The sequence below is a fragment of the Caulobacter sp. genome (assembly GCF_017744445.1).
Taxonomy (GTDB): Bacteria; Pseudomonadota; Alphaproteobacteria; order Caulobacterales; family Caulobacteraceae; genus Caulobacter.
Map to the genome: position 1 here is coordinate 1 of NZ_JAGIBH010000003.1, position 111108 is coordinate 111108.

Annotated in this window: 105 protein-coding genes, 1 other RNA gene and 4 pseudogenes (1 of these 110 only partly in view); 53 read left to right on the forward strand and 57 right to left on the reverse strand. The window is 68.2% G+C overall.

Annotated features, from left to right (window positions below):
• Positions 1–388: 388 nt before the first annotated feature.
• Together J7528_RS05120 and J7528_RS05125 are read right to left on the reverse strand one after the other, a co-directional pair.
• Positions 389–509: pseudogene (locus J7528_RS05120) on the reverse strand (hypothetical protein); the annotation flags it as partial.
• A gap of 276 nt (positions 510–785) precedes the next feature.
• Positions 786–2003, reverse strand: a complete 1218-nt coding sequence (locus tag J7528_RS05125) for a HEPN domain-containing protein (protein ID WP_291871867.1) — start codon at positions 2001–2003, stop codon at positions 786–788.
• Positions 2004–2321: 318 nt separating this feature from the next.
• On the opposite strand from J7528_RS05125, the gene hisS reads away from it, so the two are divergent.
• The 3 genes and pseudogenes from hisS (at position 2322) to hisG (ending at position 5902) form a co-directional block, all read left to right on the forward strand.
• A complete protein-coding gene (hisS, locus tag J7528_RS05130; protein ID WP_291871868.1) occupies positions 2322–3803 on the forward strand; it encodes a histidine--tRNA ligase in 1482 nt (493 codons plus the stop codon).
• Positions 3763–4937, forward strand: a pseudogene (locus J7528_RS05135) (ATP phosphoribosyltransferase regulatory subunit). Before hisS ends, J7528_RS05135 begins: the two are co-directional and overlap by 41 nt.
• Complete coding sequence (hisG, locus tag J7528_RS05140; RefSeq protein ID WP_291871869.1) at positions 4934–5902, forward strand: ATP phosphoribosyltransferase; 969 nt, start codon at positions 4934–4936, stop codon at positions 5900–5902. The pseudogene J7528_RS05135 and the gene hisG overlap by 4 nt, the downstream one beginning before the upstream one ends.
• 414 nt (positions 5903–6316) lie before the next feature.
• On the opposite strand, the gene J7528_RS05145 is transcribed toward hisG, so the two are convergent.
• Positions 6317–6721 (reverse strand): hypothetical protein, encoded by a 405-nt coding sequence (locus J7528_RS05145; protein ID WP_291871870.1) that lies wholly within the window; start codon positions 6719–6721, stop codon positions 6317–6319.
• Between the two features lie 173 nt (positions 6722–6894).
• Here J7528_RS05145 and J7528_RS05150 point away from each other — a divergent pair, with 173 nt between their 5' ends.
• Positions 6895–7572, forward strand: a complete 678-nt coding sequence (locus tag J7528_RS05150) for a hypothetical protein (RefSeq protein ID WP_291871871.1) — start codon at positions 6895–6897, stop codon at positions 7570–7572.
• A 200-nt stretch (positions 7573–7772) separates the two neighbouring features.
• Here the strand turns inward: J7528_RS05150 and J7528_RS05155 are convergent, their stop codons facing one another.
• From J7528_RS05155 to J7528_RS05175, 5 genes are all read right to left on the reverse strand, one after another.
• A complete protein-coding gene (locus tag J7528_RS05155) occupies positions 7773–7970 on the reverse strand; it encodes a hypothetical protein (RefSeq protein WP_291871872.1) in 198 nt (65 codons plus the stop codon).
• A 70-nt stretch (positions 7971–8040) separates the two neighbouring features.
• Positions 8041–9033, reverse strand: coding sequence for an alpha/beta hydrolase (locus tag J7528_RS05160; RefSeq protein ID WP_291871873.1), 993 nt, complete (start codon positions 9031–9033; stop codon positions 8041–8043).
• Positions 9034–9067: 34 nt separating this feature from the next.
• On the reverse strand, positions 9068–10111 hold the full coding sequence (locus J7528_RS05165; protein WP_291871874.1) for a winged helix-turn-helix domain-containing protein: 1044 nt from the start codon (positions 10109–10111) through the stop codon (positions 9068–9070).
• A 14-nt stretch (positions 10112–10125) separates the two neighbouring features.
• Positions 10126–10854, reverse strand: a complete 729-nt coding sequence (locus tag J7528_RS05170) for a LytTR family DNA-binding domain-containing protein (RefSeq protein ID WP_291871875.1) — start codon at positions 10852–10854, stop codon at positions 10126–10128.
• Positions 10854–11957: a histidine kinase gene (locus tag J7528_RS05175; RefSeq protein ID WP_291871876.1), complete on the reverse strand. Its 1104-nt coding sequence runs from the start codon at positions 11955–11957 to the stop codon at positions 10854–10856. Before J7528_RS05175 ends, J7528_RS05170 begins: the two co-directional genes overlap by 1 nt.
• A 245-nt stretch (positions 11958–12202) precedes the next feature.
• Here J7528_RS05175 and J7528_RS05180 point away from each other — a divergent pair, with 245 nt between their 5' ends.
• Both J7528_RS05180 and J7528_RS05185 read left to right on the forward strand, forming a co-directional pair.
• A complete protein-coding gene (locus tag J7528_RS05180) occupies positions 12203–13873 on the forward strand; it encodes a hypothetical protein (protein WP_291871877.1) in 1671 nt (556 codons plus the stop codon).
• A gap of 183 nt (positions 13874–14056) precedes the next feature.
• The gene (locus tag J7528_RS05185) at positions 14057–14350 is read left to right on the forward strand and encodes a GIY-YIG nuclease family protein (protein WP_291871878.1); all 294 of its coding nucleotides are present in this window, start codon (positions 14057–14059) and stop codon (positions 14348–14350) included.
• A gap of 226 nt (positions 14351–14576) precedes the next feature.
• Here the strand turns inward: J7528_RS05185 and J7528_RS05190 are convergent, their stop codons facing one another.
• From J7528_RS05190 to J7528_RS05210, 5 genes are all read right to left on the reverse strand, one after another.
• Entirely contained in the window at positions 14577–16691 is a 2115-nt protein-coding gene (locus tag J7528_RS05190) for a M13-type metalloendopeptidase (protein ID WP_291871879.1), read from the reverse strand.
• 97 nt (positions 16692–16788) lie between these two features.
• The gene (locus J7528_RS05195) at positions 16789–17271 is read right to left on the reverse strand and encodes a copper chaperone PCu(A)C (RefSeq protein WP_291871880.1); all 483 of its coding nucleotides are present in this window, start codon (positions 17269–17271) and stop codon (positions 16789–16791) included.
• A 14-nt stretch (positions 17272–17285) separates the two neighbouring features.
• Positions 17286–17774, reverse strand: coding sequence for a YcnI family protein (locus J7528_RS05200; protein WP_291871881.1), 489 nt, complete (start codon positions 17772–17774; stop codon positions 17286–17288).
• 12 nt (positions 17775–17786) lie between these two features.
• A complete protein-coding gene (locus J7528_RS05205) occupies positions 17787–19835 on the reverse strand; it encodes a TonB-dependent receptor (protein WP_291871882.1) in 2049 nt (682 codons plus the stop codon).
• A 66-nt stretch (positions 19836–19901) separates the two neighbouring features.
• Positions 19902–20306 (reverse strand): DUF2946 family protein, encoded by a 405-nt coding sequence (locus J7528_RS05210; protein WP_291871883.1) that lies wholly within the window; start codon positions 20304–20306, stop codon positions 19902–19904.
• 229 nt (positions 20307–20535) lie between these two features.
• On the opposite strand from J7528_RS05210, the gene J7528_RS05215 reads away from it, so the two are divergent.
• Positions 20536–21546, forward strand: coding sequence for an ATP-binding protein (locus J7528_RS05215; RefSeq protein WP_291871884.1), 1011 nt, complete (start codon positions 20536–20538; stop codon positions 21544–21546).
• On the opposite strand, the gene J7528_RS05220 is transcribed toward J7528_RS05215, so the two are convergent.
• The gene (locus tag J7528_RS05220; RefSeq protein WP_291871885.1) at positions 21520–22038 is read right to left on the reverse strand and encodes a hypothetical protein; all 519 of its coding nucleotides are present in this window, start codon (positions 22036–22038) and stop codon (positions 21520–21522) included. The two genes, J7528_RS05215 and J7528_RS05220, sit on opposite strands and share 27 nt — an antisense overlap.
• Positions 22039–22106: 68 nt before the next feature.
• Complete coding sequence (locus J7528_RS05225) at positions 22107–23003, reverse strand: TIR domain-containing protein (protein ID WP_291871886.1); 897 nt, start codon at positions 23001–23003, stop codon at positions 22107–22109.
• 286 nt (positions 23004–23289) lie between these two features.
• Here J7528_RS05225 and J7528_RS05230 point away from each other — a divergent pair, with 286 nt between their 5' ends.
• Positions 23290–23964: a response regulator transcription factor gene (locus tag J7528_RS05230; RefSeq protein ID WP_291871887.1), complete on the forward strand. Its 675-nt coding sequence runs from the start codon at positions 23290–23292 to the stop codon at positions 23962–23964.
• Positions 23961–25310, forward strand: a complete 1350-nt coding sequence (locus J7528_RS05235; protein WP_291871888.1) for a HAMP domain-containing sensor histidine kinase — start codon at positions 23961–23963, stop codon at positions 25308–25310. Before J7528_RS05230 ends, J7528_RS05235 begins: the two co-directional genes overlap by 4 nt.
• A 6-nt stretch (positions 25311–25316) precedes the next feature.
• Here the strand turns inward: J7528_RS05235 and J7528_RS05240 are convergent, their stop codons facing one another.
• Positions 25317–25541 carry a CsbD family protein gene (locus J7528_RS05240; protein ID WP_291871889.1) on the reverse strand — a complete coding sequence of 75 codons (225 nt, stop codon included), beginning with the start codon at positions 25539–25541 and terminating at the stop codon, positions 25317–25319.
• A gap of 98 nt (positions 25542–25639) precedes the next feature.
• Here J7528_RS05240 and J7528_RS05245 point away from each other — a divergent pair, with 98 nt between their 5' ends.
• Positions 25640–26314, forward strand: a complete 675-nt coding sequence (locus J7528_RS05245; protein ID WP_291871890.1) for a phosphatase PAP2 family protein — start codon at positions 25640–25642, stop codon at positions 26312–26314.
• 4 nt (positions 26315–26318) lie between these two features.
• Here J7528_RS05245 and J7528_RS05250 read toward each other — a convergent pair whose 3' ends face one another.
• The 3 genes from J7528_RS05250 to ybaL all read right to left on the reverse strand — a co-directional run bounded on the left by J7528_RS05250 (position 26319) and on the right by ybaL (position 30574).
• Entirely contained in the window at positions 26319–28190 is a 1872-nt protein-coding gene (locus J7528_RS05250; RefSeq protein ID WP_291871891.1) for a M61 family metallopeptidase, read from the reverse strand.
• 65 nt (positions 28191–28255) lie between these two features.
• Positions 28256–28711 (reverse strand): MaoC family dehydratase, encoded by a 456-nt coding sequence (locus J7528_RS05255; protein WP_291871892.1) that lies wholly within the window; start codon positions 28709–28711, stop codon positions 28256–28258.
• Positions 28712–28909: 198 nt separating this feature from the next.
• Positions 28910–30574 carry a YbaL family putative K(+) efflux transporter gene (ybaL, locus tag J7528_RS05260; protein WP_291871893.1) on the reverse strand — a complete coding sequence of 555 codons (1665 nt, stop codon included), beginning with the start codon at positions 30572–30574 and terminating at the stop codon, positions 28910–28912.
• A 71-nt stretch (positions 30575–30645) separates the two neighbouring features.
• On the opposite strand from ybaL, the gene J7528_RS05265 reads away from it, so the two are divergent.
• The 3 genes from J7528_RS05265 to J7528_RS05275 all read left to right on the forward strand — a co-directional run bounded on the left by J7528_RS05265 (position 30646) and on the right by J7528_RS05275 (position 33127).
• Positions 30646–30894: a helix-turn-helix transcriptional regulator gene (locus J7528_RS05265; protein WP_291872164.1), complete on the forward strand. Its 249-nt coding sequence runs from the start codon at positions 30646–30648 to the stop codon at positions 30892–30894.
• 72 nt (positions 30895–30966) lie between these two features.
• Positions 30967–32766, forward strand: coding sequence for a cation:proton antiporter (locus J7528_RS05270; RefSeq protein WP_291871894.1), 1800 nt, complete (start codon positions 30967–30969; stop codon positions 32764–32766).
• 13 nt (positions 32767–32779) lie between these two features.
• Entirely contained in the window at positions 32780–33127 is a 348-nt protein-coding gene (locus tag J7528_RS05275; RefSeq protein WP_291871895.1) for a RidA family protein, read from the forward strand.
• 178 nt (positions 33128–33305) lie between these two features.
• Here the strand turns inward: J7528_RS05275 and J7528_RS05280 are convergent, their stop codons facing one another.
• The gene (locus J7528_RS05280) at positions 33306–33737 is read right to left on the reverse strand and encodes a MarR family transcriptional regulator (protein ID WP_291871896.1); all 432 of its coding nucleotides are present in this window, start codon (positions 33735–33737) and stop codon (positions 33306–33308) included.
• A 71-nt stretch (positions 33738–33808) separates the two neighbouring features.
• Between J7528_RS05280 and J7528_RS05285 the strand changes: the two genes are divergently transcribed.
• From J7528_RS05285 to J7528_RS05295, 3 genes are read left to right on the forward strand one after another with little or no spacing between them, the layout of a single operon-like run.
• The gene (locus J7528_RS05285; protein WP_291871897.1) at positions 33809–34183 is read left to right on the forward strand and encodes a nuclear transport factor 2 family protein; all 375 of its coding nucleotides are present in this window, start codon (positions 33809–33811) and stop codon (positions 34181–34183) included.
• A 23-nt stretch (positions 34184–34206) separates the two neighbouring features.
• Positions 34207–34857 carry a glutathione S-transferase family protein gene (locus J7528_RS05290; protein WP_291871898.1) on the forward strand — a complete coding sequence of 217 codons (651 nt, stop codon included), beginning with the start codon at positions 34207–34209 and terminating at the stop codon, positions 34855–34857.
• Entirely contained in the window at positions 34854–35204 is a 351-nt protein-coding gene (locus J7528_RS05295; RefSeq protein WP_291871899.1) for a DUF2200 domain-containing protein, read from the forward strand. Before J7528_RS05290 ends, J7528_RS05295 begins: the two co-directional genes overlap by 4 nt.
• Positions 35205–35346: 142 nt before the next feature.
• Here J7528_RS05295 and J7528_RS05300 read toward each other — a convergent pair whose 3' ends face one another.
• Entirely contained in the window at positions 35347–36729 is a 1383-nt protein-coding gene (locus tag J7528_RS05300) for a PLP-dependent aminotransferase family protein (RefSeq protein ID WP_291871900.1), read from the reverse strand.
• A gap of 102 nt (positions 36730–36831) precedes the next feature.
• On the opposite strand from J7528_RS05300, the gene J7528_RS05305 reads away from it, so the two are divergent.
• A complete protein-coding gene (locus tag J7528_RS05305) occupies positions 36832–37692 on the forward strand; it encodes a DMT family transporter (protein ID WP_291871901.1) in 861 nt (286 codons plus the stop codon).
• Here the strand turns inward: J7528_RS05305 and J7528_RS05310 are convergent.
• On the reverse strand, positions 37689–38096 hold the full coding sequence (locus tag J7528_RS05310; protein ID WP_291871902.1) for a helix-turn-helix domain-containing protein: 408 nt from the start codon (positions 38094–38096) through the stop codon (positions 37689–37691). The genes J7528_RS05305 and J7528_RS05310 overlap by 4 nt on opposite strands.
• 72 nt (positions 38097–38168) lie before the next feature.
• Here J7528_RS05310 and J7528_RS05315 point away from each other — a divergent pair, with 72 nt between their 5' ends.
• The 9 genes from J7528_RS05315 (at position 38169) to J7528_RS05355 (ending at position 48236) form a co-directional block, all read left to right on the forward strand.
• Positions 38169–38993, forward strand: coding sequence for a class I SAM-dependent methyltransferase (locus J7528_RS05315; protein ID WP_291871903.1), 825 nt, complete (start codon positions 38169–38171; stop codon positions 38991–38993).
• Between the two features lie 53 nt (positions 38994–39046).
• Entirely contained in the window at positions 39047–39685 is a 639-nt protein-coding gene (locus tag J7528_RS05320) for a TetR/AcrR family transcriptional regulator (RefSeq protein ID WP_291871904.1), read from the forward strand.
• Positions 39682–40665, forward strand: coding sequence for an HlyD family efflux transporter periplasmic adaptor subunit (locus tag J7528_RS05325; RefSeq protein ID WP_291871905.1), 984 nt, complete (start codon positions 39682–39684; stop codon positions 40663–40665). The genes J7528_RS05320 and J7528_RS05325 overlap by 4 nt, the downstream gene beginning before the upstream one ends.
• Positions 40662–41582, forward strand: a complete 921-nt coding sequence (locus J7528_RS05330; RefSeq protein WP_291871906.1) for an ABC transporter ATP-binding protein — start codon at positions 40662–40664, stop codon at positions 41580–41582. The genes J7528_RS05325 and J7528_RS05330 overlap by 4 nt, the downstream gene beginning before the upstream one ends.
• Entirely contained in the window at positions 41579–42709 is a 1131-nt protein-coding gene (locus tag J7528_RS05335) for an ABC transporter permease (protein ID WP_291871907.1), read from the forward strand. The genes J7528_RS05330 and J7528_RS05335 overlap by 4 nt, the downstream gene beginning before the upstream one ends.
• A gap of 347 nt (positions 42710–43056) precedes the next feature.
• Positions 43057–44262, forward strand: a complete 1206-nt coding sequence (locus tag J7528_RS05340; protein ID WP_291871908.1) for an OmpA family protein — start codon at positions 43057–43059, stop codon at positions 44260–44262.
• A gap of 491 nt (positions 44263–44753) precedes the next feature.
• On the forward strand, positions 44754–46637 hold the full coding sequence (locus tag J7528_RS05345) for a ribonucleoside-diphosphate reductase subunit alpha (protein WP_291872165.1): 1884 nt from the start codon (positions 44754–44756) through the stop codon (positions 46635–46637).
• Positions 46638–46819: 182 nt separating this feature from the next.
• Entirely contained in the window at positions 46820–47812 is a 993-nt protein-coding gene (locus tag J7528_RS05350) for a lipid A-modifier LpxR family protein (protein WP_291871909.1), read from the forward strand.
• 82 nt (positions 47813–47894) lie between these two features.
• The gene (locus tag J7528_RS05355) at positions 47895–48236 is read left to right on the forward strand and encodes a hypothetical protein (protein WP_291871910.1); all 342 of its coding nucleotides are present in this window, start codon (positions 47895–47897) and stop codon (positions 48234–48236) included.
• Between the two features lie 6 nt (positions 48237–48242).
• Here J7528_RS05355 and J7528_RS05360 read toward each other — a convergent pair whose 3' ends face one another.
• Complete coding sequence (locus J7528_RS05360) at positions 48243–48437, reverse strand: hypothetical protein (RefSeq protein ID WP_291871911.1); 195 nt, start codon at positions 48435–48437, stop codon at positions 48243–48245.
• 368 nt (positions 48438–48805) lie between these two features.
• Between J7528_RS05360 and J7528_RS05365 the strand changes: the two genes are divergently transcribed.
• Positions 48806–49069, forward strand: a complete 264-nt coding sequence (locus J7528_RS05365) for a hypothetical protein (RefSeq protein WP_291871912.1) — start codon at positions 48806–48808, stop codon at positions 49067–49069.
• 38 nt (positions 49070–49107) lie between these two features.
• Here J7528_RS05365 and J7528_RS05370 read toward each other — a convergent pair whose 3' ends face one another.
• The 3 genes from J7528_RS05370 to J7528_RS05380 all read right to left on the reverse strand — a co-directional run bounded on the left by J7528_RS05370 (position 49108) and on the right by J7528_RS05380 (position 52094).
• A complete protein-coding gene (locus J7528_RS05370; protein ID WP_291871913.1) occupies positions 49108–50376 on the reverse strand; it encodes a patatin-like phospholipase family protein in 1269 nt (422 codons plus the stop codon).
• Positions 50377–50388: 12 nt separating this feature from the next.
• On the reverse strand, positions 50389–51093 hold the full coding sequence (locus J7528_RS05375; protein ID WP_291871914.1) for a hemolysin III family protein: 705 nt from the start codon (positions 51091–51093) through the stop codon (positions 50389–50391).
• A 230-nt stretch (positions 51094–51323) separates the two neighbouring features.
• Positions 51324–52094, reverse strand: coding sequence for a sulfite exporter TauE/SafE family protein (locus tag J7528_RS05380; RefSeq protein ID WP_291871915.1), 771 nt, complete (start codon positions 52092–52094; stop codon positions 51324–51326).
• Positions 52095–52235: 141 nt separating this feature from the next.
• Here J7528_RS05380 and J7528_RS05385 point away from each other — a divergent pair, with 141 nt between their 5' ends.
• On the forward strand, positions 52236–53252 hold the full coding sequence (locus J7528_RS05385) for a cupin-like domain-containing protein (protein WP_291871916.1): 1017 nt from the start codon (positions 52236–52238) through the stop codon (positions 53250–53252).
• Positions 53253–53394: 142 nt separating this feature from the next.
• On the opposite strand, the gene J7528_RS05390 is transcribed toward J7528_RS05385, so the two are convergent.
• Both J7528_RS05390 and J7528_RS05395 read right to left on the reverse strand, forming a co-directional pair.
• Entirely contained in the window at positions 53395–54408 is a 1014-nt protein-coding gene (locus J7528_RS05390; protein ID WP_291871917.1) for an aldo/keto reductase, read from the reverse strand.
• A gap of 12 nt (positions 54409–54420) precedes the next feature.
• The gene (locus tag J7528_RS05395; protein ID WP_291871918.1) at positions 54421–55584 is read right to left on the reverse strand and encodes an MFS transporter; all 1164 of its coding nucleotides are present in this window, start codon (positions 55582–55584) and stop codon (positions 54421–54423) included.
• Between the two features lie 98 nt (positions 55585–55682).
• Between J7528_RS05395 and J7528_RS05400 the strand changes: the two genes are divergently transcribed.
• The gene (locus tag J7528_RS05400) at positions 55683–56609 is read left to right on the forward strand and encodes a LysR family transcriptional regulator (protein WP_291871919.1); all 927 of its coding nucleotides are present in this window, start codon (positions 55683–55685) and stop codon (positions 56607–56609) included.
• A gap of 20 nt (positions 56610–56629) precedes the next feature.
• On the opposite strand, the gene J7528_RS05405 is transcribed toward J7528_RS05400, so the two are convergent.
• Together J7528_RS05405 and J7528_RS05410 are read right to left on the reverse strand one after the other, a co-directional pair.
• Positions 56630–57676, reverse strand: coding sequence for an aspartate-semialdehyde dehydrogenase (locus J7528_RS05405; protein WP_291871920.1), 1047 nt, complete (start codon positions 57674–57676; stop codon positions 56630–56632).
• Positions 57677–58486: 810 nt separating this feature from the next.
• Complete coding sequence (locus J7528_RS05410) at positions 58487–59158, reverse strand: glutathione S-transferase family protein (protein WP_291871921.1); 672 nt, start codon at positions 59156–59158, stop codon at positions 58487–58489.
• 141 nt (positions 59159–59299) lie between these two features.
• Here J7528_RS05410 and J7528_RS05415 point away from each other — a divergent pair, with 141 nt between their 5' ends.
• Positions 59300–60337 carry a ribonucleotide-diphosphate reductase subunit beta gene (locus J7528_RS05415; protein WP_291871922.1) on the forward strand — a complete coding sequence of 346 codons (1038 nt, stop codon included), beginning with the start codon at positions 59300–59302 and terminating at the stop codon, positions 60335–60337.
• A gap of 73 nt (positions 60338–60410) precedes the next feature.
• Here the strand turns inward: J7528_RS05415 and J7528_RS05420 are convergent, their stop codons facing one another.
• Complete coding sequence (locus J7528_RS05420; protein WP_291871923.1) at positions 60411–61118, reverse strand: hypothetical protein; 708 nt, start codon at positions 61116–61118, stop codon at positions 60411–60413.
• Between the two features lie 114 nt (positions 61119–61232).
• On the opposite strand from J7528_RS05420, the gene J7528_RS05425 reads away from it, so the two are divergent.
• Together J7528_RS05425 and J7528_RS05430 are read left to right on the forward strand one after the other, a co-directional pair.
• Complete coding sequence (locus J7528_RS05425; protein WP_291871924.1) at positions 61233–61925, forward strand: hypothetical protein; 693 nt, start codon at positions 61233–61235, stop codon at positions 61923–61925.
• Between the two features lie 53 nt (positions 61926–61978).
• A complete protein-coding gene (locus tag J7528_RS05430; protein ID WP_291871925.1) occupies positions 61979–62851 on the forward strand; it encodes a 2-dehydropantoate 2-reductase in 873 nt (290 codons plus the stop codon).
• Between the two features lie 19 nt (positions 62852–62870).
• On the opposite strand, the gene J7528_RS05435 is transcribed toward J7528_RS05430, so the two are convergent.
• Entirely contained in the window at positions 62871–63296 is a 426-nt protein-coding gene (locus J7528_RS05435; RefSeq protein ID WP_291871926.1) for a DUF6491 family protein, read from the reverse strand.
• Positions 63297–63446: 150 nt separating this feature from the next.
• Entirely contained in the window at positions 63447–64706 is a 1260-nt protein-coding gene (locus J7528_RS05440; protein WP_291871927.1) for a dicarboxylate/amino acid:cation symporter, read from the reverse strand.
• Between the two features lie 309 nt (positions 64707–65015).
• Here J7528_RS05440 and J7528_RS05445 point away from each other — a divergent pair, with 309 nt between their 5' ends.
• On the forward strand, positions 65016–66470 hold the full coding sequence (locus J7528_RS05445) for an AMP nucleosidase (protein ID WP_291871928.1): 1455 nt from the start codon (positions 65016–65018) through the stop codon (positions 66468–66470).
• A 132-nt stretch (positions 66471–66602) separates the two neighbouring features.
• Here J7528_RS05445 and nudC read toward each other — a convergent pair whose 3' ends face one another.
• A complete protein-coding gene (gene nudC, locus J7528_RS05450) occupies positions 66603–67541 on the reverse strand; it encodes an NAD(+) diphosphatase (RefSeq protein ID WP_291871929.1) in 939 nt (312 codons plus the stop codon).
• Between the two features lie 94 nt (positions 67542–67635).
• Between nudC and ffs the strand changes: the two genes are divergently transcribed.
• From ffs to recR, 4 genes are all read left to right on the forward strand, one after another.
• An RNA gene (gene ffs / locus J7528_RS05455) (signal recognition particle sRNA small type) lies at positions 67636–67733 on the forward strand.
• Between the two features lie 82 nt (positions 67734–67815).
• Entirely contained in the window at positions 67816–69654 is a 1839-nt protein-coding gene (locus J7528_RS05460) for a DNA polymerase III subunit gamma/tau (protein ID WP_291871930.1), read from the forward strand.
• A gap of 32 nt (positions 69655–69686) precedes the next feature.
• Positions 69687–70016, forward strand: a complete 330-nt coding sequence (locus tag J7528_RS05465; protein WP_291871931.1) for a YbaB/EbfC family nucleoid-associated protein — start codon at positions 69687–69689, stop codon at positions 70014–70016.
• A gap of 3 nt (positions 70017–70019) precedes the next feature.
• Positions 70020–70622 (forward strand): recombination mediator RecR, encoded by a 603-nt coding sequence (gene recR / locus J7528_RS05470; protein ID WP_291871932.1) that lies wholly within the window; start codon positions 70020–70022, stop codon positions 70620–70622.
• Here the strand turns inward: recR and J7528_RS05475 are convergent.
• Positions 70599–71471, reverse strand: coding sequence for a Rossmann-like and DUF2520 domain-containing protein (locus J7528_RS05475; RefSeq protein WP_291871933.1), 873 nt, complete (start codon positions 71469–71471; stop codon positions 70599–70601). The genes recR and J7528_RS05475 overlap by 24 nt on opposite strands.
• Before the next feature lie 151 nt (positions 71472–71622).
• Here J7528_RS05475 and J7528_RS05480 point away from each other — a divergent pair, with 151 nt between their 5' ends.
• From J7528_RS05480 to def, 3 genes are read left to right on the forward strand one after another with little or no spacing between them, the layout of a single operon-like run.
• Positions 71623–71775 (forward strand): hypothetical protein, encoded by a 153-nt coding sequence (locus tag J7528_RS05480; RefSeq protein ID WP_013080949.1) that lies wholly within the window; start codon positions 71623–71625, stop codon positions 71773–71775.
• 55 nt (positions 71776–71830) lie between these two features.
• Positions 71831–73099 carry a DNA recombination protein RmuC gene (gene rmuC / locus J7528_RS05485; RefSeq protein ID WP_291871934.1) on the forward strand — a complete coding sequence of 423 codons (1269 nt, stop codon included), beginning with the start codon at positions 71831–71833 and terminating at the stop codon, positions 73097–73099.
• Positions 73100–73107: 8 nt separating this feature from the next.
• Positions 73108–73629: a peptide deformylase gene (gene def / locus J7528_RS05490; RefSeq protein ID WP_291871935.1), complete on the forward strand. Its 522-nt coding sequence runs from the start codon at positions 73108–73110 to the stop codon at positions 73627–73629.
• 44 nt (positions 73630–73673) lie between these two features.
• Here the strand turns inward: def and J7528_RS05495 are convergent, their stop codons facing one another.
• Positions 73674–74192, reverse strand: coding sequence for a hypothetical protein (locus tag J7528_RS05495; RefSeq protein ID WP_291871936.1), 519 nt, complete (start codon positions 74190–74192; stop codon positions 73674–73676).
• Between the two features lie 86 nt (positions 74193–74278).
• Positions 74279–74977: an NAD(P)H-dependent oxidoreductase gene (locus tag J7528_RS05500; RefSeq protein ID WP_291871937.1), complete on the reverse strand. Its 699-nt coding sequence runs from the start codon at positions 74975–74977 to the stop codon at positions 74279–74281.
• A gap of 86 nt (positions 74978–75063) precedes the next feature.
• Here J7528_RS05500 and J7528_RS05505 point away from each other — a divergent pair, with 86 nt between their 5' ends.
• Positions 75064–75963 carry a LysR substrate-binding domain-containing protein gene (locus J7528_RS05505; RefSeq protein ID WP_291871938.1) on the forward strand — a complete coding sequence of 300 codons (900 nt, stop codon included), beginning with the start codon at positions 75064–75066 and terminating at the stop codon, positions 75961–75963.
• Here J7528_RS05505 and J7528_RS05510 read toward each other — a convergent pair.
• Entirely contained in the window at positions 75960–76439 is a 480-nt protein-coding gene (locus J7528_RS05510) for a cupin domain-containing protein (protein WP_291871939.1), read from the reverse strand. The genes J7528_RS05505 and J7528_RS05510 overlap by 4 nt on opposite strands.
• A 53-nt stretch (positions 76440–76492) precedes the next feature.
• Between J7528_RS05510 and dapE the strand changes: the two genes are divergently transcribed.
• The gene (dapE, locus tag J7528_RS05515) at positions 76493–77653 is read left to right on the forward strand and encodes a succinyl-diaminopimelate desuccinylase (RefSeq protein WP_291871940.1); all 1161 of its coding nucleotides are present in this window, start codon (positions 76493–76495) and stop codon (positions 77651–77653) included.
• Between the two features lie 17 nt (positions 77654–77670).
• The gene (locus J7528_RS05520) at positions 77671–78591 is read left to right on the forward strand and encodes a glutaminase (protein ID WP_291871941.1); all 921 of its coding nucleotides are present in this window, start codon (positions 77671–77673) and stop codon (positions 78589–78591) included.
• 120 nt (positions 78592–78711) lie between these two features.
• Here the strand turns inward: J7528_RS05520 and truA are convergent, their stop codons facing one another.
• Both truA and fmt read right to left on the reverse strand, forming a co-directional pair.
• The gene (truA, locus tag J7528_RS05525) at positions 78712–79455 is read right to left on the reverse strand and encodes a tRNA pseudouridine(38-40) synthase TruA (RefSeq protein ID WP_291871942.1); all 744 of its coding nucleotides are present in this window, start codon (positions 79453–79455) and stop codon (positions 78712–78714) included.
• Entirely contained in the window at positions 79455–80381 is a 927-nt protein-coding gene (fmt, locus tag J7528_RS05530) for a methionyl-tRNA formyltransferase (RefSeq protein WP_291871943.1), read from the reverse strand. Before fmt ends, truA begins: the two co-directional genes overlap by 1 nt.
• Before the next feature lie 96 nt (positions 80382–80477).
• On the opposite strand from fmt, the gene J7528_RS05535 reads away from it, so the two are divergent.
• Positions 80478–80837, forward strand: a complete 360-nt coding sequence (locus J7528_RS05535) for a cell surface protein (RefSeq protein ID WP_291871944.1) — start codon at positions 80478–80480, stop codon at positions 80835–80837.
• Positions 80838–81016: 179 nt separating this feature from the next.
• On the opposite strand, the gene dapD is transcribed toward J7528_RS05535, so the two are convergent.
• From dapD to J7528_RS05585, 10 genes and pseudogenes are all read right to left on the reverse strand, one after another.
• Positions 81017–81862 (reverse strand): 2,3,4,5-tetrahydropyridine-2,6-dicarboxylate N-succinyltransferase, encoded by an 846-nt coding sequence (dapD, locus tag J7528_RS05540; RefSeq protein WP_291871945.1) that lies wholly within the window; start codon positions 81860–81862, stop codon positions 81017–81019.
• Positions 81859–82524, reverse strand: a complete 666-nt coding sequence (locus tag J7528_RS05545; RefSeq protein WP_291871946.1) for a pyrimidine 5'-nucleotidase — start codon at positions 82522–82524, stop codon at positions 81859–81861. Before J7528_RS05545 ends, dapD begins: the two co-directional genes overlap by 4 nt.
• On the reverse strand, positions 82521–83438 hold the full coding sequence (gene argB, locus J7528_RS05550; protein ID WP_291871947.1) for an acetylglutamate kinase: 918 nt from the start codon (positions 83436–83438) through the stop codon (positions 82521–82523). The genes J7528_RS05545 and argB overlap by 4 nt, the downstream gene beginning before the upstream one ends.
• Before the next feature lie 75 nt (positions 83439–83513).
• Complete coding sequence (locus J7528_RS05555; protein ID WP_291871948.1) at positions 83514–83786, reverse strand: SemiSWEET transporter; 273 nt, start codon at positions 83784–83786, stop codon at positions 83514–83516.
• Positions 83786–84253, reverse strand: coding sequence for a response regulator (locus J7528_RS05560; RefSeq protein WP_291871949.1), 468 nt, complete (start codon positions 84251–84253; stop codon positions 83786–83788). Before J7528_RS05560 ends, J7528_RS05555 begins: the two co-directional genes overlap by 1 nt.
• Positions 84254–84271: 18 nt before the next feature.
• Positions 84272–84928 (reverse strand): annotated as a pseudogene (locus tag J7528_RS05565) (sensor histidine kinase); the annotation flags it as partial.
• Between the two features lie 229 nt (positions 84929–85157).
• Positions 85158–86197, reverse strand: a pseudogene (locus tag J7528_RS05570) (sulfate ABC transporter substrate-binding protein).
• A gap of 60 nt (positions 86198–86257) precedes the next feature.
• On the reverse strand, positions 86258–87307 hold the full coding sequence (locus J7528_RS05575; RefSeq protein ID WP_291871950.1) for a sulfate ABC transporter substrate-binding protein: 1050 nt from the start codon (positions 87305–87307) through the stop codon (positions 86258–86260).
• 11 nt (positions 87308–87318) lie between these two features.
• Positions 87319–88773, reverse strand: coding sequence for a porin (locus J7528_RS05580; protein WP_291871951.1), 1455 nt, complete (start codon positions 88771–88773; stop codon positions 87319–87321).
• A 277-nt stretch (positions 88774–89050) separates the two neighbouring features.
• The gene (locus tag J7528_RS05585; protein ID WP_291871952.1) at positions 89051–92308 is read right to left on the reverse strand and encodes an autotransporter outer membrane beta-barrel domain-containing protein; all 3258 of its coding nucleotides are present in this window, start codon (positions 92306–92308) and stop codon (positions 89051–89053) included.
• Positions 92309–92471: 163 nt separating this feature from the next.
• Here J7528_RS05585 and J7528_RS05590 point away from each other — a divergent pair, with 163 nt between their 5' ends.
• Positions 92472–93890 (forward strand): ATP-binding protein, encoded by a 1419-nt coding sequence (locus J7528_RS05590; protein WP_291871953.1) that lies wholly within the window; start codon positions 92472–92474, stop codon positions 93888–93890.
• On the opposite strand, the gene J7528_RS05595 is transcribed toward J7528_RS05590, so the two are convergent.
• Complete coding sequence (locus J7528_RS05595) at positions 93887–95653, reverse strand: PAS domain-containing methyl-accepting chemotaxis protein (RefSeq protein WP_291871954.1); 1767 nt, start codon at positions 95651–95653, stop codon at positions 93887–93889. The two genes, J7528_RS05590 and J7528_RS05595, sit on opposite strands and share 4 nt — an antisense overlap.
• Before the next feature lie 417 nt (positions 95654–96070).
• On the opposite strand from J7528_RS05595, the gene pstC reads away from it, so the two are divergent.
• The 5 genes from pstC to phoB are packed head-to-tail and all read left to right on the forward strand — an operon-like array spanning position 96071 to position 101118.
• On the forward strand, positions 96071–97504 hold the full coding sequence (gene pstC / locus J7528_RS05600; protein WP_291871955.1) for a phosphate ABC transporter permease subunit PstC: 1434 nt from the start codon (positions 96071–96073) through the stop codon (positions 97502–97504).
• Entirely contained in the window at positions 97497–98792 is a 1296-nt protein-coding gene (pstA, locus tag J7528_RS05605; protein ID WP_291871956.1) for a phosphate ABC transporter permease PstA, read from the forward strand. Before pstC ends, pstA begins: the two co-directional genes overlap by 8 nt.
• 58 nt (positions 98793–98850) lie before the next feature.
• A complete protein-coding gene (pstB, locus tag J7528_RS05610) occupies positions 98851–99693 on the forward strand; it encodes a phosphate ABC transporter ATP-binding protein PstB (protein ID WP_291871957.1) in 843 nt (280 codons plus the stop codon).
• Between the two features lie 17 nt (positions 99694–99710).
• Positions 99711–100403 (forward strand): phosphate signaling complex protein PhoU, encoded by a 693-nt coding sequence (gene phoU, locus J7528_RS05615; protein ID WP_291871958.1) that lies wholly within the window; start codon positions 99711–99713, stop codon positions 100401–100403.
• Positions 100404–100425: 22 nt separating this feature from the next.
• Positions 100426–101118, forward strand: a complete 693-nt coding sequence (phoB, locus tag J7528_RS05620) for a phosphate regulon transcriptional regulator PhoB (protein ID WP_291871959.1) — start codon at positions 100426–100428, stop codon at positions 101116–101118.
• Positions 101119–101231: 113 nt separating this feature from the next.
• Here phoB and J7528_RS05625 read toward each other — a convergent pair whose 3' ends face one another.
• The gene (locus tag J7528_RS05625) at positions 101232–102845 is read right to left on the reverse strand and encodes a PAS domain-containing sensor histidine kinase (protein WP_291871960.1); all 1614 of its coding nucleotides are present in this window, start codon (positions 102843–102845) and stop codon (positions 101232–101234) included.
• Between the two features lie 175 nt (positions 102846–103020).
• Between J7528_RS05625 and purD the strand changes: the two genes are divergently transcribed.
• The 3 genes from purD to J7528_RS05640 all read left to right on the forward strand — a co-directional run bounded on the left by purD (position 103021) and on the right by J7528_RS05640 (position 106863).
• Positions 103021–104301 carry a phosphoribosylamine--glycine ligase gene (gene purD, locus J7528_RS05630; protein WP_291871961.1) on the forward strand — a complete coding sequence of 427 codons (1281 nt, stop codon included), beginning with the start codon at positions 103021–103023 and terminating at the stop codon, positions 104299–104301.
• 185 nt (positions 104302–104486) lie between these two features.
• A complete protein-coding gene (locus J7528_RS05635) occupies positions 104487–105569 on the forward strand; it encodes a phosphotransferase family protein (protein WP_291871962.1) in 1083 nt (360 codons plus the stop codon).
• Between the two features lie 7 nt (positions 105570–105576).
• Complete coding sequence (locus tag J7528_RS05640) at positions 105577–106863, forward strand: amidohydrolase family protein (protein WP_291871963.1); 1287 nt, start codon at positions 105577–105579, stop codon at positions 106861–106863.
• Positions 106864–107000: 137 nt separating this feature from the next.
• Here J7528_RS05640 and lpxK read toward each other — a convergent pair whose 3' ends face one another.
• The 5 genes in view from lpxK to J7528_RS05665 are tightly spaced (at most 31 nt apart) and all read right to left on the reverse strand, a layout consistent with a single transcriptional unit that may run on beyond the window.
• A complete protein-coding gene (gene lpxK / locus J7528_RS05645) occupies positions 107001–108008 on the reverse strand; it encodes a tetraacyldisaccharide 4'-kinase (protein WP_291871964.1) in 1008 nt (335 codons plus the stop codon).
• A complete protein-coding gene (locus J7528_RS05650; RefSeq protein ID WP_291871965.1) occupies positions 108005–109231 on the reverse strand; it encodes a 3-deoxy-D-manno-octulosonic acid transferase in 1227 nt (408 codons plus the stop codon). Before J7528_RS05650 ends, lpxK begins: the two co-directional genes overlap by 4 nt.
• Complete coding sequence (locus J7528_RS05655) at positions 109228–110235, reverse strand: cation diffusion facilitator family transporter (RefSeq protein ID WP_291871966.1); 1008 nt, start codon at positions 110233–110235, stop codon at positions 109228–109230. Before J7528_RS05655 ends, J7528_RS05650 begins: the two co-directional genes overlap by 4 nt.
• Before the next feature lie 31 nt (positions 110236–110266).
• The gene (locus J7528_RS05660) at positions 110267–110968 is read right to left on the reverse strand and encodes a lysophospholipid acyltransferase family protein (RefSeq protein ID WP_291871967.1); all 702 of its coding nucleotides are present in this window, start codon (positions 110966–110968) and stop codon (positions 110267–110269) included.
• On the reverse strand, positions 110965–111108 hold the 3' portion of the coding sequence (locus J7528_RS05665) for an ABC transporter ATP-binding protein (RefSeq protein ID WP_291872166.1). Its footprint extends 1662 nt past the window's final position; 144 of the gene's 1806 nt are visible here — the last part of the coding sequence; the start codon falls outside the window, past its right edge — the gene reads right to left on this strand; its stop codon occupies positions 110965–110967. The genes J7528_RS05660 and J7528_RS05665 overlap by 4 nt, the downstream gene beginning before the upstream one ends.

Here is a 111108-nt window from a genome sequence, read left to right on the forward strand (position 1 = left end):
TTTGGGCCGGATCCAAACGCCCTCCCCCGCGACGGGGATGGCTATGATTGTGCGGGGGATTTTAGCGCGGATCATTCAGAGGCGTGTAAAATCGACAAGCGTTTGATTTTACGGCCTTCGATCTCGCGAATTCCGAGGATAGAGGCCGCTGGATCCCCGTAAATCACCCTCTCCCATAGGGAGAGGGAGGGACCCGCGCGACGCGCGGGAGGGTGAGGGGCTACTGCCTCGGCCATACGAAGCACCGCCGAAGCCGATGGGATTATCTGGCCACCACCGAGCCCCCTCACCCTCCCACCGCTACGCGGCGGGCCCCGCCCTCTCCCAAGGGAGAGGGTGATGGAGATGCGGCCTCTACATTGCCCCGCACGCCCGCCACCCCACTCACCGTCATTCCCGCCCTTGTGGCGGGAACCCCTGGTTCAGCTGACACGTGAGACGCAAACGGCCCTTCGCACCTGCGACGGCCAGAGGGGTTCCCGCCACAAGGGCGGGAATGACGGAAGAAAAAGGGAAGCGCCCGCGCCACCCCCACCGCCGCCCGACCGCCCAACGGTCGGCGCGCGCCTTAAATCTCTTGGAGGCTGCAGCGTGCAGGGCTGATCAGGTCAGTTAAGGCGCGGGCCGGCAAAGCCGGACCCCGGGGGACGACGCTCGCGCGTCGCCGCGCGGCGGCCGCCCGGAGGGCGGTGTCGGCGGAGTGACCTGATCAGCCCTGCGATCGTCTCGCCGTGAGATTTAAGGAGGTATCTGCCAAAGGCATTTTCGTCGTTGGTGAGGGAGCGCTATCCGGGCAGAGATTCTGCGCGTCTCGGGGGTTCGGTCTCGCTGTACCGATTAAAAGGAGGACCACCGGTCAGCTCCCATTCGTCAGGCTCTGGTTTTTGGCCTGAGCGAACGACGGCGCGCAATGCCGCGAGGCACAGCTCCAGGCCGCGATGGGCGATCGTGCGCTCTTTTGGATCGTCGCCAAAGCCGGGGCTGTCGCCACCATGTACGAGCTTGCTACGCAAGTCGTAGAGCTTGCGGACCTCTGCCACTATCGCTGTGCGAGCTACGAGGTCGGTTCCCAGGAGCAATGCTGTGCGAACCGCTAGGCGATGCGTTAGTTCACCTCGTCCCTTGCCGGACAGCAACGACTCCATCGCCACGCATACATCGACCGCTTGGTCGCGTGCTGTAACGCGACGTCGCGCGAGATTGAGGCGCGAAATTGAAAAGTCGATTGCTTCCGTCGCGCAGGCTGGTAGCGCGAGATAGCGTTCGACCCACTCAAGCATTGCACCGTCGACCGAAGAGGGATGGTCGTTGTGCCGTCCATCTTGGCGACTTGTCATCCACATCACCCCAAGCTCCGCTGCCTGGAGATTGTGGTCGCAGAACTGTAGCCAGACAGACCCGAGTGTAGGTGCAGCATTGTCGTGCAGCGTGAGAGCAGCCACGGTCCGCTTCACAACTTGGATGTAGTCGAGAAAGCGTCTGTGGCTCGCATCATGATCGTCGCTTGCCTCAACCTCGCCGATGTCAAGAACCACCCCCGCCGGCATATACATCGCCGGTCCTATGCGGGTGGATGCCTTGAGGCTTTCAGTCTGTGGAGATGTCGGAAGATCAGCCAACGGCACGAGCTGCACGCCATTCGACAAAGTTGTTGCCTTAGGCGGTGCAATTCCATGTAGCTCGCCGACAAGGCGCATCTGGGCACGCTTCGTTTCGCGTACACGACGATACCAAGCTAAAGCTTCGCGTGCGCCAACCTGTGACGCGATCATAAGGATGTTGATCGACTGATGTTGGTTGAAGAACCCAATCTGCTTGCCGAGAAAAAAGGCGCTTGGCGAGCCGCTGAACTCGGGGTGCGCGTCCATCGCCTCTCGTAGCGGTGCCGCAATCTCCCAGTACGATGGTTCTTGGTGAATGCCATGCTGGGCAGCTTGACGGGCGGCGAATGTCGGACCGGCCAGCGATTGAATCAGGTCGATCAATTCTGCATCGGTCGTCATCGCGTTCCTTAGCTCTTGTCGAGTTGCGCTTAGCTGCTTCGCCGTGTTTGAGCGCTGGCACGGAGATCGTACTCTATTGCTCGCCATGCTTCCAAAGCGGTGACCCCTTCCCCCGCCGCCCCACCTAGGCTAAACCCCCACCCGCAATGACCCGCGCACCGCACCATCACGGCTGCCACCACCATCCGACCTCGCCTCGCGGGATCGGCCGGGTCCGTTCGCTCTAAAGCCAGCGACCCAGCCAGAGCCCCGCCTAGCGGATGGGGCTTAAGCGCAAGCGCCATCCGTCGAAGCCTTGAAGATTCAGGACCGACGCCGATGACCGACGACACCACCGAAAACACCGACTTCCGCCCCGAGGCCCGCGCCCCGCGCGGCTTCGCCGACAAGCGCGCTCGCGACCTGCGGGCCGAGCGGGCGATCCTGGAGGCGGTGTCGGCGGTCTATGAGCGCTACGGCTTCGAGGCCCTGGACACCGGGGCGTTCGAATATGCCGACGCCCTGGGCAAGTTCCTGCCCGACAGCGACCGGCCCAATGAGGGCGTGTTCGCGCTGCAGGACGATGACGACCAGTGGATGGCGCTGCGCTACGACCTGACCGCGCCGCTGGCCCGGTTCACGGCGCAGAACTGGGAGACCCTGCCCAAGCCCTTCCGCCGCTACGCCTTCGGGCCGGTGTGGCGCAACGAGAAGCCGGGGCCGGGGCGCTTCCGCCAGTTCATCCAGTGCGACGCCGACACGGTGGGCTCGGCCCGTCCGGAGGCCGACGCCGAGATCATCGCCATGGCGGTCGAGGGGCTGGAGGCCGCCGGCCTGCCGCGCGGCGCGGCGGTGCTGAAGATCAACAATCGCAAGCTGCTGAACGGCCTGCTGACGGCGGCGGGCGCGGACAGCGCCGGCCAGAAGCTGGCCGTGCTGCGCGCGGTCGACAAGCTGGACCGCCTGGGCGTTGACGGGGTCCGGCTGCTGCTGGGCGAAGGCCGCCTGGACGAGAGCGGCGACTTCACCAAGGGCGCGGGCCTGAAGGGCAAGGCGATCGACTCGGTGCTGGACTTTGTCCAGGCCGGGGCCGGCGGCCGTTCCGCGACCTTGGACAACATCGCCAAGGTGGTGGCCGGCTCGGCCGAGGGCGACGAGGGCTTGGCTGAGCTGTCGCGGATCGACGCGGCGCTGACCAGCCTGGGGATCGCCGACGACCAGGCCTTCATCGATCCGTCGATCGTCCGGGGGCTGGAATACTACACCGGCGCGGTGTTCGAGGCCGAGTTGCTGCTGTCGACCACGGACGAGAAGGGCAACAAGGTCTCGTTCGGCTCGATCGGTGGCGGCGGGCGTTATGACGACCTGGTGGCGCGGTTCACCGGCAATGTGACGCCGGCGACGGGCTTCTCGTTCGGGGTGTCGCGCCTGGCGGCGGCGCTGCGGGCGGCGGGCCGCGAGCCGGGCGGCGCAGCGCGCGGGCCGGTGGTGGTGATCACCTTCGACCAGGCGCACATGCCGGAATACTTCTCCGTGGTCGGACAGTTGCGCGCGGCGGGCATCCCGGCCGAGGTCTATCTGGGGACCTCGGGCATGAAGCCGCAGATGAAATATGCCGACCGCCGCAACGCGCCGGCCGTCGTCATGCTGGGCGGGGACGAGATCGCCGCCGGCACGGTGACCATCAAGGACCTGGACGCGGGCCGCATGGCCGCCGAGGGCCTGGCCGACAACGCCGCCTGGAAGGCCGAGCGTCCCGGCCAGCAGACCATCCCGCGCGATCAGCTGGTCGCGGCGGTTCGCAAGATCATCGGGGGCTAATTCGTGAGGCTCGAGCGTTCCATTCCGGCGGAGGCGCTCGACGCCATCCGCGCTCCCCTGCTGGCGGCCGGCGCCGTCGCCACCGACGCGCCGGTGCTGCAGCCCCTGGGCCTGCTGCTCGATTTGACCGGCGAGGCCATGCGCTCGCGGCTGTTCGTCGTCTCCGGCGACGGCGGCGAGGAGGCGGCCCTGCGGCCCGACTTCACCGTGGCCGTGGCGCGGCAGCATTTCGCCAACGGCGGTGAAGCCGGCCGTTACCGTTACGAAGGCAAGGCCTTCCGCGTCGCGCCGCGCGGCTCCGACCGCGCCGAGGAGTTCCTGCAGCTGGGCGTCGAGGCCTTCGAGGCCGGCGACCCCGTGGCTGCCGACTCCGAGATCGCCGCTCTTGCTTGGGCGAGCGCCGCCGCTGGCGGTCGCGACGACCTCAGCCTGATCCTAGGCGACGTCTCGCTGTTCGCCGCCTTCGTCGACAGCCTGGACCTGGCCACGCCGCTCGCCGCCCGCCTGAAGCGCGCCTTCGCCAAGCCGCGCCAGCTGAAGGCCGAGCTGGACGGCGACGTCGCCGCGCCGACCGCCGAGCAAAGCCGCATCGCCTCGCTGCTGGCCGGTCTTCCGGAGACGGAAGCTTCGGCGGTGCTGCAGGAGCTGTGGTCCCTGGCCGGCATCGAGCCCGTCGGCGGCCGCCGCCCGGCCGAGATCGCTCACCGCCTGGTCGAACGCGCCGAGGCCGCCAAGGCCGGCCGTCTGGACCCGGAGCAGGCCGCCAAGGTCCGCGCCTTCCTCGCCGTCTCGGATCGTCCGGACGCGGCGCTGGACGCCATCGCCGCCCTCGCGGGTCCCAACGACAGCGCGCTGAAGGCCGCCGTCGCCGGCTGGCGGTCGCGCCTCTCGGGCATGGCCGATCGCGGCGTGCCGCTGGAGAAGGCGACTCTCGCCGCCGCCTTCGGCCGGGCCTTCGGCTACTACGACGGCTATCTGTTCGAAGTCCGCTCGGCCGTTCTGGGCGACGAGCGGCCCGTCGCGGCCGGCGGTCGCTACGACGGCCTTCCGTCCAAGCTGGGCGTCTCCACCAACACCGGCGCCGTGGGCTTCATGATCCGCCCGGCGCGCGCCTATGCGGGAGGCGGCGAATGAGCGGCCCCATGATCTTCGCCATCCCCTCCAAGGGCCGCCTGAAGGACCAGGTCGAGGCCTGGCTGGCCGACTGCGGCTTCAAGCTGGAAATGACCGGCGGCGCGCGCGGCTATTCGGCCGAGCTGGCCGGGCTGCCCGGCGTCTCGGTGCGCCTGCTGTCGGCGGGCGACATCGCCGCCGGCCTCGACAGCGGCGACCTGCACCTGGGCGTCACGGGCGAGGACCTGCTGCGCGAGCGCGGCGACGACATGGACAGCCGGGTCATGCTGCTGCGGGCCCTGGGCTTTGGCCGCGCCGACCTGGTGGTGACCGCGCCCAAGAACTGGCTGGACGTGGATACGATGGCCGATGTCGACGAGGTCGGGCACCTGCACCTGGCCAAGACGGGCCGCCGCCTGCGCGTGGCGACCAAGTACGTCACCCAGACCCGCGCCTTCTTCGCCCGCCACGGCGTCGCCGACTACCGCATCGTCGAGAGCAGCGGCGCCACCGAGGGGGCTCCGGCCGCTGGCGCGGCGGAACTGGTCGTCGACATCACCACCACCGGCGCGACCCTGGCCGCCAACGGCCTGAAGATCCTGTTGGACGGCGTGATCCTGAAGAGCCAGGCCCAGCTGACCGCCTCGCTGATCGCGACCTGGAGCCCTGCGCAACGCGGCGCCCTGCGGCGCATGCTGTCGGTGGTCGAGGCCAAGGGCCGGGCCGGCAAGCTGGCGACCCTGGTCTGGCCGGCCGAGCAGGACGCGGCGGGTCAGTCGGCCGTGGCGGCCTTCGTCGCCAAGGGCGGCTCGCGCCGGGCCAATGGCGCTCTCCTGGCGACCGGCGACCTGTTCGACGCCGCCGCCGCCCTGGCCGCCGCCGGAGTCGAGCCGGTCACCGTCTCGCGCCCGGACTATGTGTTCGAGTCGCGCTCGGCGGTGCTGGATCGTTTCGTCCGGGCTCTGGAAGACGCGGCCGAAAAGTAAGTTTTGACATATCTGTCAAATATGGACGCGGAATCGAGGCGTTTCTTCGACTTTCGCGTCCAAACTACGCCTCAGGCGTCAAAAATTCGTCCAAACCTTTGCGAAAAAGGGATTTGCCGCGTTGACACCGTCATGAATTTGACGTTTCTAGATACTGCAAGGACGAAACGAGCCCACAGAGAGCTCCCGTTCTTCGGCGTTTCGGGGAGGAAACGCCCGCCTAGATCGAATGATCGAGAAAATAGCCAGCCCGTCGCGATTATCCCCCGCGGCGGGTTTGGTGTATCTGGGCTGTAGCACAGTTTTTTGACGATAGAGTCAAAAGTGGCCGCGCGGGCTGGAAGCGCTTCCAAATTATCCGGTGATCGGACGGGCTGAACGGCGATCGTCCAGACCCGTCCTGTCAGGGTGGCGCTACTTGTGTGCCTTGCCGATCAGGGCGACGACGCCCAAGATGACACCACCCCCGAAGCAGAGGGCCGAGAGCCCCTCCGGCCACCAGTTCCACCACTTGTTCCAATATGTGTCCGCCGCTTGGGCCGGGTCGCCCGCCTTAAGGTGCTTTTGCGTGGCGATGAGCTCAAAAACCGGAATCAAGGCCGCGAAGATCAGACCCGCGGCGAATATGCCGATCGGATAGAACCAAGCGTCGGCCATCGCTTGAATGTCTTTGACCTTTTCCTTGGCAAAGACCGCGTCCAGCACCTTGGCGCCGATCGTCGTCAGGAAGGCGCCATTCCCGACGGCCAGGAAGGTGGTCCATTGCGATTGCAGCGCGTCTCGCCGCTTCCGCAGATGATCGTGAATCTCGTCAGCCATGTTCACCTCTGATGAATGCATCCAGGGATTGTGTATGGCCATATGCGTTCGCAATGCGTTACCGGCAGGGTGGCTGACTCAACCTGTGAGTCGATGACTCGCTCCTAGGTGGCATGGAACCTGCACGGTTAATTCCGGTATCGCGCCCCCGGGCGCGCCGCGAGGACCACCGAATGATCCGCCAGGCCAACTCCAGCATGCTGTTGTCGTCCCTGCTAGGACTTGGCCGGCAAGGCGGCGCCGGGGACGAGACCGCCAACCTGGTCCGCGCGGCGGCCATGCGGGCGGACCAGGCCGTGAAGGCGGCGCCGACAAAAACAGCCGAGCTCCCGGCAAGAACCGCCACGGCGCGACCGGCGGTGACCGTGTCGCTGAGCCGGATGGCCCAGGCCGCTCAGGCGGCCCAGATCGCCAAAGCCGCCCAAGCCGCCCCGCCGCAACAGGCCGCCCTGCCGGAAGCAAGGTCGGAGCCGGCGCGTACGTCGAACGGCAGCCACTTTACCGACGAAGAGTATAGGAAGATGGGCGCGCTCATGGATTTCGCCCTCGTCCAGCACCAGGACTACATGCGCTTCCACCAGGAGAGGATCCTGCCCAGCGAGGACGTGTCGGCCATGACCCCGGTCCAGGCGCGGCAACGCCTGGATGACCTTTCCGTCCTCCCTCGGTGGATCGAGGTCGGGGGGCAGCTTGGCGGCGATACCTGGGCCAGGCCGAACCCCTTCTCCATCGCCACCAACAACGGCGAGATCACCGAGTCGATGGACACCTATATGGGCTGGCTGAAGGACCGCGCCGCCCAGAGCGAGGCCCCGGCGAAGCCGACCTCGAGCCTGAATATCCGGGTGTAGGGCGGATCAGTTTCGGCGTTGACTTAACCCCCACCCGATCGTCCCCGCGAAAGCGGGGGCCCAAGCTGGCTTTCAGGATGGGGCGCGACTGAGCTACGATCCTCCGACTCCGCTTGGGTCCCCGCTTTCGCGGGGATGATCGGTGAAGGGGAGAAGCCAGACATGTTCTGGCATGACGCCGTACGAGGCGGCTGCCGGCCTCAGGCCGAGATATTCACCAGCGTGCCGGTCAGTTCGCCCGTGGTCTGGGCCAAGGCCGCGCCGGCCGAGGCGGTCGCCTTGGCGTTGGTCTGGGCCACGGCCAGCTGGGTCAGGTCGACGATGGGCGCCGGCGCCGGCGCCTCGCCCGTGGAAGCGGGCGGGGTGTAGCGGACGGCGTTGGACGCGGAGACCTGCACAGGGCGTTCCTCGAAAGGGATTCGCCCGCAATCTGAGTCCTAAGCCTTAAGCGGGCCTGACCAAACGTGGTTAAGGCGCCGCTTGGTCCAGCAGTGCGTCGATCTCCCGCAGGACGATGTCGGGGTGGGAATTGAAGACGTCGTGGTCGGCGCCGGCGATCTCCACGATCCGGGCGGCCGGATGGGCGGCGCGGTAGCGGCCGATCTGCTCGCGCCGCCATTTCAGCATCAGGGTCTCGTCGTCGCGTTCGGCCGGCGTCAGGTTCGGCTCAGGCGCGGGGATAGCGAAGATCGCCAGGATCGGGATGCCGGTGACGGCCGGGAACTTCTCCATGTTCTGACGGGTCATCAGCCGGGAGAGCGGCGCGGGCGGGCCTTCGGCCAGACCCTTGGAAAGCCGGCGCCGGCGCTCGGCGGCGGCGCGGATGTCGGTGGCCAGGTCGACCAGATCCTTGGCCAGCACCTCGTCATAGATCCGGGCGGCGTCTTGCTTGGAGCCGGACCTTGCGGCCTGCAGCTTGTCACGCAGGTCGGCCAGGTCGATCTCGACATTGACGGCGTCTGGATAGGCGTTGGCCGGCGCGTAGAACGCGTAGGCATAGGCCGCGTCCAGATAGATCAAGGCGGTGACCCGGTCGCGATGGTGACGGGCCAGGCCGCTGAGCTCGGCGCCGCCCAGCGACCAGCCGGCCAGGGTGGCCTTGGGCAGCTTCAGGGCGTCCAGCACCTCGACATCGTCCAGCGTCAGGCGGGACAGGGTGTGGGCCTCGGGGTTCAGCGGCGGCTTGTCGGAGGCGCCCAGCCCTCGGCGGGTGACGGCGTAGACGTGGTGACGGGCCGCCAGGCGCGGGGCGAAGGCGTCGAAGTCGTGGGCGGTGCGGCCGCCGCCGGAGATCAGCAGGATCGGCGAGCCGGCGCCGCCATAGTCCAGCACTTCCAGCTTCAGGCCATCGCTGGTGGTGACGAAGCTTGTCTTGTGGGCGGTGGCGTCGGCGGGCTCGGCCGCAAGACCGGGCGCCGCGCCTATCAGGAGGGCGACGGCCAGAACCACTCCCCGGAACATGGCGTCCCCGCCAGACCGGCGCGCGAAACCTGGATCAAACATGGCGTCGCTGCGCCCACAGCATCGCCCCGACCAGGCCGGCGGCGAACAGGGCGCCTTCCAGGGCGCCGGTGACGGCCTGGCTGAGCGGGCCGAGGCCGGGCTCGCCGAACAGGCCGCCGATCGTGGTCAGCTTCAGGCGCGAGTCCGGGAAGCTGTGGGCCAGGAGATCCAGGCTGCCGCCCAACAGGCGCCCGCCCAGCAGCGGGATGACCAGGCCAGCGGCGCCCCCGACCGCCGCCGCGACGGCGGCCTGGCGGGCGCCCGAGGTCTTGCCGGCCAGCCAGAAGGCCAGGCCCACGGCGCCGCCCAGCAGCACCCCTTCGCCGCCGCCGGTGATCCCATCGGGCGCGTGGCCCAGCAGCAGGGCGAAGGCGTCCAGGCCGACCAGCTTGACGACCGCCCCCACCCCGAGACCGCCGATCGCCCCGCCGAACGGCGCGCGCCACCACGGGCGGCCGGGGGCGAACTCGGCCAGGGCGACGCCGAACGCCACGCCGGCCCCGCCCAGCAGGGCGACCAGCAGGGTGACGCTCAGCAGCACCGCCAGGGCCGAGACGCCCGTCCCGGCCGCGAAGCCGTAGGCCAGGCCGCCGATCGCGCCGGCCGTCACGGCGCCGCCCGTCCCGGCCAGACCCAGCCGCAGGACGCGCGGCCAGTCCGAGGCCGGGCGATCCGGCGGGCTCTGTCCGTCCATAGGCGCGATGAAACGATAGCCGTGCTTGGGCACGGTCTGGATCAGCCGTGGCGCGCCGGCGTCGTCGTTCAGCAGCTTGCGCAGGGTGCGCACGCACTGGGTCAGGGCTTCGTCGGTGACCGGAACGCCGCGCCAGACCTCGTCCAGGAACCGCTGCTTGGTGACCAGCTTGCCCTGCTCGCGCACCAGCAGCGCCAGGGCGTCGAAATAGCGGGCGTTCAGCGCCACGGCCTCGCCGTCCCGCGTCAGCCGGCGGTCGGCCAGGTCGAGTTCGAAACGGTCGAAGCGGAACGGGGCCAAAGTGGAGAGAACCTCGCGAACAGGAGCGCGAGACTCCGTCACCGGCCGGCGAAAATCTAGTCCTGCGCCGTCAGGCTCAGCGTCTCGATGACCTGGAAGGCGTAGGTCGAGCCGACCGGCACCTTGATGTCGTCGGCCAGCACCACGGCGGTGATCGCCCGGCCGTGACCCTTGACCTCGCGCACCCGGCTGGCCCGGACGAAGGCCGAGCGGTGCACGCGCAGCAGGCCCGCCCCGCGCAGCTCCTTCTCCAGCGCCGACATGGTCGAGCGGTGCAGGTAGCTGCGGGTCGAGGTGTGCAGCAGGACATAGTCCTTGGCCGCCTCGATCCAGTCGATCTCGGACAGCGACACCCGCACCGAGCCTGTCCGCGTCTGCACCCAGATGGCGCGGCCGTCGATCAGCGGATCGGCGGGCTGGGCGGTCTTCTCGCGCCGGCGCTTGGCGCGCTCGATCGCCTGGCGCAGGCGATCGAAGCGGACGGGTTTGAGCAGATAGTCCAGCGCCTCGACCTCGAAGGCGTCGGCGGCGAAGATCTCGAAGGCGGTGACGAAGACGATCTCGGGCCGTTGCTGGATCGGCAGCAGGCTGGCCACGGTCAAACCGTTGAGGTCCGGCATCTGGATGTCCAGCAGGACGAGGTCGGGCCGCAGGTCGCTGATCGCGGCCAGGGCGCTCTCGCCATCGGCGGCCGAACCGACCAGCTCGACGCCGGGGATCTGGCGGATCAGGACTTCCAGCCGCTCCAGGGCGGCCGGTTCGTCGTCGACGATCAGCACACGCATCAGGCGGCCTCCTGGCCGGCGGCGCCATCCAGCGGCAGGCGCAGGGTGACGGTGAAGCCGGGGTCCCCGGGCTGCGCGGTCAGCGTGCCGCGCGGGCCGTACAGCACCTCCAGCCGCTCGCGGATGGCGGCCAGGCCGATGCCGCTGCTGGGCGCGGGCAGGCTGGAGCTCAAGGGCCGGGCGTCGTCGCTGACGGTGACCGCCAGGTCGTCGTCCCGCGTCTCGACACGAATGACCAGACTCACGCGGTTTCGGCTGCGCGAGACACCGTGCTTGATGGCGTTCTCGACCAGGGGCTGGAGTACGAAGCTGGGAACCTGGGCGTCGCGCAGGGCCTCGGGGCAGGCGACCTGCACCGACAGCCGCTCGCGGAAGCGCTCGGCCTCGATCTCGAGATAGGCTTCGACCGCGCCCAGCTCGTCCTCCAGCGGGATGAAGGCGCTGGCGTCGGTCGACAGGGTCATGCGCAGGAACGAGGCCAGCCGCGCCAGCATGGCCTCGGCGTCGGCGGTGCGCTGGGTGACCACGGCCGCGCTGACCGCGTTCAGCGTGTTGAACAGGAAGTGCGGGTTCAGCTGGTAGCGCAGCGCCGCCAGCCGCGCGGCGGTCGCGGTGGCGCGGGCCTGGGCGGTCTGGCTCTCGGCCAAAACCAGCTGCTCCTCGCGCTTGCGCAGGCGGGCGGCGAACTCGAGCAGCAGGGTCGCGGCCGCGAAGATCGCGAAGACCCAGCCCAGGAAGATGGTGTTGGCGACGGCCCGCACGGCCACGTAGCTGAGCGGCTTGGCCGGCGTCAGGCCGATCTTCTCCAGGACGATGCCGCCCACGCCGTCGGCCAGGCCCAGCAGCAGGGACGCGACGATCGTGCCGATGATGGCCGCGGTCAGAAGCTGCCGGGGGGCACGCTGCGAGCGCGTGCGCAGCCACTCGTACAGGCCCGCGCACAGCAGCCAGCCGGTGACGACGAAGATGGTGACCGTGATGATCGCGCTCAGCTCCAGGCCACCGGCCTTCAGCGCCGGCGAGACCAGGGCAGGAAGGTTCACGGTCCAGAGCAGGGTGGCGATCGCCCAGGCCCTCAAGCGCGGATCGGTCGGAAATTTCATGCGCAAAGCCTAGCAAAGGCTGGGCTTTTCGCCCATCGGCTCCGTCGTTCCAAACCGGCCGTTCGTCGAAGGCCGCCACCGCGCCGTTCGTCCTGTTCGTCGCTCGAGAGCGACCCCTGGTCGAAATCGCGGTCACGCTCGTCGCAGTGGAATTTCGCCGACGCCGCGCTCGTGGCTTTGGGAAAGGCAGGCGGCCCCCACCGCCATCCCATCACCCCCAGGAAACGAGACAGAGAGAGGCGAACGTGGCCAATATCAGCGGCACCGACGGCAACGACAACCTGACCGGCACGGCCGCCGGCGACACGATCATTGGCGGCAAGGGCAACGACACCCTGACCGGCCTGGAGGGCAACGACGCCCTCTATGGCGACGACGGCGCGGACGTCCTCGATGGCGGCGACGGCGACGATTATGTCTACGGCGGCGGCTCCAACGACTCCGACAATTTCAGCGACAGCCTGAAGGGCGGCAATGGCTTCGACCGCCTGTACGGCGGCATCGGCGACCACTTCGACGGCGGCGCGAACGGGGCCCAGGGCGACTACGCCTATCTGAACCTGACGGGCCTGACCTCGTCGGTGATCGTTGACCTGGGCGCGGCCGGCGTGCAGGCCCTGACCGGCGGCGGCAGCATCGTCAATGTCGAGCAGTTCGAGTTCTGGTCGGGCTCGGCCAGCGACCGCATCAAGGGCGGCGCGGGCGACGACAAGATCCACGCCGGCGACGGCCACGACGCCATCTATGGCGCCGACGGCGCGGACTTCATCTATGGCATGGCCGGCAACGACACGATCCGTGGCGGCGCGGGCATCGACAACCTGCGCGGCGACGGCGGCCACGACCGCCTGATCGGCGGCGAAGGCAACGACACCCTGGCCGGCGACCAGGACGCGGCCCTGGCGGCCGACGGCAACGACCAGCTGGATGGCGGCGAAGGCAACGACCTCCTCTACGGCCAGGGCGGCAACGATATCCTGATCGGCGGGACCGGCAATGACGAGCTGTGGGGCGGCGCGGGCGCCGACCGCTTCGCCTTCTCCGGAGCCAATCAGGGCAACGACCTGATCCGCGACTTCTCCAAGGCCGAAGACCGCTTCGACCTGGACGGCAAGTCGTTCACCGCCGCCGCCAGCGACGGCAAGGGCGGCACGGTCCTGACCTGGGACGGCGGCGCGATCACGGTCGAGAAGGTCGCCCTGACCCTGGCCGAGGCCAATGGCCTGCTGACCACCGGCGCCAACACCTTGGTGCGCCTGACCAACGCCTTCGACAACATCCTGCGCTACGCCCCGGCCAACGACGCCGATCGCGCCTATGTGCAGGGCCTGGCCGACAAGGTCGTGGCCGGTCAGCTGACCGAGGCCGCCGCGCTGAAGACGATCATCAACCTGGCCGACGCCTCGGCGGCGGTGGCGACGACGTCCTACGCCTTCTTCACCGGCCATGCCCCGGGCGAGGGCGGCATGGACTATCTGCTGTCGCCGATCGGTCCGAACCCGAACAACCTCAACAGCGCCTACTACCAGACCTTCAACGCCGAGAACCGCTACATCAACTTCGCGGTCAATCTGGGCCGCGACGGCGAGGGCAAGGCGGCGTTCCAGGCCGAGTACGGGGCCAAGAGCCTGTTCGAAGCCACCCGCAGCGCCTATGCCGAGATCTTCGGCGCCACGCCCGACGACGCCAAGGTCCACGCCCTGCTGGACACCCGGGTCGACTACTTCACCGCCTATGGCAAGACCGACATCGGGACCAAGGCGGCCATGGTCGGCTGGCTGCTGGCCGAGGCGATGAAGGCCGATGTCGGCCAGTACGCCGGCGCCAGCAACGCCTACTTCACCGACCTGGCCGACGGCGCGCCGTTCTCGGTCGACTTGATCGGCCAGTACGGCAAGCCTGAATACAACCTCTAACTCGATCTCTGGCGGGAGTTCCTCCCCGACAGGGTTCTCTGGCCGTCCCCCGAAACCACGGGCCAGAGAAAAAGGGCCGCCGGAGCGATCCGGCGGCCCTTCCTTTTGTCACCGACTATCCCCGCGAAAGCGGGGATCCAAGCGGCGCTTCTGTGCGAATATTGTTCATGATATGTTCCGTTTATGGATCGGATGTTCACCGTCTACATCCTGGCTAGCGGACCCTATGGCACACTCTATTGCGGCCACACGGACGACCTTTCTCGCCGCACCTGGGAGCACAAGGAGAAGGTTCGGAAGGGGTTCACCGCCAAGTATGGCGTCGATCGGCTCGTCTGGTACGAGCTGTGCGAAACGCGAGAGGGCGTGCTCATTCGCGAGCGGCAGATCAAGAAATGGAACCGCGCTTGGAAGATCGAGCTGATCGAGGCGCTGAATCCAGGCTGGGTGGATCTGTACGAGACCCTGAACTGCTGACCAGCCTGCCCCGAAATTCAGCCCGCACTCCGACTATCCCCGCGAAAGCGGGGACCCAAGCTGGCGTTCAGGATGTGGCGCGGCCGTGGTCAATCTGCTGACTCGGCTTGGGTCCCCGCTTTCGCGGGGATGGTCGGGGTAGGGGTAGAGGTCCTGGCCCGCCCAGCAAAAAGGGCCGCCGGATCTCTCCAGCAGCCCCCCTTGATCGTTATCAGATAGCGCGCGACTACCAGATCTTCACGCGGTCCGCCGGCGCGACGTACAGCTTGTCGGTCGGCTTGACGTCGAAGGCCGAGTACCAGCCGTCCTGGTTCCGGATGGTGCCGTTGACGCGGTAGTACGACGGCGAGTGCGGATCGCTGGCGATCTGTTGCTTCAGCGCGTCGTCGCGCGACTTCTGGCGCCACACCTGGGCCCAGCCCAGATAGACGCGCTGGTCGCCGGTGAAGCCGTCCAGGACCGGCGAGGGCTGGCCCTTCAGCGAGACGTGGTAGGCGTCCAGCGCGAAGGCCAGGCCCGACAGGTCGCCGATGTTCTCGCCCATAGTCAGGTCGCCATTGACGTGCACGCCCGGGAAGGGCTCGAACGCCGAGTACTGGGCGCCCAGCTTGGCCTTCTGGACGTCGAACTTGGCGGCGTCTTCCGCCGTCCACCAGTCGCGCAGCACGCCGTCGCCGTCGGACTTGCGGCCCTGGTCGTCGAAGCCGTGGCCGATCTCGTGGCCGATCACGCCGCCGATGCCGCCGTAGTTGACGGCCGGGTCCGCGTCCGGATGGAAGAACGGCGCCTGCAGGATGGCGGCCGGGAACACGATCTCGTTGTTGACCGAGTTGTAGTAGGCGTTGACCGTCTGCGGGGTCATGCCCCACTCGGACTTGTCGACCGGCTGGTTCAGGCGCTCGACGTCGTGACGGTAGTCCCAGGCGCCGGTGCGCATCAGGTTGCCGTAGGCGTCGCCTTCCTTGATCTCCAGCTTGGAATAGTCACGCCACTTGTCGGGATAACCGATCTTGACGGTGAACTTGGCCAGCTTGTCCTGGGCCTTGGCCTTGGTCTCCGGACCCATCCAGGTCGACGCGTCGATGCGGGTCTTCAGGGTGGTGCGGATGTCGCCGACCAGCGAGACCATCTTGGCCTTGGAGTCCGGCGGGAAGTAGGCGGCGACATATTCCTTGCCGACCGCTTCGCCCAGCATGGTGTTGACCTGGGCGACGCCGCGCTTCCAGCGCGGACGCTGCTCGGGCTGGCCCGACAGGGTCTTGTTGCGGAACTCGAACGCCGCGTCGGCGAAGCGCTTCGACAGCAGCGGGGCCGCGCCATCAATGACCTTGAACGCCTGCCAGGCCTTCAGCGTCTCGACCGGGGTGTCGGCATAGATCTGGGCGTACTTGGGAAAGCTGGTGTTGGTCGTGACGATGAAGCGGTCGACCTTGGGCAGTTCCGTACCCACCAGATAGCGGTTCCAGTCGTAGCCCGGCGTCAGGGCCTGCAGCTGCGCCAGGGTGGCCGGGTTGTAGGTCTTGTCGCGGTCGCGGCGCTCGACGCGGGTCCACGAGGCTTCGGCCAGCTTGGTCTCGAACTCGACGATGGCCTTGGCGTTCTCGGCCGGCTTTTCCCAGCCGCCCAGGGTCAGCAGCTTCTCGACATAGGCGAGGTACGCCGTCTTCTTGTCGGCGAACTTGGAGCTCAGATAGTAGTCGCGGTCGGGCAGCGAGAGACCGCCGGTGCCGGCATAGACCGCGTAGGCCTGCGGGTTCTTGGCGTCGGTCTGGATGCCCAGGCTGATCAGGCTGGCATACGGGGTGACCGAACTCTTGCCCATCAGGGCGGTGAACTCGTCCTTGGTCTTGACCTTCTTGACGCCGTCCAGCCACGGCTTGATCGGGGCTGCGTCCAGCTTCTCGATGGCGGCTTCGTTCATGAAGGCGCGGTAGGCGGCGCCGATCTTGGCCTTCTCGCCGGTCGCGGCCTTGTCGGCGGCGGCGCCTTCGATGATCGCCTTGGTGCGGGCTTCCGACAGCTCAGCCAGTTTGTCGAAATTGCCGTAGCGGGTGCGGTCGGACGGGATCACCGTCTTCGCATCCCAGGTCCCGTTGGCGTACTTGTAGAAGTCCTCGCCCGGCTTGGCGGACGTATCCATGCCCGAGATGTCGAAACCCCACGTCCCGTACTTCGGCGACTCCAGCGAGGTGGCGTCGCCGGCGGCGGCGACCCCTTCCGGCAGCAGCGATTGCACCGTGCACGCATCGTCGATGCAGGCGTGTTGTTCGTGGGCCTGGGCCCCGAAGGCCGAGATCGACAGGGCCGCGGCGGCGGCAGCGCCGAACCAAACTCTTTTCATGGAAGTCGTATCCGTTGGTGTGAGCTGGCGGCAATCTGCACGGGCGCGGAATTTTTGCTCCCTTAAAAAAAGTTCATGTGACCCATTTTTTGAAGGATCAGTGATGGTGCTCGCCGGCCGGGGCGGCCTGTCCGCTAGGCGGAGCCAGCTGTACGGCCAGTTCGACCTGCGCTTTGCGGCCGTTGTCGAAGACCAGCGTTACCGGAACTTTTTGCCCCTGGGCCTGGGCCGTCTTCAGGCCGATCAGCATCAGGTGATAGCCGCCGGGGGCGAAGGCGACCTGGCCGCCGGCCGGGATCACCACGCCGTTGTCCTGGCGGCGCATGCTCATCACGCCGCCCTTGGTCGAGGACTGGTGGATCTCGGCCTTGCCGGCCGCGGGGGTCTCGACGCTCTTGAGGGTCACCGGGGTCTTGCCGGCGTTGACGACGGTGAAGAAGCCAACCCCGTTCATACCGGCCTGGGCCGGACGGCTCCAGGCTTGGCGGATGGTCAGCTGGCCCAGCTTGTAGTCGCCCGCTTGGGCGGCGGTCGAGGCGGCGAGGATGGCGGTCAGGGCGATGGCGAACAGGCGCGACATGGGGCGCTCCTTTCTCAGTGATGATGCGCGGGCGCGGCCGCGTCGGGGGTCAGGGTTACGGTCGGAGCCGGGCGGTTCAGCTTGGCGTCCGGGGCCTCGGGGCTGGGAACCTCGGTCCACTGGCTCTCGCCCTTTTCGCAGGTCTGGACGATCGGGAAGATCAGCTTTTCGCCTTGCGTGGGCAGCTTCATCAGCACCGCGAAGTCGTCGAAGGCCTCGTCGGGCAGGCGGCCTTCGAAGGTGATGGCGGTCGGCGGGCTCTTCGGATCGTCCCGCTCGATGCTGTAGGTCCAGCCGGGCTTCACCTGCGGCCGGGCCGAGGCGACGCCGTTGGGGATCTCGATGCGGATCCTGGTCGTCACGTCGCCCGCCGCGCAGGCATGGCCCACGCGGAAGGCGATGGCCGAGTATGAGCCGGCCTTGGCGGTGTCGGGCACGGCCACGACGTGGGCGGCGGCCGGCGTGGCGACCAGCGCCAGGAGGGCGATCAGCGGGGCTTTCATCTTGTCCTCCTCCTAGAAGCTGACGGTCACGCCGCCGAACACCGACCGGCCGTCGCCGGGCCACAGGGTGGCGGTGGTCGCGGTCCAGGCCACGGCGGCCTGGGTGTTGGAGACATAGGCCTTGTCGGCCAGGTTCCGCGCATCGACGAACACCGACACGGCTGGCGTGACCTTCCAGCCGGCGTTCAGGTTGACGATGGCATAGCCCGGGGCCTTGGTCGTGTTCTTGTAGTCGATCCACTGGTCGCTGGCCGACCATTCCAGGGACGGGGCCACGAACCACCCGCGCGGGGCGTCGTAGCGGACCTCCGAGCGGTAGAAGTTCTTGGGCACGATTGGCAGGCGGTTGTCGCCAAACTGCGCGTCGCCCCGGAAGCGGAAGTCCGACCAGGTCCAGGTCTGGCGGATGCGCCAGTGCGGGGCCGGCGCCCAGTCCAGCGCCGCCTCGATGCCCTGGTGCAGGGTCTTGTCGGCGTTGAAGGTCGCCGCCGGGATCGACGAGGTCACCGCATATTGCAGCATCTCATCCCGCAGCTGCGCGCGGTACAGGGTCAGGTCATAGGTGAACGGCCCGCGATGCCCGCGCGCCCCGACCTCGCCGGTCCAGGCCTTCTGGGCCTTCACGGGGGCGAAGCCGGTATTGGTCGGCGACATCGAGCTGAAGTTCGGCGGCTCGACCGAGCGGGTCAGGTTGGCGAAGACCTGGTTACCGGTCTCGTCCTGCCACAGCAGACCGACGCGCGGCGACACCCAGTCATAGGTCTTGCCGGCCTTGAGGTTGAAGGTCGCCGCCTGGCCGGGGATGGCGAAGCTCGTATAGTCCCGCTCCGCCTGCCCCCAGGTCGCGCCGGCCACCAGGGCCACGCGGTCAGTGACGAACAGGCGCCCTTCGCCGAACACGTCCACGGCCTTGGCGTTCTGCAAGGTGCGCGAGGTCGGCGCGCCGCGGGCGCCCCGGTTGTTGACGTAGAAGTTGGAGTCCATGTTGCCGGTGCGGTACCAGGCGCCGAAGAAGGCGTCGGCCCGCTTGCCGGCCACCTGGCCGTCCCAGTCGAAGCGACCGAAGGCGCCGTAGTTGCGGCTCTGCTGGTCGATGACCTGGAAGATCGGGTGGTCCAGGTCCTTCCACACCGCATAGACCGCGCCCTCGAACACCAGCTGATCCGACAGCCGCCAGGTGGTCCGCAGCGAGCCGCGCAGGCCGCGCTGGTTGCGGCTCTGGTCGCCCGACAGATTGCCGGCCGCCGACTGGCGCGGATTGGCGTGGAACTGGGCCAGGGTCAGGGATCCGGGGATCTCCTGGTTGATGTTCGAGCCATTGACGATGAAGCGCACCTCGCGGTCCTGGCCGAAGCTGCGGCCGATGTTCAAGCTGCCGAACTGGATGTTCTGCTGGCTCTGCGAGCGCCAGCCCTGGCCCGTCTGGTTGGTGGCGGCGGCGAAGACGTCCCAGTCGCCCGACTGGCGGGCAATGGCGATGTGTTCGCGCGCCAGGCCGAACGCGCCGCCGTCCAGCCGGATCTGGTTCTCGAACCCGGCGTCCTTGCCGGTCGGCGTCACCAGGTTCACCGCCCCGCCCAGCAGCGCCCCGCCGAAGCGTAGGGCGTTGCCGCCGCGATAGACCTCGGCGTAGCGGGTGTTCAGCGGGTCGGCGACCTGGCTGTCGCCATAGCCGTCGGCCTCGTTCAGCGGCACGCCGTCCTGGGCCAGCAAGAGGCCTCGGTTGTGGTTGGCGTTGCCGATCCCCGAGCCCCGGATCGAGATGCGGATGTCGCCGCCCCACTTGCGCTGGGCGTACACGCCGGGCGCGTCGCGCAGCATGTCGTCCAGGGCCAGGGCCTGGCGGCTGGCATAGCTCTCCTGCGAGATCACCGACACCGCGCCGGGCGTCTCCGACAACCGCCGGCGGGCGTCGGCGACGACGGGCGGATCCTCGGGATTGGGACGGGCGGTGACGATGACCGACGAGACCTGGTCGTCGGTCTCGGCGGCATGGGCGAGGGGCGAGAAACAGGCGAGCGCGGCGGCGCCCAGCAGGGCGCGGCGGAAGGTATGCGACATGGAGGCGGAAGATCCCGGAACGTGGCAGGGCGCACGGCGTCAAAAACGCGGCGCGACGGAAAATGCTCAGGCGTTCAGGATTTGAGGCGGGCCCTGGCTGGGCGGACGCGGCGGGGCGCGGGCATGACCCCGCACGCCGAGCACGCGCTCGACCGGCGTCTCGACATATTCGGCGTACTGGACGGGTGCGATGGCCGGAACCGGCGCGCTGAGCGTAGCGGCCAGGGTCGGCCCCACGCAGTTGGTGCACTTCAGGCCCATGAAGCTCTTGGCGGGCGCCGTGCGGATCTGGCCGTCCTCATCGACGATCACGACCTTCGAGCCGTCCGCCGTACAGATCACCATCGCCGATCCGCTCTCGCGCAGGTCATGAGCCATGGCGGCGGCGGGGAGCAGCACCTGCACAAGCACCGCCAGCACCGCCGCGAACGCGGCGAGCAGAGTGCGGGAATGGCCGGTGCGGGCGGTCATGGTGGGGAGGTGGTAGGGCCGGGCGGTGGCGGGGTCAATGTGGCGGAGTGCGGCGGGGAGTACTTAAGGGGAGTGGGCAGTAAGATTGTAGGTTGCCGCCATGCCGCCAAACCTAACGCCAAGCAGAAGTCCTATCTTTACACGCGTAGAACTGATCGCCGCGCGATCCTGCTCGTGAATTTTGAGAAAGCTGGCATACTTTTCCTGCGGGATTTCAGGAGGGGGCATTGTGATACAAGAAACCGATCCAAATCGGGCCGCGCTCCATCGTCTCTCGGCCTTTGCTATACGCACCCAGCTCATTCTTCAGGCGTGTAGATGCCTGGTCGGCGCCTACCAGCCGCGCGCGCCGATGGGGCGGGCCCGGCCAGATCCCACGGGGCAGCTCAAGCCCGGTGAACTCCGGCGAGCCCTTTCATTGATCCTGATCGAGAATGGTGTCGACCTGAAGGGGGCTGAGAGGGCGATCGGCGATCAGCTGGACGAGATCGATTTGATCCAGGAGCGCCGCTTCCCGCCCGAACGCTACCAAGATGCTCTGTGCAAGCTCCTCGTGACTATGAGCGATTCATCTGGGCAGGATCTCTTGGTCGAAACGCCGCTCGAAGGACACTTTCTCCATACGGTGGAGGCCGCGATAAGCGCTCAAATTCAAGAGCTCTCACACCTGCAAAGGGAAATGGAGTATATGTTTTCAGCGCCGAGTGGCGCCGTCGGGGTTGATCTTGAGTCCGAAGTGCAAAGCGTCGTCGATCGCTTCAAGGACATGCAGGACGGCAAGAATAGATCCGTCAATTATATTGAGCCTCAGTTCATTGTTCCGATTGTCATGGTGCCGCCTGATCCATTTCGTCGGGTCGTCATTCTGCTCGTCGAAAATGGTGTCAAGTATACGCGCGACATGAGGAATGGGCAGCGGCCCTGGGTCGATATTCGGATCAAGACCAGCGACACGAAGGTGGAGGTCGAAGTCGACAGCTGGGGATGCCCGGTTTTTGAAGATGAAGAGGAGGCAGTCTTCGAACGCGGCGTTCGAGGGCAGGCGGCCAAGCGTCTGGGCATCGCGGGCAGAGGCGAGGGGCTGGCAGAGGCCCGAAGGCTGGCTGAGTCCTTCGGTGGAAGTCTCCGCATCTGGTCACAGGATCATCCGAAGCGAGATGATTGGGTTCCCGGTCAGAACATACGGACTTGGGCCGTCCTCAGTGTGCCGCGTTCAGGTCCGGACAAGGCGAGCGACTGACGGCGTCACATCTCGAGCGATGCAATGGATCCGCTCGTTTTGAGTGCCGATCACGGCGCCTTCCATCAGGGGTGAGATTGGCGGCCGCCATGTCCCGAGCCTGAAGGCTGGCGCTAGCCGCTTCTCAAACCGATCGATCACGAAGGCCTTGTCACTCACGGTAAAGAATTCCGATCCAGTCTGCGTCAGCCTCAGGATTTCGCGGCAGGTGATCTGGTCGTAGAGGCGCGGGGCGGGCATAGCGATGTTGTTGAGCGGGCTTGGGAAGTAGCAATGCACGACGTCGAACTCCACCCGGTCATCAAGCCTCGATAACTCCGCGTGGGCAACGCCTGTGACCACACCGACGTTTTTCAGGTTTCGCTTGGCGATTTGTCGGCCGATTTCATCCGCGGCGTGTATGTTCATATCTATCAGAACATGGAAGTCGTCCGGATTTTTTGTCGCCAGGGCTAGCGCGACTTCGCCATTGCCCGGGCCTAGCTCAAGCACGAGTCTGCCGCTTAGGCTGAGGCTATCGAGCCCACGATCGACGAGCTCGCAAATTGCAGGTCGTGGTGTCACGTGAAGTCCGAGAGTTCGCGCCTTAGGTCGTCATGCGCGTCTTGAATGCCCTTCGAGATGTCGACGTAGAGCATTCCCGACAAGTCACTTGGAAGTTCCAGATCGCCTTCATAGAGAAGCACGACCCGCCCCTGCTCTCGCCCGAACTTGCCCAGAAAATATCCGGCTTCGAAGATGACATTCTGCCTGGATCTGAAATGCAGATCTGGTTCGCTTCGTACGCTCTGGTCTGAAGCGTCTTTCTGAATTCCCTCCAGCTGCTGCCTACTAATGGCGCGGTCGTCGCGCGTAAGGAGCACGAAGACGGCATCGCAATGGGCGGCCGATCGCTCGAATTTTTCGATCAGGGACAGTCCAGCGCCGCGCTCATTTGCAAGAACAATGCGATGCTCGAACTTGGTGTTCAATCTCAGCCATTTGTCGAGTTCTGCGACCATTGCATGGTCGTGTCCGTGGACGATGAAGCAGCTCAGAGGGAAGGCCCGATTGAGTGCAAACCGTCGCCTCATGTAGTGGCTCACGGTACGAAGGTACCGGGAGCTATCTTTCTTGATTAGGAAGTTGTCGATTGAAACAAGGTCTGCGCTGGAGAGCTCGCTACGTTTCGATGACCCGATAACATAGGCTTCAGGGAACCGGCGCTTGAGGCATCTCGCCAAGTAGGAGCCATATTCATGAACATGGGCCTCCTGCGTCGTTTTGTTCTGTTGGTTCAGAGGAAGCATCATGTCGATTAGAGCGCAGTCGATGTGCGTGTGTTCTTCTATGATCGCGTATGCACTCTCATGGGTGTCGGCTTTGATGACTTCAAAGTGATCGGCCCCCACATAGTCAACGAGGCAGTCCAAAAGGTAGGCGTCGTCTTCGATGTGAAGAAGCACACGTCGTTGCACGCCGTCCTCCTCATTCGCCTTGGAAGTGTCGGCACGTATCTAATCGCCTTCAGGTGTGCTCGCCTAGCCTTAAACATCGCTTGGGTGGACGTCCAAGCACAGAATCCAGTGAGCACGAATTCCAGTCTCGCGGTTTCTATGCGGCACGCCTCCCACATCTCATATCTGCGCGGCGCCCGTCAGCTTTCTTTGTTGGCAACCTGGTCTTGCCTCGGGCCCTTGAGGTTGTCGGCGCCTCTGCGCAACCTTGTGAAGCTAGCACTGGACCCAGGACACCGGGCTGGACATGACGCGCATACTTCTGATCGAGGACGAGCCGGAGATGGCCCGGCTGGTGGCCAGTAATCTGGCGCGGGCGGGGCTGCTGGTGGATGTGGCCGGGTCGATCGACCTGGCGCGGGAGGTCCTGAGGACGGCGCGGTTCTCGCTGGTGCTGCTGGATCGGGGATTGCCCGACGGCGAGGGGCTGTCGCTGCTGCCCGACGTCCGGGCGACCCAGCCGGGCGCGCCGGTGATCCTGCTGACGGCCCAGGACCGGCTGGACGACAAGGTGCGGGGCCTGGACGCCGGGGCCGACGACTATCTGACCAAGCCCTTCTTCACCGACGAGCTGATGGCCCGCATCCGCGCGGCGCTGCGGCGGCCCGGCGGCGAGGCCGCCGCGCCGGTGGTGTGCGGACGATTGTCCTTCGACCTGCAGACCCGCGAGGCCAGCATCGACGAGACACCCCTGACCTTGGGGCGGCGCGAGCTCTTGGTGCTGGAGGCCCTGGCCCGGCGGGTCGGGCGGGTGGTGCAGCGCGACGCCCTGCTGGACGCTGTCTACGGCCTGGACGACGAGGTGCAGCCCAAGGCGCTGGACGCCCACGTCTCGCGCCTGCGCCGCCGCCTGAACGAGGGCGGGGCCGGGGTGATGATCCACCCGGTGCGCAATGTCGGCTACATGCTGAAGGCCCTATGAGGCGCCTCTCGTCCTCCTTGGCCGCGCGGCTGATCGTCTGGTTTGTGGCGGTCCAGTCGCTGGTCTCGGTGCTGGCCATGGCCGTCACGTTGTTCCTCTGGCGCCAGCCCGGCGACGAATACGCCTTCGCCCAGATGCACCTGGAGGAGGTGGTCATGGCGGCGATCCGGCGCGAGCCCGACGGCCAGCTGGTGCTGGGCGAGACGCCGGCGCTGAAGGCCTTCCGCGCCGAGCGGCCGGACGTCGAGGTCGCGGCCTTGCACGGCGCGCGGATCCTGCCGGGCTCGTCGCCGGTGCTGGAGCAGGCCCTGCGCCGCCAGGGCGCGCCGGCCTTCATCAGCGCCACCTTCGTCTTCAGCCAGGGGCCGCTGGCCGGCCAGACCGCGACGGCGACGATGCGCGGCGGGCCGTTCGGCGACATCGTGGTGGTCGGGGTCGGCAATCGGCTGCGGCTGGCCGACCTGCCGGCGCTGGGCCTCTATATGGGCGCCTATCTGGTGCGGGTGATGATCCTGGTGATGCTGGGCGCGGCGGTGGTGACGCCGTTCGTCATCGGCCGGGCGCTGGCGCCCCTGCAGCAGGCTGGGCGCGAGGCCGCCCGCATCGACATCCGCCGCCGCGACCTGCGCCTGCCGGTGGGCGAGGGCGTGCCCAGCGAGCTGGCCGGGCTGATCGGGGCCATCAATGCGGCGCTGGACCGTCTGGACCACGGCGTGCGCCGCCAGCAGCGCATCGCCGCCGAAGCCGCCCACGAGCTGCGCACGCCGCTGGCCGTACTGGCCGCCCGCATCGACAGCCAGCCGGTCTCCGACGACCAGCTGGCCATGCGTCGCGACCTGGAGCGGATGCGGACCCTGGTCGACCAGCTGCTCTTGGTGGCGCGGCTGGAGATCGCCGACGCCCCGCGCGACGAGACCTTCGACCTGGTGGCCCTGGCCCGCGATGTGGTCGCCGACTGCACGCCGCTGGCCCTGGCGGGGGGCCGCGATCTGGCTTTGGTCCCCGACGTCGAGCGGCGCATGGTGCGCGGCAGCCGGCGCGTAGTCGAGGGCGCGCTGACCAACCTCGTGAACAACGCCATCCGGGCCGAGCCGGTCGGCGGGGCGGTGGAGGTGCGAGTGCCCGACGCCGACGAGCTGCGTGTCGTCGACCACGGGCCGGGCGTGCCGCCGCACGAGCGCGAGCTGGTCTTCGACCCGTTCTGGCGGCGCAATGACGACCATCCCGGCGCGGGTCTGGGCTTGGCGATCGTCAAGCAGGCGGCCGTGCTGCATGGCGGCCGGGCCTTCGTGGAGGACACGCCAGGTGGCGGCGCGACCTTCCGCCTGACGCTGGGCCAGGGGTAGGCGAACCTACTTCTTGGCGTCCTTGACGGCGTCCTTCAGGTCGCCCTGCTTCACGTTGCCGGCGACCTTGTCCTTCTTGCCCTCGGCCTTGAGGTCGTCGTCGCCGATGACCTTGCCGACGCCGGACTCGACCTTGCCGACGGTCTCCTGCTTGCGGCCGGCTTCCTTGTCGCAGGCGGCCAGGCCCGACAGGGCGGCGATCAGGGTCAGGGGGAGAAGAAGACGAGTCATGTTGGGCTCCGGTTGAACCTTCACAACGCAAGCGGGGCCGCTGACGATCCCTGATGTGATCGTGTGGAACGACCTGGGCCGCGCCGAATTGACGCCGAATGCACAAGACGCATCAGCTATTGAACCCTCGCACCGAAAGCTTTGCCCTGGCGGCGCTGCTGGGCCTGGGCGTGGCCCTGGCCGTGTTCCAGGACGTCGCCGACGACCAGGACGAGCCCGACGGCCAGGCGTCCGACTGGAAAATCCTCAAGGGGTTGCGGCGCGGCGGCGATCCGGCCCAGCCGGTCGGACCCGAATGGGTCAAGGATGGCCTGACCGAGCTGACCGCCGTGGCCGGCGTTACCGTGCTCGCTGGCGCGACGGGCGTGGTTTCGGGCGGCCTCTTGATCGCCGGCAAGCGGCGCGAGGCGCTGGTGCTGACGGCGTCGTTCGCCGGGGCCCTGGCCCTGAGCGAGGGGCTCAAGAACCTTTTCAAGCGCGGACGCCCGCCGGCCGAGTACCGCGCCGCCGAGGCCGTGAACGAGAGCTTCCCCAGCGGTCACGCCCTGCTGTCGGCGGCGACCTTCCTGTCGCTGGCCTTTGTGGTGGCGGAGGGCGCGAAAGGTTCGGCGATGCGCGCCTACGCCCTGGCGTGCGGTGCGGCGGGCGCGGCGGCCGTCGGCTTCAGTCGCGTCTATCTTGGCGTCCATTGGGCCAATGACGTGCTGGGCGGATGGGCGGCCGGATCGGCCTGGGCGGCGACCTGCTGGCTGCTAGGCCACCGCCGGGACTAGATCCCTATTTCGACGCTTCGGGCTCCGAGCCCAGCCACGCCTTGCGGAAGGCCAGCTGCGCGTCGGTGGGCTTCAGGTTGGCCTTCTCGAAGCGCACGACTTCCAGCGTCGGGTCGGCGGCGACCTTCAGCGGGGCCTCGCGCATCTGACCGCGCTGGACGAACTTGATGGTCGTGGCGTCGTCGGGCTTGAGGCGGTCAAGAGCGTCGGTCCAGTCGGCCTCATTGGCGAACTCGAAGCGGCCGATGCTGACGATGCGGTCGCCGACCTCCAGGCCGGCGGCGTAGAGCGGGCTGCCCGGGACCGGCGGGGCGTCCAGGATCAGCTCGGCGCCGTTGGCGCGGATGCGCGAGGCGCCCAGCCAGGCCTTCTTGGGCGCCTTCGGACGCAGCTTCAGGCCGGCCTGCTCCAGCAGCGGGGCGAAGTCGGGCAGGGCCGAGCCTTCGATGCTGGCCTTGAAGAAGGTGTCGGCGAACTTCGTGTCGTTCGTGGTCTGGGCCAGGGCGGCGCGGATATCGGCCGGCTTGTAGGGTTTCTCCGGCGCGCCGTGGGTCTTCCACATGCGCTTCATGAAGTCGTCCAGGCTGAGCGGCTGCTTTCCTGCTTCTTGGGGGCGCCCACGCAGCTGTAGGTCCAGAGCCAGGCCGATGATCGCGCCGTACGGATAGTACGAGGTGAAGATGTTCGGATTGGTTGGGTCCAGCGCGGCGGCGGCGTCGACGAACGGCGCGCGCAGGCTCATTTCCTGCGGCGAGCCGTACAGGCGGCCGGGACCGGTGACGACGCCGTTCAGTGTGCCCGACAGCGCAGCCAGGTACTCGTCGGTGGTCGACTGGCCGGCGCGGCGGATCAAGAGCGGGCCGTAGTACTGGGTGAAGCCTTCGGCCAGCCACAGCGACGGGGTCGGGTTGGCCTTGGTGAAGTCGAACGGCTCCAGCTCGGCGGGGCGGATGCGCTCGACGTTCCAGGCGTGGAAGAACTCGTGGCTGGCCGTGCCCAGCTGGGCGAAGTTGGCGCGGAACAGCGAGCGCGGCTGGCTGATGAAGGTGGAGTTGCGGTGCTCCATGCCGTCGCCGGTGATCTGCGGCATATAGTCGGCGATGAAGGTGTAGGTCCCGTGGTCGAACTTGGGCAGCTCGCCGAACACCTTGATGTGCTCGGGCACGATCGCTTTGAGTTTGGCGACGAACTTGTCGGCGTCCTCGTCCGTGCCGGGGTTATGCAGCGCCAGGCGGAAGGTGTAGTCGCGGCCCTGGTCGGTGACCTTCCACTCGCGCAGGGTGAAGGCGCTGATCTCGGTCGGGCTGTCCATGAAGTACTGCAGGTTCGGGGCCCAGTACGTGTCGGCCGCGCCGGCGACGACGGGTAGCTGGGTGGCGACCCGCCAGCTGGGATCGGCGCGCTTGAAGGCCACGCGGATCGGCTTGTCGTCATAACCGTCGGCCCACAGGAAGGTGGCGGGCATGTTCAGGTGCGCGTGGGTGGCGTCGACCTGGGAATAGGTGCCGTCGCCGCGGTCGGCGTACAGCGTGTAGGTGACCTTCACCGTGCCGTCGTGGCCGCTGACGGCCCAGCCGTAGGGATCGGTGCGCTCGACGGCCAGCGGCTTGCCGGCCCCGTCGACGGCGCTGACCTTGTAGACGTTCTTGGCGAACTCGTGGATCGCGTAGCGGCCGGGCGACGAGCGCGACATGTTCAGCCGCAGCGGGCCCTTCGGCGCGCCGCGATAGGTGGCGACGACCTGGGCCTCGTGGTGGGCGGCGTTCTCGAACGAGACCTCGTACTGGACGGGGGCGTTGGCGCCGGGATCGGCGGCCGCGTGGGCGGTGGTGGCCAGCAGGGCCAGGCCCGACAGGCCGAACAGAACTTTACGCATGCGCTCCCCCGAAAAACGAAGGGCGCACCATGGCCAAGCCCGCGCGTCGCCGCAAGGCGGGGCGGTTAGCCTCGGCTGGCGGGCTTGCGGCGGCGGGGCACGCGGACCACGGCTTCGCCATCCATGATCGGTTCTTCACCAACCAGGCCTTCGCAGCGCAGGGTGACGCGGGCGCTTTCCGGATCGATGGCCGCGACGGTGACACGGGCGGTGACCACGTCGCCGATCCGCACCGGCTTGTGGAAGGCCAGGGTCTGGCTGAGGTAGATCGAGCCGGCGCCGGGCAGGATGGTGCCGACGACCGCCGAGCCGAACGAGGCCGACAGCAGGCCGTGGGCGATGCGCCCGCGATAGGCCGTTTTGCTGGCGAAGGCCTCATCCATGTGGACGGGGTTGAAGTCGTCCGAGGCCTCGGCGAACAGGCCGATGCGCTCTTCGGTGACGGTGACCTGTTTCTCGGCGACCATCCCGACGGACAGTTCTTCCAGGATGTAGCCGCCGGAGGGGTGACGTTCGATCATGTCCGGCGGTTACCGCTCACGGAAGGCGGTGGCCAGTAAAATCGGCATTTGCCCCCTCCCAATACCGTTTTCCCGGCGAAAGCCGGGACCCAGATTCAGCCTGAGCGGCTGGGCATGATCCGAGAGGTGCCCTGTCAACGGGTCCGGCGCTCAGGGCTCGATCTGGGCCCCGGCTTTCGCCGGGGAGGCGGGTTTGGATCAATGATGCCCCGCGCTCGCTGCCGGCTTCTTCTTCGGCGCGCGCGCCAGCATGCCCTTGGCGATCTCCTCCTCGCCGATCAGGGCGTGGGTGGCGCCGGTCTGCTTGAGCAGGGCGACGTCGGCGTCGGTATAGGCGCGGGCGATGATCTCGCACTGCGGATTGGCCACGCGGGCCTGCTCGATGATGCGGGCGGCCTCGAACGGGTTGGGCACGGCGACGAACAGGTGGGTGGCCTTGTCCAGGCCGGCCTTCAGCAGTACCTCGGGCTTGACCGCATTGCCGCCGACCGTCTCGAAGCCGGCCTTGCGCAGGTCTTCCGCGCGCTCGGCGTCGTCCTCGATCACCACCAGTGGGGTCTTGCCTTTCAGGCCCTCGGCGACGGCCTTGCCGACGCGGCCATAGCCGATCAGCAGGGCGTGCGGCTTGGCGGCGGCCGGGATCGGCGGCTCGCCCGAGGCCTCGCGTTCCTTGGCGATCATCTTGGGCAGCAGGCGGTCCAGCCAGGCGAACAGCAGCGGATTGACCAGGATCGATAGGATGGCGCCGGCCAGGACGAGGTCGCGGCCGTCGTCGGGCAGCAGCTTCAGCGACACGCCCAGGCCGGCCAGGATGAACGAGAACTCGCCGATCTGGGCCAGGCTGACCGAGATGGTCAGGGCCGTGCTCATCGGGCGGCGGAAGGCCAGGACGATGACCAGGGCGGCCAGCGACTTGCCGATGACGATAATGGCCAGGGTCGCCAGCACGGCGACGGGCTCGCGGATCAGCACCATCGGGTCGAACAGCATGCCGATCGAGACGAAGAACAGCACGGCGAAGGCGTCGCGCAGCGGCAGGGTCTCGTTGGCGGCCTGTTGGCTGAGCTCGCTCTCGGCCATGATCATGCCGGCGAAGAAGGCCCCCAGGGCGAACGACACGCCAAACAGGGCCGCCGAGCCGAACGCGACGCCCAGCGCGATGGCCAGCACGGCCAGGCGGAACAGCTCGCGCGAGCCGGTGTGGGCGATGCGGTGCAGGATCCAGGGGATCACCCGGCGGCCGACGATCAGCATGAAGGCCACGAAGGCCACGACCTTGCCGATGGTCATGGCGAAGGCCATGCCGACACCGCCGGTCTGATGCGCGGGGGCCTCTCCGCCCAGCACGCCCGACAGCGCCGGCAGCAGCACCAGGGCCAGCACCATGGCCAGGTCCTCGACGATCAGCCAGCCGACCGCGATCTTGCCGCGCCCGGTCTCGATCAGCCGCCGCTCTTGCAAGGCGCGCAGCAGCACCACGGTCGAGGCGACCGACAGCGCCAGGCCGAACACCACGCCGGCGCCGACGCTCCAGCCCAGCGCCACGGCCAGGCCGAGGCCCATCACCGTCGCCGCCCCGATCTGCACGACCGCGCCGGGGATGGCGATGTTCTTCACCGCCATAAGGTCCTTCAGCGAGAAGTGCAGGCCGACCCCGAACATCAGCAGGATCACGCCGATCTCGGCCAGCTGCGGGGCCAGTTCCTGGTCGGCGACATAGCCGGGCGTGAACGGCCCGACGAGCACGCCCGCCAGCAGGTAGCCAACTAGAACCGGCAGCTTCAGCCGGTTGGCGATGGCGCCGAAGACGAAGGCCAAACCCAGGCCCGCGACGATGGTGGCGATCAGCGAGGTGTGGTGCAAAGGCTCTCCTTGACGATCAGCTTTTTCGGGCGTACTCAACCAATATGGGTGATAAAACCCAGGTACGCCAGATGCCGCACGCAAAAATTCTCCTTCCGGCCCAGTGCCGGGCCGCCCGGGGACTAATCAATTGGTCCCAGGGAGAGCTCGCCGACAAGGCGGGCGTGTCGCGCAGCACGGTCAAGGACTTCGAGACCGAGCGCCACGCCTTGCACCATAGCACCGAACGCCTCCTGATCGACGCGATCGAGGCTGGCGGGGTGTCCTTGATCGTGGCGGACGAGGCTGGACCGGGCGTGCGGCTGAAGCGACCGGTTTAAGGACGCCGAGCGCGTCAGGCGAAGTGTGGGCGGTTCGCCGCCCGGACGCGCGACAAACGAAAGAGAGGGGCAGTGGCGCACGAGGTTTCACCAGAGAGCTACAAGGACCTGGTCCTGTTCCTGGCGACCGCCGGCATCGTCGCGCCGATCTTCAAGCGCCTGAAGATCAATCCCATCCTGGGCTACCTGCTGGCCGGGGTGATCCTCGGACCCTTTGGTCTAGGTCGCTTCATCCACGTCGCGCCCTGGCTCGATTACTTCACCGTCGACAACCCCGACGAAATCGCCCAGCTGGCCGAGTTCGGGGTGGTGTTCCTGCTGTTCATGATCGGGCTGGAGCTGTCGTGGGAGCGCCTGCGCCTGATGCGCAAATGGGTGTTCGGCCTGGGCGCGATCCAGGTGATCGGCTGCTCGCTGGCCCTGGGCGCCGGGGCCATGGCGCTAGGCCAGAACCCGGTGGCGGCCCTGACCCTGGGCGCGGCCCTGACCCTGTCCTCGACCGCCATCGCCGTGCCGGTGCTGGCCGAGCGTCGCCGCCTGCACTCGGAAGCCGGCCGCGCCACCTTCTCGGTGCTGCTGTTTCAGGATCTGGCGGTCGCCCCGATCCTGATCACCCTGGCCATACTGGGCCGCGGCAATGGCGCCTTCCAGCTGAAGGACCTGCTGGCCCTGGCGCCCGCCGCCATCGGCCTGGCCGCCATCGTCCTGGTCGGGCGCCTGGCCCTGCGGCCGATGCTGAAGTCCGTCGCCAAGGCCAAGAGCGAAGAGATGTTCATGGCCGCCTGCCTGCTGGTGATCATCGGCGCGGGCATGGTCGCCGCCCTGTCGGGCCTGTCGATGGCGCTGGGCGCCTTCGTGGCCGGCGTGCTGCTGGCCGAGACCGAGTATCGCCACGAGGTCGAGGTCAAGATCGAGCCGTTCAAGGGGCTGCTGCTGAGCCTGTTCTTCGTGTCGCTGGGCATCCGTCTGGACCTGTCCTTGCTGGCCGCCCAGCCGGGCGCGATCCTGGCCACGGCCGTGGGCCTGCTGTTGCTGAAGACCAGCGTGGTGTTCGGCAGCGGCCTCCTCATGGGCCTGAACAAGCGCGCGGCGATCGAGGCGGCCCTGATCCTGGCGGCCGGCGGCGAGTTCGCCTTCGTCTTGCTGGACAACGCCATGAGCGCCCAGGTCGTCTCGCCCGCCATCGGCCAGGCGGTGCTGGTCTCGGCCACCCTGACCATGTTCCTGATCCCCGGCTTGGCGGCGCTGGGCGGGTATCTGGGCCGCAAGAGCGCGCCGCTGCCGGTCAGCGAGGCCCCGCCCTCTACCGAGCTCGAGCCCGACCGCGTGGGCCCCGAGCCGGCCGGCCAGGTGCTGGTCATCGGCTATGGCCGCGTCGGCAAGCTGGTCGGCGACATGCTGGGCCGCCACGAGCTGTCGTGGATCGCCGTCGAGCGCGACGCCCGCCTGGTCGAGCAGGGCCGGCGCGACGGCGCCCGCATCTATTACGGCGACGCCTCGCGCATCGAGCTGCTGGAGCGCTGCGGCCTGGCCACGGCCAAGGCAGTGGTCGTGACCATGGACGCCTTCGAGGTCGCCGAGGCCGTGGTCGCCGCCGCCCGCGGCGAGCGTCCCGACGTACCGATCGTGGTCCGCGCCCGCGACGCCCGCCACGCCGCCCGCCTGTACGAACTGGGCGCCACCGACGCGGTGCCCGAGACCATTGAGGCCTCCCTCCAGCTCTCGGAAGCGGTGCTGGTCGACATCGGCGTGCCGATGGGACTGGTCATCGCCTCGATCCACGAGCGCCGCGACGAGTACCGCAAGGTGCTGAACCGTCCGGATGCGCTGGGTGGACGGCGCCGGCGGTTGCGCGACGCGACGCTGCGGTAGTTAGGAGTTCCCCATGATCGAACGTATCGGCAAGGCCCAACGTTGGAGCGACGCGGTCGCCGCCCATGGCCTGGTGTTCCTGGCCGGCCATGTGGCCGAGGAGACGCGCGGGCAGTCGGTCTTCGTTCAGACGCAGGAAGTGCTGGCCCAGATCGACGACACCCTGGCCCAGGCCGGGGTGACCAAGGCCGCGCTGGTCAGCGTCACCATCTACCTGGCCGACATCGCCGGCTTCGACGAGATGAACCGCGCCTGGGACGCCTGGGTTGATACCGACAACCCGCCGGCGCGGGCGACGGTGGAGTCGCGCCTGGCCCGGCCGGACTACGCGGTCGAAATCGTCGGGGTGGCGGCGCGCTAGGCGGTCGATACTCAGCTCTGAACCACCCAAACCCGATCATCCCCGCGAAAGCGGGGACCCAAGCTGACTTTCAGGATGATGTGAGACCGAGCTCAAGCCCGCTGACTCGGCTTGGGTCCCCGCTTTCGCGGGGATAGTCGGTGATGGGGATAAGCTTCTAGCTTAGTGTCGATCCGCGCTAGCCGGCGACCCGGTCGAGATTGACCAGCAGGCGCTGCAGCAGGCTGATCAGCTGCTGGGTCTCCGCCTCCGAGAAGCCGTCCAGCACTTCCTGATTGCCCGCCAGCAGGGTGGCGACCGCGTCCGGCAGCCGCGCCTCGGCGGCGTCGGTCAGGGTGACGCGGCTGCTGCGGCCGTCGGCGGGATCGGGCGTGCGCTGGATCAGGCCGTCGCGCTCCATGCGGGCCAGCATCTGGGCCATCGGCGGCTGCTCGACCTTGGCGAAGCGGGCCAGGTCGCGCTGGGTGCTGGCCTGGCCGTCGCGCAGCGCGACCAGCACCGGCACGTGGCCAAGGCCAAAGCCCAGGGGCTTGAGCCGCGCCTCGCTGAGCCGGGCGAAACCGCGCGCGGCCAGGCTGATCAGGTGGCCCGGCGTCGACAAAACATCCATCGCGGCTCTTTCCTTGCATTCCGTCATGTCTAGATACATACGTGCATATGTAATTGGCAAGGAGTGATCCCATGGACGCCGAAATCGCGGTCCTCAACGGTCTGTACGAAAGCTTCAACGCGCGCGACATCGACGGGGTGATGGCCTGGTTGACCGACGACGTCGCCTGGGCCAACGGCATGGACGGCGGCCACGAGCAGGGCCAGGCGGCGGTGCGCGACTACTGGACCCGGCAGTGGTCGGTGATCAGCCCGCATGTGGCGCCGGTCGGTTTCCATCGCGCCGACGACGGGGCGGTGGTCGCCGAGGTCATCCAGACCATTCGCGACCTGGACGGCAATCCGCTGGAGGGCCAGACCCATGGTCTCAAGGACAAGACGGTCGGCCACGCCTTCACCTTTCGCGACGGCAAGGTGGCGCGTTTCGACATCCGCGACATAGAGTAGGCCAACCACAGGAGAGCCCCAGCATGATCACCCTCTACGGCGAAGGCCGGGGCTTTCGGGTCGCGTGGCTGCTGGAGGAGATGGAGCTGCCCTATCGGCTGCGGCCGGTGGACATGCTGGCCGGGGTCGAGAACGATGCGGAGTTCATGGCCATCAACCCGGCCGGCTTCATCCCGGCCATCCGCGACGGCGACGTCACCATGGTCGAGTCGATCGCCATCATGGAGTATCTGATGGCCCGTCATGGCCCGACGCCGCTGGCCCCCGGTCCGCTGGATCCGGCGTTCCCGGCCTATCAGCAGTTCCTGCACCTGGGCGAGGCGGGGCTGGCCGTGCCGATGTTCATGCGGGTGGTCAGCCAAATCCTGGCCCCTGACGACGAGAAGGACAATTGGGGCGCCCGCAAGGGCGTGACGATGTTTGAAGGCCGCCTGCGCCTGGTGAACCGCCAGCTGGAGCGCGCGCCCTACATGGCCGGCGAGGTGTTCACGGCGGCCGATATCTCGGTGACCTACGCCCTGCAGTTCGCCAAGCGCGCCGGCGGCTACGACCTCAGCGAGGCGCAACAGACCTATGTCGCCCGCACCACGGCGCGGCCGGCCTATGCCCGGGCGATGGACGTCTGCGCGGCGACCAAGGGCTGGGCCCAGTCCCTGGGAGAGGCGGTCGGATGAGCCACCGCATCTACGCCATGAGCTTCGCCAGCGTTTATCCGCTCTACGTCGCCAAGGCGGAGAAGAAGGGGCGAACCAAGGAGGAGGTCGACGAGATCATCCTGTGGCTGACCGGCTTTACACAGGCCGAGCTGGAGGCCCACATCGCCGACAAGACCGACTTCGAGAGCTTCTTCGCCCAGGCCCGCCTGAACCCGGCGCGGGCGCTGATCACCGGCACGGTGTGCGGCGTCCGCGTCGAGAACGTGGAAGAGCCGCTGATGCGCGAGATCCGCTACCTGGACAAGCTGGTCGACGAACTGGCCAAGGGCAAGGCGATGGCCAAGATCCTGCGGACGCCGGCTTAGTTCAGTTTTCCCAAATCCGACTGTTCCCGCAAAAGCGGGGACCCAAGCCGAGGCGGCGGGTCATCGCTCGGTCGCGCCCCATTCTGGAAATCAGCTTGGATCCCCGTTTTCGCGGGGACAATCGGTGATGGGGGAATCCACTCTAACCCAACCCCGCTTTCAGCACCGAATAGACACGTGGATCCTGCATCTGGGCGACGTTGAAGCGCATGAAGTCGGGGGCGGTCTGGGCGGCGCTGAAGACGTTGCCGGGGGCCAGGATGACGTCCTGCTCGAGGGCGGCGCGGGCCAGGTGCGAGGCGTCCTTGCCGTCGGGGAGGCGGCCCCACAGGTAGAAGCCGCCGCGCGGCGTGACCCACGGCTTCACGCCCAGGGCCGCGAGCTTGACCGTCGTGTCGCGGCGTGCGCCCGACAGTCGCCGGCGCAGGGCTTCGACATGGCGGCGATAGCCGGTGTCCATCAGGCTGTCGAAGACCAGCTTGGCCGCGACCGGGCTGGCCCCGCCGAAATTGGTCGCCACCTGCAGGTCGACCAGGGCCTCGATCCAGTCGGGCCGCGCGGCGATGTAGCCGCAGCGCACCGAGGCCGACAGGGTCTTGGAGAAGCTGCCGATGCGGATGACGTTGGTCAGCCCATCGAAGGCGGCCAGGCGCGGCGACGGTTCGGGCTCGAACTCGGCGAAGATGTCGTCCTCGACGATGACCAGTCCGTGAGCGGAGGCGACGGTCAGCAGCCGGTGGGCGGTCTGGGCCGTCAGGGTGGCGCCGGTCGGATTGTGGATCGCCGAATTGGTGATGTAGAGGCGCGGCCGCTCCGTGCTCAGCACCTCGGCGAACCGCGCGAGGTCCGGGCCAGTGGGCGTGTAGGGCGCGCTGACGATCCGCACCTGGTGGGCGCGCAGCAGGGCCTGGAAGTTGAAGTAGCAGGGATCGTCGACCAGCACCGCGTCGCCGGGCTTGAGCAGGAAGCGGCAGATCAGGTCGATGGCCTGGGTGCCCGAGGCGGTCAGCAGGACTTGCTCGGGCCCAACGTCCAGTCCGTCGGCTGCGGCGCGGCGGGCCAAGAGCTGGCGCAGGTCCAGCAGGCCGCGCGAATGGCCATATTCGACCAGCGCCTGGTCGTCGGCATGCGACAGGCCCCGCATCGCCTTGCGCAGGATCGCACCGGGCATCCAGTTGGGCGGCAGCCAGCCGCAGCCGGGCTTCAGCGCCTGAACCGAGGCGTCCAGCGACTGGCGCGACACCCACAGCGGATCGATGGCGCGGTCGGCGCGGGGCGCCAGGTCGTTGACGGCCGGGGTGGCGACGCCTTCCGAGACATAGAAGCCCGAGCCCGGTCGCGAGCGCACCACGCCTTCAGCGGCCAGCCGGTCATAGGCCTCGACCACGGTGGAGGGCGAGACCTTGTGGGTCGCGGCCAGGACGCGGATCGACGGCAGGCGCTCGCCGTGCGTCAGGGCGCGGCTGGCGATGCGGGCGCGGATCGCGCGCATCACCTCGTCGGTGCGGCTGGCGGCCTTGGCCATCGAAGTGTTCCTCAACTGTATGGCTATGAGTAGCATACAGTTCGGTTCGGATCGTATCGACCGTTTCTGTGTCCGGCGCGGTGGCGCTCGTACAGCACGCCCATGGAACAGACATCCAAAGGCTGGGGCAGCGGGCTCCTGGGCGTGATCATCTTCAGCGGTTCGCTGCCGGCCACGCGTGTGGCGATCGGCGGCTTCGGGCCGGTGTTCCTGACCTGCGCACGCGCGGTGATCGCGGCCCTGCTGGGCGCGGTGCTGCTGTGGGGTCTCAAGCAGAAGCGGCCGGCCCAGAAGGACCTGAAGCCGCTGCTGGTGGTGGCCCTGGGTGTGGTCGTGGGCTTTCCGCTGCTGACGGCGCTGGCCTTGCAGCATATCGACACCGCCCACTCGGTCGTCTTCGTCGGGCTTTTGCCGCTGGCGACGGCGATCTTCGGCGTGCTGCGCGGGGGCGAGCGGCCCAAGCCCGCCTTCTGGATCTTCTCCATCATCGGCAGCCTGTCGGTGGCGGGCTTCGCGGTCTCGCGCGGCGGGTCGGGCTCGGTGATCGGCGACCTCCTGATGGTGGCGGCGATCGTCGCCTGCGGGCTGGGCTATGCCGAGGGGGCGGTGCTGTCGCGGCGCCTGGGCGGCTGGCAGGTGATCTGCTGGGCGCTGGTCCTGGCTCTGCCGGTGATGGCGATCCTGGCGGTGGTCACCCTGCCGATGACCTGGAGCGGCATCGCGGCGGGCGCCTGGCTGGGCCTGGCCTATGTCTCGGTGTTTTCGATGCTGATCGGCTTCGTGTTCTGGTACCGGGGCCTGGCCCTGGGAGGGATCGCCAAGGTCGGGCAACTGCAACTGCTGCAGCCGTTCTTCGGCCTGGCGCTGGCCGGCCTCTTGCTGCACGAGGCGGTCGCGCCCGCCATGCTGGCCGTCACCGCCGTGATCGTGCTGTGCGTGGCCGGCGCCAAGCGGTTCGCCTAGAGCGCTTCCGCGCGGTACCGCCGTCGCGCGCCGGCGACCTTCACGATGCGCAGGAAGTGTGGGCAGTCCATCAGCTGGGGGACCTTGCAATCGGCGGCGTGGCGCAGGCCGTCGCGCATGCGGGTCAGCTGCTCGATTCGGCGATCGAGGTCGTCGGCCTTGGTCCGCAGGCGGCCGCGGTCGATGTCGGGGCCGTCGAGCAGGGCGGCGATCTCTTCCAGCGAGAAGCCCGACGCCCGGCCCAACGCGATCAGTGACAGCCGCTCGGCGGTGTCGGCCGCGAACATCCGCTTGAGCCCCCGCCGCCCGGTCGAGGCGATCAGCCCCTTCTCCTCGTAGAACCGCAGCGCCGAGGCCTGGGCGCCCGAGCGTTTCGAGAGTTCTGAAATATCGATGTCGAACACCGCTTGACCTCAAGTGCGCTTGAACTTGCAGGATGAGCGACGACACAAACGACCGCAACGACGGAGACAGGCATGAGTGATCGCGACATGGCGGCCTATTGGGACCGCGCCGGCCGGGTGTGGGTCGAGCACCAGGGCTTGCTCGACCGGCTGATGGCCCCGATCGCCGAGGCGGTGGTCGAGGCTGCTGGTCTCGTGAACGGCGAGGCCGTGCTGGACGTCGGCTGCGGTTCGGGCGCAACCACCTTCGCGGCGGCTTGGCGCACCGGTCCGACGGGGCGCGCGGTCGGGGTCGACATCTCGCCGGCCCTGGTCGAGCTGGCGCGCCGCCGCGCGGGCGAGGACGGCGTCGAGGGCGTCGAGTTCCTGCTGGCGGACGCCCAGACGCAGGCCTTCAAAGCCGAGTACGACGCCATCGTCTCGCGCTTCGGGGTGATGTTCTTTCCCGACCCGGTCGCGGCCTTCGCCAATCTGCGCGGCGCGCTCAAGCCCGCCGGCCGGCTGGCCTTCGCGTGCTGGCGAAGCCCGGCGGAGAATCCGCTGTCGCAGGTCCCGCTGAAGGCGGCCGCGCCGTTCCTGCCCGAGGTTCCGGCGTTCGACGCCACGGGCCCCGGCCGCTTCGCCTTCGCCGACGCCGAGCGGGTGCGCGGCATCCTGGAAACCAGCGGCTGGCGGGACATCCAGATCGCGCCTCTGGACACGGTCAACCCGCTGTCCTTCGACGAGCTGATGACCATGAGCCTGCGCGTCGGGCCGCTGAATCCAATCCTGAAGGACGCCGACGACGACCTGCGCGACACGGTCTGGGACGCGGTGGCCATCGCGCTGGAGCCTTATGTGAAAGACGGCGTGGCCCAGATGACCTCGGCCTGCTGGCTGGTCACAGCCAAGGCTTGAGTTTTTAGCCAAGACGCCTTTAATGACCGAAGAGTCATTAAAGGCGTGAGAGCATGCAAGCTGGATCTCCCAAGTGGCGCCGACGCGCCGAGGCCAGGCCGGGCGAAATCGTCCAGGCGGCCTTCGATGTGTTCGCGGAAAAGGGCTTCGCCGCCGCGAAGCTGGACGACATCGCCGCGCGGGCGGGCATCTCCAAGGGCGCGCTGTATCTCTATTTCGAGACCAAGGAGGACCTCTTCCGCGCGGTCGTCCGTGAGGCGGTCGTCCCCAATCTCGACATGGAGCAGGTGCTGGCGCAGACGACGGTCCCGTTCCCCGACCTGATGCGCATAGTGCTGGCCCGCATGGGCCAGATGATCGGCAAGACCCGCCTGGGCGCGGTGGCCAAGCTGGTGATCGGCGAGTCCCGCAACTTTCCGGAGCTGGCGCGCGTCTGGCACGACGAGGTGGTCAGCCGCGCGCTGGGCGCGTTGAGCACGGCCCTGGCCAAGGCGCAGGTGCGGGGCGAGATCCGCTTGGGCGATCCGCGCCTGCAGGCCTTCAGCATCATGGGGCCGATCCTGATGGGGGTGATCTGGCAGGAAACCTTCACCCCCGTCGGCGCGCCGGCTCTGGACCTGGAATTGTTGATCTCGGCGCATGGCGACACCGTGCTGGCGGGTCTGGCGCCGCGCGCGGGCGTCCTCAAGTGAAGCCGCCGGTCCGCACCGTCGCCATCGTCGCGGCCGTGGGTGTCGTCGGGTTCCTCGGCTGGAAGCTGCTGGGCCCGGACGCCCATCGCCCGCACCGCCTGTCGGGCTATGTCGAGGGCGAGACCCTCTATGTCGGCGCGTCGAACGCCGGCCTGGTCAGCACCGTCGCCGTCCAGCGTGGCGACAGGGTGAAGGCCGGCCAGCCCCTGTTCGCCCTCGACGCCGCCCAGCTGACCGCCGCCCGCGACCAGGCCGCCGCCCAGGCAGCCATCGCCTCGGCGCAGCTGCGTGACGCGCAGAAGGGCCAGCGGCCGCAGGAGCTGGCGGTGTTCGACGCCGAGCGCGCCGCCGCCGACGCCCAGGTGCGTCAGGCCCAGGCCGACTACAGCCGCATCGCGCCGCTGGTGAAGAAGGGTATCTACGCCCCCGCGCGCCTGGACCAGGTCAAGGCCGCCCTGGACACCGCCCGCGCCAACGCCGCCGCCGTCGCGCGCCGCAAGGATGTCGGGACCCTGGGCCAGCGCCCGGACGCGGTGAACGCCGCGCAATCGGCCGTCGCCTCGGCCCGCGAGGCCCTGGCCGCCGCCCAGGACCGCCTGGACCAGATCAGCCCGCGCGCGCCCAAGGCCGCCCGGGTGCAGGACGTCTTCTACCAGCCCGGCGAATGGGCCGCCGCCAACCAGCCGGTCGTGGCCCTGCTGAGCGACGACCGCGTGCGCCTGCGCTTCTTCGTGCCGGAGGCGGAGGTCGCGCGATATCGCGCCGGCATGGCGGTGCGCTTCTCTTGCGACGGCTGCGGTCCCGAGCGGACGGCGCGGATCAACTATGTCTCGCCGCGCTCGGAGTTCACCCCGCCGGTGATCTACAGCCGCGAGGCCCGCCAGCGCCTGGTGTTCCTGGTCGAGGCCCGGCCGGATCCCGGCGCGCCCCTGGCCCCTGGCCAGCCGGTCGACGTCGTCCCCCTGGAGGGCGAGAAGTGAGCGACCTGGCCGTCGACGTCCGGGGGCTGAACAAGAGCTTTGGTCCGCGCCATGTGGTGCAGGACGTCTCGATCCAGGTCGAGCGGGGACGGATCACCGGGTTCCTGGGCCCCAACGGCTCGGGCAAGACCACGACGCTGCGCATGCTGTGCGGCCTGCTCACCCCCGACAGCGGCGAGGGTCGTGTGCTGGGCCTGGACTTCCGGCGGGACGCCGAGGCGGTCAAGCGCCAGACCGGCTACATGACCCAGAAGTTCTCGCTCTACGAGGACCTGTCGATCGAGGAGAACCTCGACTTCGTGGCCCGCGTCCACGAGCTGGATCGCCGTCGCGAGCGGGTGCGCGACAGCCTGGACCGCCTGGGTCTGACCGCTCGCAAGAAGCAGCTGGCCGGCTCGCTGTCGGGCGGCTGGAAGCAGCGCCTGGCCCTGGCCGCCAGCGTCATGCACGAGCCCAAGCTGCTGTTGCTGGACGAGCCCACCGCCGGCGTCGATCCCAAGGCGCGCCGCGAGTTCTGGGACGAGATCCACGCCCTGTCGGCCGAGGGGCTGACCGTCATGGTCTCGACCCACTACATGGACGAGGCCGAGCGCTGCCACGACATCGCCTACATCGCCTACGGCAAGCTGATGGCGCGCGGCACGGCGGATGAGGTCATCGCCGACAGCGGCCTCGTCACCTTCCGGGCGGAAGGGCAAGGGGCCGACCGCCTGGCCCGTGAGCTGGCGGGCAAGCCCGGCGTGATCATGGCCGCCCCGTTCGGCGCGGCCCTGCATGTCAGCGGGACCGACCGCGCGGCGCTGGAAGCCGCCATCGCGCCTTATCAGAAGCCGCCGTTGGTCTGGACCGAGGTGCAGCCGACCCTGGAGGACGTGTTCATCCGGCTGATGGGCCAGTCGTCGGACAACTTTCAATGAGCGCGAGATTGTCCGGCGCCCGCATCCTGGCGGTGCTGATCAAGGAGTTCATCCAGCTCACCCGCGACCGGCTGACCTACGCCATGATCCTGGTCATGCCGATCGTGCAGCTCTTGCTGTTCGGCTACGCCATCAACAACGACCCGCGCGACCTGCCGACGGCGGTGCTGGTGCAGGACCAGGGGCCGATGGCGCGCTCGACCCTCTCGGCCCTGGTCAACAGCGGCTATTTCGAGATCGTCCGCACGGCGACCTCGCCCCGGGAGCTGGATGACGCGGTGGCGCGCGGCGAGGCGCAGTTCGCCCTGACCATCCCCGCCGACTTCACCCGCCGCGTGGTGCGAGGCGACGCGCCGCAGATCCTGGTCGAGGCCGACGCTTCGGATCCCGCCGCCACCGGCGGAGCCATCGCGGCCCTGGCCAACCTGCCGCGCACGGCGCTATCGCGCGACCTGGTGGGGGCCGTGGCCAAGCAGGGTGGCGATCCGTTCGAGGTGGTGATCCACCGTCGCTACAATCCCGAGGCCATCACCTCGTACAATATCGTGCCGGGCCTGCTGGGCGTGATCCTGTCCATGACTCTGGTGATGATGACCTCGCTGGGCGTCACCCGCGAGTATGAGCGCGGCACCATGGAGAGCCTGCTGGCGACGCCCGCACGGCCGATCGAGGTGATGATCGGCAAGCTGGCGCCCTATGTGGCCGTCGGGATCATCCAGACGGCGGTGATCCTGATGCTGGCGCGGGCGCTGTTCCAGATCCCGATGGCCGGCGGCTGGACGGCGCTTTGCCTGGGCGTCGTACTGTTCATCATCGGGTCGCTGGCCCTGGGATTCCTGATCTCGACCGTGGCCCGCACCCAGCTGCAGGCGATGCAGATGTCGTTCTTCTATATCTTCCCGTCGATCCTGCTGTCGGGCTTCATGTTCCCCTTCCGGGGCATGCCCGAGTGGGCGCAAGGCTTGGGGACCGTGATCCCGGTGACACACTTCCTTCGGGTGGTGCGGGGCGCCTTGCTCAAGGGGCTGGACGTCGCCCAGCTGTGGCCAAGTCTCTCCGCCCTCGGGGTGTTCGTCCTGGCCGTTTCGGCCCTGGCCATGGCCCGCTACCGCACCACTCTGGATTAGCCTCGCATCTGGCCAAGGTTGGTCGAGGACCTGACGGAAGCTGTGAAAAGGTGAGGTTTTTCGGCGACGATCTGCGAATGCTTGACCATTTCCTGGCTTCAAGCCCTTGCGTGCAAACGGTTCACGTGCGAACCCAGCGGAGCAGACGCTTATCTTCCGTGGGAGACGGCGGGCACGCTCGGAAGTTGATTCTGAGGGGCGGTCTTGTTGAGCTTTCCTGAGCAAAGGGCAGGGGGGCGAAACCTGACGAGTGTGTCTTTGCTGACACTTTCCCGTGGCGTTCGCCTTGGTATAACAATGCTCGGTCGGTCTCCGGCCTGGGCAGGGCAATAGAGGGCTCTTCAACTATGAAACTCAACCTCCTGGCAGGAGCTGCTCTGGCCGCGGTGTTCGCCGCGTCGGGCGTTTCGGCCCAAGAGACCGGCTGGTACGGCGCGGTCGACCTTGGCTATCACTGGCCGCAGAGCGTGAAGACCGAGTCGGACCAAAACGCTCCGGACGGCGCTCACTATCACTGGGCCTGGAAGTCCGAGAAGGACTGGACCGGCTTCGTGCGCCTGGGCTACCAGTTCAACCCGCACTGGCGTGCTGAAGTCGAAGGCGGCTATCGCCCCGGCGACCTGAAGAGCGTCCACGGCCCCGCTCAGCGTCTGCCGGTCGGCCTCTGCACCCCGGGCGTGACCCGCACCGCCGCCGCTCCGACCTGCGGCTCGCCGGACGGCTCGATCGAAGCCTGGACCCTGATGGCGAATGTCATCTATGACTTCGCTCCGGACTCGTGGCTGAACCCCTTCCTGGGCGCTGGCGTCGGCATCAACCGCCTGGACGTCAAGACCCTGGGTCAGTTCAGCAGCGTCCCGGGCGCCATCACGGCGACCAACCCGGCCATCCAGAACCTGACCGTTGACGACGACGATCTCGCCATCGCTTGGCAAGCCATCGCCGGCGCCTCGATCAAGGCCACGGACAAGCTGAAGATCGACTTCACCTACCGCTACATCACCGGCGGCGAGCACACCTGGCAGTCGCTGGGCTCGAACTCGCTGCAGCCGGGCGCCTTCGAAGGCCAGTACAAGGACCAGTCGGTGACCGTGGGTCTCCGCTACTCGTTCGCGTCGCCGCCTCCGCCGCCGCCGCCCCCGCCGCCTCCGCCTCCCCCGCCGCCTCCGCCTCCGCCGCCTCCCCCGCCGCCGCCGCCTCCGCCGCCGCCGCAGTATGAGGCCCGCGAGTTCATCGTGTACTTCCCGTTCGACCAATCGGTCCTTACGACGGAAGCGCAATCGGTGGTCACGGAAGCCGCGAAGTACTCGAACGACGGCCACGCGACGAAGATCGTCGTCGTCGGTCACACCGACACGTCGGGTTCGCCGAAGTACAACGCCAAGCTCTCGGAACGCCGCGCCAAGGCCGTCGCTGACGCCCTGGTCTCGCAAGGCGTCCCGGCTGCCGTGCTCGGCGTCGACTGGAAGGGTGAAAGCGCTCCGGCCGTCGCTACCGGCGACGGTGTGAAGGAACCGCTGAACCGCCGTTCCACGATCTCGATCAACTTCTAAGATCGAATCGACTGAAGACTTGGGAGGGCCCGGCGGCGACGCCGGGCCCTTTCTCTATGTCGGGACCCCTGATTGGTCCCCAGCTGACGCTTGGCGTCCGGGTCCAGCGACCCCACATTGGACCCGGAGGCCCGATTTCCGGGGCTTTCGTCGCGGTCGTTCCGCACGCGAGTTCACGGGCGTCGTCCACCCCCGACCACTATCCCTTGTGGCCATCCTGTTAACGAACGGCGTTGTCCGGGGGCGGATCTCTGGAGGCGCCTTGCGGCGTCCTGTCGCGGCTGAAAAAAGTTCGCCCAGGCAACCCCTTGTCCCGCCTACGCAAGTTCGCGCCGTTCACAGGTTGTTAACGAAAAACTGGGGTTCGAGGCGTTGACGAGTCATTCACCCTTATGGCCCCATATCTGGGTTGAGGGGGCTCCTCAGCCACAAGATATAGCGGCTGACCGGGGCACGTCCCTTCTCCGGAACACGCTGATTGAGCAATGGATTTGGTCATGAACGGCAGTGAAGCGGCGAAGACGAGCGTTCGGAATGAAGCCCGCCTGGCGGCGATCAAGCCCGCCAAGCGCCCGCAGCTGGCGCTGGTGCAGAAGGTCCAGGTGGATCGCTCGCGCGACGCCCTGCTGACCGACTTCGGCAAGACCACCCTGGAAGATCGTTACCTGCTGCCGGGCGAGTCCTATCAGGACATGTTCGCCCGCGTATCGACGGCCTTCGCCGACGACGCCGAGCACGCCCAGCGCGTCTACGACTATATGAGCCGCCTGTGGTTCATGCCGGCCACCCCGGTGCTGTCGAACGGCGGCGCGGATCGCGGCCTGCCGATCAGCTGCTTCCTCAATGCCGTCAACGACAGCCTGGACGGCATCCTGGGCGTCTGGAACGAGAACGTCTGGCTGGCGGCCAACGGCGGCGGCATCGGCACCTACTGGGGCGGCGTCCGCTCGATCGGCGAGAAGGTCAAGGGCCAGGGCCAGACCTCGGGCATCATCCCCTTCATCCGCGTGATGGACTCGCTGACCCTGGCGATCAGCCAAGGCTCGCTGCGTCGCGGCTCGGCCGCCGTCTATCTCGACATCCACCACCCGGAAATCGAAGAGTTCCTCGAGATCCGCAAGCCGTCGGGCGACTTCAACCGCAAGTCCCTGAACCTGCACCACGGCCTGTCGATCACCGACGAGTTCATGCACGCCGTGCGTGATGGGACCAAGTTCGGCCTGCGTTCGCCCAAGACCAACGAGGTCCTGCGTGAAGTCGACGCCCGCGCCCTGTGGCAGAAGGTCCTGGAGCTGCGCCTGCAGACCGGCGAGCCCTACCTGATCTTCTCCGACACCGTGAACAAGGCCATGCCGTCGTTCCAGCGCGAGCTGGGCCTGAAGGTGCGCCAGTCGAACCTGTGCAGCGAGATCATGCTGCACACCGGCACCGACCACCTGGGCAACGAGCGCACCGCCGTCTGCTGCCTGTCGTCGGTCAATGCCGAGACCTTCCTGGAATGGCGCGACCACCCGACGTTCATCGAGGACGTCATGCGCTTCCTGGACAACGTCCTGCAGGACTTCATCGACCGCGCCCCGGACGCGGCCGCGACCGCCGCCTACGCCGCGATGCGCGAGCGTTCGGTGGGCCTGGGCCTGATGGGCTTCCACAGCTTCCTGCAGAGCCAGAACGTTCCGTTCGAGAGCGCCCTGGCCAAGAGCTGGAACATGCGGATGTTCAAGCACCTGCGCCGCGAAGCCGACAAGGCCTCCATCGCTCTGGGTGAAGAGAAGGGCCCGTGCCCGGACGCCGCCGATCGCGGCTCGGTCGAGCGCTTCTCGCACAAGCTGGCCATCGCCCCGACCGCCTCGATCTCGATCATCTGCGGCGGCACGTCGGCGGGCATCGAGCCGATCCCGGCCAACATCTACACCCACAAGACCCTGTCGGGCTCGTTCGCGGTGAAGAACCCCTATCTGGAGACCCTGCTCGAGGAGAAGGGCCAGAACACCGACGCGGTGTGGGGCTCGATCCTGGAGAACGAAGGCTCGGTCCAGCACCTGGACTTCCTGAGCCAGGACGAGAAGGACGTCTACAAGACCGCCTTCGAACTGGATCAGCGCTGGGTGGTCGAGCTGGCCGCCGACCGCACGCCGGAAATCTGCCAGAGCCAGTCCGTCAACGTCTTCCTGCCGGGCGACGTCGACAAGTGGGACCTGCACATGCTGCACTGGATGGCCTGGGAGCGCGGCGTGAAGTCGCTGTACTACCTGCGCTCCAAGTCGGTGCAGCGCGCGGCCTATGCCGGCGCTGACGAGAAGGCGGAAGCCGTCAGCAGCGGCTTCGACGTGCCGGAAAAGACCGACTACGACGAGTGCCTGGCCTGCCAATAAGGTCTGTCACAGACTCAGATTAAGCGACGGCGGCGTGAGTGATCACGCCGCCGTTTCCTTATGGCGTAACGGTTCGGGGGAACCGTAGGCGTTTACGGCTGTTCACCACGTGCGCATTCGTCGCGGTGGACAGGCGACGCGAAGCGCGTAGGCTGGGTGGCAGTTGGATTGGGGAATCCGTGATGCGTAGCGCTGGGGAGCGTCGTATCTTGTGCCTTGTGGCCGTACTGGCCATGACGGGCGCTCATGCGTCATCGGCCTGTGCGGCTGCCAAGGCCGCCAAGGTCAAGGCGTCAGATAAGGCCGCCTCGGCCGCCAGCAAGCCTGCCCCGCCGATTTCTTTCCAGGTCAAACCCGAGACCCTGCGCCCGCTGGATCCCAGCAGCGCGACCGGCTTCATGACCAGCGCCATCGACGCGCCGGAAGGCGAGATCGAAGGCGGTTTCGCCCTCTCGCCCGCCGCCGCCATCGCCGGCGACGCCCGCATCCTGGACGCCGACCGCTTCTATGACGGCATGGGCCCGGTGACCTGGCGCTCGAACGCCTTCACCCGCCAGGCCGCGGCCGGCGGCCCGATCGACAGCGTGCGCGTCTCGATGGCCGGCGTGGCCCGCACCGCCGGGGTCGCACCCCTCACGCTCGTCCGTCCCGACAGCGACGCCTACGACGTCCAGGACGTCGACGTGACCGTGACTCGCGGCTGGCCCGCCGCCGTCGCCCTGAAGGGCCGCAGGTTCGCCCTCGACGTCACGCCGCACGCCGGACTGGGCTTCGGCGCCGCCGGCGGCTCGGCCGAGGCCGGCGCCACGGTGCGCCTGGGCAAGAAGAAGAACATGGGCGACCGGGTGAACGACGCTCTGGGCGTTCGCGAAGGCGACGACGCTTTCGGCGATCGCGGGCGCTGGTACATCTTCGCCGCCGCCAGCGGTCGGGCCGTGGGCTTCAACATGCTGCGCGGCCAGAATGGCGACTGGGCCCGGGCGGGCCTGACGCAGGACACCACCAGCCGCCTGATCGGCGACAGCCAGGCTGGCGTCGCCTGGCGCCGGGGTCCGATGCAGGCTTCGCTGGGCTACATCCACCGCGAGATCAAGGCCAAGGAAGGCATCATGGGCCTGGCCACGCAGAAGGATGACGTGGTGGCGCTGTCGTTCAGCCTCAAACCGCACTGGTAAAAGGCTTTCAGCCCTATAAAGCTTGTGTTTCCGGTCGCTTTCATGCAGCAAGCGCCGGTCCTTTCATTGCACCAGCGAGACCATGAGCGAGAGCGAGCCCCCGCGCCGCAAGACCCTGAGCCTCAAGAGCCCGGTCGCCGCCCCCGGCGGGCCGCCGCCGCTCGAGCGCATGGTCAAGCCGTCGGCCCGCACCACCGTGTTCACGCCCCAGGCCCCGCCGCCGGTCGAGCCGCCGCCGCCTCCGGCGACCGGTGACTGGAAGTGCAAGCCCTGCGGCACGCGCTTCGACCCGCCGGCCGAGCTGGCCGACGAGGACTCGGTGCGTTGCCCGTCGTGCAATGCGCGCCTGGGCCTGGCTTCGGATTTCCGCAGCGACCCGCCGAACGTGGCCAAGCTGCGGGCCCGCTGGCTGAAGAAGGCTTAAGGGGTTCTAGACCCCCGCCGCCTCGTGCCGGCGGAAGTTCAGCGGATCAAAACCCTCGATCCAGCCCTTCAGGAACAGGCCCTCGGGGTGCTGGGCCTCGTGCGTGTCGACCTCGTAGACCTGACCGGCGAAGACGCCTAGATGCGGCAGGTCCATGCCGGTGCGGATCAGCAGATCGCCTTGGCGAAACGTCGTGTGCATGTGTGTGGGGCTCCCTCTCCGGGCGCGATACTGGCGCGCGGAACGGCCAGGACAACACACGAAGATTTCAGGACGAAGACGGGAACCTTTCGGGCGCTGGAGCGTGCGGCGCTGCGCGCTGCAGCCTTCGCGGGACCTGAGAGGCTACCGCAGGGCGGCTTTCGACCCATACTTGCCCCCTCCGCGCTGACGCGCTCCTCCCCCTTAGGGGGAAGAAGGAGCGATCACCTTCCGCCCCCTCTGGGGGCGGACGACCGCGTAGCGGTCAGGTGGGGGCCTGCGGCGGTGGCCGCTCTCCAACCTTCGCGGAACCGCCTCGGGCCTGCTAGAAGCGCAGGTCCGCCCATAGCGCCTATGAGGAAGAAGACGTGAACCCGCTAGCGGAACCTGTGTGGGCCGACTCCGACCACTTCGAGCGCACCTATCTGATGTGGCAGCCCAAGGAAGAGCTGGGAGTCCTGTTGATCGACGAACACGATGGCCAGTCGCCGACGGTGGTTTTCTGTTCGCTGTTCAATGAGCCCGAGCGTGTCTTCTACGAAGGGCGCGACGCGAGGCGCGCCGGACTGACACTCGCGGAGCTCAAAAGTGTTGTCGCCATCCTGGAGAAGAAGCTTGGCGGCCAGACATAGGCTGAGCGTCGGCCAACCGCCCAAGAGCGACCTCGCCCCTAAGGCTCCAGCGGCGCCTCGACGCCCACCGGGCCGGGCTCATCCCGCACGATGACGCCCGTGCCGGCCGAGATCGAGGGGACCTGTTTCTTGAAGAGGCCGCGCCACAGGCTCTGTTCCTCGACCGCGCTGGTCCAGGCGCCGCCGTCCTGGGCCAGCTGGTGACCGGCGTCGTAAATGCGGCGCATCAGATCGGTCTCGAACTTCAGCAGGTTGAAGCCTTCGAAGCTGTTGGGGATCGAGGCCACGCTGAGCGGCAGGTTGTGGCGCGCGCAGAAACCGGCGGCCAGGCTCAGGGCCTGGCGATACGAGAACCGCAGCATGGTGTCGAAGCTGCGGGCCATGATCGAGGCCACGCCGGGCGGGGTCGACTGGGTCGAGGGATCCAGCACCGTGTTGACGATCACGTGCACGCGGCCGCGCCGGAAGCGGGGGCCCAGATTGCGCCAATGCAGCAGGGCGTCGGGCATCAAAAAGAGCGGCGCGGCGACGCCGCCGTCGACATGCATTTCCTGGTAGCGGTGGCCGTCGACCTCGACCTCGATCAGCTTGGGCGGGAAGATGCCCGGCACCGAGGACGAGGCGACCAGCAGGGCGCGGAACAGCTTCAGGGCCTCGTCGCCGCCATGGGTGGCGATCTCGCCCATGTCCCAGACCACGGCGCGCTGGCTGTCCAGGTTGGTGGTGGCGATCAGCAGGCGGCGGCCCTTGGCGTGCTCGACGGCGACGGCCTCGACCATCTCCTGGTCGACGAAGGTCTCGACCAGGGCGTCCAGGCTCTCGCCCTTGAAGATGCTGGGGCCCAGGGCGGGGGCCAGGCGGCGCAGGCTGAGCAACTCGGTGGCGTGGCCGCCGACATAGGCGTCGGTCAGGCGCTCGTCCCAGGCCGGGCCCAGGAAGGCCAGGGGGGCGATCAGGGCGCCGGTCGAGACGCCGGTGACGATGGCGAAGTCGGGGCGGCGGCCGGCCTTGGATAGGCCCGTCAGCACGCCCGCGCCATAGGCGCCGCCGGCCGCGCCGCCGGACAGGGCCAGGATGTTGAACTCGTCGCGGCCGATCAGCGAGCGCAGCGGGGCCAGGCGGTCGGCGGCGCTGCGCAGGGCGTCGTCGGCCTGGTCGACCGACAGGCGCACGCCCGGAAAGCCGGCGGCCTCGACATGGCGGTCGGACGGCGGAGCGGCCAGGCGCTTGCCGCGCAGCGGATCGGCGGTCTTCCAGTCCTTGAAGAAGCCCTGGAGGCTGAATGTGCCGTTCGGGTCCTTTTCCAAGGTGGTCCTCTGCTAGTGCGCGCTGGCCAGCACCACGCCCACCAGGACGGCCGCATAGTGCAGGCCGGCGCCGCCGATGACGTGGCCGTGCCAGATGGCGCGGCGGAACTTCAGGCGACGCATCAGGTAGAAGATGGTTCCGGTGGAATAGACCAGGCCGCCGATGGCCAGCAGCAGCAGGGCCACCCACGACAGGCCGTCGATCATCGGCTTGATGGCCACGAGGACCAGCCAGCCCAGGGCCAGGTACAGGCCGACCCAGAACCGCTTGTCCAGGCCGGGCAGGAACAGCTTGGCCAGCACGCCCAGGCCGGCGACGCTCCACACCGCCGTGGTCATGCCGATGGCCCACCAGCCGGTCAGGTTCTGGGTGGTGAAGGGCGTGTACGAGGCGGCGATCATCACGAAGATGCCGGCATGGTCGAAGCGGCGCAGCAGCGGCCGCCAGCGGGCCTTGGCGAAATTGTAGGCCGTCGACAGCGACAGCATCAAAATGAGGCCCACGGTGTAGACGCTGACCGCCGCGACCTGCTTCAGGTCGCCCATGCCAAAGGCCAGGCCCAGCAGGATGCCGCCGCCCAGCAGGGCGCAGGCCAGGCCGGCCAGGTGCACCACCAGGTCGGCGCACTTGGCGCCGGGCGTCGGGTAATGCGTCGCCGGCTTTTCAACGACGATCTCGGTCGTGCCCGTCTCAACAAGGGTGTTGGTCGCAGTCATGGCCCCGCCCAGTCCGGTGGAAGTACGTACGAACGCTAGGTTCGTTCCGTGACATATAAGCGTCGATCATCGTGGCCGCGAAAGGGCGTTGGCGACACGATGGCGGGAAAATCGGCTCCCTGGGATGTCATCCCGGCCGTAGCGGAGCGGAGAGCCGGGACCGCCACACGCGCTGCGCTTCCGGCGGTCCCGGATAGCCTCTGCGAGGCTTCCGGGATGACAGGGTTGGGTTAGAAGAACAGGCCCCGCGCGCCGTCGAAGACGAGCTTGCCGCCGACCGCCACCAGCAGCACGTAGATCACCTTGTAGAAGCCCTCGGCCGGCACCCGGCGCACCACCCACACCCCGCCCCAGGTCGAGGCGATGGCCAGGGGCAGCAGCACGCCGGCGGTCATCAGCACCTTGGGGGTGAACTGGCCCAGCGCGATGTAGGCCGGCACCTTCATCCAGTTCACCACGGCGAAGAAGATGGCGCTGGTGCCGATGAAGGTGTCGCGCGCCAGGCGGCGGGGCAGGACGTAGATCTGGAAGGGCGGACCGCCGGCGTGGGCGATCTGGCTGGTGAAGCCGGCCGCCGCGCCGCACAGGGCGCCCAGCCACGGACGGGCCGGACCAGCCTCGACCTGCGCGGCCGCCTTGACCGCCCGCTCGGCCCACAGGCGCTGCAGGGCGAAGGCCACCGAGATCAGGCCCACGGCCAGTTCGACCGCGGCCTCCTTGACGAAGGCGGCGAGCGCCCAGCCCAGGAAGATGCCGACGGCGGCGGCGGGCAGCATCAGGATCAGCAGGCCCTTGTCCCAGCTCTTCCGGAACGCCCAGACGCTGACCACGTCCTGGACCAGCAGGATCGGCAAGGTGATCGAGGCGGCCATGACCGGCGATACCGCCAGCGCCATCAGCGGCACGGCCACCACCCCGATGCCCGCGAAGCCGCCCTTGGCCAGGCCCAGCAGGATCACGGCGGGGATCGCCACCGCGTAGAAGAACGGATCGGTCAGCATAAGCGCTGCTTAGCAGTATTCCCCGCTTTGGCGAGGGCCGTTCAGTCGTTCTTTGCGGACCTGCAACGTTCGGTAACGCGACCGCCGATTTCGCACCTTAGCGTGCCGGTGCTCACCTTTTCCGAAAAGTCCGCGTCCTCCATGCCTACCCCCGGTCGGCCGTCTGAGATCTTCGAGATCGACGCCGAGACCTTTGCCCGCGACCTGACCCCGCTTTACCAGCCGACCGTGCTGCGCGGCGTCGCGCGCGACTGGCCGGCGGTGAAGGCCGCGCGGACCTCGCCCAAGGCTCTGGCCGACTACCTGAAGCGCTTCGACAGGGGCGCGATCGTCGAGGCCATGCTGGGCGCGCCGGCGATCGGCGGGCGGTTTTTCTATGACGAAGGCGGCCGGAGCATGAACTTCGACCGCCGCTCGGCCCCGATTGGCCCGGTGCTGGATGAGCTGCTGCGGCTGGCCGACCATCCCGAGCCGCCGGCCATCTATGTGGGCTCGACCCCGATCGCGCCGGTGCTGCCGGGCTTCGAGCGGGACAACGCGCTCGATCTGCTGGACGAGAAAATCGAGCCGCGCCTGTGGCTGGGCAACGCCTCGACCATCCAGACCCATCACGACATGTCCGACAACATCGCCGTGGTGGTCGGCGGCCAGCGACGCTTCACGCTGTTTCCGCCCGACCAGGTCGGCAATCTCTATATCGGCCCGCTGGACTTCACCCCGGCCGGGCGACCGGTCAGCCTGGTGTCGCTGGACAATCCGGACCTGGAGCGCTTTCCGAAGTTCGCCCAGGCGCTGGAGGCGGCCCTGGTCGCCGAGCTGGAGCCGGGCGACGCGATCTATATCCCGACCCTGTGGTGGCACCACGTCCAGGCGACCGGGCCGCTGAACCTGCTGGTCAACTACTGGTGGGAGCCGGCGGACATGCCCGGTGGCCAGCCGTTCGACGCCTTCGTGCATGCGCTGCGGAACGTGCGTCGACTGCCCGCCAAACGCCGCAATGCCTGGCGGGCCTTCTTCGAGCACTACATCTTCCACGCCAATGGCGACCCGGCCGAGCACATTCCCGAGGGGCGGCGCGGCGTGTTGGAAGACAAGCCCGACGCGACGCGGGAAGCCGAGATGACCGCCTTCCTGCGCCGCGTGCTGGGGCGGGACTAGGAGGGGAAGGGCAACCTCTTCATCGTCATCCCGGGCGGCGTAGCCGACCCGGGACCCAGGGGCCAAGCGCACTGCGGCGACCCCTGGGTCCCGGCTCTCCGCTTCGCTGCGGCCGGGATGACGATGAAAAGGATTTTCGGCTTCAAACCAGCGGCGGGTTCAGCTCCCTAAATCCACCCTCGCGCCAGTACGGATAGTAGGGATAGGCCGGGGTCACGGCGCTGGCCGCATCCAGGCGGGCCACTTGTTCCGACGTCAGGTTCCAGCCGACCGCGCCCAGGTTCTGGCGCAGCTGCTCTTCGGTGCGGGCGCCGATGATGACGCTGGACACGGTGGGGCGCTGCAGCAGCCAGTTGATGGCCACCTGCGGCACGGTCTTCTCGGTCTCGGCGGCGATAGTGTCCAGGGCGTCGACCACGCGGTACAGGCGCTCGTCGTCCACGGGCGGACCGGCGTCGGCGGTGTCGTGCAGGCGGCTGGTTTCCGGCAACGGCTGGCCGCGGCGGATCTTGCCGGTCAGGCGGCCCCAGCCCAGCGGGCTCCAGACCATGGCCCCGACGCCCTGGTCAGCCCCCAGCGGCATCAGCTCCCACTCATAGTCGCGGCCGACCAGAGAGTAGTAGGCCTGGTGGGCGACGTAGCGCGGCCAGCCGTGACGGTCGGCGGCGGCCAGGGACTTCATCAGCTCCCAGCCGGCGAAGTTCGAGGCGCCGACGTACAGGACCTTGCCCGCGCGGACGAGGTCGTCGAGCGCTGACAGGGTCTCCTCGACCGGCGTCGTGCCGTCGAAGGCGTGCAGTTGCAGCAGGTCGATACGGTCGGTCTTCAGGCGTTTCAGCGCCGCCTCGACGCCGGGGATCAGGGCCTTGCGCGAGGCGCCGCCGTTCAAACCCAGCTTGGTCGAGATCAGCGCCTGGTCGCGGCGGCCTTCGAGGGCGGCGCCCAGGATCTCCTCCGAGGCGCCGTTGGAATAGACGTCGGCGCTGTCGAACAGGGTCATGCCGGCTTCGAGGGCGATGTCGACGATGCGGCGGGCGCCGGCGATGTCGGTATCGCCCCAGGCCGAGAACAGCGGACCCTGGCCGCCGAATGTACCGGCGCCGAACGACAGGGCGGGGACCTTCAGGCCGGAGCGGCCCAGCGTGCGGTATTCCATCGGAGGATCTCCTTAAGCCAGCGCGGGCGTGCGGCGTTCGAGGGACAGGCTGAAGAAGGCCAGGGCCAGCGCCGACAGCGGCACGGCGGCGGCGATCAGGGGCACGGCCGAGAGGCCCGGGCCGTGGGCGATCACCACGCCGCCCAGCCAGGCGCCGAAGGCGTTTCCCAGGTTGAAGGCGGCGATGTTCAGGCTGGACGCCAGGCCCTGGCCGGCGCCGCCGGCTTGGCTCAGCACGCGCATCTGCAGCGGCGCGACAGTGGCGAAGGCGGCCGCGCCCAGCAGGAAGGCGGCGATCACCGCGCCGACCTGGCTATGGAACGTGAAGGCCGAGGCGCCCATGACCACGGTCAGCGCGACCAGCGTCCCGACCAGGGCCGCGTTCAGTCCCTTGTCGGCCCAGCGGCCGCCGACCAGGTTGCCGGCCACCAGGCCCGCGCCGAACACCAGCAGGATCGGCGAGACGGCCTCCTTGGAGAACCCGGCCAGCTCCATCAGGATCGGCTGGATGTAGGTGAAGACCGCGAACACGCCGCCGAAGCCGAGGACGGTCATGGCCAGGCCCAGCTGCACCTGCGGGCGGGCCAGGACGGCGAATTCCTCGCGCAAGGGCGCGGGCTCGACCTTTTCCTGGGCGCTGGGGACCAGGGCGGCCAGCACGATCAGCGCCAGGGCGCCGACGCCGGCCACGGCCCAGAAGGCCATCCGCCAGCCGAAGGCCAGGCCCAGCCACGCGCCGAACGGCACGCCCAGCAAGGTGGCGATGGTCAGGCCGGTGAACATGATGGCGATGGCCGAGGCCTTGCGCTCAGGCGGCACGAGGGAGACGGCGACCAGCGAGCCGACGCCGAAGAAGGTGCCGTGCGCCAGGGCCGTGACCAGCCGCGCGCCCATCAGGATCCCGTAGGTCGGGGCGATGGCGGCCAGGACATTGCCCAGGGTGAAGATCGCCATCAGCACCAAGAGGGTGGTCTTCCGGGGCAGACTGCGGGTGAGGAGGGTCAGGATCGGCGCGCCGACGAAGACGCCCAGGGCGTAGCCGGTGATGAGCAGGCCGGCGGTGGGAATTGAGACGTGCAGATCGGCGGAGACCTGCACTAGCAGGCCCATGATGATGAACTCGGTGACGCCGATGCCGAAGGCGCCGACGGTCAGGGCATAGAGGGCGAGAGGCATGGCAGCCGGCTCCGGTTTCGTTCGGGTCATCAGATGGCGCCTTTCCGTTCGGTGAATTAGATTGCGGTTGGGAACTTCACTTGTGACTTGGGGGAACGATGGCGCGTTCGGACATCAACCGATCGGGGGAGATGGAGGTCTTCGCGCGCGTCGTTGAGGAGGGCGGCTTCACGGCTGCCGCCAAGGCTCTGTCGATGACGCCGTCGGCGGTCAGCAAGCTGGTGGCGCGGCTGGAGGCCCGGCTGGGGTCGCGCCTGGTCAATCGCTCGACGCGCAAGCTGCAGCTAACGGCCGAGGGGCTGACCTTCCACGAACGCAGCTTGCGGGTGCTGGCCGAACTGGACGAGGCAGAACGGTCGGTCAGCGCCTGCGCCGTGCCGCGCGGCCGGCTGCGGATCAACGCCAACGTGCCGTTCGGTCTGCATCATCTGCTGCCCTTGATCCCGAAGTTCTCGGCCCTGAACCCGCAGGTGCAGGTGGACGTCACTCTGACGGACCAAGTGATCGATCTCTTGGATGAACGCGCTGAATTGGCGATCCGCGTGGGGCCGATGCGGCCTTCACAACTGGTGGCCAGGAAGCTGGGCGACAGCCGCACGGTGCTGGTCGCCTCGCCGGAGTATCTGGCGCGGCGGGGGACGCCGAAACATCCCGATGACCTGGCCGATCATGACCTGATCACTTTCAACTTCTCACGCCAGTCGGATGAATGGCCGTTCCGGATCGGCGGCGAGCGGGTCAGCTACCCCGTTCAGGGCAGCGCCCTGGTCGGCGATGGCGAGAGCGCCACGCACCTGGCGCTGGCCGGGCAGGGCATCACCAAGTTGGGCATCTTCCACATCATCGACCCCATCCGGGCGGGGCGCCTGGTCCCGGTGCTGGACGAGTTCAATTCCGGAGAGCTGGAGACGGTCAGCGCCGTCTATGTCGGCCACGCCGGACCGCTGCCCGCGCGGGTGCGGGCGATGATCGACTTCCTGGCGGCCGAGGTGGATGTCCATTGGCCGATGGGGCGAGCGGTCTAGCCGCCCGCCCCTCGTGGGCCCTACGCGTCCAGCATCACTTCGGCGATCTGCACCGCATTCAGCGCCGCGCCCTTGCGCAGGTTGTCGCCGACCACGAACAAAGCGAGGCCGTGCTCCACGGTCGGATCCGGGCGGATGCGGCCGACGAAGACCGGGTCCTGGCCGGTGGCGGCCAGCGGGTTCGGCACGGCCTCGACCACCACGCCGGGCGCGGCGCCCAGCAGCTGCGTCGCCTCGGCCACCGACAGCGAGCGCTCGAACTCGGCGTTGATCGACAGCGAGTGGCCGGTGAAGACCGGCACGCGCACGCAGGTGCCCGAGACCGGCAGACCCGGCAGCTCCAGGATCTTGCGGCTCTCGTCGCGCAGCTTCAGCTCTTCCTCGGTATAGCCGTCCTCGCCCAGCACGTAGTTCAGCGGCACCACGTTATAGGCCAGCGGCACGGCCCACTTGCGGGCTTCCGGCAGCGGCGCGGCGTCCGGCGACATCGCCAGGCCGTCCAGGTCGCCCGCCGCGCCGGCGCGCAGCTGCTCGGACAGCACCTGGATGCCCTCGACCCCGCCGCCCGAGGCGGCTTGGTAGGTGCTGACGGTCAGGCGCTTCAGGCCCGCCTTCTCGTGCAGGGGCTTGAGCACCGGCATGGCGGCCATGGTGGTGCAGTTGGGGTTGGCGACGATGCCCTTGGGGATGTCGTTCAGCGCATGCGGATTGACCTCGGCCACCACCAGCGGGACCTGCGGGTCAGAGCGCCAGGCCGAGCTGTTGTCGATCACCACGGCCCCGGCCGCGGCAGCCTTCGGAGCCAGCTCGCGCGAGGTGCCGCCGCCGGCCGAGAAGAACACGATGTCCAGGCCGGCGAAGTCGGCCGTCGAGGCGTCCTCGACGACCACTTCTTGGCCGCGGAAGTCGATCTTGGTCCCGGCCGAGCGCGCCGAGGCGAATAGGCGCAAGCTTGCGACCGGGAAGTCCCGCTCGGCCAGCAGCTCGCGCATCATGCCGCCCACCAGGCCGGTGGCGCCGACGACGCCGACGCGCGGCGGATTGGATCGGGAAAACTTGAAGCTCATGGGAAGGCGTCTCCTGAAAGTATCTAGGAGCGCGGGGAGCTGTCAGATCTCGTCGAGAGAGAGCCGCCCCGCGCCATCGGCGGGGCTGGATCGAGGATGCCGCTTAAATCGCGCGCATACCCGCCGCCCCACCGAAGCGGGTCGTTTTGCGGGTAATAATTTTAGTCGCGGCGATTTGCATCGAGGGTGCTTCTAGCGGCGAAGCTGGGCTGGGTAAAGGGCTTGAGGGGAAGAATGATGCGGCGAGGGCGAAATGGCGCGGGCCTCGGGGCAAATTATGCTTCGCCCTAACCCAATACGCTCATCCCCGCGAAAGCGGGGACCCAAGCTGACGGGGGCAGTGAACCCCCAGCCGCACCGACGCCGAAGCGCCGCTTGGGTCCCCGCTTTCGCGGGGATGAACGGAGGAGTTGGTCGGAAGTCCTTCTCCCCCAAGAAGGAGCCCTCCTTACATCTCACGGCGAGACGGTCGCAGGGCTGCAGCCTTCAAGAGATTTAAGGATCGCACCTGACCTGGGGAGGTCGGATGGCAACCACCAAAACCCTCTCTCATAGAGAGAGGGAGGGGCCCACCGCGTAGCGGTGGGAGGGTGAGAGGTTACGAGGGGGCAGGACCGGCCCTGACCGGTCTTAACAGTTGCAATCGTTCGCTGCTTCCAGCGCGCCATTTGGGCATTTGGGCATTTGGGCATTTGGGCATTTGGAGGTCTGAGAATTTGGGGGCTTGGGTATTTGCCGGTTGAGGTGAAACCTCTCACCCTCCCACCGCCTACGGCGGCGGGCCCCTCCCTCTCTCTATGAGAGAGGGTTCTAAGAGGCCTGCTGTCCCAACCGCTCCCAGCCCTCGAAGAACGGGAACCGCTTCGGCCAGAACTCGGCGAGCCTCGGATCCGCGTCGACGCGTCTGACCACCTCCGCCATCCTCGGCGCGGCCTCGTAGAACCGCACCCGGCGTGGCCCCCAACGGCTCACCACCGTGACGTAGAGGTCCAGCACCGTCAGCTCATCGCCCAGCAGGTAGCGCCCCGGCGTCAGCTGGCTCTCCATCATCGCCCAGCAGTCCAGGATGCGCTCCGCCGTCGCGGCCTTGATCCGCGCGCCGACCTCCGCGTCCGGACCGCCCAGGCGTGACGGGTCGTCCCGCACCCAGAACAGCGAATAGATCGAGGCCGGGATGAAGGTCATCCAGCGCAGGAACTGAGCCCGCGTAGAGTCGTCGATCGCCGGGCCTAGCTTCGCCTCCGGAAACCGGTCCGCCAGCCAGATCAGGATCGCCGCGCTCTCGGTGATCGTCTCGCCGTCCGGCGTGACCAGGGCCGGGATCTGCTTCAGCGGGTTGACCGCGGCGACCTTGGCCTGCTCGGCTTCGCCTTCCCAGGTGGGGGCCTCGATGATCTCGTAGGGCAGGCCGATCAAGGACATAGCGGCCTCGACGGGCACGCCGCCGGAGCCCAGGGCGCTGAAAATTCGATAGGTCGCCATGGTCAAGCTCCGCGAGTTATCCACCGACACTCACAACATCTTGTGTGGCTGCGACACTGGAGCCACTAGATGAACGCGGCGGGTTTGGTAGGGTGAAAGCACCTTATCGCTCCTCCACGATTCTCGCGCCCAGGGTTCGCCATGTCCGCTTCCTCGCTCATCCTGCCCGGCCTGATGACCCCCTCGGGCGGCTACAAGCCGTTCCGCTATCCGTGGGCCTACGACTTCTGGAAGAAGCAGCAGCAGGTCCACTGGATGCCGGAAGAGGTGCCGCTGGGCGAGGACCTCAAGGACTGGGCCGTCAAGTTGAACGACAAGGAACGGAACCTGCTGACGCAGATCTTCCGCTTCTTCACGCAGTCCGACGTCGAGGTGCAGGACAACTACATGGAGCGCTACGGTCGGGTGTTCAAACCGACCGAAGTGAAGATGATGCTGGCCTCGTTCGCGAACATGGAGACGATCCATATCGCGGCCTACGCCCTGCTGCTCGAGACCATCGGCATGCCCGAGACCGAGTTCTCGGCGTTCATGGAATACGAGGCCATGAAGGACAAGCATGACTACATGCAGACCTTCGGCGTCGAGACCAATGCCGACATCTGCCGCACGCTGGCCATGTTCGGGGGCTTCACCGAGGGCCTGCAGCTGTTCGCCTCGTTCGCGATGCTGATGAACTTCCCGCGCTTCAACAAGATGAAGGGCATGGGCCAGATCGTCTCGTGGTCGATCCGCGACGAGAGCCTGCACTGCGACGGCATCATCAAGCTGTACCACGCGTTCAACAAGGAAACGAACGCGGTGACCAAGTCGGTGGCCGACGACATCGTCGACTGCTGCAAGCACGTGGTCGGCCTGGAAGATAAATTCATCGACCTGGCCTTCGAGGCCGGCGACATCCAGGGCATGACCCCGGACGACATCAAGGCCTATATCCGCTTCATCGCCGACTGGCGCCTGCGCCAACTGCAGCTGCCGGAAGTGTACGGCGTGAAGGAAAACCCGCTGCCTTGGCTGCAGTCGCTGCTGTCGGGCGTCGAGCACGCCAACTTCTTCGAAGCCCGCGCGACCGAGTACTCCAAGGCCGCGACCAAGGGGCAGTGGCACGGCGCCGAGGGCGTGTGGACCAGCTTCGACGAGATGATGAAGAAGCGCACGGACCTGACGCCGGCGGAATAGGCGAACCTTTCACGAGGGGCGTGGTGAGGGGCGGGGCCGCGAGGTCCCGCCCTTCGTCGTTTCATTTGTCGTTTCAGGCGCGGGCGGGGACGAAGCGGTCCTTGTCGCCCTGGCTCGTTCCGGCGACGAAGCGCCAGGCGTCGGGGGCGGCGACGAACTTTTTGAGCAGCGCCCGGGCGGAGGCCTCGCGGCGCGGGACGGCGATCTCGGGGGCGGTGTCGAGCTCGATATGGCTGAACGGGACGTCGTGGATCTCCGCCGCGAACCTGTGCCGGAAGTCCTCCTCGCCGACATAGAACAGGGCGATGCGGCCGCGCCAGGCGATGTCGAACAGGCCCGGCGCCGAGCCTTGCGTGATGGCGATGTGGTGCTCGGCGACGGCGTCGTGGCCCAGCAGATAGACCTGGAACGGCTGATCGCCCGGCGACCAGTCCGGCGGCAAGGCGTCGACGGGATCGAGCGCGAATGTCCGGCCGGTCAGGTCCTTGGGGGCGAAGCGCCGGAACGGCGGCTGATCCAGCCGCGCCAGCTGGTCGTTCTCATAACCCCAATGGGTGTTGGACAGGGTGGCGGCGTGAAAGTTTCGCCACACGTCGGGCGAGGTCCAGTCCGCACCGCTGTCGTCATCGACGCCCGGCCCTTCGGCGTCGTAAGCCTCGCTCTTGAGGTCCAGCAACAGGCCCACGCCAAGGCGTGGGTCCAGCGCCGCGCTCAGGGTGAAGGCGGCGATCGGGTGGCCGTCGGGCCAGGGATTGCCGGGAAAGCGGATGCGTCCTCTCACGGGGCGAGTGTGCCCTGAATGACGGGGCGCGCAAAGCCCGACCAACGCCTTGCTAAGGCCGCGCTTCGGACACAACTGGACGGCGCTATCGCAGCCTCAGGTTGGGGCGGGGCGATGGGGCTCTTTCGACGGCGACGGCTGGTGGTCATCGCGGCGCTTTCGTTGGCGCTGCATGCGCTGGTGCTGGCGTGGCTGGCCTGGCCGACCCAGCCGAACCTGTTCGTGAGCGGGCCGGACCTGTCGCTGATGTCGGTGAAGCTGATGCGGCCTTCCGCGCCGAAGCCTGTGCGCGCTCGATCGGAGGCGTCTCGGACCGAGCATCGCGTTGCCGCGACCCCGCCGACCATCGCGGCGACTGAAGCGGTCGCGCCTGTGCTGGCCGGCGTCGCGCCCGTCCACACGCCGGCCAGCCCGCCGGCGCCCGGCGTCAACCTCCGCGCCGCCCTGCAAGCGAGCGCGAGCTGCACGCGGGCGACATCGCGGCAGGCGCGCGAAGCTTGCGCCGAAAAGCTGGGTCGCCTGGCGCCGGGGGCGCCCAGCTATGACGCGCCGATGGATCCGGGCAAGCGGGCCTATTACGACGCGGTGGTCGCGGCGGGGCCATCGGGCAAGACCTATGGCGACCCCAAGCCCATGGGGGCTAATCCGGATGGCGACTATTTCCGCGTCCTCAATTGCTCCATCCAGTTCGGAACGGGCAAAAAGCAGAAGGGCCGCCAGGGCGAGGTAAAGCTTGGGCGCTCGCCGTGCTCCATTCCCTTGCAGGGCAGCTTCATCACGCCCGAAGCCAGCGTCCGCAAGCGCTAGAAGTGTGGGGCGCGCTCGTCTAGGACGGGGCCAGTCCGTCGGAGAACTTGAGCATGACCAGCATCGCGGTGATCGGCCCCGGAGCCGTGGGCGGCACGGTGGCGGCCTGGCTGGCGCAGAACCCGGCGCATGACATGACGGTCTGCGTGCGCACGCCGTTCAAGGCCCTGGCGGTCGAGACGCCCGAGGGGCCGATCACGACCAGCCCGCGCGTGGCGACGTCGCCGGAAGGGCTCTCGGCGGTCGACTGGGTGCTGGTGGCGACCAAGACCTACGACACCGACAGCACCATGGCCTGGCTGAGCGCCTTGGTCGGTCCGGACACCCGCGTGGCGATCCTGCGCAACGGCGTCGAGCACACCGTGCCGTTCGCCGGCAAGGTCGCGGCGCAGAACCTGGTCCCGGCGGTGGTCGACATTCCCGCCGAACGCTCGGCGCCCGGCCGGGTGCTGCAGCGGCGCAATGGCTGGATCAAGGTTCCGGCGGGCGCGGCTGGCGAGAGCTTCGCAAGTCTGTTCGCCCATACGCCGATCCAGATCGAGGTCGTTGAAGACTTCACCACCGAGGCCTGGAAGAAGCTGGCGCTGAACTGCGCCGGCGCGGTCAACGCGCTGGTGCTCAAGACCGCCGTCGTGGCTCATGACGAGGGCGCGGCCGAGGTCATGCGGGCGCTGGTGCGCGAGTGCGTGGCGGTGGGCCGGGTCGAGGGGGCGGACCTTTCCGACGACCTGCCCGACCAGGTGATCGCCGGCTATCGGGGTCAGGATTCGGCGTCGATGAACTCGCTGCACGCCGACCGGGCGGCGGGCCGGCCAATGGAGCTGGACGCCCGCAACGGCGTCATCGTCCGCAAGGGCGCGGCGCACGGGATCGAAACCCCCGCCAACGCCATGATCGTGGCGCTGCTGAACGCGGCCGCCTCCTAGAGGAAGCGGCCGTGCTCGCTTACGGGCGGTCCTTCTTGGGGATCGCCTGGATCTGTTCCGGCGTCAGCTTGGTGATGGTCTTGGCGCGGATGGGCATGGCGAAGCCCATGCCGTCCGAGACCCGCAGGTCCAGGTCCAGCGGGCCGCAGACGCTGTCAGTGCCGCGCACGACCGAGACCAGATGGTTGCCCGGCCAGGTCAGCTGGTTGGTGCCGTAGGACAGGTCGACCCGATAGACGTCGCGGTTGCGAACCTTGAGGTACAGGGTGTTCTTGTCCGGGGCGCTCCAGCCGCGCCAGTCCGAGAGATAGAAGCATTGGCGGGCCGGCTTGACCGCCTTGGCCGGAGCGTCGCCCTGAGCCGCAGAAGCGGCCGTCGCGCCCAGGCCGGCGGCGATGGCGAGCCCGATCAGCGCGGTGCGCGTGACGTGGGTGAGCTTGCTCATGGCGTGGTCGTCCTAAAAGTCCCTCTGATCAACAGATTGGGCTTCGGCGGGGCGAAGTCAAGTTTTTACTGTACATTTGAAACTGTACACGAAAAAGCCCGCTTCCGAGGAGGAAGCGGGCTTTCGTCTAAGCCTTGCAGGCTAAGGGTTTCAGGCTTTCGCTGGCTCAGCCTCGTCGGGGACGATGTCGTCCAGCTCGCCCTCCCACTTGGCGACCACGGCGGCGGCGACGCTGTTGCCGACGACGTTGGTGGCGCTGCGTCCCATGTCCAGCAGGTGGTCGACGCCGAGGACCAGCGCGATCCAGGCGTCGGGCATGCCGAAGTGGGTCAGGGTGGCCATGATCACCACCAGCGAGGCGCGCGGGATGCCGGCGATGCCCTTGGAGGTCACCATCAGCAGGGCCAGCATGAAGATCTGCTGCTGGATCGACAGGTGCACGCCGTGCGCCTGCAGGATGAACATGGTGGCGAACGTGCAGTACAGCATCGAGCCGTCGAGATTGAACGAGTAGCCCAGCGGCAGCACGAACGAGACGATGCGGCGGCGCACGCCGATCTTGGGCAGGCCGTCCAGGATGCGCGGATAGGCGGCTTCGGACGAGGCGGTCGAGAAGGCCAGCAGGGCCGGGTCGCGGATCACGCCGAACAGCGGGAACACGCGCTTGCCGATCACCAGGAAGGCGGCGACGAACAGCAGCGCCCACAGCACGCCCATGGTGGCGTAGAAGCCCAGCACGAACTTGCCGTAGACCACCAGCATCGAGATGCCTTGCGTGGCGATCGACGAGGCCAGGGCGCAGAAGATGGCCAGCGGGGCCAGCTTCATCACGAAGCTGGTGACCTTCAGCATGATCTGGGCGCCTTGCTCGGCCAGCTCCATGATCTGCGGGGCCTTGTTGTCCAGCGAGGCGACGGCCGTGCCGACGAACAGGCTGAACACCACGATCTGCAGAATCTCGTTCTTGGCCAGGGCGTCGAAGATCGAGGTCGGCACCAGGTGGACGATGAAGGTCTGCAGGGTGAAGCCTTCGGTCGAAGCCGCCGGCGGGGCGGCCGTCGAGGCGGCGTCCGTGAGGACCAGGCCCGCGCCCGGCTGCAGGATGTGCACCATCAGCAGGCCCAGCAGCAGCGACACGGCCGAGGCGGTGATGAACCAGCCCATGGTCTTGACGCCGATGCGGCCGACCGAGGCGGCGTCTTCCATGTGGGCGATGCCGGCGATCAGGGTGGTCAGGACCAGCGGCGCGATGATCATCTTGATCAGGCGCAGGAACAGGTCCGTGCCCAGCTTGAACCACTTGGAGGCCTCGGCGGCCTGCGCGGGGTCCAGGAACTGGTTGCAGGCCCAGCCCGTGGCGACGCCCAGGACCATGGCCCCGACGATCATGAACGCGAAGCGTCTATTCATTCAGTCCCCCTGGCGCCTCTATTGGGCGTCGACGGCGTGTTCTGGTTTCCGAAAGGAACGACGCGCGAGAACGCCCGCGCCGCCATCCGCTCCTTCCTTGAGCATTTCCGCCCTTGTGGCCGACGAACGCGGGTTCGTCCATGCCCTAGAGGTGGTCGAACGCGGCTTGCGACGCGCCACGCCGAAGAAATGGGCTCATCTTGAAGACGGAAGCCCGCGCGGGTTCCTCACCTGCGATAAGTAATAAATCATTCCCATTTGGCCGGGCCGGCGTCTCGCCAACGTCGCAAAACGCCGCTATAAGGACCCATGTCAAACCAAGAAAAAGCAATCGCCGTCGTCGAACGGCTCAATGACGAATACGAACGCGCCGTCGGCGCTCTCCGCGACGCCCTCCGCGCCTATCTGGACAATGGAACACGGCCCGACCCGCAAGCGCGGTTCGACGGCACGTTCGCCTATCCCGAGCTGCGCCTGACCTACGATCCCGAGGCCCTGCCGCCCAAGCTGGCCCGCTCGTACGCCCGCGTCAGCCGCCCCGGCGTCTATTCCACCACGGTCACCAAGCCGGCCCAGTTCAAGGACTATCTGGTCGAGCAGCTGACCCTCCTGATGGACGACTTCGAGGTCGAGATCGAGGTCGAGCGCTCGCGCCAGGAGATCCCGTATCCCTACGTGCTCGATGCGACGATCGACCTGAACCAGGCCGACGTCCGCTCTGAGGACATCGCCCGCTTCTTCCCGACCACGGACCTGGCCTTCATCGGCGACGAGATCGCCGACGGGGTCTGGAACCCGGCCCTTGAGGAAACGCGCCCGCTGTCGCTGTTCGACGGCCTGCGCACCGACTTCTCGCTGGCGCGCCTGAAGCACTACACCGGCGCCCCGGCCGAGGACGTGCAGCAGTTCATCCTGTTCACGAACTACAATCGTTATGTCGACGAGTTCGTCCGCTGGGGCATCGAGCAGCTGAAGGCGCCCGACAGCCCCTACACGGCCCTGTCCTGCGCGGGCGGCCTGACCATCACCGCCAACACGGCCAATCCGGAACTGGCGGTGGCGGAGTCGACCTGGCGTAAGCACCAGATGCCGGCCTACCACCTGATGGCGCCGGGCGGCTCGGGCGTCACGCTCGTCAACATCGGCGTTGGCCCCTCGAACGCCAAGACGATCTGCGACCACCTGGCCGTGCTGCGTCCGCAGGCCTGGCTGATGATCGGCCACTGCGGCGGTCTGCGCGACACCCAGACCATCGGCGACTACGTCTTGGCCCACGCCTATCTGCGCGACGACCACGTGCTGGACGCCGTGCTGCCGCCCGAGATCCCGGTGCCCTCGATCGCCGAGGTGCAGCGCGCGCTCTACGACGCCTCCAAGGCGATCAGCGGCGACAGCGGCGACCAGTTGAAGAAGCGCCTGCGCACCGGCACCGTCGTCACCACCGACGACCGCAACTGGGAATTGCGCCACAGCCTCTCGGCCCTGCGCTTCAACCAGAGCCGGGCCGTGGCGATCGACATGGAGAGCGCGACCATCTCGGCCCAGGGCTATCGCTTCCGGGTGCCGTACGGGACGCTGCTGTGCGTGTCGGACAAGCCGCTGCACGGCGAGATCAAGCTGCCGGGGCAGGCCAACGCGTTCTATGAGCGGGCCATCAGCCAGCACCTGCAGATTGGGATCCTGGCGTGCAAGCTGCTGCACGCCGAGGGACCGAACTTGCACTCGCGGAAGCTTCGGGCGTTTGACGAGCCGCCGTTCCGGTAAGCTCAGCACTGGCCCCCACCTGACCTCGCTCCGCGAGGTCGTCCGCCCCCGGGAGGGGGGCGGAAGGTGGTGTGCGTCCTTCTTCCCCCTCCGGGGGAGGAGGGCCGAAGGCCCGGAGGGGGCCAGTAGCTCCTACTCTTCCGCCCAGGCCTTGATCAGCTGATGCGCAATGGCCAGCGGCGGTGGCGCGAACACGCCCTCCAGCTCGCCCTTGATCAGCTGCTGGGCCTCTTCCTTCGTAAACCAGCGCACCTCTTCCAGCTCGGTCTGGTCGGGCGCGGCGTCGGCCGTTTCGACATCCGCCATCAGCCCCATCATCAGCGAGCCCGGCCACGGCCAGGGCTGGCTGGAGTGGTAGCGCACGGCGGTCGCCTTCAGCCCCGCCTCTTCGTGCAGTTCGCGAGCGCAGGCCTCTTCGATCGTCTCGCCGGGCTCGATGAAGCCGGCCAGGGCCGAGAACATGCCCTTGGGCCAAGCCGCCTGACGGCCCAGCAGGCACTTGCCCTCGTGCAGGGCCAGCATGATCGCCACCGGGTCGGTGCGCGGGAAGTGTTCGGTCTCGCAGGCCGTGCAGATGCGCTTCCAGCCGCCGTCGCTGACCTCGGTCTTCTGGCCGCAGGCGCTGCACCAGCGGTGGCGGCGGCGCCATTCGAACATCGACTTGGCGGTGGCCAGGATGCCGGCGTCGGCAGGCGGCATGGTCGCGGCCGCGCCGCGCAGCTCTTCGAAACGGCCCAAGCCCTTCAGCGGACCCTCGGCCGGATCGGCGCTGCCTTCGACGTCGACGGCGAAGACCGCGATGTCCTTCCACAGGCCCATGTACAGCAGGCGCTCATTGCCGCCCGCCAGGTCCTGGGCCAGGTCCGCGCGCAGATAGGCGATCTGGACCCCGGTCGGCTGGCCGTCCTCGCCCAGCACGTCCTCGACCAGCGGCTTGCCGTTCCACAACGCCACGGCCAGGGATTCGGCGTCGGCCAGCTTTTCGGCCAGCCAGGCCTCGTCGCCGCGGCGCTCGCTGTCGCGGTTCAACGGGTTGCCGGCGAAGGTGTTGGTGATGATCGAGAGAGGCATGAGCGAACCTCTAGCGCGAGTACGAACGCTCGTCACGACGTCGCAGATGCGTCATTCGCCTTGCATCTGTCGCAATGACTCGCGATATAGGCCTCGGAGATCGGCGCGGACGGAAGCCTCGCCAACCTGGTCAGGGCCGAGAGGCAGCAGCCACAACGAGATCACCTCTGGGTCGCTGTCCGGTCTCCACCTTCCCCTAAAATCTGTCAGCAGATATGCGCTCAAGCGGGCGTGAGGCTTTTGCTGCGCCCTTCGCGCCACTACACTCGGACTCATGGCCGACCACGACGACCTTTCCGATTCCGCGCCGCCGTGGGACGAAGCGCCCGCTGAACGCGACGAGAACACCGCCGATATCTTCGGTGAAGCGCCGCCCGCGCCGGAGGCCCGTGAAGAGTCGCGCCCCGTCGTCGAGTCTCCGCCGGAAGGCAAGGAGGGCGACGCCTATACCGTGCTGGCGCGGAAGTACCGTCCGCGCACCTTCGAGGACCTGATCGGCCAGGAGGCCATGGTCCGCACCCTGGCCAACGCCTTCTCGACGGGCCGGATCGCCCACGCCTTCATGCTCACTGGCGTCCGCGGCGTCGGCAAGACCACGACCGCGCGCCTGCTGGCTCGCGCCCTGAACTACGAGACCGACACCGTCAAAGGCCCCTCGGTCGACCTGACCACCGAAGGCTACCACTGCCGCGCCATCATCGAGGGCCGGCACATGGACGTGCTGGAGCTCGACGCCGCGTCCCGCACCAAGGTCGACGAGATGCGCGAGCTCTTGGACGGGGTGCGCTACGCCCCCGTCGAGGCGCGATACAAGGTGTACATCATCGACGAAGTGCACATGCTGTCGACGGCGGCGTTCAACGCGCTGCTGAAGACGCTGGAAGAGCCGCCGCCGCACGCCAAGTTCATCTTCGCCACCACCGAGATCCGCAAGGTGCCGGTGACGATCCTGTCGCGCACCCAGCGCTTCGACCTGCGCCGGGTCGAGCCGGACGTGCTGGTCAAGCACTTCGACCGCATCTCGGCCAAGGAAGGCGCGCGGATCGAGACCGACGCCCTGGCCCTGATCGCCCGCGCGGCCGAAGGCTCGGTGCGCGACGGCCTGTCGCTGCTGGACCAGGCGATCGTCCAGACCGATCGTGGGGCCACGGTCACCTCGGCCGTCGTCCGCGACATGCTGGGCCTGGCCGATCGCGGCCAGACCATCGCCCTGTTCGAAAACGTCATGGGCGGCAAGACCAAGGACGCTCTGGAAGGCTTCCGCGCCCTGTGGGGTTTCGGGGCCGACCCGGCGGTGGTCATGCTCGACATCTTGGACCACTGCCACAGCTCGGCGGTGTCCAAGGCGCTCGGTCCCGACGCCCTGTCGATGCCCAAGGAGCAGGCCGCCCGCCTGGCCGCCATCGGGGCGCACACCTCGGCCGGCACCCTGTCGCGCCTGTGGCAGATGCTGCTGAAGGCCCATGAGGAGGTGCGCCGCGCGCCCGACGCCATGGCCGCGGCCGAGATGGCCCTGATCCGCCTGTGCTACGCCGCCGACCTGCCCGGTCCGGAAGAGGCGCTGAAGGCCCTGCGCGACGGCGCCCCAATCGGTGGCGGCGGCCCTGGCGGCGGTGTCGCCGTGGGCGGCGGCGGCGGCGGCGGCGGTGGCGGCGCGGTCTCGGCCCAGGCGCCGGTGATGATGGCCGCGCCGGGCCAGCAGGCCATGCCGGTGGTCGCCTCGTTCGACGACGTCATGGCCCTGATCGCGGCCAAGCGCGACATAGGTCTGCGTTTGGACGCCGAGCAATATATCCGCCCGATCAGCTTCCGGCCCGGCGCCCTGACCTTCGAAGCCGCGCCCGGCGCGCCCGGCAACCTGGCCGGCCGCCTGGTCCGCTTCCTCAAGGAGCATACCGGCCAGCCCTGGCTGGTCGCGGCCGAGGGCGGCGGCGGCGCCGAAAGCCTGATGGAGCGCCAGAAGCGCGAAGAGCGCGAGCAGATGGAGGAGATCAAGAAGGATCCTTTCGTCGCCTCGGTCCTGTCGGCCTTCCCCGGCGCCGAGATCATCGAGATCCGCAAGCTCCTGACGCCGGAAACCCCGCCGCTGGAGCCGGACGAGGAAGAGGGCTGAGTAGCCCGCGATTTTGAAGTTGGAGTTCTAAGATGAAAGACCTCGGCGGCCTGATGAAGCAGGCCCAGGCCATGCAGCAGAAACTGGCCGACGCCCAGGCGCAGCTGGCGGCCAGCACGGTCGACGGCACGTCGGGCGGCGGCATGGTCACCGTCACCCTGATGGGCACGGGCGAGCTGGTCCGGGTTCTGATGGACGAAAGCCTGGTCCAGCCGGGCGAGGGCGAAGTGATCGCCGACCTGATCATCGCCGCCCACGCCGACGCCAAGAAGAAGCTGGACGCCAAGCAGGCCCAGATGATGCAGGACGCCGCCGGTCCGATGGCGGGCCTGATGGGCGGCATGCCCGGGATGAAGTTCTAGGACTTGGCAGCCTCCGCCGGACCCGAGATCGAGCGCCTGATCGCCCTGCTGTCAAAGCTGCCGGGCCTGGGACCGCGTTCGGGCCGGCGGGCGGCTCTGGCCCTGCTGAAGAAGCGCGACACCCTCCTGGCGCCGTTGGCGCTGGCCATGGCCGAGGCGCAAGCCAAGGTGCGGACCTGTTCCGTCTGTGGCTCTCTGGACGTCACCGATCCCTGCTCGATCTGCGCCGACGGCAGCCGCGACCAGCGCCTGCTGTGCGTGGTCGAGGAGGTCGGGTCGGTCTGGGCCATGGAGCGCGGCGGCTCGTTCCGGGGGCGTTACCACGTGCTGGGCGGGCTGCTATCGGCCCTGGACGGCGTCGGCCCCGAAGCCTTGCGCATCGGCGAACTGGCGGCCCGTGTGGCCGAGGGTGAGGTGTCCGAGGTGATCCTGGCCCTGCCCGCCACGGTCGACGGCCAGACGACCGCCCACTACATCGCCGATCGCCTGGCGAGGACCAATGTGCCGGTGACCATGCTGGCGCGGGGGGTGCCGGTCGGCGGCGACCTCGACTGGCTGGACGACGGCACCATCGCCCAGGCCCTACGCGCCCGGCGGCCGGCCTAGCAGCGCCGCGAGAGCGGTGAGGTCGAGGTCGGGGCTCTTGCGCCGCGACAGGTCCAGCGTCCGGCGGCCTAGTTCCAGATAAAGCTCGGACAGCGCCGGATCATGGGCGGCCAGCCCTTCGGCCTGGGCCGCGACCGTTACGGCGTCGCCCCGCGCGATCGGGCCGGTCAGGGCCTGGACGGGGCCGCGCTCCAGGATCGAGGCCAAGGCGTCGCGCAGGATCGGCGACAGGATCCGCAGGCTGTCGGCCTGGCCGATCCCCGCCGCCGCGTGAGCGTCCAGCGCCGCCTGCACCAGGGTCGTCAGATAGTTCGACGCGAACACCGCACCGGCGTGATAGAGCCGCCGGTCGACGCCGGCCGCCAGCACCACCGGCTCGCCGCCGATGGCCGTCACGGCGGGCGCCAGGACCTCCAGCGCCGCCGCATCGCCCTGCACGGTGCAGACCACGCCCTCGAAGGTGGCGACCTCGCGGGCCGGATCGGCGAAGGCCTTGACTGGATGCAGCGCCGCGAGGGCCGCGCCACGCAACGGCGCCAGGGGCTCGAGGTCGCGGGCTCCGCTGCAATGGAAGATCACCAGCCCCACCGGATCGACGACCTCCGCCAACCGCGCGGCGACATCGCCGATGGCTTCATCACGGACCGACAGCATCACCGCGTCGCCGGGGGAGGGCGTGAAGGCTTCCAGGTCCATGACCGCGCCGCCGCCAATAAAGGCCCGGCCCGCCTGCGCGCTCTCCGGCGTGCGCGCGGCGATGCCAGCGATCTCGAACGCGCCGCGGGTGTGGAGCAGCCGCCCAAGCGTCCTGCCGACCGCGCCCGGTCCGATGATCCAAAGTCGGGCCATGCTGGCGCTCCTTGCGACGACGCCGAGCATCTAGACGCTCAACGCGCGCAGATCGAGAGCCGCCCGCTGACAGCGCCGCTTGGCCATGCCAAGCTCAGCATACTCGCGTTCGGCGAACCGCCAGGACGCCAGGAATTGAGGGACTGATTTCATGAGCACCCCCGAAGACAAGGCTCCCGAAGCCGAGACCGAAGCCCCGCACCCGGCCAAGGTCGGCGTGGTCGATCGCGGCCACAACGTCACCGGTTTCGCCGGCGAGCCGATCAGCGGCATGATCGCCGACCTCGCCGACGGCGACGACTGATCACGATAAGGGCGGCGGCCTTTAAGCCGCCGCCGACTCCCGGTAAGAACGGAGCATGAACTTCTCCGATCCGTTCTTCATCCTGGCTCTCGTCTTCGCCCTGGCCGCCGCCGCGTGCGCGCTGTGGGCCTTCACCGCCCAGAAGCGGGCCGCCCGGGCCGAGGCCGAGATCTGGCGGCTGGAGGAGCGCGAACGCCTGCTGCAGGACCAGACCGCGACCCAGATCGAACTGATCAAGGCCCAGGCCTCCCAGAGCGCCAACGCCATCGCCGAGCAACTGATCAAGCGCGCCGACGAGAACGCCAAGAGCCGCGACAACCTGGCCCAGGCCCGTCTCGAGGCCCAGCTCAAGCCGGTGGCCGAGACCCTGGCCAAGTTCGAGGCCCAGGTCACCGCCGTCGAGAAGGCTCGCGCCGAGGAAACCGGCGGCCTGAAAGCCCAGATCGCCGCCCTGTTGCAAGCGTCCACGGAGACCCAGGCCGAGGCCCGAAAGCTGTCGGCCGCCCTGCGTCGCGGGGCCGGGGTGCAGGGCCGCTGGGGCGAGCAGACGCTTCGGAATGTCCTTGAGGCCGCGGGCCTCAACAGCCGCTTCGACTTCCAGGAGCAGTTTAGCGTCGACAGCGAGGAGGGCCGCCGCCGGCCCGACGTCACCGTCACCCTGCCGGGCGGCGGGGTGTTCGTGATCGACGCCAAGTGCTCGCTGAACGCCTTCCTCGAGGCCCAGGAAGCCACCGACGAGGCCCTGCGCGAGGCCGCCCTGACCCGCCACGCCGCCAGCGTCCGCGCCCACATGCAGGGCCTGTCGTCCAAGGCCTATTGGGACCAGTTCGCCAGCGTCGGCTCGCCCGATTTCGTGGCCATGTTCGTGCCCGGCGACGGCTTCCTGGCCGTGGCCCTGGAGCGCCTGCCCGACCTGATGGCCGAGGCCATGGAGCGCAAGGTGGTGCTGGTCACGCCCACCACCCTGTTCGCCCTCTGCAAGGCTGTCGCTTACGGGTGGCGGGCCGAGGACCAGGCCAAGAACGCCGCCCGCATCGTCGAGGTCGGCCGCGAGCTCTACAAGCGCGTCTCGGTCATGGGCGCCCACGCCGGGGCCATGGGCAAGGCGCTGGAGAGCGCGGTGGGCAAGTACAACCAGTTCGTCGGCTCGCTGGAGAGCCAAGTCCTGACCCAGGCCCGCCGCTTCGAGGACCTGTCCGTCGACCACGAAGGCAAGACGATCGCCGAGCCGGCGGGCATCGAACAGGGCGTGCGGCCTCTCACGAAGTTGAGCGGGGCGGGACAATCTCCCACCTTGACGCTCGGAAATGAGACGCCTACCTGATCAGCGTCATGGCCATCCGTCGCATCCTCACCGTCGATAACGCCGCCGACCTGGCGACGCTGAAGAAGATCTCCACGCCCGTGGAGGCCGTCACCGACGAACTGCGCGCGCTGATGGATGACATGCTGGAGACCATGTACGACGCCCCGGGCATCGGCCTGGCCGCCGTGCAGATCGGCGAGCCGATCCGCGTCATCACCATGGACCTGGCCCGCGAGGGCGAGGAGCCGGCCCCGCGCTACTTCGTCAATCCCGAGATCCTGTCGAGCTCGGAAGACACCCTCGGCTACGAGGAAGGCTGCCTGTCGGTGCCGGAATATTTCGACGAGGTCGAGCGTCCGTCCAAGGTGACCATCCGCTACCTGAACTACCAGGGCGAGACGGTCGTCGAGGAGGCCGAGGGCCTGTTCGCCGTCTGCATCCAGCACGAGATGGACCACCTGGAAGGCGTCCTGTTCATCGACCACCTGTCGCGCCTGCGCCGCGACCGCGCCATCACCAAGGTCAAGAAGGCCCGCCGCGCGGCTTAAGGACGGCTTGCTCCGTCCCGCCTCAGCGGAACGGAGCGCATCACCTACAGCTTGTCGTTCGTCGACGGCATCGGCTCGCGGTAGATCCACATGATCTTGCCGAACCGCGGGTCCAGCAGGCTCTTGGTCAGCAGCAGGATGACGGTGTTGGTCTCGCCATGCCATTTTGCCAGGCTGAGCATCTTGCTGCCGGTTTGGGCCTCGGCCTCGGTTCCGTATTTCGTGCGCAGCTGATTGCGGATGTCCTCGAAATCGCCGTCGGTCGACAGCTTGCGGTCGAGGATGACTCGGTCGAGTTTTCCGTCCGTGAAGTAGAAGCAGGCGTGGAAGTCGCGGTTGACGACATTGTAGGCCTGCAGTTCCAGGGCGCAGACCGCCTTGTCCGTCAGGACGTCGGGCTTCCGGGGCTTGGTCGCCGTCGGTTGGGCCGCGAGCACTTCCGCCTCGGTCATACCGAAGGTCAGGTTTGTCCAGAGCGCCGTGCCGGGCTGTTGGGCTGACGCCGGCTGCGCGAACACGAGCATCGCCACGCTGGCCATCGCCAGTAGTCCGAGTTTCTTCATTGTCTGCCCCCTAAGTCGCTCAACTTCTCGGGTTCTTTCCCGAAGCGCCCTCAACTTCTAGCGCAAGCCGCGCCCCGGGCAATGACCTAGGCTGCCCGCGTTGAGTTGTTCTCGTGCTCCGCCGCCAGCGTCTGGACCAACGCGTCGACCGCTGTCTCCGCCTGGCCCAGCGAGGCCGCCAGGCGCTCGTCCTGGAACTCGTCATATTCGACGGCGACCGTGCGCAGGTCGGTGATCCCGAGATAGGCCAGAGGCCTGGCCAGGCTGGGCGTGACCAGCTCCAGGTCCGCGACCCGCCCGCCGGCGTCGTAGCCGTAGTCGCCGCGCGCGGTCAGGACCACGAGCGTCTTGCCCTGGCCGGCCAGCATCGGCCAGTACGGCTGGCCCTCGCGCGAGCGGTCGAAGCCGAAGGTCAGGCCCACGCGAACGATGTTGTCGATCCAGGCCTTGAGCGGGGCGGGCGGGCCGAAATTGTACATCGGGACGCCGATGACGATGACGTCGGCGGCCTTCAGCTCGGCGACCAGGGCGTCGCTCTCCGAGAGGACCTCGCGCATCCAGGGCTCGCGGGCGGCCTCCGGGGTGAAGGCGGCGTGGATCCAGTCGCCGCTGACCGGGCGCGGCGGACGCACGCCGACGTCGCGATGGCGGATCTCGTCTTCCGGCCGCAACTGGCTCCAGCGCTGGACGAAACGGTGGGTCAGGCGGCGGGTGTGCGAGCCGTGGCGGGTCTCGCCCGACCGGCCCGAACGGGCGCTGGCGTCGATCTGCAGGACGGTGGTCATAAGCATCTCCAAGGTGATGAAGGTTCATCCTTGGAGGTCGTTCTGCGCGCGTGACGGCGCGCTGACGAACGCGTAATCATCAGGCCATGGATGAGATAAGTTCATCTTTCTCGCGTCGTCGCCTGCCGCTGGGCGCCCTGCGCGCCTTCGAGGCCGCTGCCCGGCTGGAAAGCTTCCGCCTGGCCGCCGAGGAGCTGGCCGTCACGCCCACGGCGATCAGCCATCGCATCCGCGAACTGGAAGAGACGCTGGGGCTGAAGCTGTTCGAGCGTCAGGTGCGGCGGGTCAGCCTGACCGCCGCCGGTCAGCGATTGTTCCCGGTGCTGCGCGATGGCTTCGACGCCTTCGCCGAGGCACTGCGGACCCTGTGCCCGGAAGAGGGCGAGACCGTCGTCACCCTGTCGGCCCTGGTCGGCTTCACCGCTCGCCTGCTGCTGCCGCGCATGGCCGAGTTCCGCGCCGCCCATCCCAACGTCCAGCTGCGGCTGCATGCCTCCGACGATCCTGTGGACCTGCGCTCGGGCGCGGCGGACATCGCCATCCGCTACGGCCACGGCCCGTTCCCTGGCCTCGTGGCCGCGCCGCTGTTCGTCGAGACCTTCGCGCCGGTGTTCAGCCCCAACCTGGCCCTGGCCTCGCCGGAGGACCTCCGGGGCCAACCCCTGCTGCATTGCGAGTGGCGACACCCGGCGGCGGACACCCCGACCTGGGCGCGCTGGGCTCAGGTGGCGGAGTTCCCGGACCTCGACACCACGCCGCGCCTGGTCTTCACCGACGACAGCCACGCCTACCAGGCGGCGGTCGGCGGGTTGGGCGTGGCCATGGGCAGTCTCAGCCTGGTCCGCGACGAGCTGGCGACGGGTCTGCTGGTCCAGCCGTTCGGGCCGGTGATCGAGGGGCGGCCCTACCACTTGCTGCGCCTGCCAACGGCCTCGCGGGCGGTCATGGCGGTGCACGACTGGCTGCTGGCGGTGCTGAAGGCCTAGCGCTTCCGGCCCTGGTCGGTCTCGTACGGCGTGCCGTCCCGGTGGCGGTAGACGCCCTCACCGTCGCGGAGCACCAGGTCGATGTCGGGATAGTCGCAGCCGTCCTGGTCCAGCCGTCGCGAGCCGATCTCCAGCAGCAGCACGTCCTGATCCGAGCGGTTCTGAAAGTGGTGGCCGTTGGCGACCCCGGCCTTGAAGCCCGCGCAGTCGCCGGCTCGCAGGATCGTCTCGCCGTCATTCTCGACCAGCACCACCTCGCCCTGGACCACCCAGGTGAACTCGTCCTCGGCCGTGTGCCAATGGCGCTGGCTGGACCACACGCCGGGCTCCAGGCGCAGCAGGTTGACCCCGAACTGGTCCAGGCCCACGGCGTCGCCCAGCTTGGTGCGGTGACGCTTCAGGCAGGGCTGGTTGAACGGCGCGGGATAGGCCGTGCCGACGCGGGTGGGGGCCGTGGAGAGGTCGATCTTGGGCATCGGCGGGCCGTCTCGGTTTGCGTCTGGCGGGAGGGAAGCCTAAAGCCTGCACCATGACCAGCCCCGCGCCCGTTTCCGTCAGCATCGACCCGGTCGAGCTCGCCCAGGCCCTGATCCGCCGCCCGTCGGTGACGCCGGCCGACGAGGGCGCGATGGACACCCTCCAGCGTCAGCTGGAAGCCCTGGGCTTTGACTGCCGCCGCATGAAGTTCGGCGAGATCGAGAACCTCTATGCCCGGCGCGGGACGGCGCGGCCGAACCTTTGCTTCGCCGGTCATACCGACGTGGTGCCGGTGGGCGATGACGCCGCCTGGACCGCTGGTCCCTTCGAGGCCGAGATCAAGGACGGGGTGCTGTATGGCCGCGGCGCGGTCGACATGAAGTCGGCCATCGCCGCCTTCGTCGCCGCCGTATCGAAGATCCCCGAGCATGCCGGCTCGATCAGCTTCCTGATCACCGGCGACGAGGAGGGCGTGGCCGAGGACGGCACCGTCAAGGTCGTCGAGGCCCTGGCCGCCGAGGGCGAGGTCATCGATCACTGCATCGTCGGTGAGCCGACCAGCGCCAACCTGCTGGGCGACATGGTCAAGATCGGCCGGCGCGGCAGCATCAACGCCTGGATCGCGGTCGACGGCAAGCAGGGCCACGTGGCCTATCCGCACCGGGCGGCCAATCCGATACCGGTGCTGGTCGACATCCTGTCGCGCCTGCAGAGCCGGGTGCTGGACGACGGCTATACCGGCTTCCAGCCGTCGAACCTGGAGGTGACCACGGTCGATGTCGGCAACACCGCCACCAACGTCATTCCCGCGTCGGCCAAGGCGCGCGTGAACATCCGCTTCAATCCGGCCCATAAGGGCCACGAGCTGGCCAGCTGGATCGAGCAGGAATGCCGCGACGCGGCCGAGGGCTTCTCGGGCCGCGTCGAGGTGCTGTGCAAGATCAGCGGCGAGGCCTTCCTGACTGAGCCTGGCGCCTTCACCGACGTGATCGTGGCCGCCGTCGGCGACGCCACGGGCCGGGTGCCGGAATTGTCGACCACCGGCGGCACCAGCGACGCCCGTTTCATCCGCGCCCTGTGCCCCGTCGTCGAGTTCGGCCTGGTCGGCTCGACCATGCACCAGGTCGACGAGCGCGTGCCGGTCGAGGAGGTTCGCTATCTCGCCGACGCCTACGAGGCGCTGATCAACCGCTACTTCGCGGCCTTCGCGTAAGGGGCGGGGCGTCGGACATGAAGGCGCTCTCGATTCCCGACGTGCTGGCCGAGGTGGCGGTGCTGGTGAAGCCGCACTTCGGCAAGGGCCGCACGGCCGACTATATCCCGCAGTTGGCTACCGTGCCGGGGACCAAGTTCGGCATGGCCGTGCGCACGGTCGATGGCGGCGAGCACGTGATCGGCGACGCCGACGAGGGCTTCTCGGTCCAGAGCATCACCAAGGTCTTCGCGCTCGGGCTCGCCTTGAACCGCCTGGGCGACGAGACCTGGACGCGCGTTGGCAAGGAGCCGTCGGGCACGCCGTTCAACCACCTGTCCTTGCTCGAGGCCGAGCAGGGCGTGCCGCGCAATCCGTTCATCAATGCCGGGGCTCTGGCGGTCACCGACATCCTGATGGACGTCACCAAGGACCCGGCGGCCCTGGTCCGCGACTTCGCCGGCTTTCTCTGTGACGAGCGGCTGGAGATCGACCCGACCGTGGCGGCGTCCGAGCTGGCCAATGCCTGGCAGAACCGCGCCATCGCCAGCCTGATGCGCGGCAAGGGCACGCTGCACCACGATCCCGAGAGCGTCGTGGCCGCCTATTGCCGCCAGTGCGCCCTGACCATGAGCTGCCGCCAGCTGGCGCGGGCCTTCCTGCCGCTGGCGGCGGGCGGCTTCTCGCCGGTGGCGCAGGAGACGGTGTTCCCCGAGCGCCTGACGCGGCGGCTCAATGCGCTGCTGCTGACCTGCGGGATTTATGACAGCGTCGGCAACTTCGCCTACAGGGTTGGTTTGCCCAGCAAGAGTGGCGTGGGCGGGGGCGTGGTGTCGGTGATCCCCGGCAAGGCGGTCGTGGCGGTGTGGTCGCCGGAGCTGGATCGTTTCGGCACCTCGGTGGTCGGCACGGCGGCGCTGGAGGCGTTTAGCCAGATCACGAATTGCTCGGTGTTGTAGGGCGGCTACTGGCCCCCTCCGCGCTTCGCGCTCCTCCCCCGGAGGGGGAAGAAGGATCGCGCGTTCACCTTCCGCCCCCTCCGGGGGCGGACGACCGCGAAGCGGTCAGGTGGGGGCAAGTCAGTCCCCGTACCCCACGCCGACTAGATAGAGCCCATCCGCCGGCGCCACGGGCCCACACTCGCGCCGATCCTTGGCCTCCAGCGCGGCCTTCACGTCATCGGGCGTCCAGCGGCCCGCGCCGACCTCGACCAGCGTCCCGGTCATCGACCGCACCTGCCGATGCAGGAAGGACCGCGCCTCGAAGTCCAGGTGGATCTCTTCCCCCACCCGCCGCACCCGCGCCACGTCCAGGGTCTTCACCGGGCTCTTGGCCTGGCAGTGCATGTCGCGGAAGGTCGTGAAGTCGTGCAGGCCGATCAGGTGCTGGGCGGCCGCATGCATGGCGTCGGCGTCCAGGTCTTTCTTCATATGCCAGACCCGGCCCTTGTCCAGCGCCGGCGGGGCGCGGCGGTTGAGGATGCGGTAGAGGTAACGACGCTCATTGGCCGAGAACCGGGCGTGCCAGTCGCCCTCGGCCACTTCCGCCGACAGGATCGACACCGCCTCGCGGGTCAGGTGGGCGTTGAGGGCGTTGAAGACGGTCTGGGCGGGCCAGTCCTTTTCCAGGTCGACATGCACCACCTGGCCGGTGGCGTGGACGCCAGTGTCGGTGCGGCCGGCGGCGGCGATGCGCACGGTCTCGCCGCTGAACGCCGTCACCGCCGCCTCGATCGCGCCCTGCACGCTGGGCAGCACGGCCTGGGCCTGGAAGCCGGCATAGGGCCGGCCGTCATATTCGACGAGGAGGCGATAGCGAGGCATCAGGCCAGCGTCGTTCCAGACGCGATCGGGAAGCCGCGCGTGAAGGTCTCGGCGTCCTGGACGCCCTTGCCCTCGCGCTGGGCCTTCAGGAGGCGCACGGAGCCTTCGCCGCAGGCGATGAGCAGGCCGTCGTCCAGCGCGGTTCCAGGCGCGCCGGAAGCGGTCTCGACGCGCGACAGCAGGGCTTTCACGCGGACCGGGCCTTTCTCGGATGGGGCCTCGAACCAGGCGCCGGGGAAGGGCGACAGGCCGCGGATGTGGCGGTCGACCTCGGCGGCGGGGCGGGTCCAGTCGATGCGGGCCTCGGCCGACTTGATCTTCTTGGCGTAGGTGACGCCGTCCTCGGCCTGGGGCGTCTCGCGGGCGCCGCCGCGTTCGATGGCGGCCAGGGCGACGGGCAGCAGCTGCGCGCCGGTGGCGGCCAGCTTGTCGTGCAGGGTGGCGACGGTGTCGTCGCCTTCGATCACGACCTGCTGAGACATGATGATCGGGCCCTCGTCCAGGCCCTCGCTCATCCGCATGACCTGGACGCCGGTGACGGGATCGCCAGCCATGATCGCCCGCTGGATCGGGGCCGCGCCGCGCCAGCGGGGCAGCAGGGAGGCGTGCAGGTTGAAGCAGCCGTATTGCGGGGCGTCCAGCACCGCCTTGACCAGGATCTGGCCGAAGGCGACCACGACGGCGGCGTCCAGCTCCAGGGCCTGGAAGGCTTCGATCTCTTCGGGGGTCTTCATCGAGACCGGCGTGCGGACCGGCAGGCCCAAGCCTTCGGCGAAGGCGTGGACCGGCGAGGGCTTCAGTTCCTGGCCGCGCCCGCGGGGGGCCGGCGGCTGGGAATAGACGGCGACGATCTCGTGGCCCGAGGCGACGAGTTCGGCGAGGCAGGTGACGGCGAAGTCGGGGGTGCCGAGGAAGGCGATGCGCATGGCGGGGGTTTAGACGCCTGAGCGGCTTTGCGCAAAGCGACTCGGAACCTGCGCCGTGAACCTCCGTTATCCAGCCGACTCAAAAGGAGCCCGACCATGCGTTCCAAGCTGATGCTGATCGCCGCCGCCGGTGCGGCGCTGACTCTCGCCGCCTGCTCGCAGGAACACGCCACCGAGGTGAAGGAAGGCGCGCAGGCCGCCGCCGCCGACATCAAGGACGCCGCCCACAACATCGCCAACGACCCGGACGTCAAGGAAGCCGGCACGGCGATCAAGGAAAGCACCAAGGAGACGGCCGGCGAGCTGAAGGAAGCCGCTGGCGAGGCTGCCGACAAGGCCGGCGAACTGGGCGCCAAGGCGGGCCAGGAAGCCAAGGAGGCCGGCTCCGAGCTCAAGCACGACGTCAAGAAGGGCGCGGCCGAGAGCAAGAAGCAGCTGAACGAGGCGACGAACTAATCGTCCGAGTCCAAATTAGATTGCCTTCCTCGCCCTTGTGGCGAGGACCCATGGCGCGGCTTGGCTCGGTGCTCCTGAGCAATCCGCGCCATTTCTGGCGATCGCTGAGCTAGCTGAACCATGGATCCTGGGCACAAGGCCCAGGAAGGCACGGTTGCTTTGGCGCAGGGGAGAAACCCTTAGTCCCGAAGCAGGTCGTTGATGCTCGTCTTCGACCGCGTCTGGGCGTCTACCGTCTTGACGATCACGGCGCAGGCGAGGCCCAGGCCGCTCTTGGCGTCGGGGCGGGTGCCCGGAACCACGACGCTGTAGGGCGGGACCTTGCCGATGTGGACCTGGCCGGTCGCGCGATCGATGATCTGGGTCGAGGCGCTGATGAACACGCCCATCGACAGGACCGAGCCTTCGCCGACGACCACGCCCTCGACGACTTCCGAGCGGGCGCCGATGAAGCAGTTGTCCTCGATGATGGTCGGGTTGGCCTGCAGGGGCTCCAGCACGCCGCCGATGCCGACGCCGCCCGACAGGTGGACGTTCTTGCCGATCTGGGCGCACGAGCCGACGGTCACCCACGTGTCGACCATCGTGCCTTCGTCGACATAGCCGCCGATGTTCACGAACGACGGCATCAGGATGACGTTCTTGCCGATGTGGGCGCCGCGACGGACGATCGCGCCCGGCACCGCGCGGAAACCGCCAGCCTCGAACTGCGGGGCGTCCCAGCCGTCGAACTTGTTGGCCACCTTGTCCCACCACGGGCCGACGCCGCCGCCCAGCGTGCCGGCGCGCATGACGGTGTTGGGGTTCAGGCGGAACGACAGCAGCACGGCCTTCTTCAGCCACTGGTGGGTGACCCACTCGCCGTCGACCTTTTCCGAGACGCGGGCCTTGCCGCTGTCGAGCAGCAGCAGCGACTCTTCCACGGCGGTGCGGACCGGGCCGGTGGTGGCGACCGAGACGTCGGCGCGGCCTTCCCAGGCGGCTTCGACTTCGGTTTGCAGATCCGAGAGGCTCACGGCGGTCATTGCGGGCTTCCTTGCAGGCGGGCCGAGTTCAGGAACTCAGGCAGATCGTTGGTCCGGAAATGGACGTGTTCGGAGGTCGAGTCCTTGGCGTGGGCCCCGACCAGGATGGTGGTCATGCCCAACCGCGCGGCAGGCACGAGGTTCTTCTCGCTGTCCTCGAAGAAGGCGGTCTTCGGCGGATCGATGGCGTGCAGCTTGCTGATCCTGTCGAAGGTGCTCAGCGACGGCTTGGGGATGTAGTCCGCCGTCTCGATCGCGAAGATCTCGGAGAACAGGTCGCGCAGGTTCAGGTGCGCCAGCACCCGCTCGGCGTGACCGACAGAGCCGTTGGTGAAGATGATCCGCCGGCCGGGCAGGCGGGCGATCGCTTCGCGCAGCTCTGGGCTGGGGATCAGCTTGTCCATCGAGACGTCGTGCACCTCGTCCAGGAACGTCTTGGGCTCCAGGCCGTGGTTGATCATCAAGCCGGCCAGGGTGGTGCCGTGCTCGGTGAAGTAGCCGTGCTGCAACGCTCGAGCTTCGTCGCGGGGCAGGCCGGTCAGACGCTCGACGAAGTCGGTCATCTTGACCTCGATCAGGCCCATGAACTCGCTTTCCAGCGGGTATAGGGTGTTGTCGAGGTCGAACAGCCAGGTGTCGACGTGAGAGAGGTCGGCGCTCATTTCGAGATGAGCGTGCCCGCGCCGTGCTCGCTGAACAGTTCGACCAGCATGGCGTGCGGACGGCGGCCATCCAGGATGACCACGGCCTCGACGCCTGCCTCAATGGCGTGGATGGCGTTTTCCAGCTTGGGGATCATGCCGCCGGTGGCCACGCCCGAGCTGATCAGCTCACGGGCCGCGTCCACGGTCATCTCGCGGATCAGCTCGCCATTGCCGTCGAGCACGCCCTTGATGTCGGTCAGCATCAGCATCCGCTTGGCCTTGAGAGCCCCGGCGAGGGCTCCGGCCACCGTGTCGGCGTTGATGTTGAAGGTCTCGCCCGCGGCCGAGACGCCGATCGGCGCGATCACCGGGATGTAGTCGGTTTCCGAGGCCAGCAGGGTCTGGATGATGTGCGGATCGACCTTGGTCGGTTCGCCCACGAAGCCCAGGTCGACGGCCTGCTCGATATTGCTGTCCGGATCCTTCTTGGTCCGGGTCACCTTCTCGGCGGTGATCAGGCGGGCGTCCTTGCCCGACAGGCCCACGCCGCGCACGTCGGCCTCGGCGCCGGCCTGGGTGATCCAGCTGGCGATTTCCTTGTTGATGGCGCCCGACAGGACCATCTCGGCCACTTCCATCGTGGCTTCGTCGGTGACGCGCAGGCCGTCGATGAAGGTCGACTTGACGCCGGCCTTGTCCAGCATGCGGCTGATCTGCGGACCGCCGCCGTGCACGACCACCGGATGGACGCCCAGGAGCTTGAGCAACACAGCGTCGGCGGCGAAGACCTTGGCGACCTCTTCCTGGCCCATGGCGTGGCCGCCGTATTTGATCACGACCGTCTCGCGGTCGTAGATCTGGATGTAGGGCAGGGCCTCGGCCAGGGTCTTGGCGGTGGCCCAGCCAGCTTCCTCGGCGGCGACGTCGGTCAAGGCGGCGGTCCCTCGATACGTAAAATCGGCGCCTCGATAACCGACCCCGCCCCCCCTGTCATCAAAGAAGGGCCCTCAGCGGGGACGATCGAACCGCCATTTCATGGCCAGCACGCCGCCGGACATCAGCAGGCAGGCGATGTTGGAGACGATGACCGGCCAGGCCTGGATCAGGAAGCCGTAGGTCACCCAGCAGGCAAAGCCCGTGACGGTGACGATGTAGGTGCGCAGCGAGACGGACGAGGCGTCCTTCTCCTTCCAGATCTTGAGGATCTGCGGCGCGAAACTGGTGATCGACAGCAGGGCGGCGGCCGTGCCGACGACGGCGGCGAGCGGCGGTACGGCCATCAAGCCGTTTGCTGCATCGCGTCGCCCAAGCCCCACAGCGCGGCATAGGCCGGCGCCAGGGTCAGGCCCACCGGCACGGGGCCGGGCACGTGGCCTTCGGTCAGGCAGAAGGTCAGGTAGTTGAGAGCGGTCTTCACGCCATGCTCGGAATACGGCTTGCCGATCACGCCGCACGCGCCGGCGAAGTCGTCGGGCAGGCGCTTGACGTTGGCGGTCATGAACAGCGCCACGCCGCCGCAATCCTGCGAGATCTTGCGGGCCACATCGACGCCGGTCGGGCCGTCGCTGAGGTGGACGTCGACCAGGGCCAGGTCAGGATGCAGCTTCTCGGCGAGATCCACCGCCTCGTCCGAGCTCATGGCGCAACCCAGCGAGTGGCATCCCACCTCCTCGACCAGGTGCTCAAGCTCGATCGCCAGCAGCATCTCGTCTTCGACAATCAGCACATCGAGCGTACGGCCGCTCATCAGACTAACTCAACCTTCCTAGTTCGCCCCGTTCACGGGCAGCAGAACGACAACACGGACACCTGGTTCCGCATCGGTCGTCTCACTTTTGGCCTTCAACTGCTGACACAGCAGCTGAACAATGGTCAGACCGAACCCCGATGGTTTGGTGTCCTTGTCAAAACCAACGCCGTCATCGGCGATTTCGATCCTGAAATTTCCCTCCTCGCGGCGCACGCCGATGAAGATCCGGCCGCCGCGACCTTCCGGGAAACCGTGCCTTAGCGCGTTGGTCAGCAGTTCATTGACCACCAGGGCGAACGGCGCGGCCTTGGAGGCCGCGATCTCGACGCGCTCCAGGTCCAGCTCGATGCGGATGTCGTCGCGATTGGCCGAGCCCATCAGGTCGGCGACCATGTCGCGGATGAAGGCCGAGACGTCGAAGCGCTCGACATCCTCGCTCTGGAACAGGCGACGGTGGACGGTGGCGATGGCGTTGACCCGGCCCAGCATGCCTTTCAGCGACGCCTTCAGAGCGGGGTCCTGCACGCGTCGGTTCTGCAGCAGCAGCAGGCTGGAGATGAGCTGCAGGTTGTTCTTGACCCGGTGGTCCACCTCGTGGAGCAGGGCGGTCTTCTGCTCCAGGGCTTCCTTCAGCTCGTGCGTCCGCGCCTCGATGATCGCTTCAAGATCCGCGGGGCTACGGCCCGTGGCCTGGCTGACATCGCGTACAGATTCCGAATAGTCGTCCATGCCTGCGGTCAAGCTCCCACCACCCCGTTGACGCTCAACGTACGCCAAGTTGTCGGGTTCCCAACATAGGTTGGGAGCAAACATGGAAACGGCGGGAATCCGCTGGGATTCCCGCCGTGCTGTCCGATGGTCCGTCCGTGCTTCCCGGAACGGGCGGGCCGTCAGAAAGGCGTTACTTCGGCTGATAGATGCGGTCGAACACGCCGCGTCGTTGAAGTGGGTGGCTTGCGCCTTCTTCCATCCGCCGAAGGTGTCGTCGATCGTCACCAGCGGGATCTTCTTGAAGCGGGCGGCGTACTTGGCGGCCACCTCGGCGTTGCGCGGACGGTAGTAGTTCTTGGCCACCAGCTCCTGGGCCAGCGGGCTGTACAGGAAGTTCAGATACCCTTCCGCGATGGTGCGGGTCTTGTGACGGTCGACGTTCTTGTCGACGATCGCCACCGGCGGCTCGGCCAGGATCGACAGCGACGGGTAGACGATGTCGAACTTGCCCGGCAGCTCCTCCTGGGCGAGGTATGCTTCGTTCTCCCAGGCCAGCAGCACATCGCCCAGGCCGCGCTGGGTGAAGCTGGTGGTGGCGCCGCGGGCGCCGGTGTCCAGCACGGGCACGTGCTCGAACAGAGACTTCACATAGGCCTCGGCCTTGGCGGGGTTGCCGCCCGGCTGCTTCAGGGCCCAGGCCCAGGCGGCCAGGTAGTTCCAGCGCGCGCCGCCCGAGGTCTTGGGGTTGGGCGTGATCACGTCGATGCCCGGCTTCACCAGGTCGCCCCAGTCCTTGATCTTCCAGGGGTTACCCTTGCGGACCAGGAACACGATGGTCGAGGTGTAGGGGGTCGAGTTCTGCGGCAGGCGCGACTGCCAGTTGGCCGGCAGCAGCTTGGCCTTGGCGGCGATCTCGTCGATGTCATAGGCTAGGGCCAGGGTGACGACATCGGCCTGCAGGCCGTCGATCACCGAGCGGGCCTGCTTGCCCGAACCGCCATGGCTCTGGTTGATCACCAGGGTCTGGCCGACACGCTTCTTCCAGTAGTCGGCGTAAGCCGCGTTGATGTCCTTGTAGAGCTCGCGCGTCGGGTCGTAGCTGACGTTGAGCAGGGTGATGGTCTTGCCGGCCTGGGCGTTTGCCAGGGTGGGCAGAGCGCCTGCCGCGAGGGCCGCGGCGCCGCCGGCCAGGAGGCCGCGGCGGGTGGTCTTGTTCAGGTCTTGGGTCATCACTGAAGCCTTTGTTCTTGGGCCGGCCCGTCTAAGCGGGCTTGATTGTCTGGTCCGCCGTTAGGCGGGCTTGTAGATCTGGTCGAACACGCCGCCGTCCTCGAAGTGTCGGGCCTGGGCTTTCGCCCAGCCGCCGAACTGCTTGTCGATCGTCACCAGCGGGATCTTGGGGAACTTGGATGCGTACTTGGCCGCCGCCGCCGGGTTGCGAGGGCGGTAGTGGTTCTTGCCGATCAGGTCCTGGGCCAGCGGGCTGTACAGGAAGTTCAGGTAACCCTCGGCGATGGTGCGTGTTCCACGGCGGTCGACCACCTTGTCGACGACCGCGACCGAAGGCTCGGCCAGGATCGAGATCGACGGATAGACGATCTCGAACTTGTCGGCCCCGAACTCCTCGCGGGCCAAGTGGGCTTCGTTCTCCCAGGTCAGCAGGACGTCGCCGATCTCGCGCTGGGCGAAGGTGGTCATCGAACCCCGGGCGCCGCTGTCCAGGATCGGGACCTGCGAATACAGCTGCTTGACGAAGGCCTGGGCGGAGGCTTCGGAACCGCCCGGGCGCTTGAGGGCATAGGCCCAGGCCGCCAGATAGGCCCAGCGCGGGGCGCCGCCGGTCTTGGGATTGGGGGTGATGATGCTGACGCCCGGCTTCACCAGGTCGCCCCAGTCGGCGATCTTCTTCGGGTTGCCCTTGCGGACCAGGAAGATGATCGTCGAGGTATAGGGCGCGGAATTGGCCGGGCGGCGCGACTTCCAGTTCTTGTCGATCAGGCCGCGCTTGGCGATCTGGTCGATATCGTCGGCCAAGGCCAGGGTGACGACGTCGGCTTGCAGGCCGTCGATGACCGAACGGGCCTGCTTGCCCGAGCCGCCGTGGCTCTGGCTGATCGTCAGATCCTGACCGACCCGGCTCTTCCAGTACTTGGCGAAGGCCGGATTGATCTCCTTGTAGAGTTCCCGCGTCGGGTCGTAGCTGACGTTGAGCAGGGTGGCGGGCTTGGGAGCCCTGGCCTGCGCGGCGCCGGTCAGAACCAGGCCCGCCGTCCCGGCTCCCGCCGCGATCAGATCGCGGCGGGAAGGAACGAAGGGCCGTACGTCGCGGGACTTCGACATAGAGCGTATCCTTAGAAGGCGAACTGGCTGCGGAAGTTGACCGCCTGGTAGCTCTGGCTGAGGGCGGTAAGACCGCCGGCCGGATCCTTGCGGTCGATGTCGACATCCAGATAGTCGACCGAGAACTTGGTCACCGAGTTGGGGAACCAGTTCAGGCCGGCGGTCCAGATGGTCTGTTCGCCGCCGCGCACGCGGTCGCCGGCCAGGGTCGCATTCTCGTGATGGTTCAGATCCAGCACGGAGTAGCGAGCGGCCAGTTCCCACGCGCCCCACTTGCCGGCCTTCGGGTCGAAGGGGTTGGCGATGGCGGGGGCGTCGAAGGCGAAGGTGTTGGGGTTGTACTTGCGGGCCTCGCCCGTCAGCACCCAGCCGCCTTCCACGTACCAGCCCGTGAACTTCGGGTCGGAGACGCCGGCGGCCGCGTTGCGGCGGTCGATCTTGTAGTCGAAATACTCGCCCTGGATCAGCAGGCCCTTCTTCTGGACCGCGGCTTCCAGGCCGTAGTGGCGGGCGCCCTTGGCGTCGATGGAGCCGGTGGTGACCAGCTGGGTCCCATCGACACGCAGTTCCGGGCGGTCCTGGATCGTGACGCCATAGGCGCCGGTCAGGGCCGCGGTCTGGGCCGGAGTGGCCACGACGCTGGCGTTGGCGCCGACATGGATCAGATAGTCGGGACCCTTGGCCGGGATGAAGACGAAGCGGCCCAGATAGCCCAGCTGCTCGTCGAAGGTCTGGCCGTCGCCGGCCTTGGCGCCCGAGACGGCGCCCGACAGCAGCCAGCGCTCCTGGACGATCTGGCCCTGCAGCGCGATGCGGCGGTCGGCGCCGGCCAGGCTGCGGGCGGCTTCGGCCGACGCGGGCCGTTCGGGGAACAGCGAGCCGTTGGTCGAGGCCGCGTCCTCCAGGCCCAGGTTCGGGGCGTAGGCGCCGACGCGGATCTTGAAGGGGGCGTAGTTGTACTGGACGAACAGTTCCTGCAGCTGGCCGGCGCCGTCGGTGCCCGCGCCGCCGAAATCCAGCAGGATCGAATAGTCGAAATACTTGGCGAACTTGCCGTCGACGCCCAGGCGGGCGCGGCGGAAGTTGGTGCCGTTGTTCAGGTCGCGGGCGTTGCCGATCACGGCCGGCAGGCCCTTGTCCTGGAAGTACTGGGCGGCGTCCAGCTGCATCACGCCGTGCAGCGTGGCGCTGTAGGCGCCGTCACCGGACGAGATGGTCGGGCGGCCGGCCGCGATGCTGACGGTGGTGGCGCTCTGAGCAGCGCGCACGTCCTTCAGGCTGGCGGCGGTGGCGGCCTTCAGGTCGGCGACCTGTTTTTGCAGGGTCTCCAACTGGGCTTCCAGGGCGGCGATGCGGGCGGCGGCGTCGTCGGGCGTAGCGGTCTGAGCACTCGCTGCGCCGGCGGTCGCCAGCAGGGACACGCCGGCTATCAGCCCGGCGCGGAATGCAGTTCTGCCTAAGGTCATGTGTATTCCCCTTTCGGCGCCGCCGAGGCGGAACCGAACCTGCTGAGCCAGGGAAAACGATTATCCCTAGCTACGAAATCGAGATTAGGAAAACCGGCCTTGAGTTTTTCTGGAGGCGCGGCGAAGTGTCGCGAAACACGCTGCGAAACTTCCATCAAATCAGACACTTGAACGGTTAAGGATCCGTAGACGGAAAAAGCCGCCCCGGTTGCCCGAGGCGGCTTTCATATTGATAACGCTCAAGTTTGGGCCCGAAGGCCTAAGCCTGACCTATGCGTCAGAACATCGCACGTCCGGCGAGGCGCAGGTTGTAGCGCTTCTGCTTCTTGGTGGCTTCGACGCCGCCTTCCAGGGCCAGGTACGACATCGGCGTGCCGGCGCGCAGGGCGAAGCCCGCGGTCACGGCGCCGTCCTTGTCGTTCAGAGCCGCCAGGGTGAACGGGTTGCCGCCCTTGAAGGCCGCGACCGTGTCGCCGACCGAACCGGCCAGGGTCTGGCGATAGCCGACCCGTACTTCCGGACGCCACCAGACGGTCTTGCCGAAGTCGGCGCCGAACACCACGCCCAGTTCGCCCGACAGGTTGTCGGAGGTGCGCTTGTTGACGGTCAGGTCGAAGCCGTCGCCGCCACCGGTTTCGGCGCGCTTGCCTTCCCGCAGCCAGACATAGTCCACGCGGCCTTCGGGACGGGCGAAGAAGCGGCCGAACTTCTGCTCGTAGGCCACGCCCGCATAGGCGTTGGCGGTCAGGCCCTTCCAGTCGGCGGTGTTCTTGAGCACCAGATCGGCCAAGCCGTCGGCATTGGTGTCCGGCGCGATGAAGCGGCGGTCGCCCTTGAAGAAGCCATAGCCCAGGCCGCCGCCAGTGTTGAAGCGCCAGCCGCCGACCGAACGACGCCAGTAGGCGCCGGTCTGGACGAACGAGGCGGTGGTCTGCTCGCCGACCTTGGCGACCGTGTCGTGCTCTTCGACGCTGACATAGGCCAGGGTCAGGCCCAGCGCTCCGCCGGCGTCGCCCATGGCTTCGTAGCCGCCGACGAAGCCGAACGCCTGGGTGTCCGAACCCAGGGTCTGGTCGGTGTCGCGACGGGTCAGCGAGTTGATCTCCTGCACCCAGATGCTGTCGGGGCCATAACGGTCGCCGGGATCGGGGCGGAACATCGTGGCTTGCGAGATCTGCTGGTTGACCGATTGCAGGGCCGCGAACAGGCCCTCGCCCTGGTCGGGCAGCATCTGGTCGTACAGGTCGCGGAAGCCGTCGCGGGTGTTCTGGCCCAGGAACTGGGTGGCCAGGCCCGTATTGTTGCCCAGGGCGGCGAAGACGGCGTCGTACGCCGAGGTCTCGGCGCGGTTGAAGCCGATCTCGGCGGCCGTGCGACGACGCACGTCGATATAGACGTTGTTGGTGTCGGCGCGGCTGGTGGCCACGTACAGGTACGGCGACTCGGCCAGCAGGCCGCTGCCGATGGTGCCGACATTGATGTTGCTGCCCTGGATCACCAGGAAGCTGGTCGGGGCCTTGACGATATTGGCCAGGCGGATGCCCAGCTCGGCGCCGGTGGCGATGTTGGTCGCGCCCGAGACCACCAGCTTGGTGTTCTGGCCGGCGGACGGATCGGCCGAGAACAGCAGCTTGGCCTTGTTGCCCATGGTCAGGCTGGAGACGTTGATCGTGTCTGTGTTGACGATGCCCAGGCTGCCGTTGGCGATGGCGATGTCCAGCTTGCCGTCGCTGTCGCTCAGCTTGCCCAGGGCCACGCCGCCGCCGTCGATCGACAGGCGGTCCTGGCCCGCGCCGAACGACATGTTGCCCAGCAGGGTGCCGCTCCACAGGTTCAGCGTGTCGTTCCCGCCGCCGAACAGAACGTCGCCCACGGTGGTGGGCGCGATGGTGGTCGTGGTGGTGTCGGTGCTGGTCACCGTGTCGGTGGTCGGCCAGGTGGTGGTCGAGGCGTAGTCGGTCGGCCCCGACTGGGTGAAGGTCACGCCCGAATTGTTGGCGCGCAGGTCCAGGGCGATGGCCTGGCCGGCGGCGGTGGTCGTCGCGGCCGTGCCGTCGGCCTTGAAGGCCGGGGCGCTGACGGCGGCGCGGATCGTGCCGGTGTTGGTGATCGTCTTCAGCGTGCCGGCCTGGTCCAGGATGGCCACGGCGTCGCCGGTCTCGCCCGTGCGGCCGGCGGTGATCGCGCCGGTGTTGCGCAGGCTGGTGGTGGTCGAGCCAGCGCCCAGCACGATAGCGCGGGCCGAGGCCGTGACGCCCGAGGCGGCGAAGGACGACGAACTGGCGGCGACGGCGCCGCGGTTCAGCAGTTCGTTGACGACCGCGCCGGTGTTCAGGGCGATGCCGGTGGCGTCGGCCTCGAAGCTGGTGGCCTGGATCTGGCCGTCATTGCGCAGGCCGTTCGCCAGCGTGGTGGTGCGACCGCCGCCGGCGCCGACCGACACGGCCGTGGCGGCGACGCCGTTATAGACGCCCGCGGCGCTGATCGCGCCCTTGGCCACCAAGCCGTAGGCCAGGTCGCCCGCGCCCACGGCGCCCAGGGTGACGTTCTTGTCGGCCGAACCGATCTGCAGGGCCGGCGCGGCGCCATAGGCGCTGATGCTGGACGAGCCCGAGGTGCTGGAGGTGATCGCGGTGGTGACGGTATTGCCGTCCGTACCGACCTTGGTCGAATAGTTGGCGCCTTGCAGCAGCACGCCGCCGGTCACATCGCCGGCGACGCGGACGGCAGGGCCGCCCTGCAGCAGGTCGTCGGCGTCCAGCTTGTTCAGCGCGTCGAGCGTGGTCGGGCGCGAGGTGTAGCGGTAGCCCGTGGCGGTGGCGGTGCCTTGCAGCACCAGCGCGCCGTTGATGGTCGAATCGATGGCCTGGGCGACGGCGTCCTTGCCCTGGACGTTGATCGCGCCGCCCATGGTCACCTTGCCGGTGACGGGGGCCGCGATGCGCACGCCATAGGCGTTGTCGCCGATGACGCTGATCGTGCCCAGGCTGGTAACGTTGCCGACCACCGGACCTTCCAGCAGCATGCCCGCCGAGTTGTTGCCCTCGATGGTGATGATGCCGCCGACGCCGTTCTCGATATTGCCGGTATGGGTCCCGGCGTTGGTCAGGCGGATGCCGTAGCGGTTGTTACCCTGGGCGAAGGGACCGTCGGCATCGCCGTCCGAGTCGCTGTCGGCGGCGGTGTAGTCCTCGATCAGCGAGATCGTGCCGGTGTTGCTCAGGTTGCCGGTCTTGCCGCCGATGATCAGCACGCCGACGCCGTCGTTCACGCCGGTCGTCGAAATGGTCCCCTTGTTGGTGACCGAGTTGTTGCTGTCGATCGTGACGATCGCGCCCGAGGTCGTCGGCTTGATGGAGCCGTCGGCGGTGATGGCGATGTCATCCGCCGCCGAACCCGTCGCCGTGCTCGTGGCGATAGGCGTCGTGCGCGCGGTGGAGACCGAGGTTTCCGCCGACGCGGCGAAACCCATGGCCAAGAGAGGAGCGGCCGCGACTGTCGCGACCAGGACCTTGCGCTGCATTACGAACGACACCCCAAGAGAAACCGGCGCACCTAATTCGGGTCACGTTGCGGCGAAAATGCGGTGCATCTCGCTCGTGACACCTACTGAAACGTCAACCGTCTATCGCATGGCTTGGCGGGGCGCCATATCTGGATCGACGAATCGCCTCTCGCTTGAATCGGTGAGCCTCCACATGCCGCTGGCGAACACGCCCCCGGACAGCGCCGAAAGCCGCCGCGCGGGCGCATTTTGGCCTTCCATGATCGGGCCCGGCGTTATTCTGGGCCTGGCCGTCGTCGGCGTGGCCCAGCCGGTTCCGGCCGTGATCGCGGCCCTGGCGACCGGCGGCGCGGTCTGGTGGCTGTCGCGCCGGGCCGATGCGCCGGCGGTGATTCCCATTCCCGGGGGCCTGACTCCGGTCGCCGCCGTCGTGGAGGCGCCGCCCTTCGCGGCGATTCTCGATCGCCTGCCCGATCCGCTGATGGTCATCGCGGCCGAGGAGGCCGACGACCTGACCGGCCGCCGCTTCCTGTTCGCCAACGCCGCCGCTCGCGATCTCTTCAAGATCCAGCACCAGGGCGCCCTGCTGGTCACCGCCGTGCGCAATCCGCGCGTGCTGGAAGCCGTGGACGAGGCCCTGTTCGGCAATGTCGAGGGCGTGGTCGAGTTCGAGACCGGCGGCGCCCAGGGGCGCGCCTGGCTGGCCCACGCTCGGCCGCTGAAGGAGAGCGCCGGCCGCTCGCGCCTGGCCTTGCTGGCCCTGCGCGACGAAACCGACGCCCGCCGCAGCGAGCGCACCCGCGCCGACTTTCTGGCCAACGCCAGCCATGAGCTGCGCACGCCGCTGGCCTCGCTGTCGGGCTTCATCGAGACCCTGCGCGGCCACGCCAAGGACGATCCGGGCGCGCGCGACAAGTTCCTGGCCATCATGCTGGCCCAGGCCGAGCGAATGTCGCGCCTGATCGACGACCTGATGAGCCTGTCGCGGATCGAGCTGAACGAGCACATCGCTCCGGCCGGCCGCGTCGACCTGGCCATGGCCGCCATCGACGTTATCGACGCCCTTGCCCCGCAGGCCCGCGACAAGGGCGTGGTCTTCGATCCGGTGCTGCCGCCGCGCGGCGGGGCGGTGGTCGAGGGCGATCGTGACCAGATCATCCAGGTGATCCAGAACCTGGTCGACAACGCCATCAAATACACGCCCGAGGGCGAGACGGTGCGAGTCGAGATCTTTCCGGGCCTGGGCGCCGAGGCCGCCGCGGCCGCGCGCGACGCGGCCGCCTCGCGCATGTCGCTGCTGACGCCCGACCATGATCTGGCCGAGCGCTATGCCGTGCTGCGGGTCACCGACAAGGGACCTGGCCTGGCGCGCGAGCACCTGCCGCGCCTGACCGAGCGCTTCTATAGGGTCGAAGGCCAGAAGAGCGGCGAGCGCTCGGGCACGGGCCTGGGCCTGGCGATCGTCAAGCACATCATGAACCGCCACCGGGGCGGGCTGACGGTCGAGAGCGTGCAGGGCGAAGGCGCGACCTTCGGCGTCTACCTGCCGATGGCCAAGGCCGCGTCAGCCGTCGCGCCGGTTCCGCCGCCGCCAGCGACGGCCGAGGCCTAGAACTCCGTCCATTCGTCGGTCTTGACGGCCAGGTTGGTCGAGCCCGGCCGGCTGATCGGCGCGCGGGCCGGACGCGAGACTGGGCGCGGCGCATAGGCCGGGGCCGTCTGGACGGGTGGCGCGGCGCTGGTCGTGAAGCGGTTGACCAGGGCCGACAGCTCGTCGGACTCCTGACGCAGGCTGGCCGAAGCGGCGTTGGCCTCCTCGACCATGGCCGCGTTGCTCTGGGTGACCTGGTCCATGCGGTTGACGGCGGTGTTGACCTCCGAGAGGCCGACCGACTGTTCGCGCGAGGACTCGGCGATCTCGGAGATCAGGCCGTCGATCTGGCCGACCTTCAGGGCGATGGTCGACAGGGCCTCGCCCGTATCGCCGACCAGTCTCACGCCGCGCGCGACGTGCGAGGACGAGTTGGCGATCAGGATCTTGATCTCCTTGGCCGCCTCGGCCGAGCGTTGGGCCAGAGCCCGGACTTCCTGGGCGACGACCGCGAAGCCGCGGCCGGCTTCACCGGCGCGCGCTGCTTCCACCCCGGCGTTCAGGGCCAGCAGGTTGGTCTGGAAGGCGATCTCGTCGATCACGCCAATGATGCTGGTGATCTGCTTGGACGAGTTCTCAATTTCGCCCATGGCGGCCACGGCGTCGCCGACGATCTCGCCCGAGCGAGCGGCGTCGGCGCGGGCGGCGGTGGCGGCCTCCGAGGCCTGCTTGGCGCCGTGGGCGCTGCGGCTGACCGTGGCGGTGATCTCGTCGAGCGCGGCGGCGGTCTTTTCCAGGTTGGCGGCCTGCTGCTCGGTGCGTTGGGCCAGGTCTTCCGAGGCGGTCGAGATCTCCTGGGCGCCGGCGCCCACGCTCTGGGTGGCGTTGGCGACCACGCCCATGGCCTCGTCCAGCACCGACATGGCGGTGTTGAAGTCGTCGCGGACCTTGCTGAACTGCGGATCGACGGCGTCGGCGATGCGATAGGTCAGGTCGTTCTGGGCCAGATGCTCCAGGCCCTGGGCGATCTCGTTGACCGCATGGACGCGGCCGGTGACGACGGTGGCGAACTTCACGACCTTGGTGATGTTGCGCTTGTGGTCAAAGATCGGGTTGTACGAGGCCTGGATCCAGACCTCCTTGCCGCCCTTGCCCACGCGCTTGAACTCGGCGGCCACGAACTCGCCGGCGTTCAGCTTGCGCCAGAAGGCGGCGTATTCGGGCGAGGCGGCGTAGGCGGCCTCGACGAACATCCGGTGATGCTTGCCCTGGATCTCCGACAGCGCGTAGCCCAGAGCGCCCAGGAAGTTGTCATTGGCGGTGATGATCTGGCCGTCCGGGGTGAACTCGATCACGGCCTGGGCGCGGCCGATGGCGTCCATCTTGCCGCGCTCCTCGGCGCTCTTGCGCTTCTCGTCGGTGATCACTGTGGCGATCTTGACGATGCGCGAGACGCGGCCGCGACCGTCGCGGATCGGGTTGTACGAGGCCTGGATCCAGATCTCGACGCCGCCCTTGCCCAGGCGCAGATATTCACGAGCGTCGAACTCGCCCCGGCCCAGCTTCTGCCAGAAGGCGGCGTATTCGGAGCTCACGGCATAGGCCGGCTCGACGAACATGCGGTGATGCTGGCCGACGATCTCGTCGATCGAATAGCCCATGGCCGTGCAGAAGTTGGCGTTGGCGGCCAGGATCTTGCCGCTGGGGTCGAACTCGATGGTCGCCAGCGACTTGTCGAGGGCGGCCAGGGTCTCCACAGCGTGAGCGTGCGAACGCTTGAACATCGTGCCTTCATCCTTGAGGGCGCTTGATTTAAGGCGCTTGGGGGCTTCGAGCGAAACCCTGCCGGCCCAGCTCTTCACCAAGTCCTAAATGACGGGGCGCGCGAACGTCGCGGCGTCCCCGCTTTGAGGGCGATGAAATCGCTCGCGATCGTTTCCGGTTGGGTAGGGCTTTGAAATAACGCGAAAATTTAGAGGCTGAATCCAGGTCGCGTATGGCGTGCGGTCAGGTGCGACATATCGACCGGGGTGGCGGCGTTGCTGAATCCTGACAGTCGTCGGACGGCGGGCCGGCCACTGTCGTCAAACTGTCATCAATTCGTCGCATAAGCACAGCGCCGGCCCGGCATAGATCGGGACGGGGGAAGGCCGGCGATCCTGCGAGGCCTTCGACAACTCGCGACAAGATTAGCTTCACGCATGCTGACCTGGCTCTCGCTCCTCGTCCTGGCGCTGTTCTCCGGTGTGGCTTTCGCCGCCGGTCGCCGCCGCGCCGTGGCCTCCGCTGGAGGCCGTTCGCGCGTCCTCCACTCCCTGCCCGTTTACTACGGCACCTACGCCGCCCTGTGGGCCGGCGCGCCCGCCGCGCTGCTGCTGCTGCTGGGCGCGTCCTTCGGCGGCCGCATCGAGGATGCGATGCTGCAGTCCTCGCGCCCGGCCGCCGTCCAGGCGCTGGAGCCGGACCGTCAGGCCGTCTTCTACAGCGACGCCCACGCGATCGCGTCGAAGCAGCCGCCGTCGGAAGTGGCCTATGAAGGCGAGCTGAAGGTCGCCCTCGACGCCAAGGTCGCCGAGGCCCAGCGCATCGAGACCGTGCTGAACGTCGGCATGCTGGCCGGCGCCGGCGTGCTGGCCCTGGCCGGCTTCCTGCTGGCCTTCCCGCGCATCTCCACCGAATTCCGCGCCCGCAATCGGGTCGAGGGCTGGGTCAGCATCCTGCTGATCGGCTGCTCGGTCGCGGCCGTGCTGACCACCCTGGGCATCGTGCTCTCGCTGGTCTGGGAAAGCTGGCGCTTCTTCCAGAGCGTCAACCCGATCTCGTTCCTGTTCGGCACCGAATGGAGCCCGCAGATCGCCATGCGCGCCGACCAGGTCGCCTCGGCGGGCGCGTTCGGGGCCGTGCCGCTGTTCGCCGGCACCTTCCTGATCATGCTGATCGCCATGCTGGTGGCCGCGCCCGTCGGCCTCTACTCGGCAATCTATCTCTCGGAATACGCCAGCCGCACCGTTCGCGGCGTGGTCAAGCCGCTGCTGGAGATCCTGGCCGGCGTGCCGACCGTGGTCTACGGCTTCTTCGCCGCCCTGACGGTGGGCCCGCTGTTCCGCGCCGGCTTCAACGCCATCGGCGCGGCCCTGCCGGCCGGCCCGCTGGCCACCTACCTGATGGAAGTCCAGAACCAGATGGCCCTGGTGGCCGGGGTGGTGATGGGGATCATGCTGATCCCGTTCGTCTCCTCGCTGTCGGACGACATCATCAACGCCGTGCCGCAGAGCCTGCGCGACGGCAGCTATGCCATGGGCGCCACCAAGTCGGAGACGGTCAAGAAGGTCGTCCTGCCGGCCGCCCTGCCGGGCATCATGGCCGCCATGCTGCTGGCCGTGTCGCGCGCCGTCGGCGAGACCATGATCGTGACCATGGCCGCCGGCCTGCAGGCCAAGCTGACCGCCAACCCGCTCGACACGGTGACCACCGTCACCGTCCAGATCGTCACCTTGCTCACCGGCGACCAGGAATTCGACAGCCCGAAAACGCTGTCGGCCTTCGGCTTGGGCCTCACCCTGTTCGTGGTGACCCTGACGCTGAACATCGTCGCCCTGCGCATCGTCCAGAAGTACCGGGAACAATATGACTGACGCCACTCTCGGCGCGGCCGCCCCGCGCCAGGCCCTCACGGCCGCCGACGCCCGTCTGAAGAAGCGCCACGCCGCCGAGCGCCGGTTCAAGGCCCAAGGCATCGCCGCGATCATCGTCGCGCTGGTGTTCCTGGTCGTGCTGGTCGGCCGCATCGTGAGCCAGGGCTACACGACGTTCGAGGCCCACACCCTGACGGTGCCGGTCTATCTGAACCCTGACCGCATCGACACGTCCGACCTGTCCGGCGTCAACTACGACTACATCGTCGCCGAGGCGGTGATGAAGAAGCTGAACGTGCAGGACGACGACCTGGGCACCATCTCGACCAAGGTCCAGGACCTGGTCAGCCGCGACTTCGGCTTCCAGATCCTGAACAAGCTGAAGGCCGACCCCAAGCTGATCGGCCAGACGATCGAGCTGCACGGCCCGCTGAAGGCGGACGCCGACCTCTACTTCAAGGGCGAGATCAAGCGCGAGACCGCCGAAGGCGACCGCAAGCTGGACAACCAGCAGCTGGACTGGCTGGACAAGCTGGAAAAGACCGGTGCCATCAAGTCGGGCTTCAACTTCGCCTTCTTCACCAGCTCCGACTCGACCGAGCCCGAACAGGCCGGCGTGCTGGGCGCGGTGGTCGGCTCGGCCATGATGCTGATCATCACCGCCCTGATCGCGGTGCCGGTCGGCGTGCTGGCCGCGACCTATCTGGAAGAGTTCGCCCCGAAGAACCGCTGGACGGACATCATCGAGGTCAACATCAACAACCTCGCCGCCGTGCCGTCGATCGTCTACGGCCTGCTGGGCCTGGCGCTGTTCATCAACTGGCTGAACGTGCCGCGCAGCTCGCCGCTGGTCGGCGGCCTGGTGCTGGCGCTGATGGCCCTGCCGACCGTGATCATCGCCACCCGCTCGGCGCTGAAGGCCGTGCCGCCCTCGATCCGCGAGGCCGCCCTGGGCGTCGGCGCTTCGAAGACCCAGACGGTCTTCCACCACGTGCTGCCGCTGGCCATGCCCGGCGTGATGACCGGCGCCATCCTGTCGCTGGCCCACGCCCTGGGCGAGACCGCCCCGCTGCTGATGATCGGCATGGTCTCGTTCGTGCCCGGCGTGCCGGAAGGCTTCACCGGCGCGGCCACGGTGCTGCCGGTCCAGGTGTTCATCTGGGAGAACGCGTCCGAGCGGGCCTTCCACGAGCGCACCGCCGCCGCCATCATCGTCCTGCTCGTCTTCATGATCGTCATGAACGCCGCGGCCGTCATCCTGCGCCGCCGCTTCGAACGCCGCTGGTAGGTTTCACATGACCCCGATCCTGAACCCCAACGCCTCGCCCCTTCTCCGCGGACACGCCATGACCGTCCAAAGCCCCGACGACACCGCCCACACGCCGGTGATCCACACCACCGTCCCGCACGCCCATGCCGCCGCCGCGGTCGGCGAGGCCAAGATCAAGGCGCGCGACGTCAAGGTCTTCTACGGTGAGAAGCAGGCCCTGTTCGATGTGAACATCGACATCCCGGGCAAGTCGGTCACCGCCTTCATCGGCCCGTCGGGCTGCGGCAAGTCGACCTTCCTGCGCTGCATCAACCGCATGAACGACACGATCCCGTCGGCCCGCGTCGAGGGCTCGATCCTGATCGACGGCGCCGACGTCAACGCCAAGAGCGTCGACCCGGTGGTCCTGCGCTCGCGCGTCGGCATGGTGTTCCAGAAGCCGAACCCCTTCCCGAAGACCATCTTCGAGAACGTCGCCTACGGCCCGCGCATCCACGGCCTGGCGCACCGCAAGGACGAGCTGGAAGCCATCGTCGAGAGCAGCCTCAAGAAGGCCGGCCTCTGGAACGAAGTCGCCGATCGCCTGCATCAGCCGGGCACCGGCCTGTCGGGCGGCCAGCAGCAGCGTCTGGTGATCGCTCGCGCGATCGCCGTGTCGCCAGAAGTGATCCTGATGGACGAGCCCTGCTCGGCCCTGGACCCGATCGCGACCGCCAAGATCGAAGAGCTGATCGACGAGCTGCGCACCCAGTTCTGCATCGTCATCGTCACCCACTCGATGGCCCAGGCCGCCCGCGTCTCGCAACGCACGGCCTTCTTCCACCTGGGCAAGCTGGTCGAGACCGGCCCGACGGAAGAGATGTTCACGAACCCGCGCGACAGCCGCACGCAGGACTACATCACCGGCCGCTTCGGCTAAGCGGAAGGACCCTCGAAATGACCGAACATACCGTCAAGTCGTACGGCGAAGAGCTGGCCCACCTGACCGCCGAAGTCACCCGCATGGGCGGCATCGCCGAGAGCCAGGTCGCCGACTGCATCGCCGCCATCGCCCGTCGTGACGCGCCGCTGGCCCAGGCCGTGGTCGCCGGCGACGAGCGCCTGGACGCCCTGCAGGGCGAGATCGAGCGCAAGGCCTTCCGCCTGATCGCGCTGCGCCAGCCGATGGCCGTGGACCTGCGCCACGCCGTCGCCGCCCTGAAGATCTCGATGAGCCTGGAACGCTGCGGCGACATGGCCAAGAACATCGGCAAGCGCGCCCTGATCCTGACCGAAGCCGACCCGATGACGGCCCTGACCCGCTCGATCGAGCGCATGGGCAAGCTGGTGCAGGGCCGCCTGAAGGACGTGCTGGACGCGTACACGACCTCGGATCTGCAACGCGCCATCGGCGTGTGGAGCCGCGACGAGGAAGTCGACGAGCACTACAACTCGATCTTCCGCGAACTGCTCACCTACATGATGGGCGACCCGCGCACGATCAACGCCTGCGCCCATCTGCTGTTCGTGGCCAAGAACCTCGAGCGCATCGGCGACCACGCCACCAACATCGCCGAGATCATCCACTTCGAGCTCACGGGCGACGAACTGGTGTCCCAGCGTCCCAAGCTCGACGTCGTGTCGCAGTAGAAATCGATAGAGGCGACCTGAAGTGACTCCGTACGTTCTGGTGGTCGAAGACGAAGACGCCCTGGCCACCCTGCTTCACTACAACCTCGACAAGGAAGGCTACCGCGTTGGCGTGGCCGGCGATGGCGAGGAAGCCCTGATCATGGCCAACGAGCGGGCCCCCGACCTGGTCATCCTGGACTGGATGCTGCCCAAGGTCTCGGGCATCGAGGTCTGCCGCCGCCTTCGCGGCCGGGCCGAGACCCGCAATGTGCCGATCATCATGCTGACCGCGCGCGGCGAGGAAACGGACCGCATCCGCGGCCTGGACACCGGCGCCGACGACTATGTCGTGAAGCCCTTCTCGATGGTCGAGCTGACCGCCCGCGTCCGCGCGGTGCTGCGCCGCATCCGTCCGGGCCTGGCCGACGACCGCATCACGGTCGGCGACATCATCATCGACCGGGTCGCCCACCGCGTGAAGCGTGGCGGCAAGGAGATCCACCTCGGTCCCACCGAGTTCCGCCTGCTGGACTACCTGATGCAGCACCCGGGCCGGGTGTTCAGCCGCGAACAGCTGCTGGACGCGGTCTGGGGCTCGGACGTCTATGTCGAGGCTCGCACGGTCGACGTCCACATCGGCCGCCTGCGCAAGGCCCTGAACGGCTCGGCGGACGGTGATCCGATCCGCACGGTGCGTTCGGCGGGGTATTCGCTGGACCTGGACGCGGCTTAAGGTTCGGATCCGCCCTCGTCCTTCGACAAGCTCAGGATGAGGGCTATTGCCAGCGCCGGATCATTAGAAGTCCTCACCCTGAGCTTGTCGAAGGGCGAGGGCTTCGGTCCCGCTTAGAGTCTGATGATCTGTTCCTCGTCAGCCTGGGCCGCCAGATCCATCGCCGCCGCAATGCTCTCGAACAGCGCCGTCACCGTGATCGGCTTGGCCAGGTGCAGGTCGGCGCCAGCTTCCAGGCAGGCTTCGACCTGATGGGGCATGGCGTTGGCGGTCAGGGAGATGATCGGGATGCGTCCCGTCCCGGCGGCGGCTTCGCGCTCGCGGATGGCGCGGATCGCCGTCAGCCCGTCCATGACCGGCATCTGGGTGTCCATCAGCACCACGTCGAACGGCTGGCTGGCGAAGGCCTCGACCGCGATGGCGCCGTTCTCGGCCACGACCAGGTCAGCCGTCTCGCCCAGCATGAGCTCGACCACGCGCTGGTTGGTCGGGTGATCCTCGGCCAGCAGCACCCGCAGGCGCTCGGCTGTCGGGGCCGGGGCAGGGCGGCGCGCGGGGGCGGGGATCTCGCCTTGCGCCTTCTCCAGGCGAGCGGTGAAGCGGAAGGTCGCGCCGTGGCCTGGCGTCGAGTCGCAGGTGATGTCGCCGTCCATCAGCTTGGCGAAGCGCAGGGCGATGTTCAGGCCCAGGCCCGAGCCGCCGAACCGGCGGGTGATCGAGCCGTCGCCCTGGACGAAGCGCTCGAACAGGCTGGCCTGCACCTCGGGCGTGAAGCCCTCGCCGCTGTCGGCGACCTCGACGGAGAGTTCGATCGTCCCGTCAGTGTTCTCCCGTGTGGCGGCGCGCACGGCGACCTTGCCCTCACAGGTGAATTTCACCGCGTTGCTGATCAGGTTGTTGACGATCTGGCCGATCTTCAGGGCGTCGCCGACCGCGCGCTCATGGAAGTCGCCGGCGAAGTCCAGGCTGAAGGTCAGGCCCTTCTGGTGGGCCAGGCCCTCGAAGGTGGCGGCGGCGGCGGTCAGCCCGGCCCGCAGGTTGAACGGCGCGGGCTCCAGCTCGACCTCGCCGGCCTCGACCTTGGCCAGATCGAGAATGTCGCTGAGCAGGGCGTTCAGCACCCGGCCCGAGTTCAGGATCACGTCCATCATCTCGCGCTGGCGGTCGGTCAGCTCGGTCTGGGCCAGCACCTGGGCCATCCCTAAGACGCCGTTCAGCGGGGTGCGGATCTCGTGGCTCATATTGGCCAGGAATTCCGACTTGGCGATGCTGGCGGCCTGGGCGCTTTGCAGCGCGGCCTCCAGGGCGGCGGCCGAGGCCTTACGCTCGGTGATGTCCTCGCTGATGATCAGCAGCAGCTTCTCGTCGCCCTCGCCGGGGATGCCGATCTTTTTGGTCTGCAGCCAGCGGTCGCCGTTGTGCGGAGTTTTCAGCGGCTCCTCGTCGATGACCCAGACGCGGTCGCTGTCCAGCACCTTGCGGTCCATCTCGGCGAAGAAGGCGGCCTGGTCGGCGGGGAAGAAGTCGGCGTCGTTGCGACCGATCAGGGCCTCGCGCGGCACGCCCAGCAGTTCCTCGCCGGCGCGATTGACCAGCACGAAGCGGCCGTCCTTGCCGTTCTTGACCACCAGCATGGCGGGTACGCTCTCGACCACCGCGTCCAGGAACGCGCGCGAGTGCAGGGCTTTGGTTGGATGCGAGGTGCGGTCGTCTTCGTCGGCGGCCATGCGGGGCGTCGTCTTTCCTGCGGCGCTGTGGCCTTAAGGCCTTGAATGAACGCGGGAACTCAAAAACGCATAGTGCGTGGCGCGGCAGCGCTGACAAGCACCCCGGAGGCGAGCGGGACGATACGACGCACCGCGCGCTTGACCCGGCGGGCTTCCCACGCGACACCCCGCCCTCATGGAAAAGCTGACCATCCTCCTCGTCGGGTCCGGCGGGCGTGAGCACGCCCTGGCCTGGAAGATCGCCCAGTCGCCCCTGTGCGGCCGTCTCGTCGCCGCCCCGGGCAACCCCGGCATCGAAGCCGTGGCCGAGCTGCGCGCGGTGAAGGCCACTGACGCCGACGGCCTGGTCGCCCTGGCCCAGGAGATCGGCGCGGACCTCGTGGTCGTCGGTCCGGAATCCGCGCTGGAAGTCGGCCTCGCCGACAAGCTGGCCGTGGTCGGCATCCCCTGCTTCGGCGGCAGCCAGCGCGCCGCGCAGCTGGAAACCTCCAAGGCCTTCACCAAGGACTTCTGCCAGCGCCACGGCCTGCCGACGGCTGCCTATGGCGTGTTCGAGGACGCGGCTTCGGCCGGGGCCTTCCTGGACACCCTGGACGCGCCGTTCGTGATCAAGGCCGACGGCCTGGCGGCCGGCAAGGGCGTGGTGATCGCGCCTACCCGTGCCGAGGCCGACGCCGCCGTGGTCGACATGCTGGGCGGCCGTTTCGGCTCGGCCGGCGCGCGGGTGGTGATCGAGGAGTTCATGCACGGCGAGGAGGCCTCGCTGTTCGCCCTGTCCGACGGCAAGACCGCCGTGCTGTTCGGCGCGGCCCAGGACCACAAGCGCGCCTATGACGGCGACGAAGGCCCCAACACCGGCGGCATGGGCACCTATTCGCCGCCGCCGGTCCTCACCCAAGCCCTTATCGACCAGGCCTGGCGCGAGCTGATCGTCCCGACCGTCGAGGGCATGGCCGCCGAGGGCAATCCGTATGTCGGCGTGCTGTATGCCGGCCTGATGCTGACGCCCACGGGGCCGAAGCTCGTGGAGTACAACGCCCGCTTCGGCGATCCCGAGTGCCAGACCCTGATGCTGCGCCTGGACAGCGACATCGTCCCGATCCTACTGGCGTGCGCGAAGGGCGAGCTGGCCTCGGCGCAGCCGCCCAAGTGGCGCGAGGAAGCCGCGATCTGCGTGGTCCTGGCCGCAGAGGGCTATCCCGACGCCCCCAAGACCGGCGGCCTGATCCAGGACGCCGAGGCCGACTTCGGCAATGAGGCCGTGGTTTTCCACGCCGGCACGACCCGAGACGCCGAGGGGAACCTCCGCGCTTCTGGCGGCCGCGTGCTGAACGTCTGCGCCCTGGGCGCGACCCTGCACGAGGCCCGCGACGTGGCCTATGCGGCGCTGGGGACGATCAGCTTGGAAGGCGGCTTCTACCGCAGCGACATCGGCTGGCGGGCGCTGAAGGGCTGATACTTGCCCCCACCTGACCTCGCTTTGCGAGGTCGTCCGCCCCCGTAGGGGGCGGAAGGTAATCGAGCGACCTTCTTCCCCCTCCGGGGGAGGAGCGCGCAGCGCGGAGGGGGCAAGTGTGGCTTGCCTAAGCGCTCACGCTCTCTAAACTCCCTTTCAAACAAGCGTTGGGGAGTAGACGCGCCATGGCCGAAGCCGCCGAACAGTCCGCCCAGGACCTGAACTCGGGCACCAAGCCGGTCGACCCGCGCCATGCGATCGACGAGGCCAAGCTGGCCGCCTGGCTCGCGGCGAACGTCGAGGGTTATGCCGGTCCGCTGGAGGTGCGCCAGTTCAAGGGCGGCCAGTCGAACCCGACCTACCAGCTGGTCACGCCCGGCAAGAAGTACGTCCTGCGCCGCAAGCCGCCGGGCAAGCTTCTGCCCAGCGCCCACGCCGTCGACCGTGAGTTCAAGGTCATCTCTGGCCTGAACAAGGCGAACTTCCCCGTCGCCAAGGCCTACGGGCTTTGCATGGACGAGGACGTCATCGGCACGATCTTCTACGTCATGGACAATGTCGAAGGCCGGATCCTGTGGGACGGCACCCTGCCGGACTACGCGCCGGCCGAGCGGCGGGCGATCTACGAGGCCGAGATCGACACCCTGGCGGCCCTGCACAATGTCGACTACGCGGCCGTGGGCCTGGCCGACTATGGCAAGCCGGGCAACTATTTCGCTCGCCAGATCGACCGCTGGACCAAGCAGTACAAGGCGTCCGAGACCAAGACCATCGAGGACATGGACCGGCTGATGGAGTGGCTGCCGCGGAGCTGCCCGGTCGACGACAAGACCTCGATCGTCCATGGCGACTACCGCCTGGACAACATGATCCTGCACGCCAGCGAGCCGCGCGTGGTGGCGGTGCTGGACTGGGAGCTGTCGACCCTGGGCAATCCGCTGGCCGACTTCAGCTACTTCCTGATGAACTGGGTGATGCCGTCCGACCAGCGCGGCGGCCTGGCCGAGATCGCCGACCTGGAAGCCTATGGCGTGCCGACCATCCCGCAGGCGGTCGAGCGCTACTGCAAAGCTACCGGCCGCGACGGCCTGCCCGAGCTGGACTGGTATTTCAGCTACAACCTCTTCAGACTGGCCGGCATCTGCCAGGGCATCGTCGGCCGCGTCCGTGACGGCACCGCCGCCAGCGCCCATGCGCAGCTGATGGAGGCGCGCGTGCCGGTTCTGGCCAAGGGGGCCTGGGCCTTCGCGCAGAAGGCGGGGGCGTAGGGGCTATATGAAAAGACTGCTGTCGGGCGTCTGCGCCCTGGCTCTGGCCGGGACGCTGGGTAGCGTCGCGCACGCCGAAACGGTCTTCGTCCAGGCCGGCCGCCTCTTGGCCGACCCGGCCACCGGCAAGGTCGAGACGGCCAAGACCCTGGTGCTGGAGAACGGCAAGGTCGCGCGCATCGTCGACGGCTACGTCTCCGAGCCCGGCGGCAAGGTCGTGGACCTGAAGGACAGCTTCGTGCTGCCGGGCCTGATCGACAGCCACGTCCACCTGACCGGTCAGCAAGGGCCCAACTCACGGCTGGACGAAGTGACCCAGTCGTCGGCCGACCAGGCCATGGTCGGGGCTGGCTACGCCCGCAAGACCCTGATGGCGGGCTTCACGACGGTCGCGGACCTGGGGGCCGAGAACAACGCCATCTTCGCCCTGCGTGACGGGATCAAGCGCGGCGACGTGCCGGGGCCGCGCATCATCGCCGCCGGTTCGGCCGTGTCGATCCATGGCGGCCACGGCGACGTGAACGGCTATAGTGACGAGGTCATGCACGTGCTGCGGCCGACCTCGGTCTGCTCGGGCGCGGATGACTGCCGCCGCGCGGTGCGCGAGCAGGTCTGGCACGGGGCCGACATCATCAAGATCACCGCCACCGGCGGCGTGCTCTCCAACACCGCCGCGGGCCTGGCCCAGCAGTTCTCGGACGATGAGCTCAAGGCCATCGTCGACGCCGCCCACCGCATGGGCCGCAAGGTCACCGCCCACGCCCACGGCGTCGACGGCATCAACAGCTTCCTCAAAGCCGGCGGCGACTCGATCGAGCACGGCACCTATCTGGACGGCGACAGCATCGCCGCTTTCAAGAAGAACGGCGCCTATCTGGTGCAGACCCTGATGGCCGGCGACTTCGTCTACCGGATCGCCTCGGGCCCGAACAATTTCCTGACCCCCGCCCAGACGGCCAAGGCCCTGGACGCCGGCCCGAAGATGATCGCCATGGCCCGCCGCGCCCACGAGGGCGGGGTCAAGATCGCGTTCGGCACCGACACCGGGGTCAGCGCCCACGGCGACAATGCCGGCGAGTTCGCGCTGCTGGTCAAGGCTGGCCTCTCGCCGCTGGAGGCCATCCAGGCCGCGACGGTCAACGCGGCGGATCACTTCTCGCTGTCGAGCGAGATCGGCAGCCTGGCGGCCGGCAAGGCGGCCGACCTGATCGCGGTGAAGGGCGATCCGCTGAAGGACGTCACCGAGCTGCAGCGCGTGACGTCGGTGATCAAGGGCGGGGTGGTTTATAAGTAGGGGTCGCTGATCCTTCCGCCCCCTCCGGGGGCGGACGACCGCGCGTCGCGCGGTCAGGTGGGGGCAAGTAGGGTGATTTTCTCGCTGACTTGCCCCCTCCGCGCCTGCGGCGCTCCTACCCCGGAGGGGGAAGAAGGTTATAGGCCGACCTTCGCCAGCAGCTCTTCCAACGCCGCCGGGTCGTCGAAGCGCGCCCGCACCGGCCACGGCGTGACCTTCTCGCGCCATTTGGCCGGCAGGCGGACCCAGTCCTTCTCGGTGGTCACCAGCCCCGCGTCATAAACCTTGGCGCGCTCGGCCAGCATCTTCAGCGTGGCCTCGTCATATTCCCCATGGTCGGGGAAGGGCGCGAAGTCGACCAGCTGGCAGCCGGCGGCGGTCAGGGCCTTCTCGACCTTCCAGGGCTTGCCGATGCCGGCGAAACCGACCTGCGGGCCCTTTGGCACGGGGGCGGCGGGTTCCAGCCGCGCGACCAGCACCGGCATGTCGCCGAACTCGACCAGCAGGTCGAAGTCGGGCTGCTCCATGTCGACCGGCAGCAGCACGATCACCGCGTCAGCGCGCGACAGGCCCACCTTCAGCGGCTCGCGCATCGGGCCGGCGGGGAAGACGCGGCCGTCGCCGAACGGCCACTCGCCGCCGCGCGTCTCGCCGTCGACCACGACCAGGGACAGGGCCTTGCGGATGCTGGGGTTCTGGTGGCCGTCGTCCATGACCACGGCCTGGGCGCCCCATCGCGTGGCGGCCTTGGCGCCGGCGACGCGATCGACCGCCACCCACATCGGGAAGTCCTGGGCCAGCATCAGCGGCTCGTCGCCGACGTCCTTGGCGGTGTGGCGGGACGTGTCGACCTGGGTCGGCCCCTTCAGCCGGCCGCCATAGCCGCGCGACAGGCCGTGGGCGTTGACGCCGCGCTGGGTCAGGGTCAGCAGCAGCTCGCGCACGATCGGGGTCTTGCCCGCCCCGCCCATGGTGACATTGCCGACACAGATCACCGGCGCGCCGACGATGGCCGGGGTGGTGCGGGCGATGCGGCGGCGCGTGGCGTCGGCCCAGATCCAAGATAGCGGAGTCAGCAGGGCCCGGGTCAGCGGCGCCGGCCCGCCGTTTTTCACGTACCACCAGCGCGGCGTGCCGAGTTTCATGGGACCAGCTCGAGGATGCGGGAGAGACCGGCGCGGGCTTCGGCGTCACGGGCGTCGACATAGGTCCGGGCGCGGGCGGCGCGGGCCTTGGCGGCTTGCGGATCGGCAAGGTCGGCGGCGATCGCGTCCCTCAGGGCCTCCGGCGAAGTCATGACCACGCCATCGGCGGCCTCGAGCCCCGCGAAGGCCGAGGTCCAGTTGTCGACGAACGGGCCGCTAATCGCCGGGCAATCGAGACGCGCGGCCTCCAGCGGATTGTGGCCGCCGATGCCCTCGACCAGGCTGCCGGCGATGACCGAGGTCCCGGCCAGGCGGAACCACAGGCCCATCTCGCCCAGCGTGTCGGCGACGAGGATGTCGGCGGGCTCTCTCGACTGGCTGCGCAGGTTGGCCGAGAGGCCTCGGGCCTTGGCGAGTTCGACGATCGCCGGGCCGCGCTCGACGTGGCGGGGGGCCAGGATAACCGGCGGACGGTCCGGCAGGGCGGCGATGGCGTCCAGGGCGATCTCGTCCTCGCCAGGATGGGTGCTGGCGATCAGTAGCGGCGGGCGGTCGAAGCTGACGTCGCTGGCCACGGTCGGCAGCGGCGCCGCGCCGAACTTCAGGTCGGCCTCGCCGGCGACCTGGCCGCCGAGGGCCTCGAAGCGTTCGTGGGCGCGGTCGTCCTGGGCCAGGATCAGGTCGAAGCCCGACAGCAGCTGGCGGGCGGCGTCGGGGCGTTTCTTCCAGCTGGCGAAGCTGCGGTCCGACAGCTTGGCCGAGACCAGGGCCAGGCGCGTGCCGGCGGCCTTGGCCTCCAGCAGGAGGTTGGGCCACAGCTCGCTCTCGACGAACACCGCCAGGCTGGGCTTCCAGCGGGCGATGAAGCGCCGCGCCGCGCCTGGGGCGTCGACCGGGACGTACTGGTGGATCGCGCCGACCGGCAGGCGCTTGGCCAGCAGGGCCGCCGAGGTGGTGGTGCCGGAGGTCACCAGCACCGTGACCTCCGGTCGTTCGGCGCGCAGGCGCTCGACCAGCGGCAGGATCGACAGGCTCTCGCCGACGCTGGCGCCGTGCAGCCACACCAGCGGGCCGTCGGGGCGGACAACTTCGGCGCGGCCCAGGCGTTCGGCGATCCGCGCCGGGTCTTCCCTGCCCTTGCGGGCGCGGCCGGCCAGCACGGCAGGGGCGAGGGGTTCGAGCAGGCCTGTGGCGGCCCGGTAGAGGCCCAGGGACAGGGTCACACCACGCCTTCAGGGGCCAGCGAGCAGTTGTGCGCGCCGCTGGTGCTCTCGACCTGGATAGTCACGTGGCCGATCTTGAAGCGGCTGGCCAGCTCGGCGCAGGCGTCGTGCAGGAACTGGTCGTGATCCCCGTCCAGCGGACGGACAACGTGAGCGGTTAGCGCCGTCTCGGTGGTGCTCATGGCCCAGATGTGCAGGTCGTGGACCTCGCTGACGCCCGGGCGGCCGGCCAGCCATTCGCGCACCTTGCCCGGGTCGATGCCGCGCGGAGCGGCGTCCAGGGCCATGTCCAGCGAATCGCGCAGCAGGCCCCAGGTGCCCAGCACGATGACCACGACGATGGCCAGGCTGACCACAGGGTCGATCCACAGCCAGTTGGTCAGGCCCATGGCCAGGGCCGCGACCACCACGCCGGCCGAGACGGCGGCGTCGGCGGCCATGTGCAGGAAAGCCCCGCGAACGTTCAGGTCGTCCTCGGCGCCCTTCATGAACATCAGGGCCGTGGCGGTGTTGATGGCGATGCCGATGGCGGCGACGATCATCACCGGACCGGTCTGGACGGGCTCGGGCGCGCCGAAGCGGCGGACGGCCTCCCAGGCGATGGCGCCGACGGCCAGCAGCAGCAGGGCGGCATTGGCCAGCGAGGCCAGGATGGTGCCCTTGCGCAGGCCATAGGTGCGGCGGGCGCTGGGGGCGCGCTTGGCCAGCACGGCCGCGCCCCAGGCCAGCAGCAGGCCCAGAACGTCCGACAGGTTGTGGCCGGCGTCGGCTAGCAGGGCTAGCGAATGGGTGATCAGGCCCGCGCCGGCCTCGACCAGCACGAAGCCCAGGTTCAGCGCCACCCCGATCGCGAAGGCGCGGCCAAAGTCCTTGGGCGCGTGATGGTGATGGCCGCCGGGACCGTGGCTATGTCCGTGGTGGTGATGGCCGTGACCATGCGCGTGGTCATGATCGTGGTGATCATGGTCATGCTTGTGGTCGTGTCCGTGAGCGTCGTGAGCCATGGGCCCTACATCCCACCAAGGGCGGGCCGGATCAATCTTCCACCAGCTGTTCGGCTCGGCGGGTGACGGCCGAGAGGCGGTCGGCCCACTCTTCCGCCAGCTGGTCGGGGTCCTCGCCGCGGCCAGCCCCGGTCGGACCGTCCCAGACCATGGCGGCCTTGGCGAAGGGCAGGGGCACCATGGTGTTGTCCCACGAGCCCAGGCGGATGCAGGGCTTGGCGGCCAGGCCGACGAAGATCACCGGCGCGCTGGTGACACGGGCCAGGGAGGGTGTGCCCTTCTCCATGTGCTCGGCCGGGCCGCGCGGACCGTCGGGGGTGATGGCCACGCCGCCGCCGTCCTTGACCCACTTGACCATGTCGCGGAAGGCCTGCTCGCCGTGCTTGTTCTTGGCCAGGTCCGTCTTCTTGGCCGACGAGCCGCGGATGGCCGGGAAGCCCAGCTTCTCGACAGTGCGGGCGATGAACTCGCCGTCGTTGGAGCGCGAGATCAGGGCGCGCATGTCCTGGCGGCGGGCCAGATCCTGCGGCCAGCTGAGCGGCGACATCGGGATGCGCGAGTGCCAGAAGCACAGGATCGCGCCGGCGCCGGTCTCGCGGCCTTGCTTCCAGACCTCTTCGGCCTGCTCGGCGCCTTCGACGGTCATGCGCAGGGTGCGGAACACCAGCTTGGAATAGCCGGCGAAGATCGAGGACAGTAGCCAGATCACGAACGGTGAACGCAGGGGTCTCAAGCTTGCGACTCCGGTACGTGATCCAGGTCCTGGGCCTTGGCGAGGCGCGCATAGAGGCCGCCGGCGCGGACCAGCTCTGCGTGGGTCCCAGTCTCGACGACGCGGCCCTTGTCGATGACGTAGATGCGGTCGGCGTTCTT

Excerpts from the sequence above, each read along its gene's own strand:
- J7528_RS05410 (WP_291871921.1), bottom strand. The coding sequence starts at position 59,158 with ATGGCGACCTATCGAATTTTCAGCGCCCTGGGCTCCGGCGGCGTGCCC.
- J7528_RS05125 (WP_291871867.1), bottom strand. The coding sequence starts at position 2,003 with ATGACGACCGATGCAGAATTGATCGACCTGATTCAATCGCTGGCCGGT.
- J7528_RS05185 (WP_291871878.1), top strand. The coding sequence starts at position 14,057 with ATGGATCGGATGTTCACCGTCTACATCCTGGCTAGCGGACCCTATGGC.
- J7528_RS05280 (WP_291871896.1), bottom strand. The coding sequence starts at position 33,737 with ATGGATGTTTTGTCGACGCCGGGCCACCTGATCAGCCTGGCCGCGCGC.
- J7528_RS05430 (WP_291871925.1), top strand. The coding sequence starts at position 61,979 with ATGACCAGCATCGCGGTGATCGGCCCCGGAGCCGTGGGCGGCACGGTG.
- J7528_RS05495 (WP_291871936.1), bottom strand. The coding sequence starts at position 74,192 with ATGAAGAAACTCGGACTACTGGCGATGGCCAGCGTGGCGATGCTCGTG.
- J7528_RS05195 (WP_291871880.1), bottom strand. The coding sequence starts at position 17,271 with ATGTCGCGCCTGTTCGCCATCGCCCTGACCGCCATCCTCGCCGCCTCG.
- J7528_RS05240 (WP_291871889.1), bottom strand. The coding sequence starts at position 25,541 with ATGACTCGTCTTCTTCTCCCCCTGACCCTGATCGCCGCCCTGTCGGGC.
- dapD (WP_291871945.1), bottom strand. The coding sequence starts at position 81,862 with ATGACCGCCGTGAGCCTCTCGGATCTGCAAACCGAAGTCGAAGCCGCC.
- dapE (WP_291871940.1), top strand. The coding sequence starts at position 76,493 with ATGACCAGCCCCGCGCCCGTTTCCGTCAGCATCGACCCGGTCGAGCTC.
- J7528_RS05255 (WP_291871892.1), bottom strand. The coding sequence starts at position 28,711 with ATGATCGAACGTCACCCCTCCGGCGGCTACATCCTGGAAGAACTGTCC.
- J7528_RS05500 (WP_291871937.1), bottom strand. The coding sequence starts at position 74,977 with ATGACCACCGTCCTGCAGATCGACGCCAGCGCCCGTTCGGGCCGGTCG.
- J7528_RS05170 (WP_291871875.1), bottom strand. The coding sequence starts at position 10,854 with ATGCGTGTGCTGATCGTCGACGACGAACCGGCCGCCCTGGAGCGGCTG.
- J7528_RS05440 (WP_291871927.1), bottom strand. The coding sequence starts at position 64,706 with ATGAATAGACGCTTCGCGTTCATGATCGTCGGGGCCATGGTCCTGGGC.
- J7528_RS05480 (WP_013080949.1), top strand. The coding sequence starts at position 71,623 with ATGAGCACCCCCGAAGACAAGGCTCCCGAAGCCGAGACCGAAGCCCCG.
- J7528_RS05210 (WP_291871883.1), bottom strand. The coding sequence starts at position 20,306 with ATGACCGCCCGCACCGGCCATTCCCGCACTCTGCTCGCCGCGTTCGCG.
- J7528_RS05560 (WP_291871949.1), bottom strand. The coding sequence starts at position 84,253 with ATGAGCGGCCGTACGCTCGATGTGCTGATTGTCGAAGACGAGATGCTG.
- def (WP_291871935.1), top strand. The coding sequence starts at position 73,108 with ATGGCCATCCGTCGCATCCTCACCGTCGATAACGCCGCCGACCTGGCG.
- J7528_RS05360 (WP_291871911.1), bottom strand. The coding sequence starts at position 48,437 with ATGCACACGACGTTTCGCCAAGGCGATCTGCTGATCCGCACCGGCATG.
- J7528_RS05335 (WP_291871907.1), top strand. The coding sequence starts at position 41,579 with ATGAGCGCGAGATTGTCCGGCGCCCGCATCCTGGCGGTGCTGATCAAG.
- J7528_RS05290 (WP_291871898.1), top strand. The coding sequence starts at position 34,207 with ATGATCACCCTCTACGGCGAAGGCCGGGGCTTTCGGGTCGCGTGGCTG.
- J7528_RS05625 (WP_291871960.1), bottom strand. The coding sequence starts at position 102,845 with ATGGCCGCCGACGAAGACGACCGCACCTCGCATCCAACCAAAGCCCTG.
- J7528_RS05635 (WP_291871962.1), top strand. The coding sequence starts at position 104,487 with ATGGCCGAAGCCGCCGAACAGTCCGCCCAGGACCTGAACTCGGGCACC.
- J7528_RS05340 (WP_291871908.1), top strand. The coding sequence starts at position 43,057 with ATGAAACTCAACCTCCTGGCAGGAGCTGCTCTGGCCGCGGTGTTCGCC.
- J7528_RS05275 (WP_291871895.1), top strand. The coding sequence starts at position 32,780 with ATGATCGAACGTATCGGCAAGGCCCAACGTTGGAGCGACGCGGTCGCC.
- fmt (WP_291871943.1), bottom strand. The coding sequence starts at position 80,381 with ATGCGCATCGCCTTCCTCGGCACCCCCGACTTCGCCGTCACCTGCCTC.
- J7528_RS05520 (WP_291871941.1), top strand. The coding sequence starts at position 77,671 with ATGAAGGCGCTCTCGATTCCCGACGTGCTGGCCGAGGTGGCGGTGCTG.
- J7528_RS05160 (WP_291871873.1), bottom strand. The coding sequence starts at position 9,033 with ATGTTCCGGGGAGTGGTTCTGGCCGTCGCCCTCCTGATAGGCGCGGCG.
- phoU (WP_291871958.1), top strand. The coding sequence starts at position 99,711 with ATGACCGAACATACCGTCAAGTCGTACGGCGAAGAGCTGGCCCACCTG.
- J7528_RS05425 (WP_291871924.1), top strand. The coding sequence starts at position 61,233 with ATGGGGCTCTTTCGACGGCGACGGCTGGTGGTCATCGCGGCGCTTTCG.
- J7528_RS05415 (WP_291871922.1), top strand. The coding sequence starts at position 59,300 with ATGTCCGCTTCCTCGCTCATCCTGCCCGGCCTGATGACCCCCTCGGGC.
- J7528_RS05190 (WP_291871879.1), bottom strand. The coding sequence starts at position 16,691 with ATGAAAAGAGTTTGGTTCGGCGCTGCCGCCGCCGCGGCCCTGTCGATC.
- nudC (WP_291871929.1), bottom strand. The coding sequence starts at position 67,541 with ATGCCTCTCTCGATCATCACCAACACCTTCGCCGGCAACCCGTTGAAC.
- J7528_RS05595 (WP_291871954.1), bottom strand. The coding sequence starts at position 95,653 with ATGTTCAAGCGTTCGCACGCTCACGCTGTGGAGACCCTGGCCGCCCTC.
- J7528_RS05445 (WP_291871928.1), top strand. The coding sequence starts at position 65,016 with ATGTCAAACCAAGAAAAAGCAATCGCCGTCGTCGAACGGCTCAATGAC.
- J7528_RS05405 (WP_291871920.1), bottom strand. The coding sequence starts at position 57,676 with ATGAGCTTCAAGTTTTCCCGATCCAATCCGCCGCGCGTCGGCGTCGTC.
- J7528_RS05145 (WP_291871870.1), bottom strand. The coding sequence starts at position 6,721 with ATGGCTGACGAGATTCACGATCATCTGCGGAAGCGGCGAGACGCGCTG.
- J7528_RS05395 (WP_291871918.1), bottom strand. The coding sequence starts at position 55,584 with ATGCCTCTCGCCCTCTATGCCCTGACCGTCGGCGCCTTCGGCATCGGC.
- J7528_RS05315 (WP_291871903.1), top strand. The coding sequence starts at position 38,169 with ATGAGTGATCGCGACATGGCGGCCTATTGGGACCGCGCCGGCCGGGTG.
- J7528_RS05350 (WP_291871909.1), top strand. The coding sequence starts at position 46,820 with ATGCGTAGCGCTGGGGAGCGTCGTATCTTGTGCCTTGTGGCCGTACTG.
- J7528_RS05230 (WP_291871887.1), top strand. The coding sequence starts at position 23,290 with ATGACGCGCATACTTCTGATCGAGGACGAGCCGGAGATGGCCCGGCTG.
- J7528_RS05510 (WP_291871939.1), bottom strand. The coding sequence starts at position 76,439 with ATGCCCAAGATCGACCTCTCCACGGCCCCCACCCGCGTCGGCACGGCC.
- J7528_RS05460 (WP_291871930.1), top strand. The coding sequence starts at position 67,816 with ATGGCCGACCACGACGACCTTTCCGATTCCGCGCCGCCGTGGGACGAA.
- truA (WP_291871942.1), bottom strand. The coding sequence starts at position 79,455 with ATGCCTCGCTATCGCCTCCTCGTCGAATATGACGGCCGGCCCTATGCC.
- lpxK (WP_291871964.1), bottom strand. The coding sequence starts at position 108,008 with ATGAAACTCGGCACGCCGCGCTGGTGGTACGTGAAAAACGGCGGGCCG.
- J7528_RS05465 (WP_291871931.1), top strand. The coding sequence starts at position 69,687 with ATGAAAGACCTCGGCGGCCTGATGAAGCAGGCCCAGGCCATGCAGCAG.
- J7528_RS05390 (WP_291871917.1), bottom strand. The coding sequence starts at position 54,408 with ATGGAATACCGCACGCTGGGCCGCTCCGGCCTGAAGGTCCCCGCCCTG.
- hisS (WP_291871868.1), top strand. The coding sequence starts at position 2,322 with ATGACCGACGACACCACCGAAAACACCGACTTCCGCCCCGAGGCCCGC.
- J7528_RS05505 (WP_291871938.1), top strand. The coding sequence starts at position 75,064 with ATGGATGAGATAAGTTCATCTTTCTCGCGTCGTCGCCTGCCGCTGGGC.
- J7528_RS05245 (WP_291871890.1), top strand. The coding sequence starts at position 25,640 with ATGCACAAGACGCATCAGCTATTGAACCCTCGCACCGAAAGCTTTGCC.
- J7528_RS05580 (WP_291871951.1), bottom strand. The coding sequence starts at position 88,773 with ATGACCTTAGGCAGAACTGCATTCCGCGCCGGGCTGATAGCCGGCGTG.
- J7528_RS05380 (WP_291871915.1), bottom strand. The coding sequence starts at position 52,094 with ATGCTGACCGATCCGTTCTTCTACGCGGTGGCGATCCCCGCCGTGATC.
- J7528_RS05175 (WP_291871876.1), bottom strand. The coding sequence starts at position 11,957 with ATGAAATTTCCGACCGATCCGCGCTTGAGGGCCTGGGCGATCGCCACC.
- J7528_RS05285 (WP_291871897.1), top strand. The coding sequence starts at position 33,809 with ATGGACGCCGAAATCGCGGTCCTCAACGGTCTGTACGAAAGCTTCAAC.
- J7528_RS05320 (WP_291871904.1), top strand. The coding sequence starts at position 39,047 with ATGCAAGCTGGATCTCCCAAGTGGCGCCGACGCGCCGAGGCCAGGCCG.
- pstB (WP_291871957.1), top strand. The coding sequence starts at position 98,851 with ATGACCGTCCAAAGCCCCGACGACACCGCCCACACGCCGGTGATCCAC.
- J7528_RS05300 (WP_291871900.1), bottom strand. The coding sequence starts at position 36,729 with ATGGCCAAGGCCGCCAGCCGCACCGACGAGGTGATGCGCGCGATCCGC.
- J7528_RS05475 (WP_291871933.1), bottom strand. The coding sequence starts at position 71,471 with ATGGCCCGACTTTGGATCATCGGACCGGGCGCGGTCGGCAGGACGCTT.
- J7528_RS05235 (WP_291871888.1), top strand. The coding sequence starts at position 23,961 with ATGAGGCGCCTCTCGTCCTCCTTGGCCGCGCGGCTGATCGTCTGGTTT.
- J7528_RS05375 (WP_291871914.1), bottom strand. The coding sequence starts at position 51,093 with ATGACTGCGACCAACACCCTTGTTGAGACGGGCACGACCGAGATCGTC.
- J7528_RS05575 (WP_291871950.1), bottom strand. The coding sequence starts at position 87,307 with ATGTCGAAGTCCCGCGACGTACGGCCCTTCGTTCCTTCCCGCCGCGAT.
- J7528_RS05545 (WP_291871946.1), bottom strand. The coding sequence starts at position 82,524 with ATGAGCGCCGACCTCTCTCACGTCGACACCTGGCTGTTCGACCTCGAC.
- J7528_RS05355 (WP_291871910.1), top strand. The coding sequence starts at position 47,895 with ATGAGCGAGAGCGAGCCCCCGCGCCGCAAGACCCTGAGCCTCAAGAGC.
- J7528_RS05265 (WP_291872164.1), top strand. The coding sequence starts at position 30,646 with ATGCCGCACGCAAAAATTCTCCTTCCGGCCCAGTGCCGGGCCGCCCGG.
- pstA (WP_291871956.1), top strand. The coding sequence starts at position 97,497 with ATGACTGACGCCACTCTCGGCGCGGCCGCCCCGCGCCAGGCCCTCACG.
- J7528_RS05205 (WP_291871882.1), bottom strand. The coding sequence starts at position 19,835 with ATGTCGCATACCTTCCGCCGCGCCCTGCTGGGCGCCGCCGCGCTCGCC.
- hisG (WP_291871869.1), top strand. The coding sequence starts at position 4,934 with ATGAGCGGCCCCATGATCTTCGCCATCCCCTCCAAGGGCCGCCTGAAG.
- pstC (WP_291871955.1), top strand. The coding sequence starts at position 96,071 with ATGCTGACCTGGCTCTCGCTCCTCGTCCTGGCGCTGTTCTCCGGTGTG.
- J7528_RS05535 (WP_291871944.1), top strand. The coding sequence starts at position 80,478 with ATGCGTTCCAAGCTGATGCTGATCGCCGCCGCCGGTGCGGCGCTGACT.
- J7528_RS05150 (WP_291871871.1), top strand. The coding sequence starts at position 6,895 with ATGATCCGCCAGGCCAACTCCAGCATGCTGTTGTCGTCCCTGCTAGGA.
- purD (WP_291871961.1), top strand. The coding sequence starts at position 103,021 with ATGGAAAAGCTGACCATCCTCCTCGTCGGGTCCGGCGGGCGTGAGCAC.
- J7528_RS05250 (WP_291871891.1), bottom strand. The coding sequence starts at position 28,190 with ATGCGTAAAGTTCTGTTCGGCCTGTCGGGCCTGGCCCTGCTGGCCACC.
- J7528_RS05295 (WP_291871899.1), top strand. The coding sequence starts at position 34,854 with ATGAGCCACCGCATCTACGCCATGAGCTTCGCCAGCGTTTATCCGCTC.
- J7528_RS05400 (WP_291871919.1), top strand. The coding sequence starts at position 55,683 with ATGGCGCGTTCGGACATCAACCGATCGGGGGAGATGGAGGTCTTCGCG.
- J7528_RS05435 (WP_291871926.1), bottom strand. The coding sequence starts at position 63,296 with ATGAGCAAGCTCACCCACGTCACGCGCACCGCGCTGATCGGGCTCGCC.
- rmuC (WP_291871934.1), top strand. The coding sequence starts at position 71,831 with ATGAACTTCTCCGATCCGTTCTTCATCCTGGCTCTCGTCTTCGCCCTG.
- J7528_RS05655 (WP_291871966.1), bottom strand. The coding sequence starts at position 110,235 with ATGGCTCACGACGCTCACGGACACGACCACAAGCATGACCATGATCAC.
- J7528_RS05200 (WP_291871881.1), bottom strand. The coding sequence starts at position 17,774 with ATGAAAGCCCCGCTGATCGCCCTCCTGGCGCTGGTCGCCACGCCGGCC.
- J7528_RS05555 (WP_291871948.1), bottom strand. The coding sequence starts at position 83,786 with ATGGCCGTACCGCCGCTCGCCGCCGTCGTCGGCACGGCCGCCGCCCTG.
- J7528_RS05590 (WP_291871953.1), top strand. The coding sequence starts at position 92,472 with ATGCCGCTGGCGAACACGCCCCCGGACAGCGCCGAAAGCCGCCGCGCG.
- J7528_RS05385 (WP_291871916.1), top strand. The coding sequence starts at position 52,236 with ATGCCTACCCCCGGTCGGCCGTCTGAGATCTTCGAGATCGACGCCGAG.
- J7528_RS05640 (WP_291871963.1), top strand. The coding sequence starts at position 105,577 with ATGAAAAGACTGCTGTCGGGCGTCTGCGCCCTGGCTCTGGCCGGGACG.
- J7528_RS05305 (WP_291871901.1), top strand. The coding sequence starts at position 36,832 with ATGGAACAGACATCCAAAGGCTGGGGCAGCGGGCTCCTGGGCGTGATC.